This is a genomic window from Rhodococcus sp. MEB032 (genome assembly GCF_030208925.1).
GTDB lineage: Bacteria > Actinomycetota > Actinomycetes > Mycobacteriales > Mycobacteriaceae > Rhodococcus_F > Rhodococcus_F qingshengii.
Window position 1 is genome coordinate 342812 of record NZ_JARVSY010000001.1, and the last position, 114890, is coordinate 457701.

Genomic DNA, 114890 nt, shown 5'->3' on the forward strand with positions numbered 1-114890 from the left:
CGATACAGCCCATCCCGGAATTGCAGATTCCGAACGCAACTGAGTGTTGGCGAACGCCATTGGCGTTGTGCGACGATGCCACCGATCTGTTGCCGGCGCTCAACAGTGACTTCCCGATGGTCGACGCTTGCGCTGGGATACGTGAGCCGACGCGAGTCTGAAGGTCGGGGACCATCAGGCTCCCGATCTTCTGGATGTAGCGCACATGGTTTCCTTCCAACACCCCGAGGTGCACGGCGTGTCCAGTCACGAAATGTAATTGCTGAAGTAGGGGCGTAACCACTCGATCCACTTTGTTTCGATACAGCGAGAGCGCGCCCAGATCTCCTAGCTTGTCGCCTATCTCGTACTCGAGTCCTTCGCGGCGTAGCCAGTTCATCCTCACGAGTTTCAGTAGCATCCGGTGCACGGACGATCGCGGAATCCCGGTTCGGCGCGCCACCTCCCCCAATGTCAGCCGAGGCGCGTCACGAAAGCAGTCCACCACCACCGACAGTCTGTCGAGAGTTGACATGGGGATGGACTCTTCGGTGATCGGTCCGACCAACATCGATGTCTCCGTTCCGGTGGCCCGCCGCTTCGGCAGCCAACATTCGTTCCGCCCATCTGAGCTTCCGTGGACACACGACGCCAGTACGTTTCCCACGCAGCGGGAGATGCATCTGCATGGGCTCTCACCAGCACCTATACCGATGATCGGTCATGTTCGTTGAGCCCGAATCCATCCCTCGTCACAGTGATGACCGGAGCCCATCAGATCATGCGGCGCCGAGCAGAACGCTTCAAAATCAGGAGGACACATGAATGCTTCATCCCCGTCGACAGGCGTGATCATCACCGGCGGCGCATCCGGAATCGGATTGGCCTCCGCCCGCGCGCTCGCGGCGATCCGACGACCAGTCGCTCTCTGGGATATCGACGAGGCAAAAGCGGTCGATCAGGCAGCAGTGATCTCCTCCGAATTCGGCATCGACGCCATCGGAGTGGGAATCGATCTCACGAGAGCGGACGACTACGCGGCCGCATTGGCCACAACCCGTTCCTCACTTCCCTCCATCGGCGGACTTGTTCACTCCGCCGGGGTCGTCGATATCGGATCCCTCGAAGGAGTGACGCTCGACGTGTGGGAGACGGGTATCAACACCCATCTACGTCCGCTCATCCTGTTGGTTCAACAGTTGATGCCTGATTTCACGGCCAATCCCGGTTCGGCAATAGTCGGAATCGCTTCGATCAACGCAACTTTGGGCAATGCAATCAACCCTGTCTACTCCGCTGCAAAGGGTGGGATGTTGTCGATGGTCCGATCGCTGGCGGACCGACTGGGCCCGGACGGCATTCGGATCAACTGCGTCTCTCCCGGACAGATTCTGACCCCTCTGCTTCAGCCGACCGTAGACGCATTGGGTGACGGGGCATTCGAACGACGCATCCTCCTCGGCAGGCTCGGTCGCCCGGAGGAAATCGCACACGCTGTCCGCTTCCTGCTGTCCGACGAAGCAAGTTACATCACCGCAACGGAATTGGTTGTCGACGGCGGCAACATCTCGTCGCAACGTATGTGACTTGCCCAGAGATTCACACCCCTTCGACTGTCGTACAACGTCGCTCGGTCCAGCCCACCGGGTGCACTCACGAAAGGAAGAACATGACAATTGCGGATGTCAATGAATCGGAAGAGGTTCGCATCATCGACCAGGGAGAACCTCCCACTCGATTTGCCCGCGGATGGCACTGCCTCGGCCTCGCCAAGGACTACAGCGACGGGAACCCGCATTCCGTCGAAGCTTTCGGTACCAAACTGGTCGTCTTCTCCGACTCGCATGGCGAACTGAAGATCCTCGACGCGTACTGCCGTCACATGGGCGGCGACCTGAGTCAGGGCACGGTCAAGGGCGATTCGATCGCGTGCCCCTTCCACGACTGGAGGTGGGGAGGCAACGGTAAGTGCACCGCGATTCCCTATGCTCGACGTGTCCCCCCGCTTGCCAAGACCCGCGCTTGGACTGCGCTCGAACAAGACGGGCTGCTCTTCGTCTGGCACGACCCCGAAGGCAATCCGCCACTTGCCGAAGTCGCTATACCGATCATCAAGTCTGCGGAGCACGAGTGGACCGATTGGGTCTGGAAGTCGATAGTCATCGATACGAACTGCCGAGAAATCGTCGACAACGTCGTTGACATGGCGCACTTCTTCTACGTGCACTTCTCGTTCCCCACCTATTTCAAGAACGTCTTCGAAGGACACGTCGCCATCCAGGAGCAGAGCGGCATCAACCGCGACGACATCGTGACCTGGACCGACCCCGACGTACCGAAGTTGGTGTCGAATCTTTCGACAGCGGCCTACCACGGACCGTCGTTCATGATCGACGACTTGCGCTACGTCTACGAGAACTTCACGACCGATTCGGTGCTGATCAACTGCCACTACCCGGTGAGCCCGAACAAATTCGTACTCATGTACGGCATTACCGTCCAGAAGTCCGCAGAGATGCCCGCCGAGTTCGCCGATCAACTTGTCAACGCGATGATCGGGTACATCGGCGTCGGATTCGAACAGGACATCGAGATCTGGAAGAACAAGACCCGTATCGACAATCCACTGCTCTGCACCGAGGACGGCCCGGTCTACCAACTACGCCGTTGGTACGAACAGTTCTACGTGGACGTCGCCGACATCACCCCGGACATGGTCGACCGTTTCGAATTCGAGATGGACACAAGCAAACCCATCGAAGTGTGGAAGCAGGAAGTCGCTGACAACATCGCACGCAGGGCCGCCGCAGGAGTAGGGCAATGACCATGGAACCGCTGGACTGCGAGCGGTGCGGAACATACGTCCTCGTGGAGAAGAACAGCTGGCATCACACGTCGACCCAGTGGCGATCAGATTCGCGCACGGCATGTTTGGAGTACCGCGACGATGCTGAACCGCCGAGAATTCGATCCGGAAGTTGTTCCGCATTGAGAAATTCCATCAATCAGGCAGCGACCGACGGACGCATAACAGTTCCCGAATGACAATCGTCCTCGCGACCTGAAGGCTCACGTCATAGCGGCGGCCAACTGCTGAGACAACGTACCTTTGTTCTCCACCTCGACGGTGTCGCAGCCCTGCCAACGCGCAGTTCTCCGAAGGAGTTCCGCCAACCGCGGCGCAGTGTCGGCGTCCGCGGTGGGTTCGGCCCACGCCGCGCGGACAAGCAGTCGACGGTTCTGACGGTCGTTCTTCAGATCGACTCGGGCGCAGATCGTGTCGTCGATCAACACCGGGAGCACGTAGTATCCGTGAACTCGCTTGTGCGCCGGAGTGTAGATCTCGATCCGGTAGTGAAAGTCGAAGAGCCGCAACGCTCGATCGCGTGCCCACACTACCGGGTCGAAGGGTGACAACAGCGCATCCGCACGGATGGACCTGGGACGCTTCGCTCGCGGATCGATCCACACCTCCCTTGCCTTGCCTCGACGCTCCCAGCCGTCGACGGACACCCGGCGCACGCTGCCGGCGTCTTCGAGTTCCTGCAAGGCCGTTCGTGCTTCTGCGCTGGGCAGACGAAAGTAGTCGGCGATGTCGTCGAGGGTGCCGAGACCGTGTGCCGTCACACCCCGCAGCACCAGTTCGCGTATCGCCTCCGACCGCTCGACGTGTGCGTCGAGTATCTCGGGTGCAAGCATCTGCTCGGCCAGGCCGTAACGACGCTCGAAACCGGCGCGCCCCGCCGAGACCACCTCGCCCCAACGGAACAGCGTCTCGAGCCCGACCTTCACGTCGGACCACCCCCACCACGGACCGCGCCGCGTGTTCGCCTCGTGTTCGATCTCGCTCGCCGCCATCGGACCGTTGTCGCGCAACTCCTGCCGCAACCAATCGAGGAAGACGCGCCGATCGGAAGCCCACCCGTCCTTGTCACTCAACGCTTTGGCGCGAAACTGGTCCATCCGCCAGCGGAACAACGGCCACATGTCCACCGGCAAGAACGTTGCTTCGTGACCCCAGTATTCGAGGTATCCCGAACCGGGGGTGAAGGCAAGCTGATCGAGTCTGGATTTGTCGTATGCGCCCAATCGCGCATAAACGGGTAGGTAGTGGCTGCGTTCGAAGACATTGACCGAGTCGATCTGCAGCACCTGCAGCCGGTCCATCACGCCGACCAGATTGCGACGCGTCACCGTCGTGGGATGCGATTTGCCGAATCCCTGAGCGGCAAGCGCTATGCGACGGGCAGCTGCCAGTGACACGACTTCGCTCATAGTGGGCCAGACTACGCACACCCACCGACACGCTTCAGGCGGCCGAAGCCCGACGGCCGAACAGTACTGCCGACATGAACACCTGCAACATGGCCGCGTTCTCTGCGGCAGCGTCGAATTTCATCATGCGGCCGACATCCGGGACCAGGTTGAGCGCAGCGTGAACTACGAACTTCGCCTCTACTGCCGACAGCTCAGGACGAATCTCGCCGAGCACTCGCGCCCATTCGACCACGTAAAGCTTCTGGCGATTCTTCAGATCGCTTCGATGACTCGGCAGAAGGTTGTTCATCTCGGAGAAGTAGACCGACATCAATTCGTGCTGTGCAAACGACAACTCCACGTACATCGCCGACAGTGACCGGAGCACTTGTTCGTGCGAAGTCGCGGAGTCGAAGACCGCTGCCGTCGCCAAGTCCAAGCGATCTGCAGCTCGATAGAACACGGCGCCGAGAAGCTCTGCCTTGCTGGGAAAGTAGCGGTACATACCGGACGCGTTCAAGCCGGCGGCCGCGGCGATCTCTTCGATGCTGACGTCGTGATACCCGCGAGAGTCGAAAAGGCGCACGGCTTCCTGCAAGAGACGTTCACGTTTGTTCGTGGTCACGGTTCGAGGTAACGAGGACTGCTCCAAGCGGCTAGCGGTGATTGCACCCTCACCTTGATCTATCGCCAGACACGCGTCGAGCAGAACCTTCTCCATCGCTCGCTGGGGCAGCAACAGGTTATGGACGGTGATACTGCCGATGACGCTGAACATCGCTGCCACGACAAGGGTCTCGTCCCTCGCCGTCATCGCGGGTTCGGAGCGCGAAAGATACCGGGCTACTCGGCGATTGACCGTACTGGCTTGCGCTCGAACGGATTTCCGATCATCGGTGTCGAGAAACCGGCTCTCCCAACGATAGATTCCAGCCGTACGCCGATTGCGGATCGTCGTTCGTATCACTGCAATCAGATCTTCGCGCAACCGCTGCGCATCGGTTGCCGCAGGCGCAACCGAAACGGCATCGAGGGCACTGGCGAGCGCTCCGGTCAACTCCAGTGCCGCGTGGCGGAACATCGCGTACTTGTTCGGAAAGTGCCGATAGAGCGCCGAACCCGAAATACCGACCGCCGACGCGATGTCGTCGACACTGACAGCAGGATATCCGCGCTCACTGAACGCGATTGCCGCTGCAGCCGCGATCTGCGCCTTGCGGTCCTTCGGTCGCCTCTTGACGGAGTCGGACCTCGGCTGCCGAACAATCCCATTCGACGTCTGCGCGTCGACGAACTGATCGTTCAGGCTCACCGTGTACCCCACTCTCCAGCCCTCACGCACGAAGCACTTCGATCCGCCTGCTCATCAGACGAGAATCAGCATAAGCATGATTTTGAAAACTCGTACACCGATTTCAGCACATCGCGCGTCTAGAGTTTCATACATGCAGGTAACGCTGCCTTTGATCAGAACACACCACTCGCCCTTCGCCGCCTCCCCCGTTGCTTCCATCGAGAATCTTCGTTAACAAAACGTTGCCTGTGGCCACCAGCAGTGGGTAGGGTCACCGCTCGAAGCATCCAGCCCGCATCCACGAAGCAATCCGACTGACAGATTCGGAATATTCGTAAACATACACAGGATGTCGATATGAACAGTTCCGATATCTCCACGTCAATGAAGGAAACTCGGTCAACAGGGCTGACAGTTCGACGAGAATTTCGGTTCACATAATGCTTGCTTGGACACATATATGTGTGAGATGCTTCACAGGCAGTTCGCTCGACCGCCAGCGCTCGAACAGTTCGAACTCCGTGCCGAACACTGTTGATCTGCAAAGGAATTCAATTAGATGACGTACGAGCTGCCAGCCGCGAAGGGCCCGGTGCGAGACGTAGCGTTACAGGGGGGCTATCTGATCGGATTCTCGGTTCAGGCACTCTTCGGTCTGTTCACGGCAATCCTGCGCAGACGACTCTCGTTGCACGAGACGGTTACTCAGACCCTGTTCATCGGTCGCGTCAGCACCGGCCCGTCGCTGCTTCTCATGATTCCGATCGGTGTATTCATCGCCGTCTCGGTCGGTGAACTGGCCGGCCGGATCGGAGCCGGTGGATATTCCGGAGCTGTCGTAGCTTTCATCATCGTCGGTCAGGCCGCGGCGCTGGTGTGCGCGTTGATGATGGCCGGTGTCGCAGGATCGGCGATCTGCACGGATTTGGGTTCACGAAAGATCCGGGAAGAGATCGACGCGATGGAAGTGATGGGCATCGACGTGATCGAGCGCCTCGTCGCACCGAGATTGGTTGCGGCAGTGATCGTCTCCCTTGCACTGTGTTCGATGGTCACCTTCGGCGGTGTGATCGCGTGCTACCTGTACCACATCTACGTCCAGCATCTTCCGGCCGGAACGTTCATGGCAACGTTCAGTCAGTACGGGCGATCTTCCGACTTCGTCATGGCTTTGGTGAAGGCTGCGGTCTTCGGCATCGCTTCGACTTTGGTCGCCACCTTCAAAGGTCTACATGCAAAAGGTGGCCCACGCGGCGTTGCCGACGCAGTCAACGAAGCCGTGGTCATCGCGTTCGCGCTCGTCTTCATCGTGAACACAGTGTTGTCCGCGCTCCACACCGTAATCGTCCCGGCAGTCGGTGAATTCTGATGTCGCTCGTCGATCTCCGTGTTCGAGCACGTCAAGCGAGCAGACCCCTGCGAACCGCGGGCGACGGCCTCGTCTCCCTCGGTCAGCACGTCACTTTCTACGTCCGCACTATCGCATCGATCCCCTTTGCGCTCACCAAGTACCGCAAGCATGTACTCGGTCAGATCAGCGAGGTCAGCTTCGGCACGAATTCCTTGTTGTCCGGCGGCGGCACCATCGGGATCGTCTTCGCGATGTCGCTGGCCGCGGCGATGATGTTGGGCGTCGAGACCCACCGGGGCCTCGAGCTTGTCGGGATGACCTCGCTCTCCGGCATGCTGTCCGCGGTTGCCAACACCCGTGAACTGGCCCCTGTTGTCGTAGCGATCGCGTTGGCCGCCAAGGTCGGAACGGGTTTCACCGCCCAGATCGGGGCCATGCGTATCTCCGACGAAATCGACGCGCTGGACTCGATGGCGATCCGATCGATCCCCTTCCTCGCGGGTACCCGGGTGATCGCTGCCATGATCTGTGTCATCCCGATCTACATGATCGGACTCCTGGCCAGTTACCTCTCGACCCGACTGGTCGTCGTGTTCTTCAACGGCGCATCGGCAGGTACTTACGACTACTTCTTCCATCTGGCGATCTCTCCGCAGGACCTCCTGTACTCGGGTCTCAAGGCCGTGGTGTTCGCCGCTGTTGTCGCGCTGGTTCATTGCGCTTACGGCTACTACGCATCGGGCGGTCCGGCCGGCGTCGGGCAAGCGGCCGGGCGCGCGCTCCGAACTGCGATCCTCGCGATCGGAATCCTCGACGTACTGATGACTTTCGCGCTGTGGGGCCTCGTGCCCCAGATCCCGGGAATGGGGGTCTGAGCCGTGGACAGACTCACTACACGCACGAAGATCGTGTACGCCCTTCGCGGCGCGATCGCCATAGTCGTAGCCGTCGCCGCCGCCGCCGCCGTGACAATGGTTCTACGCGGTTCGGGAAATCTCGAGCAGAGCACCGACATCTTCGTCGCTGTTCCAGCCACAGCCGGTCTCATCAGCGGTGAAGCTCCGGTTCGGTACCACGGCGTCAACGTCGGCCGAATCGGCGAAATCGAATCAGGAACCGCCGAATCCGTTGTGCAGTTGCAGATTCAGACCGATGACGCGTCGAAGATTCCCGCTGACGTGGTGGCTCGCGTTGTTCCACGCACGTTCTTCGGCGACATCTACATGCAGCTCGTGGACAGTCCGAATGAGCAGGGCCAGACGACTCTGGCGGACGGAGACGAGATCCACATGGACGACGGTCCCGAAGCCGTTGCGCTCTACGACGTGTACACCAAGTTGGTGGGCGTCCTCACTGCGATGCAGCCCGAGAAGTTGCAGACAGCCCTGACTGCGCTGGGCCAGGCGCTCGACGGAAACGGAGCCGAGATCGGTACCACGATAGACAATCTCAGTGCCGCGTCCGGCGTACTGACACCCGCCGCACACCAATTCCTCGAATCGACACCCGAATTCAAGTCGGTCGTCGACGCGTTGGACCGTGCGACCCCCGACATTCTCGATACCTTGGCAGCCGCCACAACTGTCTCGAACGACATGGTCGCCAACAGAGCGAATCTCGAGTCCTCGATCGGCGCGGCCGCAGTCTTCGCCGCTACCGTCGACGATTTTGTCGGGGCGAACAACCGAAACATCATCACTGTGATCGATTCCGCCGGAAAGATACTCGCAACCACCGCGGCCAATCCCGGAGGACTGCGTTCCACCCTCGCGAATGCCAGTACGTTCGGCGCCGCGGGCGCTCGGGTCTTCGCCACCGGAAAGTTCGACATCACAGCAGTTGCCACGTTCGCCGAACCGCTCCCATACACGGGTGATGATTGCCCGCAGTACGGTGACTCGCGCGGAGCACAGTGTTCGGGCTCCAACCTGACGCCTGAACAACCCGTCAGTGCCCCGGTCGTGGGCGGCGTAGCCGAAGCGGCCCCCCTGCGGTACCTCGAAGATCAACTACTGGGCGGATCGCCGGAACCCTCGGATACCCCCAACCCGGCAACAACACTGATGTTGGGGCCGATGGTCAGAGGTAACGAGGTGACCGTCCCGTGAAGGTCCGTCCTGGCCAGGTAATTCAGTTGTCACTCTTCTGTCTCACCGGCGTCGCCTGCGCGTCGTTCGTGGCGAACACGTTGTCGGTCCCGGTTCGCGGAAGCACCGATTCGTATTCGTTCGAGTTCACCGACGTCGAAGGACTCAACCCGGGCAACCCGGTCACCATGTCGGGTGTGCGTATCGGCCGCGTGGACTCGGTTGCGTTCGCCGACAACGGAGGCGGGACGAGCAAGGCGATCGTCGACGTCGAGATCGAGTCGCGATATTCCCTCGAGTCGGATGTCCGTGCCGCCGTGCGCTACGGCGACATGCTCGGTGCTCGATATCTGGCACTGACGCAGGACGACAGCGCAACAACGGTATCCGCACGACAGCTCGAACCAGGTGACACGATACCGCTGGCGCAGACAACACCGCCGATCAACTTGACGGCCCTGATGAACGGGTTCAAACCGTTGTTCGCCGCGCTGCAGCCCGAGCAGGTCAACACGCTCACGCGAAGTTTTGTCGAAACCTTCAACGGCCAGGGCCAGGCAATGACCACCCTGCTCGACCAGATCGCGACCATGAGTTCCGGCCTGGTCGACCGTCAGGACGTCTTCGCGCAACTACTCACGAACATGAACACTCTTCTCACCTCCGTCGACGAGCGTCAACCCGAATTGGTCGGCCTGTTGGACGGTTTGAACGATCTGAGTACTTCCGTCGTCGGGCAGAACGATCAACTGGTCTCGCTCTTGGATCAGGGAAACCGCACTGTCTCGTCGTTGGCTCAGATCATGGCCGGGTCGAACGGTGCATTCGGTCAGACCGTGCAACAACTCGAAAGTGTCACCGGGAGTTGGATTGCGAGCACCGACGAGTTCAACAGACTTCTCGTCAACCTTCCCCAGTTCGCCGACGCCGCCAACCGGATCGGAAGTTACGGAAGTTTCATCAGCCTGTATCTGTGCAATTTCACTCTGAAGGCAGGCGACATGGAAGCCAACATCTTCGGTCCGACACACTCGCCGGTGTGCTCATGATGTTCCTGGTCAAGCTGATCGACGTGTTCGTCGGCATCATGCTCTTCCTGTTCAAAGGGGATCGCCGTCGCAGCGGTAGCGGCACCGCTCTCGCCCTGGGCAGTCTCGGAATCTTCGTTCTGGTGGTGGGACTCGGCGCCGCCTTGGGCATTCCGAAGCTCTGGTACAACGTACGCACGTCGGCATACACAGCCGAGTTAGCCAATGCCAGCGGGCTTTCCGACACCGATCCGGTTTACGTGGCCGGGGTTCCCGCGGGCCGAGTGGATTCGATCGACCTTGCCGGCGACCACGTCGTCGTCAACTTCCGCTTGGACAAGGACCAGCCTTTGGGAAACCAGAGCACGGCGACGGTCAGGCTCAAGACGGTCCTCGGCAAGCGCTACCTGGAGATCGTGCCGGCCGGAGTGGTCGACGACTCCGAGGCGCGGGTCATCCCGCTCTCCCGCACAACCGTGCCGTACAGCCTCGACGACGTCAGCAGTGATGCCACCACTGCGGCAACAGGCGTCGACCTACAGGCGATGGAGTCCATGATGAACACCCTTTCGCAGGTGATTCCCACTGATTCCGATCAGGTGGGCCGGGCTCTGGCCGGAATCAGCGGCGCCTCGGCGGCTTTCGCGCAGAACAGTGAACAGATCGACCAGATTCTCATCATGTCTCGTGAGCTGTCGGACATGGCTGCGGCACAAACCGATTCGATCGTCGGTACTGCGGCCAATGCTCAGACGATCGTTCGAACTCTTGCGATGCGCAAGGACGCACTGACTCAGCTGGTCGACAACCTGACAATCATCATCTCGAAGCTCTCCACCACTTTCGTCGATCGTCAGGACGAGTTCGGAGCCATGACCGACAACCTCGTCGCGGTCACCACCACGCTGAAGAACAACGCAGATCAGATCGACCTGCTGTTGACTCGTCTTCCTTCCGCGCTGCGTTCGGTCACCGATTCAACCGGCACCGGCAATTGGACCGACGTCAACGCGCCGGCGGCCGTGATCCCGGACAATCTGCTCTGCGCGCTCGGCATCATGGAGGGCTGCAAGTGAATATACGAAAAGCCGTCACGGCCATGCTGGTAGTGACCTTGGCGATCGCCCTGCCCGGTTGGTACATATTCGGACGAACAGATCAGTCCAAGACCGTCTACGCCGATTTCAGCTACGTCGGCGGAATCTACGAGGGAAGCAAGGTCACCGTCCTCGGAGTCGGCGTCGGGACGGTCACGTCGGTGGAACCTCGCGGCACTTCTGTTCGAGTAGCGATGTCGATGCCCGACTCCGTGGACCTGCCCGCCGACGCCTCGGCCTATGTCCTCAATCCATCGCTGATCAGCGATCGACACATCGAACTCGGCCCGGCGTACACCGGCGGAGAGACACTGAAAGACGGCGACCAGATTCCGATCGAACGTGCCCACTCCCCCATAGATTTCGACGGCTTGATGGGAAGCGTCAGCACTTTGGCCGACGCATTTGCCGGGGATGGGGGCAATCTCGGCGATCTCGTGAGCCGCGGCGCCGCCGGGTGGCAGGGCCAGGGCGATCAATTCAACACCGCAATTCGCAACCTCAGCACGGCAACCGGAGTTGTCGGCGCTCGGTCGGAAGACATCGGTGCCCTTGTCGACAATCTCAACACTTTGATGAATGCTCTGGACGCACGGCAGGTCAGCCTCGACGAACTTGTCGGCGACCTCGGCGTCCTGGGTGATCAATGGGCGAGCCAGAACATGGACATCTCACAGCCTCTGCAGGATCTGCAGGTGGTCTTCGACCAGTTGAACAGTTTCATGACAACTCACGGCGATGATGTCGGTGCCATAGCCGACAACGTGCGAGTTCTCGGTGACACTCTGGCTGCCAAAGAACCCGGCCTCGCCGAGTTCATGGACCTGGTGCCGTTGATGATGCAGAACCTCTCCCAGACAATCGGTCCTGATCAGCGCGGGCGCATTCGGCTCAACGTCTCGACTGCATTGACTCAGTTCGCGGTGGCGAAACCGCTGTGCGACACCTACAAGTTGCCGATCTGCACCGGAGCCGGGTTCACGAATCCGATTTCCTTCCCCCTCAGCACTTCTGATCCGCTCGGCATCGCCTCCGCGATTTCCGGCGGAGCCGTCCCCGGAGGTGGCAATTGACGCGGCAATCGATTCGAATAATCGCCGGTATCGTGATCATCGGTGTGGGTTCTGCGGCCGTGTTCGCCTTCGGCGGCTGTAGCGCAGGCATTCAAGACCTACCCCTGGGTCGTTCGGCCGACGGTGACGCGTACAACGTGGCGCTGCAGCTGGCCGGCGCCGACGGCCTGGTGTTGGGAGCAGACGTCCGCAGCGGCCAGAAAGTCATCGGTCGAGTATCCGCGCTGTCAGCCGATGTCGTCGGAGCCGATGTGACTCTGAGTCTGGACGCCGCGACGCCATTGCCCGACAACGTCGAAGCTTCCGTCGAACTCCCGTCCGCACTTGGCAATCCGTTCATCAGACTCTTGGTGCCGGAAGTTCCGTCCGGCTCCACGCTCAGCGACGGAGACACAATTCCGGAGTCTCGCACCGAGATCGGTCCGCAGGTCGAAAGTGCGCTTGCCACCCTCGGCACGGTTCTGACCGGAAGCGGCATCGACCAACTCGATACCGTGGTGCGCGAGCTGAACACCGCGTTTTCCGGGCGCTCCGGTGAAGTTCGTTCTCTGACCGAGACCCTCACCTCGCTCATGGCAGAGGCAAGCAGTCACCGCAGCGAGTTCGACGAGGCCGTCGACCTCGCTGCCCGGGTCTCCTCCCAACTGGCCGGCCAACGCGTAGTTGTCGACAACTACCTCGATTCCGTTCCACAGGTGGTGTCGATTCTCGTGGGACAGAAGGATCAGATTGCGAGCCTGTTGAACTCGACCGTTCAGCTCGCCACCAACGCAAACACCATTCTCGACTCGTCTCCCAACGGCCTCGACGCGATGCTGCACGATGCGTCGACCGTTGTCGGGACTCTGGATTCGTTCAACTCGGAGATCGGCCAGACGCTGACGAACATGAACGGGTTGCTCGAAAACTTCACCGGTGCAGTGCAGGGTGACTACCTCGTTTTCGACGGCGCCCTGGATATTCCGGGAACGATCGACAAGCTCTGGAGCGGCGGTATGGCCGGTCAATCGATCGCACCAGCGGGAACTCTCACCGATCTACTTCAGGGAGGTCCGCGTTGAGTCGCCTTGCGCTTGTTCAACTTGTCCTGTTCGCTCTGATCGCTGCTGTGGTCATCCCTTTCGGGATCGTCTACGTGGTCGGCCCTCAGGGTTTCGGGGGTCAAATCCGGCTGCACGCCAACATGTCCGACGCCTTCGGACTGACCAAGGGCACGGTCGTCACGTATCGCGGCGTACAGGTGGGGAAAGTGAGTGAAGTCGAACTCGACGCAGGCACCCGCACGGCTCGGGTGGAACTCTCACTCAACGACAACACCGAGATACCTACCGACAGCGTCGCCAAGGTGACGATGGGGACCGCAGCCGGAATTCAGAATGTCGACATCTACCCCAACACAGACCACGGCCCGTATCTAAGGGACGGCGACGAGATCGCCATGCCCGCGGATCAGCAACCGGTCCAGATGAGCCAGTTGATGCTTCAGGCGTCCGGTGTCTTGGAAGGGATTGATCCACAAGCGATCAGCGACATCGGGACCGAGCTGGGGAATTCGTTCAACGGGCTCGGCCCGAGCTTGGCGACGATGATCGACAACGGTGGGACCATGTCGGCGCAGTTGAACGACCAGTCGGCCGAACTCGCTGCGCTGCTGTCGCGAACCTCCACGTTGGTGGACTCCATGGCGACACAATCGGATTCGTTCGTCCGGGGAATGGCAGCTGCCAAGAACTTCACCGAACAACTCGAATCCAACGCGCCGGTGCTGATCTACCTCACCGATCATTCGCCCGCCGCCCTGAACAGCGCTCAACAGTTGTTCGACAAGTACCACAACACTTTCGGAGCGGTCCTGGCCAATCTCGTCACTGTCGCACCGATCATCTCCGACCGCACAGAGGCCCTGGAAACCGGACTTGTCACGATTCCTGAAGGTCTCGCCAAACTGGCATCCATCGTCAAAGGCGATCGCGCCGACTTTGCCTTGGTTGCGACCCAGGGGCCGGTCTGCAACTACGACACCCCTCGGCGTGAGGTCGGCGATCTGTCTCCCACCAGTCCGAGTCTGGCGATGTACTGTCCCCCCGCCGACGACCTCGTCCAACGCGGAGCACAGAATGCTCCGCGTCCGAACGACCTCGGTTTGCAGAACTCGATCGTCCCGGGCACTCCGATCGGACCGCCCGTCGTCGCAGATCCGATTCTCGTCCCGACCGGAGTCGACGCCCTGAACTACTGGAGATTGATGTTGGAAGGACTGGGAAATGGCACACGGTGACAACGCACTACTCGACGAGACAGAAGCCGAGGTGGCCGAACACCCGACTTCTCCGTCGCTACTTCACCGCCTGAAGGAGCCACGCAACGCACTGATCTCACTAATGGCGGTAGCGCTGGTCGCAGCATTGGCGGTGCTCGGATTCCAGATGTACTCGGCGAATCAGGAAGACACGCTGCGGCAGGAGGCTTTGGACACCGCGCGGGATTACTCGACCATCATGTCCTCCTTCGACTATCAGAACCTCGATGCCAACAAAGACAGCATTGCCTCGATGTCGACCGACGAGTTTGCCGGCACCTACCGAACAATGGTCGATTCACTTCGCGAAGTCGTTGCCGGGGGCCAAGGCCAGGCGAGCGCGACGGCGACAGACGTCGGTATCGAATCGCTGGACAATTCGTCGGCCAAGTTGCTCGTGTTCGTCGACCAACAAGCCAAGAATGTCGCAGCGCCAGAGGGAAACACACAGAAGTACCGCATGGTCGTGTCCCTGGTCCGCTCGGACGACCGGTGGCTCGTGAGCAACGTCGAGACCAAGTAACTCACCACACGCGGAGGAAGATCCATGCCCACTCACTACCTGGATTCGGAAAAGTCCGAGTCGTCGCTTCGCACCGATCAGACACGCATCACCATCACGGCCGAGCGTAGACGGTGGGCACGTAAGCCCGCACACATCACCGACGCGCTCGATTTCTGGTCGTTCGCCGGAGCCGCTGCCAACGTCATCCTGCAACTCGGTTGGCCCGAGGTGGCGTACGGCGTCATGGAGAGCAAGGTCGAATCGGGTGCTCTGACAGCGCATCCGTGGAAGCGTGCACGAACCACGACGCAGTACCTGACGGTCGCGATCCTGGGTGACGAGGAAGAGCGAAAGGCTTACCGCGAGGCCGTGAACTCGGTGCACCGACATGTGAAGTCGGATTCAAACAGCCCGGTCAAGTACAACGCCTTCAATCGCGAACTCCAATTATGGGTTGCTGCATGCCTGTTCATCGGTTTCGAAGACAGTCATCAGTTGCTGCACGGCAAGATGTCCGAAGAACAGGCGGAGTCGTTCTACAAGTCCGCGTCAACTTTGGGAACGACGCTGCAGGTCACCGAAGAGATGTGGCCGGCCACACGTGCCGACTTCGAGCGCTACTGGAACCTCGGTTGCGAACGCGTCGTCATCGACGAACGCACCAAGCAGTACCTGATCGACTTGGTCAACCTACAGATGATCGCGTGGCCGATACGCCTGGTGTTCCGAAACTTGTTGCGGTTCCTGACGGTCGGATTCCTTCCACCGATCTACCGCGACCAACTCGATCTCGAGTGGACCGAAGACGACCGCCGCCGGTTCGAACACCTCTTCATTTTCGTGTCGTTCGTCAACAGGTTCATCCCACGCTCCGTTCGTCAGGCCGGCAACACCATTCAGATGCGCGACATTCGCCGCCGGATCAAGGCGAGCAAGAATCTCGTCTGAGCCAGCGGCGCGTTATTCGTTGTCAATTCTGCTGCCCTACAGGTAAATCGGGCCGGTCGGTCGACAACAGATCACGGCTGGACATGGGTTCCAGCACGACTGAAAACCGGGTCGAAAAGCCGACAAACCGGGCTGATCGAGTGTCACATTCGCCGCATATCGACGCCGCCGAGGCACGTTTCAGGTGACTTGCATCACATTTCATCTCGTTTATGTAACGCCGGGAGAGGTGGCATATCGCCATGCGACCTGGGAAAACACTCTTTGATGCATTTCTGTTGCACAAACATGTGTCGACACGCCGACCCGTGACCAATCCGTAATCATCTCTTATGGTTGGTGACAGCCCGATCAACCGGGCATTACCGAATCGCCACCGCCCGTCCCACCCCGCGGTTCGGACTCGACAACATTCCTAGTGGTGGGAGCGGAGCTGAGACGGTCACCGTCCTCCGTCGGCGGGACTCGAGAGGATTTACCAAAAATGACCAAGACCACCGTTACCCGTGCACTTGCCTCTGTCGCCGCAGCCGGAGCCCTCGCAGCCGGAGCCCTCGGATTGAGCGCAGGCACCGCATCCGCAGCCACCCACGACTGGTCGGGTGTCGCAGAATGCGAATCTTCGGGCAACTGGGCCGCGAACACCGGAAACGGCTACTACGGCGGACTCCAGTTCAGCCAGAGCACGTGGGAGGCCTACGGCGGAGCGGGCAGCGCCGCCAACGCCAGCCAGGCAGAACAGGTCCGCGTTGCTGAAAACGTCCTTGCCGGTCAGGGCGCCGGCGCGTGGCCGGTGTGCGGACAGTACCTCCGCTGACCCCAGTTCGAGTAGTGCGTCACTGCCCGGTGTTCGTCGAGAATTCGACGAACACCGGGCAGTGTTGTATACCGATACCTATTTCCCACCACCACTACTGTTGAAAGATGTTACAGCGGTGCGTGATCCGTCGGGATGCCGCGGAGCGAGCGAGGTATATCGACTCGCCTTCCGATCCCCCATCATCCCTCGAAGAGCCATCCACAATTTTTGGGCCGTCCTTGCCAACCGGTTGTGAGAACTGACCGGCGCAGCCGTAGAAGCGTACGGGATGGGGTCCTTACGCACGTAGTGCTCCATAACCCCAGCGTAGCCGTGTTTCGATGCCGAAATGTTCGTTTTCAATCGCTACCTCGCATCCCTCACGGCGACCGAACAAATCGATCCGGCGCACTCGATGGCCCATCCTTGACCAGGCGTGCAAACCGGTCGGGTAAATCGCGTGGCCCGAACACTTCTCGACCACTGTGTGACAAGAGGCGGTCAACACTCCACCACTCGAAGTGCTCGACCAGCTCGGCGGCCAGCGCTTCGCGCCCCAACGACCCACAGGGCTCGAATGCGGTCGCCACCGGCACGAGGAAGTAGTCGTTGATCGCACCGCCCCAACCCGGCAATATCGCCGGGTCACGGATCTCCTCATGCCACACATGGGTGGCTGCGCCGTAGTCGCGCAAGCCGATCTCCTCGTCCAATTCGCGCGCGAGCGCCTCGGACGGGGTTTCGTCTCCTTCCAAGCCTCCGCCCGGAGGACACCAGACCGTCAGCCCTCCCCCGGGCGCGATGAATCGGTAAAGCAGAAGACGGGACTGGTCGTCAACGACCAACCCCCTGGCCGAATGCCTCAGACGCATGAGTGCCACTGTAAGCCAGCAGGTCAGGCCATAACGGCCAACTCCGGCAGTCCGGCAACCACAACCGCGAGGTTGTATCCCGACATCCGCAGTTCTCCGTTGTCTCCGGTCCTCGCGTACTCCGCATGCCCGAACGCCCGCTCGTGTTTCACTCCATCCGGGGTGATCCCCTCGGCCGTGGACAACCGATGGAACTCGGTGCGCGTCGGATCGCCACCGAAACGGCCGAACCCCGCGATACTGTCGCCTTCCGCTTTCATGACGTAGACGTGCCGGTCGGCGATACCGAGGTCCGACTCCACCTTGGCTCGCACCCCGGGTGAACCGTAGAACACCACGTCGTCGACCGCTGCGCTTGCCCCGCGTTGCAGCGCAAGAGAAGTCGCGAGGGATCCGTAGGAGTGGCCCAACGCGGTGATATGGACTCCGTCGTTGACCGACGCGGCACGAAGACCGTGAAAGAAGCTACCCAATGCGTCGGCGGCTATGCCTGCTTTGGACGATCGACTGACGTCGAAGCTGGCCCGACCGATGTCGAACTTTCCCGGCCCGATCACCTGTGGCGCGTCGTATCCGATCCAGGCGATGGTGGCCACGCTTTCCTTTCGGCCGGCCAGTTCGAGTTGCCGCATCGCCTCGGCTCGTAATCGCGTTGCCTCTCCGACCATTCCGCGCATCGAGTCCTTGACGTTGGTGTTCAGTCCGGGAATCGTCACGGAGACGTGATCCGCTGTGTCCGGATCCCCGATCGCAATTGCAGCGAAGCCTCGTTCGCCCGAGCGCATGTCCATGAGCAGTAACCGTCGATCAGGTTCGGCGCGAAACAACTCGTCGAGCGCGTCCAGATCCTCGAGTTTGCGTTCGGCGTACCACTGGCCCGCCCCGGTGTTACTCAGTCTGCCGCCGAAGAACTCGCGGTGAAGTTCTTGCGATATTCGGACTGAATCATCTTGCAGCCGTGCTCGTTCCGATTGAATTCGATCGAGGTTGGCCGGGCTGCGAATCGCAGCAGGAATGCCGTCGAGGTTGGCGATCAGGCCTGGTGCATGACGCAACATCTGACGCTGCCGATCAGGGCTGAACGCTCGCCACTCCTCCCCCACACGCACAGCTTTGTCACGGAGGTCGGTGCCGACCTGAGACCGCAGAGACAACGCATGATGAAGATCCGCGCTGACCAGCAGTGCCTCACCGATCAGTTCTCGAACTGCGACCTCGAGCAACTGGGCGTGCACGTGGAGCGGGTGACCGTCGGCGATGGGCGCAACGGCAGAGACGGTTCCATCCTGACGAATATGCAAGTCGTCGGCGACGGCCTCTTTGCGCAGCGTATCCAGCCGTCGACGGATGTCGCGAACGCGGTGAGCGACCAGAACGCCTTCCAACCCAGCAGACAGTTGATCCAAGGCTTCGACGTCCCATACGTCGATATCTGTGAGATCCACTCGGGTCAGGACGAACGAGCAGCGATCCGGGCCTGTACTTCCGGGCGACGCAACGGAGGGACGGTCTGAGGTGGCTGTCTGCGAGGCGGCAACGCACTGAGCAGGCGCGTCGTCGTTTCGGTCACCTCACGCACCGCCTGTTCGAAGGCGTCTCGGTTCGCGTCGGACACCTTGGCTATTCCGCTCACCTTACGTACGTATTGGCGAGAGGCCGCTTCGATCTCCTCCGGCGTAGCAGCGGGCTCGAGTCCACGAAGTTCAGTGATGTTTCGGCACATAATTCGACGATAACCCTGCTCACCGACGCCGTCACGGTTCGATACATCAATGTATCCAAACTGCCACGCAGATCCGGGCATCACGGTAGTTTCAGTGAAATTCCCCCAGTGACTGGAAGTAGCCACTAACTCATGGACTCTGCACTCACCTCCGTCGGCCTACCCGCCGCACTCGCCATCATCATGTTCGGCCTCGGGCTTTCCTTGACGGTCGGAGATTTTGCCCGCGTGGCAAAAGCGCCGAAAGCCGTCTCGATTGCCCTGATCTGTCAGTTGTTGTTGCTCCCGGCCGCGGCCTTCGGTCTGGTCACGTTGTTCGACCTCGACCCACTGCTCGCTGTCGGCATGATGCTCCTCGCCGCATCACCGGGCGGCACCACGGCAAACCTGTTCAGCCATCTGTTCCGCGGCGATGTCGCTCTCAATGTGACACTCACTGCGGTCAATTCGGTGATAGCGGTGGTCACCCTTCCGCTCATCACCAACTTCGCGTTGGGCTACTTCGAACCCGAGGACGCGGACGGCACCCTCGGACTGCAGTTCACGAAGGTACTTCAGGTCTTTGCCGTCGTACTGATTCCTGTCGCCCTCGGAATGTGGGTTCGATTGCGCTCGAGCGCCTTTGCCGAGCGCATGGACAAGCCCGTCCGCATCGGATCCGCGGTGGTTCTGGCACTGGTGATCGTCGGAACGGTTGTTTCCGAGCGCGAGAACATCGCGGACTATCTCGTCGACATCGGCGTCGTCGCTGCCTTGTTCTGCCTACTGAGCCTCTCGATCGGTTACGTCGTTCCCCGGATATTCGGCATCGAGGATCGTCAGGCCATCGCCAGTTCCATGGAAATCGGCATCCACAACAGCACGTTGGCGATCACCATCGCCGTCAGTCTCCTCGACAACGTGCAATTGGCAGTGCCGGCCGCGGTGTACGGCGTTCTGATGTTCCCGCTCGCTGCAGCCTTCGGCGCCGCCATCACCCGAAAGTCACGGACCATGGCCGAAATCGACTAATATCAGGCGGTTTTCGATATAGGTGATCTGGTATCGCCAACCCTACGATCGATACGGACTCAGACCGAAGGGTATCGAAAAAATGCTGACCAACACACCTACCGTGCCGGACGAACGCGTCTGGCAAGAGCTAGTCGACGCACTTACCCGTCGCCAATTCGGCATCGGAGCCGGGATGGCAGCAGTCGCAACTATTCTGTCGTCCTGCAGTTCCAGCGACGGTTCAGGGGCCGATGATGACGCTCAAATGCGCACCGTCACCACGCCGTTGGGGACCTACGACATACCTACCAACCCCAAGCGGGTCTTGGCCGTCGACGCCCGAACCGACCTCGAGCTCGCCATTGCCCTGGAACTACCGGTGTTCGGATACAACATCTCGCCCGTCACCAAGTGGGATCCCGCCGACGGCTCGGCCGAATACCTCAGCGACAAGCCCAATCTGGAGCAGATCCTCGGACTCGCACCCGATCTCATCATCTGCGTCAACGCCGACAACGAGTACTGGCCCGCTGCAAAGCTCCAAGCCATCGCTCCTGTCCTGACGACCGAATCGAAGCAGACGTGGCGGGAGAACCTGACCCGGCTCTCCGATTGGCTGGGCCGAACACCCACCATGGATCGCCTGATCACCGACTATGACGCTCTGATCACCGACATTCGCACTCGACACGCTTCCGCGATCGCGGGCAAAACCGTCGCAAGCTTGTCCTACAGTCCGGACAAGGCCACGATCTACATCGACAGCTGCCCGTGTCGGAGGAAACGGGAAAGAAGAATCGTCAACCCACCGACATGACGCTCGCCGATATCGGCGGAAGAACATTGAACACAACCGGTTTCGACAATCAGGGACGACTGAGCATCGAAGAGATGGATCGTCTGCAAGGCTGCGACGCGTTCATGGTTTCTGTCACAGACAGCAATGACACCACCTTCGAACAACTCTCGGACACCAAGTTGTGGCAAAGACTTCCGGCTGTGCAGGCCGGGAACGTCACCGTTCTGCAAGGAAGTACGTACTACGGGTCCATCTACACCAACATGTACGTCGCCAAGGGCTGGGACGATCTCTATTCGACGCTCGACTGATCAGACTTGTCCGTGGAAATGCCGGCCGCTCCCGCGCGGTCGGCATTTCACGTTTCGAGGTCGATGCCCAACGCTCCGGAGAGGGTCCGCAGACAGATCACTCTCAACTCTTCCTGCGGTATGGAAGGTTGATCGAGCCAGTCGAGGCAGACAGCTCGGACGAACGCGATCCATCCCCGAACTGCAACGGCAGCGAGCTGTCTTCTTTCGCCCTCGAATCCCAGTGCATCGAGGATTCGAATCTGCTGCTGTTCGAGTTCGCGCTCGACAATCGCCCGGATACCGGCCTCGGCCGAGAGCGTCCCGACGTTGATGGCGCGCACTCCCCTGCTGTGCGACTTCACGTACGCGAAGTAGGCGTCCAACCCGGCTGCCACCTGTTCGCGCACCGGTAGCGTCGCATCGGGTGCGGTCACCTCGAGCAGGTGCTGCGATTCGCGCTCGACGATTGCGGCGAAGAAGTCTCGCTTGGTCGGAAAATAGTGGTACATCAACCCGCGCGAGACGCCCGCAATCTCGGCGACCTCTTCGATCCACACATCCTCGTACGAGCGATCGGCAAAAAGTTGCGCGCCGATGTCGAGCAACTGCGTGCGCCGCTGCTCTCGGTCCAGGCGTTTTCGTGGTGCGACCATAGGCAAGTCAGATTACTACTTGACACCGATTCAGTAAGGCGTACTTTGCGTACTAGACATCAATTCAGTAAGCGATCTCACCCCGGGGGACACACAATGAGCGTCGACACCACTCCAGAGGCGACGACCGATGCTCGGATACCGCATCCGGCGTGGCGCCTGCCGGTCCTCGGGGACGTTCTCGGGATCAATATCCGGACACCGCTGCAGAACTCCGTGAGCATCGGCCGCGAACTCGGCCCGATCTTCGAGAGAAATGTCCTGGGAAATCGCTTCGTCTTCGCCTCGGGCGCGGACATGGTGGCAGAACTGTCCGACGAGTCCCGGTTCGCGAAGCACCTTGCACCTGGAGTCAAAGCACTCCGCGGAATCGGCGGCGACGGCCTGTTCACGGCGTACAACCACGAACCCAACTGGGGCAAGGCGCACAATCTCCTGGCACCGGCGTTCAGCCAGACTGCGATGCGCTCGTACCACCGCACCATGCTCGACGTGGCCGGCGAGTTGGTCGACCATTGGGACAGTCGTGAAAGTGACTCCCCCATCGACGTCTCCGCAGACATGACCAAGCTGACGCTGGAGACCATCGGACGCACTGGATTCAGCTACTCGTTCGACTCCTTCGAACGTGAAGAACAGCATCCGTTCGTCAAGGCAATGGTCGGCGCACTCTCCCATTCGCAGCGCACGACGTTCCTGAAGTCGACCGCCCTCGGGCGAGTGCTCGCACGTCGCGCCGATCAACGTGACGAGGTCCGCAAGGCGTACATGGCCGAGGTTGTGGACGAAGTTATCCGTGCCCGGCGGACAAGTACCGAACCGGGGCCCGAAGATCTTCTCGAACTGATGCTGCGGGCGGCACGCGAGAACGATCCCAACCGTATCGACGAACTGAACATCCGCCATCAGGTCGTGACCTTCCTCGTCGCCGGACACGAAACGACTTCCGGCGCATTGTCGTTCGCGCTGTACTACCTGTCACGAAACCCTGACGTGCTGGCCAAGGCGCAAGCCGAGGTCGACAAGGTATGGGAGGGCGAGGAGCCCGCCTTCGAGAAGATCGCGAAACTTCGATACGTACGACGCGTCCTCGACGAATCATTGCGTCTGTGGCCGACCGCTCCCGCCTACGGGCGCGCGGCGCTCGAAGACACGACGCTCGTCGGCAAGTATCCGATGAAGAAGGGCGATTGGATGCTCGTGCTCATCCCGTCACTTCATCGTGATCCGGTGTGGGGCAACGATCCCGAGGCGTTCGATCCGGATCGCTTCCTGCCTGCCAACATCAAAGCCAGGCCGGCGCACGTGTACAAGCCATTCGGAACGGGTGAACGCGCCTGCATCGGAAGACAATTCGCCATTCACGAAGCGGTCCTCGTGTTGGGCACCATCTTGCAGAAATACACGATCGAGGCCGATCCGGACTACGAGTTGAAGGTAGCCGAACGGCTCACCCTGATGCCCGAAGGCTTCAACTTGACGGTCCGCCGACGCTGACCTCGCAAAACTGCGTCGCGCAACTCGGTTGAACAGTCCCGAATGCGGTAATCCCTGAGGTGGCAGCAGCGAGCACCGGCGCACCCTGGGAGTTCACATGACAAAGAGGCCTGCAGTGGGAATCGTCTTACTCTCGGCGGCATTGGCCACGGGAGCTTGCTCGGCAAGCGTCGGGACGCCGCAAGTGGACAAGTCCGAAGTCGCAAGTCAGATCTCCACTCAACTAGCCGAGAAGATCGGCGAGCCACCCGACGACGTGACGTGTCCGGAGAACCTCGACGCCGAAGTCGGCGCATCGATCACGTGCATCCTGACCGAGCAGGGCACCGAATACGACGTCACAGCTACCGTGACCAGCGTTGACGGTGAAAGTGCGAACTTCGACATCAAGGTCGCGGATGTGCCGAACAACTAACTGCTGTGCGCCTTTATTAACCGCCGGCGGTTAATAAAGGCGCACAGCAAGGCGTCAGAGACGCTCGATAATCGTCGCGTTCGCGGTGCCGCCACCTTCACAGATGGTCAGCAGGCCGTAACGACCGCCGGTGCGCTCGAGTTCGTTGAGCAGGGTTGCCATCAGCTTGGTGCCGGTCGCGCCGAGCGGGTGACCGAGTGCGATCGCGCCGCCGTTGACGTTGACCTTGGCCGGATCTGCGCCGATCTCCTTGATCCAGGCCAGGACGACCGGGGCAAAAGCTTCGTTGATCTCGACGATGTCGATGTCCTCGATGCTCAGGCCGGCCTTCGCGAGAGCATGCTTCGTGGCCGGGATCGGCGCACTGAGCATGAAGATCGGGTCGTCGCCGCGTGCGCTGAGGTGATGAATCCGGGCGCGGGGCTTGAGGTTGTACTTCTCCACCGCTTCCGCCGACGCCAGCAGCAGCGCACTCGCACCGTCGGAGATCTGGCTGGCCACTGCCGCGGTCATGCGTCCGTCTTCGACGAGAACCTTGAGCGTCGCCATCTTCTCGAGGCTGGTCTCGCGGGGTCCTTCGTCGACGGTCGCGTCGCCCATGGCGACGATCTCGTTGTCGAAGCGACCCGCGGCGATTGCAGCCTTGGCGCGCTCATGGCTCTGCAGGGCCCACTTCTCGAGCTCTTCGCGGCTGATGTCCCACTTCTCGGCGATCATTTCGGCGCCCTTGAACTGCGAGACTTCCTGGTCACCGTAGCGCTCGGTCCAACCGACCGAACCCGAAGTCGGCGTGTCGAATCCGTACTGCTGACCGACGATCATCGCTGCCGAGATCGGAATCTGGCTCATGTTCTGAACGCCGCCGGCAACGATCAGATCCGCGGTGCCCGACAGGATGGCCTGAGCGCCGAAGTGCACTGCCTGCTGGCTCGAACCACACTGACGGTCGACGGTCACCCCGGGAACGTGCTCCGGGAATCCCGCTGCGAGCCAGGACATACGGGCGATGTTGCCGGCCTGGCCGCCGATGGCGTCGACGCAACCGAAGATCACGTCGTCGACGTCACTGGGGTCGATACCGGTGCGCTCGACCAGTGCCTTGACGACGTGCGCACCGAGATCGATGGGGTGCACGCCGGACAGCGCGCCGCCCCTCTTGCCGATCGGTGTGCGAATGGCGTCGACGATGTAAACCTCGGACATAGCGTTAGCTCCTAGTTTCGTTGTGCAGCAATAGTTCTTGAAGTTGATTCAGCAATAGCGTCTGAAGTTGTGGCCGGATCGGAGAGCCCGTCGAGCACGATCGCGAGATATTGAGCCGCGACGGCGTGAGCCGAGAGGGATCCACCCGGTCGGTACCAGCGAACCGCGACCCACACGGTGTCGCGCATGAAGCGGAAGACCAATTCGACGTCGATGTCGGAGCGGAAGGTCCCGTCCGCGACGCCGGCTTCGAGGACGCCGACCCACAGGTCCCGGAATTCGGTGTTGCGCTCGGCCAGGTAAGCGAAGCGCTCGTTCCCGACGAGGTGCTTGACCTCGTCCTGGTAGATCGCCACAGCCGAATGTGAGGCGTCGATGGCCTCGTACGACGTCACGACCAGTGCTTCGAGCGTCGCGCGACTGTCCAACCCCGCCGCGACGATCTCGCGGTATTTTCCGAAGAGTTCGTCGAGGAACTGGTGCAGGATTTCGTCGACCATCGACTCCTTGGAATCGAAATGGTGATACAGGCTGCCGGACAGGATCCCGGCGGCGTCGGCGATGTCGCGGACGGTCGTCGCGCGCACTCCGCGATCGGCGAAGAGCCCCGCCGCGATCTCGAGCAGCTCGTCGCGGCGCCCGGACTTGCCGTTTGATTCGTCGGAATTTCGAGGTGGCGTCATGTATTCAATCCTATCCAGGGCCTTCCCCTGTGCGCGGTCAGCGAGTCCAGGGGCTCCTTAACCGCGCACGGGGACGCTAGGCCCTCTGCGAAGAAACGGAGACGATCTCGCCGGTCATGTAGGTGGAGTAATCGCTGGCGAGCATCGCGATGACCGTTGCGATCTCCCAGACCTCCGCGGCGCGGCCGTAGGCCTCACCGGAAGCCAACTGGTCGAGCAGTTCCTCACTGGTGACCTTCGCCAGGAACGCGTGACGCGCAATGGAAGGCGAGACCGCGTTGATACGGACTCCGTACTCCGCTGCTTCGATGGCGCTGCACCGAGTCAGCGCCATGACGCCGGCCTTGGCTGCGGCGTAGTGCGCCTGGGAATGCTGCGCGCGCCAACCGAGAACGGACGCGTTGTTCACCAGAACACCGCCGTGGGGAACGCTCTTGAAGTACCGCAGGGCGGCGCGCGTCGAACGGAAAGTGCTGTTGAGTGTGATGTCGAGAACGCGATCCCACTGATCGTCCGTCATGTCGACGACGGGAGTTTCACCGCCAAGGCCCGCGTTGTTGACGACGATGTCGATACGTCCCAACTTCTCGGCGGCGCCGACGAACAACGCGTCGACCTGCTCGGTGCTCGATACATCGCAGATGATCGATTCGACCTGCTGACCGGGGAATTCGGCCTTCAGCTTCTCCACCGTCTCGCCGAGTCGACGCTCGTGGAAGTCGGAGACGAGAACGTCGCCGCCCTCGAGAAGCACCCTGCGCGCAGTGGAGAAACCGATGCCGGTTCCGGCTGCGGCGGTGATGATCGCCTTCTTGCCCGCGAGCAGTCCGTGGCCCGGGGTTTCCTCCGGCGCAACGGAAAGCGGGGACGCGGCTTTGGTGTCAGACATTAACGGGCCTCTCGGGGAAGACCGAGCACGCGCTCGGAAATGATGTTGCGCTGAATTTCGTTGGAGCCGCCGTAAATCGTGTCGGCGCGGGTGAAGAGGAAGAGGCGTTGCCATTCGTCGAGCTCGAGGTGCTCGGGATCGGTGATGTCCGAGGCATTGCCTTCGGAATCCGCCCACGGTGCAACCAACGACGACGCACCCTGCACGTCCATCGCCAGCTGTCCCAGATCACGATGCCAGTTGGCCCACAACAGTTTTGCGACGGACGCTTCTCCGCCACCGGTTCCGGCGTCGACCGCGTCGAGAGTGCGCATCGCGTGGGCGCGCATCACGCGCAGTCCGACCCACGCGCGGGCGATCTTTTCGCGAATGTGCGGATCCTGGTCACTGCCATTGGCTTTCGCCAGGTCGACGACGCCTTGGAGCTCGCGGGCAAATCCGATCTGCTGTCCGAGCGTCGATACACCGCGCTCGAAGGTGAGCAGCCCCATCGCGATCTTCCAGCCCTCGCCGGGTTCCCCGACCACCAGATCGGCATCGGTGACGGCGTCGTCGAAGAAGACCTCGTTGAACTCCGATGTGCCGGTGAGCTGCTGAATGGGCCGAACTGTCACACCGGGCTGATCCAACGGGACAAGCAGGAAGCTCAACCCCTGGTGACGCTTGGAGCCCACCTCGGTGCGGCAGACCACGAAGCACCACTGCGCGACGTGAGCCAGTGAGGTCCACACCTTCTGGCCGTTGATGATCCACTTGCCGTCTTCGAGGCGTGCGGTCGTGGAGACGTTCGCGAGATCGGAACCGGCGCCGGGCTCGGAGTAGCCCTGCGACCACAGTTCACTGACCGTGTTGATGCCAGGAAGGAATCGGCGCTTCTGCTCGTCGGTGCCATACGCGATCAGCGTCGGGCCGAGCAGCTCTTCACCGATGTGGCTGACGCGAGCGGGCGCACCGGCCTTCGCGTACTCCTGATGGAAGATGACCTGCTGGGAGATGCTTGCTCCCCGCCCGCCGAACTCCTTCGGCCACCCGAGGCACGTCCACCCCGACGCTGCGAGGTGCTTGTCCCACTCGAGTCGTTGCTCGAAGAACTCGTGCTCACTGCCGGGGCCGCCCTTACCCTTGAGCTGGGCGAATTTGCCCGTCAAGTTCTCGGCCAACCACTGCGCGACCGTGGCCGCAAACTCGTCGTCCGTCATCTGCCCGTCCGGGCTCTCGCTCTGGTCCACATATGTAAGATAACCTACCAAGCACTTGCTAGGTAGCGTGTCAGGTAGGAGTCCAGTGACCGAACAACCGAGAACCATCCCATCAGCCCTCATCCGGGCCGCCGAGGAGTTCGGTGAGCGCGCGGCTATCGCCGATGGCGACACCCGACTGACCTTCGCACAGCTACATCAGCGCGTCCGCGATTTCGCCGGCGCACTGATCAACCGTGGGGTGAAGGCAGGCGACCGCGTCGTCATCTGGGCGCCCAACACGTACCACTGGGTGATCGCCCTGCTCGGCGCTCAGTACGCCGGCGCAGCCATCATCCCGATCAACACGCGCTACACCGGCACCGAAGCACTCGACATCATCGAGCGCGTCGACGCAGCTGCCCTGGTGGTCGTCGGCACGTTCCTCAAGGCCGACCGGTACCAGCAGTTGCTCGACGCCAATCCGGACCTGAGGATCCCCACCGTCATCCAGGTACCGATCGACGGGGACGACGACCGTGACGGCGTCATCGAGTTCGAGGACTTCCTCGCGCTCGCCACCGACGCCGCCCGCACCGAAGCCGACGCGCGTGCTGCGAAGGTGCAGCCAGACGACGTCAGCGACATCCTCTTCACCTCCGGCACCACGGGGCGCAGCAAGGGTGCGATCACCGCGCATCGTCAGTCCATCGCTGTCGCCAAGTCGTGGGGTGAATGCGCCGAGGTCACCGCCGACGACAACTTCCTCATCATCAGCCCGTTCTTCCACACCTTCGGGTACAAGGCCGGAATCCTGGTCTGCCTGTTGAACGGTGCGACGATCGTGCCGGTGTCCGTCTTCAACATCGACGACACCCTCGCATTGGTCAGCAGCGAGAAGATCAGCATCCTGCCTGGCGCCCCGACGATCTACCAGACCATCCTCGATCATCCCCGCCGCAGCGAATACGACCTGTCCTCGCTCCGCATCGCGATCACGGGCGCAGCACCCGTGCCGGTTGCCCTCGTCGAGCGCATGCAAGCAGAGCTTTTCGACGCCGTCCTCACGGCATACGGTTTGACCGAGGCAGTGGTTGCGACCATGTGCCGCACCGACGACGACCCGGTCACCGTCTCCACCAGTTCCGGCCGCGCGACAGCCGATTTCGAGGTCAAGATCGGCGACCAAGGCGAGATCCTGCTTCGCGGACCGAACGTCATGCTCGGGTACCTCGACGACCCGGAATCCACCGCCAAGGCAATCGACGTCGACGGCTGGCTGCACACCGGAGACGTCGGAACCCTCGACGAGCGCGGATATCTCGACATCACCGACCGTCTGAAAGACATGTACGTCAGCGGCGGATTCAACGTCTACCCCGCCGAGATCGAGGGCATGTTGGCTCGCCTGCCCGGCGTCCACGAGTCTGCTGCCATCGGCATCCCCGATCACCGGATGGGAGAGGTGGGCCGCGTCTACATCGCCCAACTCGACGGTGCCGGCCTCACCGAAGAGTCGGTAATCGCCTTCCTCAAGGAGAAGATCGCAGGCTTCAAGGTGCCCCGCGAGGTGCGCTTCGTAGATCACCTGCCCCGTAACCCTTCGGGCAAGGTCCTCAAAACGGTTCTGCGCGAGGAACAATCATGACCGTTCCCTTCGAAGCCGACGTCGTGACCTACGAGGTTCGTGACTCGGTCGCCGTCGTGACCTTGAATCGACCCGACTACCGCAACGCCCAGAACTCGGTGGTCACGTACGCCCTCGACGCGGCATTCCAGCGCGCCGTCGAAGACGACGAGGTGAAGGTGATCGTCCTGGCAGGCAACGGACCTCACTTCAGTGCCGGTCACGACCTGGGAACTCCGGGACGCGACCATCACGTCGAGTACGAGAACAAGGCCACCATGTGGTGGGATCACGTCGACAAGCCAGGCGGTGACCAGCGTTTCGCCCGCGAGATGGAGGTCTACCTGGGCATGTGCCGCCGTTGGCGGGAGATCCCCAAGCCCACCATCGCGATGGTGCAAGGCGCCTGCATTGCCGGCGGGCTCATGCTCGCCTGGGTCTGCGACATGATCGTCGCGGCCGACGACGCCTTCTTCTCCGATCCCGTTGTCCGCATGGGCATCCCCGGCGTCGAATACTTCGCGCACCCGTGGATGGTCGGTTCACGATTCGCCAAGGAAATGCTCTTCACCGGCGATAGGTTCACCGCGCAACGTGCATACGAAATCGGCATGGTGAACCGCGTCGTCGCCCGCAAGCATCTCGAGAAGGAGACGTTCGAGCTCGCCGGACGTATCGCCGAGATGCCGCGCTTCGGACTGGCTTTGACCAAGAAGGCCGTCAATCAGTGCGAGGATCAGATGGGGATGCGCAACGGCATCGACTCCGTCTTCGGTCTGCATCACTTCGCTCACGCTCACAACGCCGAAGTCGGCAAAGACTCGCTTGGTGGACTCGACGCCAAAGCTATGGCTGCCAGTGCTCGCGCACCGCAGGAAGGAACAAACTAGTGGATCTCGTATTCGACGACGCCACAACCGCATTCCGTGACGAGGTTCGCTCGTTCCTGGAAGCGAATGTGCCCGCAACTCCCCTGAAGTCGATGGATACCGCCGAAGGCTTCGAAGAGCACCGTCAGTGGGAGCACACTCTCGCCGACGCCGGCTACGCCGTCGTCTCCTGGCCCAAGGAACTCGGCGGACGCGATGCATCCCTGCTCGAATGGGTCATCTTCGAGGAGGAGTACTACCGCTCGGGGGCGCCCGGCCGCGTCAGCCAGAACGGCATCTTCTTGTTGGCTCCCACACTGTTCGAGCATGCAAATGCCGAGCAGTTGGCTCGCATCATGCCACGCATGGCTCGTGCCGACGACATCTGGGCCCAGGCCTGGTCCGAGCCCGAATCCGGTTCCGACCTCGCTAGCCTGCGTTCGAGTGCGAAGAAGGTCGACGGCGGCTGGCTGCTCAACGGGCAGAAGACGTGGAGCTCGCGTGCCAGCTACGCCGACTGGGGCTTCGGCTTGTTCCGCTCCGATCTGGATGCGCAGCGCCACAAGGGCATCACGTATTTCATGTTCGACCTCCGGTCGAAGGGTGTCACCGTTCGCCCGATCGATCAGCTCGACGGTGAGCCCGGCTTCGCCGAGATCTTCCTCGAAGACGTCTTCGTTCCGGACGACCCGGCCAACCCAGGTGAGTCGGGTGTAATCGGAAACGTCAACGAAGGTTGGCGCGTCGCGATGAGCACCGCGAGCAACGAGCGTGGTCTCTCGCTGCGCAGCCCCGGCCGCTTCCTCGCCACCGTCGACCGCCTGCTCGAGCTGTACAAGTCCAGCGGACGCACCGACGACAGCGCTCTGCGCAACCAGGTCGCCGACGCCTGGATCGGCGCTCGCGCTTACCAACTCAACACATTCGGCACCGTCACCCGTCTGGCCGACGGTGGACAGCTCGGCGCCGAGTCCTCGATCAACAAGGTCTTCTGGTCCGAGTGGGATATCGCCACCCACGAGACTGCTCTCGAACTTCAGGGCCCTGAAGCCGAGTTGGCCGACAACTGGATGGACGGATACCTGTTCTCCCTGTCCGGCCCGATCTACGCAGGCACCAACGAGATTCAGAAAAACGTCATCGCTGAGCGTCTGCTCGGCCTACCGAAGGCGGACCGATGAGATTCGCGCTCGACTCCTCCCACCAGGACTTCGCTGCAAGCATCGATGCACTGCTGACCAAGTCCGACATGCCCGCCGTCATCCGTTCGTGGAACGACGGTGACACCGAGCCGGGCAAGAAGCTCTGGCAGCGCCTCGCCGAGACCGGCGTCAACGGTCTCGTCATCTCCGAAGAGCACGACGGACTCGGCGCCGACGCCGTCGACCTGGTCGTTGCGCTCGAACAGCTCGGTCGGCACGCAGTACCCGGACCGGTCGTCGAAACGATCGCCGTGGCGCCGACGCTCCTGGCTTCCGTTGCACCGGAACGTCTCTCTGCTCTCGCCGAGGGTTCGCTGGCAACCGTCGCAGCTCCCCCGCGCACACCGTTCGCGCTCGACGCCGATGCGGTGGATCTGGTTCTGCTAGCGCAGGACGGTGCCGTATCACTCGGCGTCCCTGGCGAAGCCAAGGCATCAGTGGATCTCTCCCGCAAGCTCTACGAGGTTTCAGCCGGCGAATCGCTGGGCTCCGCCGACTTCTCGGCCGCCTTCGACATGGGCGCTCTTGCCACTGCCGCGCAGTTGCAGGGCCTGGGCCAGACACTGCTCGAGGTCACCACCGAATACGCGAAGCAGCGCAAGCAGTTCGGCAAGGTCATCGGACAGTTCCAGGCCATGAAGCACCACCTGGCCGAGGTTGCCGTCTCCCTCGAGATGGCTCGCCCCCTGCTGCACGGCGCCGCACTGTCGGTTCGCGATCAGTCGGCCGACGCCTCGCGTGACATCTCTGCGGCCAAGGTCGCGTGCGGGGATGCTGCGTACAAGGCCGCTCGCGTCGGACTCCAGGTTCACGGCGCCATCGGCTACACGATGGAACACGATCTCTCCTTGTGGCTCACCAAGGTACGGGCGCTGCTCACCGCGTGGGGCACACCGTCCGAGCATCGCGCACGCGTCGTCGAAGCGCTGGTTGCATCATGAGCATCGACACCGAAGACCAGGCAGCATTGCGCGCATCGGTACGCGATCTCCTGAGCAAGCATTCCGACTCCGCTGCCGTCCGCGCCGCCATCACCACCGAGATCGGCTACGACGCCGCTTTGTGGAGCAAGCTGTGCGAGCAGATCGGCGTCGCCGCGTTGGCGATTCCGGAGGAGTTCGACGGCGTCGGAGCAGGTTTGGGCGAGGTACATGTGGTCCAGGAGGAATTGGGCCGCACGCTGACCCCGTCACCGATGCTGGGTTCGGCGATTCTTGCCGCACAGGCACTGCTGCTTTCCGGTGACAACGACGCATGCTCGCGACTGCTGCCCGGTGTCGCGTCCGGCGAGAGCACGCTCGCTCTGTGCTGGGCAGGTGCCGCGGGTTGGAGCACCTTCAGCGTCGAGGCAACCGAAGACGCGTTGACCGGCACGGCGTCGTACGTCCTCGACGGACACGTCGCAGACACCCTGCTCGTTCTGACGGCCGACGGGTTCTACGAAGTGGATCCAGCGGCCGAAGGCGTCTCCCGCCGACGCGTCCCCACCATGGATCCGACGCGAACGCTGGCGGAGGTCACGTTCTCCGGTGTTCGTGGTCGGCCACTGGAGTGGTCCGAAGATCTGGTCGATCGGATCCGAACCGTCGTTCTGATCGCCTTGTCTGCTGAACAGGTCGGAGCGGCAGCAGCGATCGTCGAACAGACCGTGGAATACACCAAGTCGCGCAAGCAGTTCGGTCGCGCGATCGGTTCTTTCCAGGCCCTCAAACATCGGATGGCCGATATGTACACGTTGGTCGAGACGGCGCGCTCGATGACGTACGCCGCCGTGGCGACGCAGTCGGCGGACGACGCGGCAGTGGCGAAGGTCTACTGCTCGGAAGCCTTGCAGCAGATCACCTCCGAAGCGGTTCAGTTGCACGGCGGAATCGCAATCACCTGGGAGCACGACGCTCAGCTGTACTTCAAGCGTGCACACGGCAGCGCTCAGCTCTTCGGTCAGCCGAGCACCTACCTGCCGAGCCTCGCGCAGGCAGCGGGCCTCTAGGAGACGTCGGTGCTTGTTCGCTCGGGATTGCGAGCGAACAAGCACCACTGGTGCCCAGTCAGTGGAATGCCCAGCAGATTAATAGCTCTGGATCGCGCAGAATCGGTCACCAGACAGCTGTCCATCCCACAGACCGGAGTTTTCTCGTGAATCGATTCGACGACAAGCGCGTCCTCATCAGCGGCGCAGGATCCGGAATCGGCCAGGCCACCGTTGCCCGCATCCTGGCAGAAGGTGGCACCGTCGTCGCCGCCGACATTTCCGAGACCGGCCTCGAACAGACGCTGAACACCGCGAAGGACGCAGGACACTCCGATCGCCTGACCACGGTGAAGGTCGACATCTCCAGCGAAGAGTCTGTTCGCGAACAGGTCGGCGCTGCGATCAAGGCTCTGGGCGGGCTCGACGTGCTGGTCAATGCGGCGGGCATTCTGCGCTCCGCGCACACCCACGAGATGACACTCGATTTCTGGAACACCGTCATCGGGGTCAACCTCACCGGAACATTCCTCATGACGAGGGAGTCCCTGCCGGCACTGCTCGAAAGCGGAGCAGGCGTCGTGGTCAACTTCAGTTCCACATCGGCGACCTTCGCCCACCCGTACATGACGGCATATGCGGCGTCGAAGGGTGGAATCCAATCCTTCACGCACGCACTTGCACTCGAGTACAGCAAGCAGGGTCTTCGCGCCGTGGCCGTCGCACCCGGCAGCATCGCGTCGGGCATGACGTCCGATCCCGGCTTCCCGGCCGACATCGACTTCACGCTGCTCGGCAAGCTGGCCCCGGCAATCGGTGAGGGTTTCGCTCCCCCGTCCGCGGTCGCCGGCGTGATCGCGATGCTCGCTTCCGAGGACGGCTCGTTTGTCACCGGAACGGAAATCCGCATCGACGGCGGCACGCATATGTGACCACTTGCTGTGCGCCTTTATTAACCCCCGGCGGTTAATAAAGGCGCACAGCAGCGAGGCGGCATACTTATCTCGTCGCCCGGAACCGGTCCGGCGGTACGACGTGCGGTGGGGAGCCAGCGGTGAGCGAGTCAACAGGCACTACGAACCTCGAGCCCGTGCTGATCAGTCCCGTCGTCGGCGGAAAGATCCGCACCTGGTCCGAGGACGAGACCCGCTTGTGGAGCGTCGACGATCCCGCGGCGCTCGGCGCACTGTTGGGACGCGGTCTCGTAGCCCGTACGACCCTGCCGGACAACAAGTTCCGAGAGGTTGCGTTTCTGGATACCCAGACCCAGGCCCTCACTGTGCAGCCGCGCTTCGCTTCCCCTGACAGCACTGCACTTGCCGCACCGTTCAAGCTCACCGAGGCGTCGACCCCGACGTCCGACGCTTGGGAAGATCTCGAATCGGTACTCGCGTCGGTCGCGATCTCCGCTGCTGGACGTGGCGAATTCTGGCTCGCGGAACTCGGCGGGTGGGATTCTCCGCACGAGCCGAACTGCCTCTTCACGACCGTCGACGAATCGGGACTGGCCAACGCGGTCATGGAGGCCACCCCCGCGCCCGCCGGAACCGGCGTCTGGCCGGAGGTTCCGAGCGGACAAACCGGCGTTTCCGTTTCGGCACCAGCCTCACAGGACACCATCGAGGCTGCCGGAATCTTCGCGGTATCAGCGATCGAGACGTGGGGCGTCACACCGTGGGACATCAACCTCACTTTCGGCAAACTGGTCGATTTCGCCTGATCAGCGGCGCCGACACGCGGCGGTGAGTTGTACGTCTCCCCTCAGCCGACGGCTCACGGTTCGTCACAACACGCCCGATGGCGACGACATCGGGCCCCTCGGTGGGCATACTGAGGGAACTGGGGTTACTCCCGGTCACAAATACCCGTGGATCCGCGTCGGGGCGGGTGCGGTCCGACAACACGCGAGCAGCCACAGACACTGGCGGCTCCGAAAGGTTCAATCATGGCAACCGACCAATTACAGACGGTTGTATTGCACGGCGACCAGCTCAAGTACGTCGACCAAGGCAGTGGCCCCGTTGTGGTGCTCATTCACGGCCTACTGGGCGCGCACTCCAATTGGGAGCCGCAGATCGAGACGCTCTCGCGTCATTACCGCGTGATCGCCCCTGATCTCTTCGGACATGGTGCGTCGGACAAGCCTGCCGGCGACTACTCACTCAGCGCTCACGCCGCCACTGTGCGTGACCTCCTCGAGGCCCTCGACATTCCGTCGGCCACCCTCGTCGGCCACTCCCTCGGTGGTGGGATCGCGATGCAGACACTGTATCTCTTCCCCGAGCGTGTGGAGCGGCTGTGCCTGGTAGCCAGCGGCGGACTCGGCCCCGAGGTGAGCCCACTCCTGCGTGCAGCAACTCTGCCCGGCAGCGAACTGGTACTTCCCGTCCTCGCGTCCCGGACCCTGACCGACGTGACAGACAAAGCGCTCGGACTTTTCAACAAGATCGGCCTGTTCAAGCTCGGTGCCAGCGCGAGTGAGGCCCGTAAGAGCTTTGCTTCGGTGTCGGACGCGTCGACGCGTCAGGCATTTCTGGCGACGGCACGATCGGTCATCAATTACAACGGTCAAACCGTCAATGCCACTCCGCATTTCGCCAACTTCAAGAATCTGCAGGCACTACTGGTGTGGGGCGAGGAAGACACCATCATCCCCAACGCCCACACCGAGAATGCTCGCGCCGAACTACCGCTGGGGCGGGTGGAGATATTCAAGCGCGCCGGGCATTTCCCGCACCTTGACTATCCGGATCGCTTCGACCGTGTCTTCTCCGAATTCATGACGGACTGCGGAGTCGGTATCGGCATCGGACCCAAGGCCGTCAGCAGCTGAACTAGCTCCCCGCAACCAGCTCTTCGAGGTAGCTCGCCACCCCGTCCTCGTCGTTCGTGGGCAAAATTCGGTCGGCGAGCTCGATGACCTCGGCTCTGGCGTTGGCGGGCGCCAGAGCCGTTCCGGCCCAGGTCAGCATCGCAACGTCGTTGAAGGCGTCACCGGCCGCGGCAACTTCCGACGCGTCGATGCCGTCGATCGCGCACAACTGCGCGAGAGCGCTGGCCTTCGAGACGCCCGCTGCAGCCATTTCCATGTACGGAGCCCCGGAGTGGGTCAACTCCACACCCTCGATGCCCGCAGCGACCGCAGTTCGGTACAGGTCGGCGCTGGGAACCTCGGCATGCCGGGCCACGATCTTGACCATCGGCTCCACGTCCAGCGGCAGCGTATCGGCGAGCACCATCTCGTGCAGGTGCCGGTGATGGTCCGCGAACTCGCACAGAGCGGCATACTCCGGCTCGGCAAAGAACTGCGTGGGTCCGACGTTCGCGAACACGACGCCAGGAATCAGAGCACGAACCTGCTCCATAGCTGTTGCAGCCAAAGATGTTTCGATCGAAACGGTGTCGACGATCTCCGGAGTCCCGTCCGCCAGGTCGAGAATGACAGCTCCGTTGGCACACACAGCTTTACCGCGAAATCCGCACGAGCTCGCCAACGTGTGTACCGAATGCCTGGCCCGGGCCGTCGCCCACACAACTTCGATCCCCGCGAGCCGCGCGTTCTCCATGGCCTGCGCGGTGCGCGCCGAAATCGTTCGGTCGGAGCGCAGCAGGGTGCCGTCGAGGTCGGTTGCGAACATACGAATACGGGTCACCAGACAATGATGGCAGTCCGTTCGCAGCCCTCACCAACTACATGACATGGGCCGTTGCTCTGTCAATTACTTGCTTGGGCCTCGAGAAGGTGCCGACGCATCTCACCGAAGACCACACCCAGCCGCTCGACATCTCGCGGGCTCAGCAGGTCGAACATGCTCTCCCGTACAGCGGCCACGTGCGCCGGGCTTGCCGACGCCAATTTCTCGGCACCCGAGTCGGTCAGCTCCGCATTAGCGCCCCTCTTGTCGTCGACACACTCGACCCGGCGCACCCACCCGGCACCGACCAGCCGATTGACGGCCCTGGTCACACCACTTCGGGTCGCCATCACAGCGTCGGCGAGCTCACTCATGCGCAGTTGCCGGCCGGGCGCTTCGGCGAGAGCGACCAGCAGTTCGAAATCGGTGAAGGAAATGTCGGAGTCTCGCACCAACTGCTGATCGAGAACACGCTGGAGCAGTCGGGTCGAGTCCAGGTAAGCCCGCCAGGCCGTTTGCTCCGAGTCGCTCAACCACCGCGTCGATTCCATGACACCAGCATATCCGAAGTAGTTGACAACGAAATCAAATGATCTATTCTCAACGTAGTTGATCAGTCAACTACCTGTTCGAAGAGAAGGTTCAACCGAGAGGCGGGCGCTATGAGCGACAACAACGCAGTGCAGTTCGAGGAACGCCGGGCCGAGATCAGGGATCGACATCTGCTCCCCGCCGACAAACGACCCGCATCGACCGCCCGCGGCCTGCACCATACGGCCCTGATCAGCAGTGACGTCGAACGAACCGTGAAGTTCTACCAGGATCTCCTCGGATTCCCACTCACCGAGTTGATCGAGAACCGTGACTATCCCGGGTCTTCGCACTTCTTCTTCGACATCGGCAATGGCAACCTTCTGGCGTTCTTCGACTTCCCGGGTCTCGACGTGGGCCCGTACCAAGAAGTACTCGGCGGCCTCCACCACATCGCGATCAGCGTCGAACCCGCCAAGTGGGCGAAGCTACGTACCAGACTGACCGAGGCCGGCGTCGAACTGATCGAGCACAGTGAGGTTTCGCTGTACTTCCGCGATCCCGACGGCGCTCGACTCGAACTGATCGCAGACCCACTCGGTGAGATGTACGGCAATCACGTCCTCTGAAAACTTGCTCTCCCCCATACCATTCGGAAGGCACACCATGACCTCCACTCTGTCGCAGCCGAACCTCGATATCCGTCGATCCGGGGATCGTTTCAAGTCCAATGCCGGCTGGCTGGACTCGAAGCACTCGTTCTCGTTCAGCAATCACTACGACCCGAAGAACACTCACCACGGTCTTCTTCTGGTGAACAACGACGACATCGTCACGCCGGGAATGGGATTCGACACCCATCCCCACCAGGACATGGAGATCGTCACCTGGGTACTGAGAGGTTCTCTCGTACATCAGGATTCGATGGGTCATTCGGGTGTCATCTACCCCGGTCTAGCCCAGCGGATGAGCGCCGGAACGGGCATCCTGCATTCGGAGAAGAACGATTCGTGGCGACTCGGTGACGTGGCCGGCAGCCATTCCGACAAGCACAGCGACCCGGTTCACTTCATCCAGATGTGGGTCATCCCCGACGAAGCCGGAATCACCCCCGGCTACGAGCAGTTGGAGATCGACGCCGAATTGCTTGCCGGTGGACTGGTTCCCGTCGCCTCCGGCATGGACGCGTACGCCGATCACTCGGCAATCCGGATCAAGAACAAGTACGCCGCGATGCACGTTGCGCGTCTGCAACCCGGACAGCCCGTGACCCTGCCCGACGCACCGTTCCTGCACGTTTTTGTCGCCGACGGTCAGGCCGCCATGGAAGGCGTCGGAGTGCTCGAACAAGGTGACGCGGTACGCGTGTCCGGCGGCGGAGGTCAGCAGCTCAGCTCCGATACCGGGGCAGAGGTCATCGTCTGGGAAATGCACGCCACCGTTTCGCAGGGATGACATGAAGCCCTTCTCGTACGACGCTTCACCGGCTCGAATTGTCTTCGGCCAAGGGATGATCGATACGATCGCCGAAGAAGTGCGGCGGCTCGGCCGTAGCCGAGTGATGGTGCTGGCAAGTCGTCGACTCGACGCGGTTGCCGCCGCCGTGACCGAATCTCTCGGCGACATGGCGGTGGCCCGCTTCGACGGCGCTGTGATGCATACTCCGATCGAAGTCACGACAGCCGCGCTGAGACTTGCCGAGAACCATCACGTCGACACGGTCGTCGCGATCGGCGGCGGTTCGGCAACCGGGTTGTCCAAGGCATTGGCACTACGAGCGGGGTTCGATCAGATCGTCGTTCCGACAACGTACGCGGGATCAGAAGTCACTCCGGTGTTGGGTGAAACAGAGGACGGACGCAAGACAACTCGCTCCTCTCCCCACATCAGACCGGAAACCGTCATCTACGACGTCGACCTCACTCTCGATCTGCCGCTGGATACCACCGTCACCAGCGCCGTCAACGCGATGGCGCATGCGGTTGAAGCGTTGTACTCCACCGAGTCCAACCCGATCACGGACTTGATGGCGATCGAGGCGATCTCCGGGATCGGCCGTGCGCTGCCGAGCATTGTCGATGATCCGAAAAATCTGGAAGGTAGGGCCGAACTACTGCAAGCAGCCTGGTTGGCCGGAACCTGCTTGGGCACGGTCGGTATGGGGCTTCATCACAAGTTGTGCCACACCCTCGGTGGCAGCTTCGGTTTGCCGCATGCTCCCACCCACACCGTTGTCCTCCCCCACGCGATGGCATTCAACGCGCCTGCCGTCCCGGATGTGATGTCGCGAATAGCGACTGCTCTGGGCGCATCCGACGCCGCCACCGGCGTTTTCGACCTCGTCACCTCGTGCGGCGGACCGACCACTCTGCGAGAACTGGGAATGAGTCACGATCAAATCGAAAATGCAGTCGAACTCGCCACCTCCGCCGCGTATCCGAATCCGCGTGAGATCACCCCGCCGGGCCTGAGCGAACTCCTCGAGAACGCCTGGTCCGGGCGTCGACCCGCCATCAGGTGAGAACGAATCAGGCAGTACCGCCTCGCGGCCTGACATGTTCGAAGATCAGAATCGTCTCGGTCGCAGCAACCGCCGGATGCGCCGAGAGATTGTTGACAACGAAGTCACGCAACTGCGCCGAATCTGTCGTTGCGACGTGCAGCATGTAGTCGTCGACACCGGCAACGAAGTACACGTTGAGCACCGAGTCCAGCTTGGCGAAATCGTCGCCGAGCCGGCTGAGGTGCGACCGTGCGTTGGCCTGCAGTCGAACTGCGATCATCGCCTGCAGATCCATTCCGAGAGCGGCGGGATCGATGTCCGCATGGAATCCCCTGATCACGCCGTTTTCCACCAATGCGCGCACACGTCCGAGGCATGTCGACGGCGCAATTCCCGCGATCGCGGCCAGCGCATTGTTCGGAATCCTCGCATCCTTCGCCAGCTCTTCGAGCAGAACCCGGTCGATCTCGTCCAACTTCATTGCTGCCCGAACATGCTTCGGCGAGGCAGCCGTCTGAATACCGATTTTTGAACTTTCACGCACCATACATACAGCGTAGAGAATTATCTTCACTTCTCTTCACTATCTGGCGACGAAACTTCATGCTTGGCACCTGCCATTCGAAGAAACAACAGACTCAGTTCGGAGCCGTGTCATGAAGGTCGGAATCCCCCGCGAGATCAAAAACCACGAGTACCGCGTGGCCATCAGCCCAGCAGGCGTCCACGAACTGGTCGGCCGAGGACACGAAGTCGTCATCGAAACGGGTGCAGGCGTCGGCTCCTCGTTCAGTGACGAGGATTTCAAGGCCGCGGGCGCGCAGATCCTCGGATCTGCCGATCAGGTCTGGACGGACGCAGATCTACTCCTGAAGGTCAAAGAACCTATTGCAGAAGAGTATTCGCGACTCCGTAAGGATCAGGTTCTCTTCACCTACCTGCACCTGGCGGCGTCGAAGGAATGCACCGACGCGCTCCTGACGTCGAAGACCACCTCCATCGCCTACGAAACAGTTGTCGGTTCCGACGGTTCACTGCCCCTCCTCGCCCCGATGAGTGAAGTAGCCGGACGCCTGGCACCGCAGGCGGGCGCCTATCACTTGATGCGTCACGGCGGCGGACGCGGAGTGCTGATGGGCGGCGTACCCGGAGTGCGCCCCGCCAAGGTCGTGGTGATCGGTGCGGGAGTCTCCGGTAAGAACGCCATCGCCGTGGCCTACGGCATGCAGGCCGACGTCACCGTTCTCGATCTGTCGATCGCTCGCCTGCGGGAAATCGACGAGCTGTACCACGGCCAGGTCAAGACCATCACGTCCAACAGCCTCGAACTCGAACAGGCTGTACTCGACGCCGACCTCGTCATCGGCGCGGTGCTGGTCCCCGGGGCGAAGGCGCCGACTCTCGTCTCCAACAGCCTGGTGGCGCGTATGAAGCCGGGTTCTGTCCTGGTCGACATCGCCATCGACCAGGGAGGCTGCTTCGAGGATTCACACGCGACCACGCACGCCGATCCGACGTACCAGGTTCACGGTTCGGTCTTCTACTGCGTTGCGAACATGCCCGGAGCCGTCCCCCGTACGTCCACCTACGCACTCACCAACGCGACGCTTCCGTACGTCGTCGCATTGGCAGACAAGGGGTGGAAGGACGCGGTCGCGACAGTTCCCGGCCTGGGGTCAGGTCTGAGCACACACGACGGCCTGCTCCTGTCCGACAGTGTTGCAGCGGCGCATGGGTACTCGGCTACCACTCTCTGACCCAGGCAGCTCTGACCCACGCAGCTCTGACCCAGGCAAGGACAGCTCGAGATCGCTAGCCTTGATCCATGAGCATTCCTGACATCACGCTGAATTCCGGAACCACGATCCCGCAACTCGGCCTCGGAGTCTGGCAGGCCACCAACGACGAAACCGAGCATGCAGTACGGTTCGCACTCGACGAGGCCGGCTACCGGCACATCGACACCGCTGCCGCCTACGGAAACGAAGAGGGCGTCGGACGAGGTATCGCCAACTCGTCCGTCGCGCGAGAGGACATCTTCCTCACCACGAAGCTGTGGAATGCGGATCAGGGCTACGAGCCGGCGTTGAAGGCTTTCGACACCAGCATCGACAAGCTGGGCGTCGACTACGTCGATCTCTACCTCATCCACTGGCCTCTGCAGGACAACGACCGACTCCTCCGCACGTGGGACGCACTCGAAAAGATCGCGGAATCGGGCCGCGCCAAGGCAATCGGGGTGTGCAACTTCGAGCCGCATCATCTGCAGCTTCTCGTCGAACGCGGTGGATTGTTGCCCGCAGTCGATCAGGTGGAACTGCACCCGCACCTCACGCAGCACGCCATTCGCGACAAGGCCGCCGAGCACGGGATCAAGGTCGAATCGTGGAGCCCACTCGGCGGTACCAGTAACGCAGGTTGGGGTAAGGCGTCCAAGCCCAACACCCTGCTCACCGACCCGATCATCACTCGAATCGGTGACCGCCACAGCAAGACTGCCGCGCAGGTCCTGATCCGTTGGCACCTTCAGAACGGCCTGATCGTCATCCCGAAATCCGTACACGATGCTCGAATCGCTCAGAACATCGACGTATTCGACTTCGAACTCACCGATCTCGACCTGAGCGAAATCGATACGCTCGACGACGGTACCCGCGTCGGCGCGCATCCCGATGAACTCAACATCGGTGCACCGAACTGATCAAGCCGCTCGTTTGGTGGGGCGAAGCGCATCGAATCCGTTTCGCCTCACCATCGTTCCGAGGGTCTTCCACCACGGCCGAGCCGGATCCGGCTCGCTTCCGTCGCCCATCCGGTGCAGCTGATCGGTATGCCACTGCAGGTCGAGTGCACCGTCGAGCATCGAGATGTCGGCAACCTTCCCCAACAACTTCCGCGCTCCGAACTCAACAGTCGGCACGGTCAATCGTTCCCGATCCGATTCCAGGAGAACGGTTGCCGCGTCGGGGATCGTGATCGTCGGCCGGCCGAGGCCGATCACGTCGCACGCGCCGGAAGCCAGTGCCTCGACCATCGCCGATCGCGAGCGGAAGCCGCCGGTGACCGCCAAGGGAATGTCGCCGGCAATCGCTCGGACTGTCTCGGCGTACTCGAGGAAATATGCCTCTCGATCGCGAGTGCTCTGCTTCTGCGCTTTACCCATCATGGCCGGCGATTCATAACTGCCACCGCTGATCTCGATGAGATCCACCGACTCTTCGGTCAACGCGCGCACTACTTCTCGCGACTCGTCTTCCGAGAATCCACCTCGTTGGAAATCAGCCGAGTTGAGCTTGACCGAGACCGCGAATCCCGGAGCAACGGCAGAGCGTATGCGCCGAACGATCTCGATCAGAAAGCGTCGTCGACGCTCAGGATCTCCACCCCACTCGTCCGTCCGCTGATTGGACAAGGGCGAAAGGAACTGCGCAACAAGATAACCGTGCGCTGCGTGTATCTGCACGCCCCCGAAGCCGGAGGACTCGGCGACGCGAGCGGTTTCCGCGAACTTGTCGATGATCTCGTCGATCTCAGCGGTCGAGAGTTCTCGCGGCGTCGCCATTCCCGGAATCTTCAGCGCGATCGCGCTCGGGGCGACCGGTCTACCTCTGCTGGCAATCGGGTTGGATTGCCGCCCTGGGTGGTTCAGCTGCATCCAGATCTCGGCGCCGCCGTTCTTGGCGGTCTTGGCCCAGGCAGTCAGTGCTTCGGCATCACGATCGTCGTCGACGACGACATTGCCCGGTTCGGCGATCTGCGATCGATCGACCATGACATTGCCGGTGATCAGCAAACCGAACCCGCCACTGCCCCAACGACCGTACAGCGTTTCCAAGCGAGTGGACGGTCCATGAGTGCGGTCACCCAGAGCCTCGCTGAGCGCAGCTTTCATCGTGCGATTCCGCAGGATCTGCCCGCAGGGCAAAGTCAACGATTCTCCGAGCGTGGTCATGGATGCCTCTCGTATGAAGGGAAGAAAGTCAATGGCGTGGCGCAGAACCGAAGTGCCGCTTGGTATCGCGCACGAAGCTCGAGAAGATCAGCGAGTTGACCGGTAGCCCGCCGCGCACCGCGAGCGACAGCTTCGGACGCGGCGAGAATGCAAAATTCCACTGCAGTCTCGAACCCACTGCGAGCTCGTCGACGCGGTAGTCCTCCGCGAAGGATTGGAACAGCGGAACATTGGACTGTTCGACGTAAAACGAGTGCCGACGCGTTTCGTCGTCCCAGGTGATGAACTTTTCGCGCATCTGCATCGCACCGCCGCCCACCTCCGCGATTCGGCGCGTGCCGACGCCGTAGGGGCGCGGCGAGGTGTAGTGCACTTTTGTGAGCAGTCGGCACCACGACAAAGGCTCGTCGGCGGTCAGACCGGCCCAGACGGCGTCAGGTTCGGCGGCGAGATCGATCGAGTACGTGAAGATATGCGGTGCCGTGTCGAAGAAATCGACACCGACCGGTTCGAGGTCGAACCAATGTGTCATCGCCTACTCCTGCCCAATTAGCCGTTACATGAAGTTACGGATACTTGACGACCGAAGTCAACCCCCGAAGGCTCAGCGGGACCAAGCCTCAGAACGAGAGAGCCCCTGCAGTGAAGCGATGACCTGTTCGAGCGGCTCGATACTTCGAGTCGTCTGGCACACCGCCACTGCACCTTCGACCGACGTGATCGTCAGGTTTGCCATCGATTTTGCCTGCACTGCAGGATAACCCGCAGTTTCGAGTTGCGATTCGATCAACTTCTGCCATCCCAGCATGACCTCAGCCGACACTTCCGCGACTTCTGGCTCACTGGCACGCGCCAACCCGCCGGCAATCACCGGGCAGCCGATCGCGAAGTCCGAGCGTGTGAGATTGAGTCGCCAGATGTCTCCGACCGCTTCGATCACGTCGGCCGTGGAACCGGTAGCCGCAGCCGAGCTGATTCGTCTGGTGATGATCGCACCGGCCGCGCGCACAGCTTCGACCATCAACTCCGTCTTGCCGCCTGGAAAGTGATGGTAGATCGACCCACGGGGCGCGCCGCTGTGCTTGATGACGTCGCTGAAGGATGTCGCATCGACGCCGTTGCGGCTGATCAGTTCGACCGCACTACGAATCATGCGATCACGTGAGCTCAGCTCTGCCATGTCACAGATCCTTCGGCCGTCGGTACACCTGTCGACTCATACGCTACGTTATGTATGACGACCTACATAGTGATGGGATGAAACAATGAGTGACGAGACAACCGCGACCGTCGATCCGGCGCAGATGACAGGCCTCGAACTTCTCCGCTGGATGGGAACGCAGGTCAACGACCGGCCCAGCATCGGACGCCTCCTCGGCATGGAGATGCGCGAGGTCAACGAAGGATCCGTGAGCTTCGCCCTGACCCCGCGCGCCGATTTCAGCAACCCGCTCGGCACTGTGCACGGCGGCATCTGCGCAACGCTGCTCGACTCGGTCATGGGCTGCGCGGTACACACGATGCTTCCGGCCGGCGTCGGCTACACGACCCTCGAACTCAAGCTCAACTACATCCGCACGGTGCCTCTCGACGGTGACGAACTGACAGCCCACGGCAGCGTCATTCACGTGGGCGGGCGTACCGCGACGGCAGAGGGCAAGGTCCTCGACAAAAACGGCAAGTTGGTGGCGCATGGAACCACGACGTGCATGATTTTTCGCTAAGCCGACGAAGGATGGCGAGAATGTAGCTGCGCCCGACGTGAGCAGGGTGCGAGTGCCGATGTACGATCGGCTCGTGACCCTGCTCACTGCGCACCTCTGGTGGCCCGACCGCTGACGGTCAGCCGCAACTGCGTGCTGCCCGGACCGATATCGGGTGGTCCAGCAGGCTCCTCTCAGGATCCCCGATCCGGCAAATGCCGTACGCGTCGTCGCTACGACCGCCAAGATCAGGTACCGAATCCACGAAGGAGAGTTAGTTGACCACCACCCCACTCAACCGTTCGCTCGAGCCTTTGGGCGTCTCCATCCCGTCGAAAGTGCCGACGCACTGGTACAACCTGGCGGCTGACCTCCCCGAGCCTGTTCCCCCGCACCTGCATCCGGGCACTCGTGAGCCGCTCGGCCCCGAGGACTTGGCGCCGCTGTTCCCGATGAACCTCATCGCGCAGGAAGTCGCAACCGAGCGCTACATCGAGATCCCGGAGACGGTTCGCGAGATCTACGGCATGTGGAGGCCCTCTCCCCTGTTCCGCGCGCATCGACTCGAGCGCGCTCTCGGCACACCTGCCCGCATCTACTACAAGTACGAAGGCGTGAGCCCGGTCGGTTCACACAAGCCGAATACTGCTGTCGCGCAGGCTTACTACAACGCAATCGAGGGAACCACCAAGCTCACCACCGAAACCGGTGCGGGACAGTGGGGTGCGTCGCTGTCGTTCGCGGGCGCGCTGCTCGGACTCGACGTCGAGGTATGGCAGGTTCGCTCGTCCTTCGATTCGAAGCCGTACCGACGCATCCAGATGGAGGCGTACGGCGGAATCTGTCACCCGTCGCCTTCGGACCTGACGGAAGCCGGACGCGCACTGTTGAAGTCGCATCCCGACACCACCGGCTCGCTCGGTATGGCCATCAGTGAGGCCGTCGAGGTCGCTGCGCAGGATCCGAACACGCACTACTCACTCGGTAGCGTGCTGAACCACGTCATGCTGCACCAGACCGTGATCGGTCAGGAAGCAATGGTCCAGCTCGAAGAAGCCGGCGACGCCGTCCCCGACACCGTGTTCGGTTGCGCCGGTGGCGGTTCCAACCTCGCCGGACTCACCTTCCCGTTCCTGGGACGAAACCTTCGCGAAGGCACCAAGACTCGTCTGGTCGCCTGCGAGCCGTCGGCATGCCCGTCCCTCACCCAGGGCGAGTACCGCTACGACTTCGGTGATGTCGCCGGCCTGACGCCGCTGCTCAAGATGCACACTCTGGGTAAGGATTTCGTACCGCCGGCCATCCATGCCGGTGGCCTCCGCTACCACGGCATGTCGCCGATGGTCTCGCACGCGGTCAACCTCGGACTCATGGATGCAATTGCCGTCGATCAGGACGACGCACTCCAGGCAGGTCTGATTTTCGCCCGCGCCGAAGGAATCATCCCGGCTCCGGAATCCACCCACGCGGTTGCCGGCGCTATCGCTCACGCCCGTGCCGTCACCGAACCCGAGGTGATCGTGATCGGGCTGTCCGGCAACGGTCAGTTGGATCTTCCGGCGTACTCGCCTTACGTCTGACGCCGTCGGTGTGGTGGTCTCGTGCGTACGAGGCCACCACACTTCGTCACACCGAGCACGTGGGCTCGATCTCGCGATCGACATCGTGCCGGCCGTCCGCGAAACGAACCGATCAGTTTGATCGATCGGTTACGGTCTTTCGATGCAGCTTCGGTTGAAGGAACATTGGAAACTGGTCGCACTCGGACTGGCATTGCTCGTGGCGATCGCGTTCATCGTCGTATCGGTAATCTCCGACTCCAGTGATGCGGCATGGCCGAAGCAGAAGACAGGCGGTCCGATCGTCGAGCAAGGCGTTGTCGACGTAGACCTCTCCGATCCTCCGCAACAAGCCTGGGAACTCGATGTCCGAGCGCTCACGGACAACCCCGGGGACGTGCTGCTGTCGATGCCTTCCACGCTCGATAGCTACTACGGCTACGGCAACACGTACCAAGTCGGTGACGTGCTGGTGGCCGCGACTGCTTATCCGCTTCCCAAGACCGACGAGTCTTCGTCGAGTCAGGGAGTCGGTGCCGTCACACTCGTCGGGATGAATCCCGACGACGGAAGTCCGCTGTGGAAAACGCAAATCGGCGGAGTCATCGGCCAGTGCAGTCAGCAGAACGAATCCACGATCATCGCGTGCTGGGGCGATCGACGGATGATCTTTGTCGATACCGCGACCGGAACTCTGATGTCCGACCTCGGAACCGACTTCGATCTCAATGGCGCCACCATCGCCGGAGACACCGTGTACACGTCCGGCGAAAGGATGGACGGAACGGTTCGAACACGAATTCTTGCCAGCGGCACCACAACCAATTTGACGGCCAACTTCGTGCGTACCTTCGAACCAAGTGAGAAGTTCGGGGCCGTCTACACGGTCCCTCACACCGACACTGTCATTGCGATGGAACAGGGCGATGGCGGGGACCCACAGTACCGCTATCGAATCTACGATCTGGATTCCGGCGCCGAACGATTCCGATTCGAGGGTGATTCGCTTGTCCCGGCCGGGAATGGATTGTTCCTCACCAGTGTCGGCGGCCGGTCAGGTTATGTAGGAACCCAAAACCTCTTGGCTTCAAATGGATCCACGATTCGTGCGATACCGATTCCCTCGTACTCATCGTCGTCCTACCCAAGTAAGTCCTCGACGGGCCTGCCGATGTTTCTCGGCGACGGCGCCTACGACCCGAATTCCGGTGACGAACTTTGGCGCAGTTCACAAATCGTCAACACCGCGATGGCCGGGACAGGAAGCGCCATCGCCGCGGTGGTAGGAAAAACAATCCTGGTCACGTCTCCCGAGACGCGCACAATCTCGGGTCTCGACATCGAGAGTGGCCGACAGTTGTGGCAAACGCCCTGGCAAGACGCGTACTGGGTTCGAAGCGGTGCGACCGATGGCGACCACTTCGTCTTCAGCGACTACACCGGCATGCACGCGATCCGGGCTCGCGACGGAAAGATGATGTGGTCGGTTCCCCTTCCCCCAGAAGTTGATCCACGCGGAGTCGTCGTCTCGAATGCCGGCAAAAACGTGTCGTTCTCCTGGCAAAACCACTTCACCGTTTGGCGATAGGCCGGCAACATCACCGGTTCAGTGTCGTACTGACCAGCCGGCTCAGCAACCAGCAAATGGATAGACGTACAGCCTCGATGGCCACAATCCAGTCTGGCGCGTTTGTTCAATTTCGGGGGAACGATCTCGAACAACTGCATGTATCTCCGCGACTCCGACTTCGGAAAGATCAGACCAGACCTGCGGTGAAGGGGTGCATACGAATCGCACCGACTCAGGTATCTGATCCAATCCAACCATAAAGGGAGCCAACGGTAATGGACGCTAGATCCCCTGTTTGCAGTCGGCAACAAATAGTCCAGTTCGCGCGCGAACATCTGCGTACCGGGGGACCGAACTCAGACCAAATTCGTCGTCATTTCGGTTTGCAAAAACGCGCCTTCTTCACACAGCTCGACACCCATCTCGACGATTCTGCACTTTCAATGCCCGAAAAAGTTGCGCTCCGCCGCATCTGCCGACAAGAAAATAGAAGATGCCCGATCAAACGTATGAACATCTCAGCAGGTCAACCCGACCCAGCCCGGCCGATGTACGACGCGCTTCCTTTCCCACCCCGGAATCATCCCGCTTGACGATCGAAAGCCGCCAACTACGTTGAGCCGCTTGATTCTTCCGCAGTCCCCTCTTCTCGGATCGGGATCATCGGAGATCCAACAGCCGCGCGACTTTCAGGCTCAAATGCAAGGCCAACCGGTCGTCGCCGTTTGCCAAGTCTGCTCGTGTTATCTCCTGAATTCGCCGCAAGCGATAGTACAAGCTCCCTCGATGCACACAGAGCGCCTCTGACGTTCGCTTTACGTCACCGGCATTGTCCAAAAAACTCTCCAGCGTCGCGAGAAGAGCCTCACTTTTCGAGTCCTCATGGCTGAGCAAGGACTGCAAACCTGAGTGAATACTGTTCTCGAGTCGATCCTCCGACAGTTCGGCCAGAAGTCCGTAGACGCCGAGATCCCGATAACGCACAACATTTCCGAGCACCTTGACGACCTGGGCCACATCTGCGGAACGTCTGGACTCTTCGTAGGATTCGCGCACGTGTGCAACCGAGGTTCGCGGTTCACCGATACCGACCCAACATTCGATGTTCTGGCGCCCACTTTCAGACAAGACTCGCTCCCGGGCTGCCACGATCAGCGAGACCAGATGGGTTTGAGTCGAGCGTTCGGCCACCGATACGATCAACAGACTGTGGTCGGGGCGGTCGAGTTGGATTGCACTGTTCCGCGGGAGCCTCCGACGAAGCTGATCGACGCCGACGGCAACACTCAGACGATCTCTTTCGGTCAATGTCGACTGGTCGCCAGGACGGAGCAACACAGTGACCACGACTGCTGGACCCGCAGCCAACAAGCCCTCCTCGGCCAACCTGTTTGCCGCGTCCTCGCGCAGCGACCGCTCGCCCGACAGGACGTCTCGAGTAAGTTCCCGCTCCCGACTTCGGGACAACTCGTCCAGCAACTGTTCGCGGTGGAGGATCATCGCTGCCGCATCAGCCGTGCGCCTCAAGACCTCGGCTTGATCCTCGTCAACTTCGCCCTCCGAAGTCAACAGCCAGACGAAGCCCAGCAGCGCATTGCGGTATCGGATCGGCATCCCGACCCGGCCAAGGGTCAGCCCTAGTTCTTCGTTGACGGGAACAGTGAAGAGATCGAGGGCTTCACGGCCTCCACTCGCGTAGATGAAGTCTACGATCTCGCGTGAAACATTCCGCTGTAGAACGGAATTCATTCTGACTGAATCGACGGCACTGTCATGCGAGTTGTACGCGAGCAGACGAATCTGTACATCATCGATCGCAACGGAACGGTCCAGTCGGCGCCCGGTAGTGTCCACCAAATGCTGCAGTTCTCCGACCATGGTCGAACTGTACGAGCCCCCTCTCCGGTTTGCAACATATGCCCAAATTTCTACGTAGAAAATTGAACACATGACAGTGATGCAACTAACTTTTGCACCATAGGCTCGCTTCATGCCAAGCACCCGAGACCCGTGACGTCTTCACTCGGTCCGCAAACCGGCAGAAGTGGCAGCGACGAGATCTGTTGCAGCCGTAGGATTTGCGTAATGGGGAGCGAGGCCGGCCGGCACGATCTCCCTCAGACGAAGTCGCCTCCGACCCGAAATCGACAAACGACCTTCGGTCGCCAGTTCAACATCGAATCCCACCGACCTCTTTCAATGTCGAATACCTCGAATGACATCGGTGACCGTGATATCGCAAAGCCGTTGCCATTCAGCATATCCCGAGAGGAATCATCATGACCGGCACAGCAAATGCTCCTGTAGAGCATCAAACCGAGACGTCACCCGGACGTCGATCGGCACGCCGTAGGGCCCTGATTGCCGGCGCGACAGGCAACATCGTCGAATGGTTCGATTTCACGATCTACGGTTTCACTGCCGCAGTTCTCGCGACAGTGTTCTTCCCTCCGGAGTTCGGCAGTGGCGCACTGCTTGCCACCTTCGCTCTTTACGGAGTCGCATTCTTGGCCAGACCTGCCGGCGGCATATTCTTCGGAAGACTGGGTGACCGCCTCGGCCGACGGAGGTCACTGTCCCTGGCAATTACGCTCATGGGCTGCTCGACGGCGGCAATCGGTCTCCTACCGACGTACGCTTCGATCGGTGTTGCCGCACCGCTGTTGCTGCTGCTGTGCCGATTGGTTCAAGGATTCTCGGCCGGGGGCGAATACACCGGAGCTGCCACCTTCGTCGTCGAGCATGCGCCGTCCCACCGCCGAGGCTTGTACGCAGGGATAATCAGCTCTTCGTCATTTGTCGGCAGCATCTTGGCCACGGTCACAGTCTTGTCATTCAGCTCGGTCGGCGCTGAGCACTTCGCCGACGGAGGATGGCGTTGGCCGTTCATCATCGGAGGCGTTGTCGCCATGGTGGGCCTGTTCATGAGGCTTGCCGTCGAGGAGACTCCGGCGTTCAAGGAAATGCAAGAAAACGATTCCCTTCCAACCCGCCCACTCGCAGATCTGTTCCGCAATCACTGGCGGACTCTGCTCACGTCCTTCGTGTACTTCGCCTCGCTCGGTGTCGTTACTCATATGCTGCTCGGCTACATGCCGACATTTCTGATTCTTTCAGCCGACGTTTCGAGCACGGTGGCACTGCTGATGACAACCGGCGCTTTGGTTCTCGCAGTCCCGCTGTTCATCTTCTTCGGCGCCACGGTCGACCGAATCGGCCGGAGACCTCTCGTCAGAATCGGCATGGTGATGTCAGTTTTCGTTTCGGTGCCCAGCTACATGCTCATCGGCACCGGAAACATTTTCGCGATTGCCGTTGCACTGGCTGCTCTGGTCATCGCGCTTTCCCTACTCGCGTCCGCTTTGCTCGTAATCCTCGAAATGATGCCGACGCATGCTCGATTCACCGGCACGGCAATCCCCTACAACATCGCATATGCACTTTTTGCAGGGACCGCTCCTCTGGTGTGCGCAGCACTGGTCAACGCCACTGGAAGCGATCTGTCGCCTGCCTTCTATGCGACCGCCATCGCTTTGATCGCGCTTCCCATTCTGTGGCGAGGGATTCCGGAAACGAAAAACTGGTCTGCCACGCAGGGCAGCCCGACGAAACATTTCTGACAACGGACGCGCCACGGCTGTAATTTTTTGCGCAGCTGTCGATAGCGTTCCGATGGCCGCCACGAGAGAGTTGAGGACGACGAACACCTCTGGACTTTCAGGTGCCAAATTCATTAAGGCAGAGCCGAATCCGAGAAGTCGGGATGAAGCTCTCCAGAGGAAGTCGACGGCGTCGGAATTACCAGAACCCAAGCTTGCCGGATCGAACAGCTGTGCTTTCGATCCGGCGAAGCCATCAGTAGAAAGAGAGGCCGAAAGTGCCTACCGACAAGACCGATGCAGTTGTGGTCGGAGCTGGAGTGATCGGCAGCTCCATCGCCTACGAACTGGCCGCTCGAGGCTACGAAGTCCTGGTCATCGACAAGTCTGGTGGTCCGGGCTACGGCTCGACCAGTGCATCCAGTGCGGTTATCCGGTTCAACTACTCCACATTCGACGGTATGGCTGCGGCTTGGGAGTCGCTGCATTGCTGGCAAAACTGGAGCGAGCATCTCAACGCGACAGTCGACGGCGCGCTTGCGAAGTTTCGGCAATGCGGGATGGCACTGCTCGATGTCGACGTCGCGCCCCACGCGCGCACGATCGGATTATTCGAGAAGATAGGAATCGATTACCAGCTTTGGGACGCAACGACACTCGTCGAGAAGATTCCCGGTATCGACGCCGGCAAATACTATCCTCCGAAGCCAGTCGACTCGGAGTCCTTCTTCGCAGATGCCGAAACCACGCTCGGCGCGCTGTACACACCTCAGGCGGGGTTCGTCGACGACCCGCAACTGGCTGCCGCGAATCTTGCTGCGGCAGCACGTTCGCACGGTGCGGTTTTCGCATACAACACGCGTGTAGTGGCAGTCGAGCAGTTGCCTGACGGCATCTGGCAGCTAGGGCTCGACGACGGGGAAAGTGTGAAATCCAAGATTGTCGTCAATGCCGCCGGCCCCTGGTCAGGAGCGTTCAACAAGCTGTCGAACGTCGGGGCCGACTTCAAGGTTTCGGTTCGGCCCTTGCGCCAGGAAGTTCATCACGTCACCGCACCCACTGGCTACAACGACGACGAGATCCTCGGCCCGATGATCGCCGATTTGGATCTCGGAACCTACATGCGAGCCGAACCTGGAAACGGTTTCCTTGTCGGCGGAACCGAACCGGATTGCGATCCGCTCGAGTGGATCGACGATCCTGATACCGCCAACCCGAATCGCACTGTTGCCCGGTTCGAAGCGCAGGTTTTCCGCGCCGCCAGGCGTTTCCCCACCCTGGAGGTCCCGTCACAACCGAAAGGTATTGCCGGCGTGTACGACGCAGCATCCGACTGGACCCCGATCTATGACAAGACAGACAGGCAAGGTTTCTACGTCGCCATGGGCACCAGCGGGAACCAATTCAAAAATGCGCCCATCGCTGGGCGCCTCATGTCCAGGATCATCGACCAGGTGGAAGCTGGACACGATCACGACGCTGATCCCCTGACCTATGTCGGGATGCACACCGGGCTCGAAATCGACCTCGGCGCATTCTCCCGCCTTCGGGCACCCAATGCCGAGTCGACCGGGACCGTCATGGGTTAGAAGTGTTGTCCGGCTTGGAGAATCGATAGCCGCGACAACTGAATAGACACGGCTGTGGGTGTCCACCACGTGGTGGACACCCACAGCCGACTTCTCCTTCAACGGCGTCTACGGAAAATCGCCCGTCGAACGTGTCAGCGTGCACATCGTCGCCGGGACGAACAGCTACCGTGCATGGCATTTTTTCAAGTAGCTCAGGAACGATGCCTGCAGCCCGGTGACGTGCGTCTCGTGCAACAACGCGGTCGAAACATCCTGCGACCACCCATTGCCGTGCAACTGCTCCACGACAGCAAGAACGTTACGTGCCAGTCCGCGATAGATCGGAATGGGCCCTGTCAGTTCGGCTTCGTTCAGCGTGACGTGCAATTGCGGCACGACTGAGCCCACGCCACGCTCGGGCAGTGCCTCGACCAGTGTGTGGATCTGGCTGTCGGCGTTCACAACTCCGGGACTACCCGCACCGAAGGTCGCGAATGGGGGCGCGTCGCGCAGCCATGCGTAGAGGGCGAAAAGGCCTCCGTACGAGTACCCGAAGAGTCCGTGCCCGGACTCGCTGACACGTAGCTCCGACGAGTACAGGCGAGGGTGGAGTTCGTTGGTCAGGAAGTCGAGGAAGACGTCCCCGTGGGTGTCTGCCAGCTCCTCGAGGTAGGCGTCCACGTACTCCTGGGTCATTGCACCCGAGTCGCGAGCAGCGGCAAGAGTAGCCATCATTTCTTCGCCTACCGGTTCCCCAGGCGGCACGAGATCGCGGTTGCGGAGCCGTGCCCAGTTGGCGGCTTCCTCACCGGCATATCCGACGCTGACCTGGATGTACGGGGCGACCGTCAGGTACGGGTCTGCCTGCGTGACGATGAGCGGGGCGGTAAGACCTACAGCCCAGTTGCCGTCCATCACGTAGATCAGCGGTAAGGGATCCATGGAGTCCGCGTAGCCGGGGGGTGTGGTCACCCAGACGCCGTAGCTGTGTCCCGACTTCGCCGTGATTTCGAAGTACTCCGTGTCTGCAAAGCATCCGTGCAGCATTGCGCTCATCGAACGTCTCCCTTGACGATATTTCCGGACTTCACGACGAGAACAGCCATGTCCGGATCGGCGAACACCTTTGCGTCTCGGAGTGGGTCTTGCTGCCAGGCAACCATGTCCGCCTGCATACCGACGCGGATCGTCCCGACGCTTTCCCCGATACCGAGAATGTCGGCATTGACGCTGGTGGCCGAAACGAGTGCATGCATCGGCGACTCCAACTCCGCGCGCAAGTGCAACTCCTCACCTCGGCGCTTTTGGTGCGGCCCGATGAGGTCCGAGCCCAGGCCGATCCTCAGGCCTGCTGCGCGAGAGGCCTCGAGCGCTCTGGCCATGCGTTGACGCACTCCGGCTGCACGCTCTCGTATTGCCGGGTCCAGGTCCATGCTTTCGGTGTCCGCCAACTGCTCGACCACGGCGAAGGTGGGGACAAGTGCCACGTCATGTTCCCGCATCAGCTGGGCCGTCTCCGCATCGATGTCGGTGCCGTGTTCCACGCACCGGACACCGGCTCGCACCGCGTTGCGAATGCCCGCATTGTTGTGCGCGTGGACCGTGACGTAGGTGCCGCGCGACGCTGCTTCTTCCACTGCCACGGAGATTTCCTCGACGGTGAACTGTGTGTCGGTGAGGCTGTCATGGCCTCCGACGACACCGCCGGTGACGCACAGTTTCAGAAATGTTGCGCCTCGGCGGAACGATTCGCGCACGTTGCGTCGTAGCTCGTCGGCATTACCCGACATCAAGGACAAGGCGCAGAGCCCGGGAATGTGGTGCATGTTCCACAGCTCGGTCGGCTCCCATGCGGCCCCGTAGTAGCCGTGTCCACCGGTCTGGCACTGCACAGGACCGCACGAGAGGACACGCGGACCACGCACCTTGCCGCTCGCAATAACGTCGACGACTCCGCCGTCGATGCCACCGACGTCTCGCACCGTGGTGAAGCCCGCGTCGAGGGCATCGCCCGCGGTGGCGAAGATGCCCGCAGCCAGTTCGGCTGCCGAGAGCTCAAACCCGAATTGCCTTCGGATCGGACTCGAAATACCCAGGTGCACATGAGCATCGATCAGCCCCGGAGTCAGAAGCATGCCGTCCAAGTCAACTGTCGTCGAACCCGACGGCGCCTGTCCGATCGCGGTGACAATGCCGCCACTCACGCACACGTCGACTTCGACCGGGTCGGTGCCCGATCCATTCGCGACCATGCCGCCGGCAAACCATACGTCAGTCAAAGGGACCTCCCGAGCATTGGAAACCACTCTCCTAAACACTGGTGAATTCGATATGCGGTACCGTACTCAACAGTGGTGAACCCGTCAATGGAGGTAGCGTGAGATCGCCGGTTGGGGAGGGTCGAGAGCGACTGTTGCAGGCACTGTTCGACGAGTTCGGTGAAACCGGCCCAAGCCCGAAGCTGTCGATGCGCCAAGTAGCGGAGCGACTCGGAGTGCACCACACGCTGCTGACCTATCACTTCGGATCACGACCGGGACTCCTCAGCGCCGTGCTGTCGGAAGCTCGCCGCCGTGACAACCTCGTCATCGCCGCGATGGGCAAGGATCTCGGGTTCGCGGCCCTGTGCAGGGCGATCTGGACCTTCTACTCGAACGCCGAGCACGAAGATCGAAGCCGCACCTTTTTTCACCTGGCCGGACTTGCGGTTTACGAGCACAGAGCATTTCAAGATTTCGCCGCCGACCTCGACGATTTGGCGCACCTCCTCGAAGCGGCGGCCCTCCGCGAAGGGTTCACAATGGTGGACGCAAAGCAGCAGAGCATCATCGCAACCGCATGTCTGCGAGGACTGTTGCTACAGAGGTTGCTCACCCCCGACGCCGAGGTCGACGCGGCAGCCGAGCGCTTCATCACCTCGTTGACAGCGTCCACCACGTAAACCCCTCATACACAACCGATCACCCCCGTTCGAGATCACCGGCGCGGGGGCGTTTTCCCTGGGCTCGGGCATGTTTCGGCGTGAGACGGTTCCCTGAGCCCCGGTTGAATGATGGTCGATCACCCTTTCGACATCTGTACGAGCGAAACGCCGAAAGATGCGACAAGTGAATGTATCCCGGCTCAGCAGACACACGACATCATCGACAAGTCCGATGATTCACATGAGTTTCGAAAGTCAGGATTGAATTGTGACCATTACCTTCCGTGCCGCAGAGTTGAACAGCGCAAGTGGGATCTTCCAGCAAGCACTGCTCGGCCAACCCAGTGCAGAGCCACTCGGCGGAGACATCATCACTCGTGCAGATGTCGAGTTCACCAGTGACGACGGCCGCATTCAATCCGGAGTCTGGGAGAGCGAACCGGGAAAGTCGCGGTGGGAGTTCCTCACCCGCGGCGAGATCATCACCATCGTCTCCGGCGCCATGACCGTGGAGGAGGACGACGGCGATCCCGTACATCTCGTTGCCGGTACGAGTGCAATCTTCCCAATCGGATGGAAGGGTACGTGGACGGTCACCGAGACCGTACGCAAGGTGTTCGTCGTATACAACGAATGACCAAGAGAATCCGCAACATCCGACTTTCACGGCCCGTCGTACGGACGGATCTCCCGACGCAGCCCACTTGCCCTGAGTACCTGTCGCTGCACTCCCGCCCTCACGGAATCCTCGGTGCCGATTACTCTCACATGGTTTCTGGCGCGAGTGATCGCCGTGTACAACAACTCCCGAGTCAGCAGTGACGACGCCTCGGCCGGCAACATCACCGATACGGTGTCGTACTGGCTGCCCTGGCTCCGGTGAATCGTCATCGCGTAAACCGTCTGCACCGACGAGAGTTGGCTCGGGTGAATCAGAAACGCATCACTGCCCCGCTGGAATGCGGCAATAGGCACGCCATCCTCACGCTGCACGATCACCCCGGCGTCCCCGTTGTAGATCTTCGACTCGTAGTCGTTGGCCGTCACGAGCAGCGGTTGGCCCGGATACCACCGCGTCGGGTCAAGAAACTGCCCTGATGCCGTGCCGACCCACTCCATCGCCTGCTGCGCCCACCTCCCGACACCGTACGGTCCGTCACGGTGGGCGCACAGAAGGCGGTGCGATTCCAAGCCTTTCAGCGCGCCGATCGCATCACCCACCTCGGCCGACGCCGTCACCACCTCTGAACTCGCAACGATGTCGGCGCGCAATGCGTCAACATCCTCGGGCGAATGGAAGGAGACGGCTGGATCACCGCTGCGCAGGATACGCAGAACCTCAGCGGAATCTCCCGCTCGAACTGCCCTGGCCAACGACGCGATGGTTCCGTCGAAGCGGCGCCCGCGTGAGAGTTGAATGATCCCGCTCCGCAGACGATCCTGTTCATCCGCACTCAATGCCTCTTCGGAACCAGTGGCCGTGAGATCGTCACCCACCAACTGTGTCAGCGTCGGATTTCCACTGACCTTTACCGGGCGGGCGACAAGATCAGCAAGAACAGCGCCCGCGTCGACTGAGGTCAACTGATCGGGATCGCCGACGAGCAGTAGCCGGGCATCGGGGCGAACGGCTTCGAGCAGGCGCGCCATCAACGTGAGGGAGACCATCGACGTCTCGTCGACGACGACCACATCGTAGGGAAGTCTGTTGGTCGCATTGTATTTGAAACGACTCGAACTCCCCCGCTGCCAACCGAGTAGGCGGTGCAGGGTCATCGCCGCGAGTTCTTCGGGAAGGCCAAGGCTCGCGGTCTGCTCACGTACGGACTCCTGCAGCCGCGCTGCGGCTTTACCCGTCGGTGCGGCCAGACCGATGCGAGCATTCGAACCCAATTCCTCCGACAGGAGAGCGAGAATACGTGCGACCGTATGGGTTTTGCCGGTTCCGGGCCCACCGGCGATGACGGTGGTCCACTGTGTCGCGGCGAGAGCAGCTGCTATCCGTTGACGATCCGGCGCGATGGTCGGCCCGTTCTCGTCGACGAACAGCGAATCCAGCCGCGTTCGGACCGCTTTCAGGTCGGCGGGCGGCCACGTGGACGCCCGCTCGTCGAGCACTCGCCGAATCGTCTGCTCCTGCAGAAAATATCGATCGAGGTAGAGGAGTTCACCGTCGTCCGTGTCGACCAACCGGAGCGGTCTGAGAGGTCCGGCGTTTCCGCCGATCACCAGAGGGCTCAGCCGAAGGGCGGCAACGATCTCCGACGGTTCGGGCCACGGCAACGACGTGAGTTCCTCCTCCGTCGCATTGTCGACGCTCACATCACGCATCCGTCGTAGATCGAGGCACACCGAACCTGATCGCACGGCCCGAACTGCCAACGCCGCGGCCAGCATCACTTCTTCGGAAGTTTCACCGCCCAGGCTGCACACTCTCGTCGCGACATGAACATCGGCGGCAACCAGAACCCCGGCTTCGTTGAAGATTCGCACGATCCCTTTGGCGCGCTGCGCCAATTGTGCCTCGGTCATCGAATCTTCTCCCCTACTGTGTGGGACGCATCAAGACCGGCCAGCAGATCCGATAGTTCAACCGTCAGCTGAGCAGGCGGTTTCCATTCGAAGACACCGCATTCCGGCGGGCTGTCCGGGCCGAGCATCCCACGCACGAATTGATACTGCGCGCCCCCGAGATGACGGTGCGGATCGTAGTCGGGCAGGCGCCACCGCAGATACCGATGCAGCGCAACCGAATACAGCAGTGCCTGCAGCGGATAGTGCGAGCGCATCATCTCCGTCGCCATGAGTTCACGCGTGTAGTTGGCAGCCGTCAGATCGCCGCGACCGATCCGGTTGGTCTTGTAATCGACGATCACGAACGACGGGCCCGGGATCCGCAAGACTGCGTCGATACTGCCCGTCAGGAATCCGCGCATCGGTGACGTCTCGACACGGTCCAGATAGTCGGCGTACGACGCCAGAATGTCGTCGGAGGAAAGGTGGCGCCTCAACAGTTCCGACACTCCGCGGAGTGTGACACTCATCGACACCGGATCGTCGCCACCGGCCAGTGGGAGTTCGAAATCGAGTTCGGGAAGACGATCTTTCGGCGCGATCGTGGCCAAGGTTCCGAATCCCAAGGGAGTCTGCATCACCAGATACAGCGCATCCGCGAGTGCTTCGGAGTCGACCTCGGCCGCCCGTACCGAGACCGCCTCGGCGCAACGCATCCCGAGTTCCGCTCTCAGATCTGCCACAGCCGTGTCCACCACCTCGAGCACCTCATGCACCAGCGTGCCGAATGCGGCGCCCGCGGGAAGTCCGTTCATGGGTGAAGGGAACGCCTCCAGGGGCGAGGGGGTAATGCTCCCGAGGTCTACGGAATCCTCTGGCTCGTCGTCTTTTTCGGGATCCTCGACCTCACTGCCCGTGGTCGTGACCGCGTGGTGCGCTCCGGCGGTGAGTGCCGAGTACGACGTACGACGCCACAGAGTGTCCAGGTCTCGATCGAAACGCGCCGCGGCCAGTTCGGTCACGTCCGCAGCCGCTCTGGACCAGTGGACGGGCGAGGGCGGATGGGGACCAACAGGTTCCACCGAGATCACGTCGGACGCTGCTGCCGGCCAGGTTGCGAGCCGTGCTGCGGTTGTACCGTCGTCGAGCACCTTCACTACCCGAGCAGGTTCGGCGATGCCGGGTGTACGTCCGAGCATCAACCGGTGCAGCGGCGAGCGGGAGGTCCCGTAGCTGGGTGCCCACCAGAGCACGAGTTGGCACTGCGCCCGGGTCAGCGCCACGTACAGCAGCCGCAGTTCTTCGCCCGCTTCTTCGGCCTCCGCAACAGTCTTTCTGGCGTTGTACCCCGGGCCTTCCTGCCCGCCGACGTCGAGGATGCGGCGTCCCTCCGGGTCGTGCAACAGCTGCGTCGGCGAGTTGAAGCCGCCAACGCTCTCCCAACTGAACGGGACGTAGACGATCGGGAACTCGAGCCCTTTGGTGGCATGCACCGTAGCGATTTGCACTGCGGCAGCGTCACTGTCGAGGCGGCGGCTTCGATCGGTGGCGCTCCCGGACGTCGGTTCCTTGATCCGATCGGAAAGCCAGCGAACCAGTGCGCTCAACCCGAACGCTTCCTCGGTCGCGACGCGACCGAGGAGTTGTGCGACGTGCCGCAGATCGGTGAAATCTCGTTCGCCGGACGGGGCCGCGAGTACACGCTTCTCCAGATTTGTTTCGGCAGAGATTCTTTCGAACACAGCCGCAAACCCGACGCGTGCGAACAGCCCGGAATAGGAGCGCAGTTGACCTGCAAGTTCTGCAACGACGTTGTCGCCGTCCTTGTCCAGTTCTTCGGAGGTGCGCCCGAAAATCGGCGAGAGGGCCGTCAACCGGACACGATCGGAGCGATGGGGCTGCTCGATCGCCTGCAACAGCCACAGCCACTGGGTCGCACTGGGTGTCGCGAAAACACTGGACCCTCCGGTCAATACGGAAGGTACACCGACGGCATCGAGAGCATCGCGGATCATCGCCACGTGCTTGTGGGTGCGCACCAACACCGCGACGTCTCCTGGTTCGACCGGGCGTGGATCACCGTCGACTGCCAAGCGGGCATCGCCGCCCAGGAGCGCGACCACGTCTGCTGCGACGTCGTCCGCGACGCGACTGCGAAGTCTGCCTACGGCCGGAAATCCCGAACGATTGAGCGGTCCGGCTCCGGTACGGGGCAGATGGCGTACACGCATCGGCACCGGGCCGAACAACCGAGACTTCTTGTGCGAAGCCTCCACCGGATGCGCGACGATGCCTTCGTTGCCGAGTGCGGCACCACCGTAGAGGTGTTCGAGTGCCGCCAACAACCCTGGGTCGCTACGCCAATTGGTGGTCAACTCCTGGTGCGCATCCGCCTGATCGACCGCATCGAGATAACTCAGGACTTCTGCCCCGCGGAACGCATAGATGGCTTGTTTGGGATCACCGACCAGGACCAGGGTGGTGTGACCGTGGAAGGCCAACCGCAGAATGTCCCACTGCAACGGATCGGTGTCCTGGAACTCGTCGATCAACACAACCTTGAACTTTTCGCGCACCCGACGACACGCGACGGGACCGTATTCCGGATCCGTCAATACACCGTGCAACAGCGTCAGCAGATCGTTGAAGTCGCGAATTCCTTTGGTCCGCTTACGTCGTTCGACCTCGACACGAGCAGCAGCCGCGAAGAGGACGCGCTGACCGGGTGCGGTCTCCTCCTCGCCGTCGGGTTCGAGAATTGCCTGACCATCGCCGACGGCGCTTCGGGCGATGGCCAGCGCGTCCTTCGTGGAGAACGGTGGAGACGAGTCCGTCCGGTTGTAGCGGCTGAGGTACAAATCCGAGACGACCTCACTGATCAGGTCGTCGACCGACTCCACAAAAGTTGTGTCCGGTTCGCGTTCCCCGGCGATGCCGAGTCCGTCGAGCATCCTCTGACAGAAACTGTGGGTGGTCGTGATGGTGCCGGCGTCGAACTCCGCGAGAGCGCGCAGGAGTCGACGACGCCGCACGCCGATCTCCTCGTCGTCAGCTGTGGCGAGGTACGCCACCAGATCATCATCCGACCGCCTCGCCGCCTCCGGGTCGACCAGAGCGGCGGACACTCCCGCGAACCTCTCCCTGGCACGCTCACGAAGTTCCTGAGTGGCGGCCCTACTGAATGTCACCAGCAGAACTTGCGATATGTCGGCGAGACCTTCGGCAACACAACGGGTCGCGAGTCCGACGATCGCGTAGGTCTTGCCAGTTCCGGCGCTCGCTTCCAACACCGTAGTGCCGGTAGGCAGTGGCCCCAATAGATCGAAGTCCACGGGTTACTCCGCTCTTTCGTTGGTCAGCAACGGATCCCACAGTCGTCGGGCGAGAACTCCGAATCGAGTCGGTTCCTCGGCCCAGACGAATTCGTCGTCCGACGGCGGATCCGCAGCCAACTCCGCCAGTGTTCGAGCTTCTCCGAAAACGTAAGCGTTGCTTGGATCGTTCATCTCGCCGTACTGCCCGGTCCACTGGGTGTCCGCACCGTTTGTCGCATCGTCGACCGACTCGCCACCAAAGCGTCGGCGCGCATATTCGGCTGAAGTAGCGGCCCACATCGGCAACGGACGCTGCAGCCCCCGCTCGCGTAGGTCCACCAGTTGCTGCAGGATCTCGACCGCATTGCCTGGCGCATCGAGCACCGACCGTGCCGCTGCGATCTTTCCCCGACCCCGTCCGATCGAGACTGCATCGAGCGCACCGGGTCGTCCGTGCGCTTTCAAGGCGAGCAGGTTTATCCAGGCCGTCATCCGATGTTTAGGCGCCAGTGAGGAATACGACGCTCCCACCACTGAATTGCCGTGCACACCGGTTACCGTTCCGGTGAGACGACGCCCGTCACCGAGGTCGATGTCGACGTCGACAGCCTCGGAGTCGCCCTCGAGGTGTGGCAATGCAAGACCGGCAAGTTGGTCTACCACCCACTCGACGTTGCCCAGAACCGTAGCGCCCAGGTTGTAGGGCGGCAGAGTGCCGCGGCGCCACTCGGCTGCACGGAAATCCGCCGAGCTGCGTCCAGCCAAGCGCGAGAGAAGCATTCGGTCACCCAGAGCCCAGGTGGACAGTGGATCGAGCTCGGTTGCCAGCGAATCCGCGATGTCGTCGTCGAGTTCCGGTACCCGGACGCCGAGGCGTTGGCGCAGAAAACCACGCGCGGGATGTACCAGGAAGTTCACCAAGTCGGCGAGGTTCACTTCCTTCGGATGCACCTCGGGTAGCTCGGCCGACAAGACTGTCGGCAATTCGACCGGTGTTCCGGAGGCAGCCCTCGCACCGGCCAGCGCTGCCGTGTCGAAGCTGAACGGCTTGTTCGGCGCGAAGTTTCGATTGTCGAACGATTGCAACGGATGCCGTGTCAGCACCCCGTTCACAGCGTCCGGACCCACCGTCGCACTGAGTACGTCGAGAAGGCCACTGAGGGGGATCGCCGGTGGTCTGACGACACCGGTGACCGGATCGGCACCGGTATACAACAGAATCAGATGTTCGCCCGCAGACATCACGGCATCGAGAAGCAGTTGCCGGTCTTCACTGCGCAGATCGCGCTCCCCCACAACGGGATCACGTGACAAGATGTCGTCGCCGTCGACTCCACCGGTTCGAGGGAACACCTCGTCGTCGAGTCCGATCAGCACGACCACGCGATGCGGTACCGAACGCATCGGAACCATCGTGCACACCGTCAGTTCGCCGGTTCGGAAGTTGGCACGCGTCGGTCTGCCCGCGAGGCTGCGCGAGAGCATCGCGCGAACATCGGCCAGACGTAACACCGTCTCTCCGCCGAATTCCACAGCAGCTACCAGTTCGCGGTGGGCCCCCGCGCTCTGCCAGGAATCTGCGGGCGCTGTGTCGGTCAGCAGATCCAGGGCCCGCATCAGCACACGAAGCCATTCGGCCGGTGAATGTGGGCCGGCAAGATCGCGAAGCGAGACGGCCAGGCGATCGACGAACTCTGCGAAACGTCCAGTCAGGTCGATGTCTGTGCCGTCCACGTCATCGAGTGGTAGCGCGAGATCCAACCAGGCATTTTCCGATTCGTCCGCGCTGACCCCCAACAAGATTCGGTCCATGGCGGTGTTGAAGGTGTTCTGCGGAAATGCATCGAGGCCGAACGTGGCACGCTGCCGACTACCGATTCCCCAGCGAGCACCCGCTTCCGTCGTCCATTCCCGCAGTCTTTCCAACTCGTCGTCGCCCCACGAAAAACGTGTGCGGACAGGCTCGGTCGCGGCCAGGTCGAGAACCTCACTGGCTGTGGCCCGGCCGTCGGCCAATTCGAGGAGAGAGCCGAGAACGGCCAGGACTGGATTGGTCTGACGTAATCCGCGGTCTGCCAGCCTTACTCGAAGAAGATGCCCGGGGTGGCCATGGACGCCTTGCCCGAATGCAGCACGAACCAAGGGTGCGTACGTTTCGACGTCCGGGCACATCACGAGTACGTCGCGTGGCTGCAATGTCGGGTCGTCCTCGAACAATCGGAGCAGACATTCGCGGAGCACCTCGACCTGCCGTGCCGGCCCGTGGCAAGCGTGGACCTGAACTGTCCCATCCGGTTCCGCTGCAACGCTGGGAGCACGATCTGCGATGACGTCGGCTTTGACCGTCGCCAGGAGGGATTTCGGGCCGGCTGGTTCGGGAAGATGCACCGACTCGAACTCGGCGGCACCGAGGCTGATCTGAAGTTCACGAACGTCGCGAGCAAGACTCGACAGCAACGGATTGGCGGATATCAGCGCTGACCCGTCTTCCGAACGTCGGATCGTGCTCTCACTTCGAGGCGGTATGCGCGAGCTCATCTTGGTCCACAGCGCGGGGCTGGGATGCGGGAGCCAGATGTGCACGTCCCGATTCGCACTGAGTGCGCTCAAGATCATTCGCTGATCGACCGGCAGCCGTGTCGGCCCGAAGACCGACAGGCGTTCCGGTAGGTCGACCAAGGCCGGGTCCTCGACCAGTGCGCGGCTCACTTGCCCCAGTCGCTCTGCGGGCCCCGGAACGTCGATCTTGTCCGCGACGATGCACCACAGACGTGCCTGCCATTCGAAATCCTCCGACAGCGCCAATCCGTGTCCGTCGGTCAACCGCCCGGCGGCCCAGTCGATCAGCATCTGCGGGCGTTGCGCGGCATAACTGCGGAAGAGTTCGGTGACATGTGTGGCGGAGGCAAACCGTCGACCTTCACGATGGCCTTCGAGATGTTTCGCCAGGACTCCGCACCAGGGCTCGCCGAGGGACTCGTCGATCACATCGAGAACCGTCCACACCAATCGCGTCGGCGACCATGGGTCGTCGTCAGCCGTGATTCCACTGACCGCGGCCACGGACTCCGCGACCAGCCGCGCGGGTGAAGGAAACGCGATGTTCGCAGAAATTCCGTCCACTGCTGACGGTCCGGACGTGCCTAGCTGGGAGGACAGCCGCTGATTGAGCCAACGCTCGACGCCCTTGGCCGGCACCGCAACAGTTTCCCGGGCGAATGGATCCGACAGCGGGGTACGGAGGAGCGTGGCCAACGCCGAGACCAAGGTGTCCGAACGCTCGGCCCGGTACAACTTCAGCAATCTTCGCTCCCCTCACTCCGTCCAGACGTCCATCTCACCACGGCGCTGTGACAGGAGACGCCGAACCAGCCTCACGCAGCGGTGACGCGCAGGCAACATGACCGCAACCGGACGTTCGTACTGTGCGGGAATGACCAGTCCCGTCACCACACCTCGCCCCGCTGGAACCGGTCTCGACATCTCCGGCCTCGGCAAGACCTTCGAGATGGGTCGTCGGTCGGTGACCGCGCTGACCGACGTGTCCCTTCAAACCAGCGAAGGCTCTTTCCTGTCTCTGCTCGGGCCGTCCGGATGCGGGAAGTCCACCGTTCTCCGTATCCTTGCGGGCCTCGATAGTCCGACGTCGGGAACGGCCCTTGTCAACGGGCAGTCGCCCGCCGAGTTACGCAAGCGCCGCGAACTCGGAATCGCCTTCCAGGATTCGGCTTTGCTGCCGTGGCGAACAGTGGCCTCCAACATCAAACTGCCCCTTCAGGTTGCCGGCATCGATCCCGACCCCGACCTGATAGCCGACCTGATCGCGCTCGTCGGCCTCGAAGGATTCGAGAAGGCCAAGCCCGCCCAATTGTCCGGCGGTATGCGTCAGCGTGTGTCGATCGCACGATCGCTCGTGGTCAAGCCGAGTGTCCTCCTACTCGACGAACCCTTCGGCGCGCTGGACGACATGACCCGTCAACGGCTCAACATCGAATTGCTCAGGATCTGGACCGAGAAACCGGCGACCACGTTGATGGTGACTCACGGAATCGCCGAAGCCGTGTTCCTCTCCGACGTCGTCGCCGTCATGACGCCGCGGCCCGGACGCGTCCTCGAAGTCGTGCCGATCGACCTGCCGCGCCCGCGTACACCCGAGATGATGCGTACACCCGAGTTCCACGAGATCCACGACTACCTCTCCGGACTGCTCTTCGGAAAAGCAGGCGTCGCATGACAATTACCGATATCGAGAACGTCGCGACCGCGGCGGCGCAGCCATCTGTGCCGCGCCGGATCCGATTGAAGCGTCCAACGTGGTTCGGCGGTGCAGTCGGCATCTGCGGACTGATCGCTCTCTGGTGGATTCTGGCGGCGGCCGGTGTTGCGGGAGGCACGATTCCGACGCCGTGGGTGGTTGTCTCGACGATGTTCGACGACGGTTGGTCGCTGTACGGACCCAATTTCACCGTCACGGCTTCCGGTGCGCTGCAGGGCTTTCTCTGGGGAAACCTGCTGGCGATCACGCTTGCCGTGCTTGTCGTTCTCATTCCGCCCATCGAGGGATTGGCCACACAACTGGCGATCCTGAGCTACTGCACACCGCTGTTGGCGCTTGGCCCAATCATCCTGGTCGTCTTCGGCGGCCGGACCCCCACAATCTTTCTCGCCGCAATGTACTGCTTCTTCACCACGATGGTCGGCACACTCGCCGGCCTGAGATCGGCCGACAAGACGAGCCTCGATCTCGTCGCCGCCTACGGCGGTGGGCGTTGGCAGAAGTTCACCAAAGTTCAACTTGTGAGCGCACTTCCGAGCACCTTTGCTGCCCTCAAGATTGCTGCACCTTCGGCCGTACTGGGTGCAATTCTCGGTGAGTATCTCGGCGGGGTGGACAGCGGGATCGGCGTCGCACTCACAGCCGCTCAGACGTCGTACAACGTCCCGCGAACGTGGGGAATGGCTATCGCCGCCGCCTTGCTCGCCGGTCTGGGGTACGCCGTCGTCGCAGCGATCGCCCGGCTCGTCACGCCGTGGACCAGCGCTCCGGGAGCACAGAAATGACCTCGGTACGAGGAACATTGAGATTCCTCGCCCCGATTGCCATCGCCTCGGCGCTGTTGCTTGTCATCTGGGTGGTCTTCCTCAACGCCTTCCCCCAGGTCGGCCCGCGTGTGGGAAAGACGCCGGCCGACGTCTGGGAGTACCTGTTCTCCGGCCCAAAATCCGCCGACGCTCGTTCGGGCATCATCGACAACCTGTTCATCACTCTGCGCGACGCCGGTGTCGGCTTTGCCGTCGGAATGACTGCCGCGCTCGTGGTGGCATCGATCTTCGTCGTTTCCCGCACTGTCGAACAGACTTTCATGCCCGTTGCAATGCTTCTACGATCTGTTCCTCTCGTTGCGATGACCCCGATCATCGTCCTGATATTCGGCCGCGGAATCGTGGGTGTGACAGTCATGGTTGCGATAGTGGTGTTCTTCCCAGCCCTCGTCATGATCATGGTCGGTCTACGTGCCGCTCCGGCTCAGGCACAAGACCTCATCGCTGCCTACGGCGGGAGTCGTTGGACCGCATTGCGAATGGTGTCCGTGCCGTCCGCACTTCCGGCTGTGTTCGCCGCTGCACGAGTATCCGTACCCGGCGCCTTGATCGGAGCACTGATCGGCGAATGGCTCGGTAGCGGCCAAGGCTTGGGTTCGAGCATGATCAAAGCCATTCCGCGCTACCAGTACAACGAATTGTGGGCATCTATCGTGGTGATCACCGTGGTGTCGATCGTCCTCTACGCCGTGGTCGGGATCTTCGAAAGCATCGCTCTGTCTCGTTTCGGTCCTTCGGCGGGCAAGTCGTGACATCTGTTAACACGACCTCAACAAACTCTCTCTCCCAAGCAAACTGAACGAAACCGACTGGCCCTAGTGTTCCGATTCATGACGCCATTCAAGCCCGTCCGCCAGCTGGACCGCAGGGCCTTCTTCCGCTACTCCGCGCTGACCGGCATCGCAGTCGCCGGTAGTGCGTCATTGCTCGCGTGTAGCAGTGACTCCAGCAGTTCGAGTGGCGGAACCACGGACGACGGTTCCGAATTCGGAACAGTTGCAGTGCAGTTGTCCTGGATCAAGAACATCGAGTTCGCCGGTGAGTACTTCGCTCTCGACAAGGGGTACTACAAGGATGCAGGGTTCGGGAGTGTAGACCTGGTGGCAGGTGGCGCAGCCGGCACCGGCGTCGAAGCCGGCCTGGACACCGGCAAGGTGTGGATCGGAATGTCCGCACCGCAGCTCACAGCCCCCGCCGTACTCGACGGACTGGAGGCAAAGATCGTCGGTGCGACATTCCAGAAGAATCCGTTTGCGATTGTCAGTTCCGCTGCGGCACCGATCAACTCACCACAGGACATGATCGGCAAGAAGATCGGCGTCCAGGATTCCAATCAGCTCGTCTTCGGAGCTCTCCTGGCAGCAAACGGCCTGACCGAAAGCCAGATGACGATCGTGCCCGCGCAGTTCGATCCGAGCCCCTTGGCGAACGGCGAGGTGGACGGCTGGGTCTCCTACGTGACCAACGAGCCGATCACACTGGCCGCCAAAGGTTTCCCCAACGCCCACTTCCTCTTCGCGGACTACAACCTGCCGTTGGTCGCCGAATCGTTCACGGTTCTCCAGTCCACCATCGACAACGAGAGGGACAAACTCAAGGCATTCCTGAAGGCCGAGATCCAAGGATGGAAGGATGCGGTCGCCGATCCGGCAGAGTCGGCACGGCTTGCCGTCGAGGTCTACGGCAAGGACCAGAACCTCGAACTCGAAGAGCAGATCAAGGAAGCCACCGCACAGAACGATCTGGTGGTGTCGGCAGATACCAAAGCCAACGGGTTGTTCACGATGACACCACAACTGATCGAACAGAACATCGCGGCACTGTCGAAAGCTGGGCTGGAGATTACAGCGGACCAACTGTTCGACATGTCGATCCTCGAAGAGGTGTACGCGGAGAATCCGGAGCTGATCTGACTGCCGAGCGTCAGCGAACCTCCCGCGCGAGTACGCCCGAGATGAATAGCTGTACAAGGACCTCGGCCTTGTACCGGTCATCGGACCCAGCACCGATACAAAGGTTCCCGATGCCTTTGAGCACGTTGTACGCATCGACCCGCGAAGCAGTGCCAACGGACTCGAGCGCTGCCGCGAGGAGGGAATCACATACCGGAACGAGGCGGTCGACGAAGTAGATATGCAGAGCGTCGGACCCGGCGCTGTCTCCTTGCAGTGCACCGGCGAGCCCATGCTTGGTTACCAGGAACTCCACGAACAAAGCCACCCATGCCCGCAAAGCCGCCTCGGGCGTTGCACTCTCCGCGAGCATCTGTGGGCCCGCGTCCGCACACGCCTCGACTTGGTGTCGGTATACGGCGACCACCAACTCGGGACGCGTCGGGAAGTGGCGGTAGATCGTCCCCATGCCGACGCCGGCCTTCGCCGCAATCTCCCGCACCGGAGCGTCGACTCCGGACTCCACGAACACTGCTGCCGCCGCGTCGAGCAGCGCCTGCTCGCTTCGACGTGGGCGACCGACTTGCTTGGGAGAGGCGACGCGCGACTGCTCGTCCTGGGCATCAGCCATGTGCACTCCTCGCTGACTCACAACATATGTTTGCATTACGGAACAACGCTCCGTAATGTTGCGGAGCGACGCTCCGATAAACAGTATCGCAGGGTGCAGCCTCAGCAAGGAACTTGCCATGACCTCATCAATGATCGACACTCTGAACGGCATCATCGGCGCCGGCGCCCCGGTCGTCTCCGTTGCCCCCGTCGAGTTGTTCGCCCCCGATCGACCTGTCCCGCTGGAAGTACGTGTGTCTGCTCCGGCAGCAGGCACGAACCTCCCCGTTGTGGTGTTCTCCCACGGCAACGGCTGGAACCTCGATGGATACTCGCCACTCACGGCATTCTGGGCATCCCACGGATTCGTGGTGATCCAGCCGACACATCTGGACTCGCGCCGGAACGGTTTCGGGTTCGACCACCCGGTTTTCCCGACGATCTGGACCGAGAGGATCGCGGATCTCACACGCATCCTTGATCAGCTCGACACCATCGAATTTGCCGTGCCCGGGCTTGCCGGCCGCATCGACCGCAGTCGAGTTGCCGCCACTGGTCACTCCTGGGGCGGGCAAACCGCTCAGTCGCTCCTCGGAGCAAGGATCTTCGACGAGGCCGGCCAGGTCGGCCAGGACATGTCCGACAGTCGCGTCACCGCGGGAATCCTGTTCGCGGCAACCGGTCTCGGCGGCGAGAACCTGCATCCGTTCGCGCAGGCGAACTTCCCGTTCATGCGCCCCTCGTTCCAGGAACTGACGACGCCGACACTCGTCGTCGCGGGCGACCACGACCAGTCCAAGATGTCCAGCCGCGGACCCGACTGGTTCACCGACGCCTACACGCACAGCCCCGGAGCCACCGACCTCCTGACCTTCTACGGTGCCGAGCACGCACTCGGTGGAATCGTCGGATACGAAGTCGCCGAGACCACTGACGAGAACCCAGAGCGGGTCGCCGCCATCCAACGGATGAGTACTGCCTACCTTCGGACCGCGTTGCGCATCGATGAGACCAGCTGGCCAGCGGCCCGGGCCGCATTCAGCGACAACGCCGACCCGATCGGCCGAGTCGACACCAAGTAATGCGGCAGTGATCCAACTTATTGGCCGAAGTTGAACCTGAGATTCGCATTTATCAAGGTGTTGAGCCGCTTTCGCATGCTGACAACCTCTGCCTCGGGCGGTATCGGATCGTCCAAGAAGAGCGTCCAACGCAGCATCGTGCTGTTTCCGACCGCCTCGATGTCGAATCGGATGACGGCGTCGGGTCGGTCCGGCCAGATCGACGACCAGATCACCAACTCCGGTTCTTCAGCCCTGACGATCTCCGGTGCGATCTCGCTCTCGAGAAGTTCCAGCCAGTGCCGGGCGGGCTGGCGGTACGGATCGATCAATGCCTCGAACATGAAGCGCGCAGGCGGCGGCTGGCTCCGGCGCCTCGTCGCGACTTGCTGCATGACACGAGCGTAACCGCCTCTCAAGGGCATACCTCTGCCGTCACCCTGCAAGATCCACGAAAATCGGGATAAATCGGACACTGTCGGAGGACACTCAGGAGTACATCCGTCTGGGAGGGCCGCTCATGCGTAAACGCCATCAGGTTCTGCTTGCAGTGTCCGCAGCGATCGGACTGTCGCTGACGCCGATCAATGCGTCGGCAACACCGAGCACGGGAGTACACGGAGAAATCCTCGGGCAGGTGACTTTCGACGGCAAGGACTACATCCTGCGCCAGATCACCATCGACCCCGGCGGTTCCACCGGTTGGCACTTCCACGACGGGACGCTCTACGCGCTGATCGCGCAGGGCACGTTGAGCCACTACCGATCCGATTGCTCCGTCGACGGGATCTACAGCGCCGGAAATACTTTGATCGAACCGAGCGGTTCAGATCATGTGCACATCGGAAACAACTCGCAGACAACACCATTGGTGCTCGAGGTCGTCTACGTCAATCCGGCGGGCAGCCCCCTCTCCGAAGATGCTGCGCCTCCTAACTGCCAACTACCCGGCTGACGGGGCAGAAGAGTTAAACCGCACCGGCATCGATTCGAGCCCGGACACGAAGTTGGCCGCACGCCGCTGCAACGGCGCGTCGGTGGCAAGTTCCATGTCCGGCAGCCTGGCGAAGAGTTGCTCGAACATGATCCGTCCCTCCAACCTGGCCAGCTGATTGCCCAGACAGAAATGAGTTCCGAAGCCGAAGGCCACGTGCGGATTCGGTGTGCGGCCGACATCGAACCGTTCGGCGTTCAGGAACACGGACTCGTCGAAATTTGCCGATTCGAAGAGCAGCAGCATCTTCTCACCTGCCTTCAGCTGCGCGCCGAAGAAATCGGTGTCACGGGTCAGGGTTCGAGCCATGTTCTTGATCGGCGAGGACCACCGCAGCATCTCCTCCATTGCCAAGGGAATGGCATCGGGATCGTCGACTAGCTCCCGGCGCTGGTCCGGATGGCGCAGTAGCTGTTCCATGCCGCCGCTGAGCACGTGCCGTGTGGTCTCGTCACCGCCGATCAGGATCAGCAGGGATTCGTTGACGATTTCCTGATCGGAGAGGGCTTCGCCGTCGACCGCACTGTGAATCAACGTGCTCACCAAATCGTCGGCCGGGTCGCTCCTCCGCTCGGCGATGGTTCGCATCATGTACGCGGTGAAATCGACGTACGCAACCATCATGGCCTGCAGTTGATCCTGGGAAGCGTTGCTTCCCAATGCCTTCACCAGATCATCCGACCACCGCAGAAACAACGCGCGTTCCTCGGGACGGACACCCAACATGTCGCCGATGACGGCCATGGGAAGTGGTGCCGCCAGGTCTGCGACGAAGTCGGCTTCTCCTTTCTCACAGACGGCGTCGATCAGTTGATCGCAGATCTCCCGGATACGGCCGGCCTTGGCTTCGACCTTCTTACGTGTGAAACCCGCGTTGACCAAGCGTCGACGCGTGAGGTGCTGCGGGTCGTCCATGTCGATCATCTGCGGCAATGGACCCGTTTCGGGACGGATGCCGCCGGCGTTGGAGAACAGTTCGGGATCCCGCTCGGCTGCGACGACGGCGTCGTAGCTCGCGGCCGCGGTGATTCCGTTGGCGTCGTCTCGGTACACGGGCTCGTGATCACGCATCCAGGCGTACGCGTCGCGCACATTCCCGAGGTCTCCGCTGTAGAAGCGTCCGTCGATCAAATCGAAGGTCGGTCTGGTAGCCATCACTCCACCTCTCGCACAACCCTTGCCTCAATAAGTAGAACCTGTTCCTATATAGCGTGGGGCGTTTTCACCGAAGCCGAACCGGAAAACCTCCAGAATCAGCACGCGAGCCCGCCGGAGCAACGACCAGGAGACACGCATGGACGACGACACCGCCTCAGCGGGCATACCCACTTTCGCCGGCACATCGATACTGGTGACCGGCGGCGGTAGTGGCATCGGCCTGGGCATCGCTCGTTCGCTGGTTGGGTCCGGCGCTCACGTCACGATCTGCGGACGCAACAAGGAGAAACTCGATGCTGCCGCCGAATCGATCCGGCAGTCGAGTCCGGAAGGATCGGTCAGCGCCTCTCCTGCCGACGTCACGATCGAGGCAGACGTCGTCGCTGCTGTCGCCGCGGCGGTCTCCGTCACCGGAAAGCTCGACGGAGTGGTGGCCTGCGCGGGCGGGAACGAAACCATCGCCCCGGTCACGCAACTCGACGTCGACGCGTGGCGCCGCACCGTCGACCTCAACGTCACGGGGACCATGCTGACGATCAAGCACGGCGCGCGGGCACTGGTGGCAGGAGGCGGTGGATCCATCGTCGCGATCTCGTCGATCGCCAGCAGCAACACACATCGCTGGTTCGGCGCGTACGGAGTCTCGAAGTCCGGCGTCGACCACCTGGTGCGGTTGACGGCAGACGAACTGGGCGCCAGCAACATTCGTGTCAACGCGATTCGGCCGGGGTTGACCCGAACGGATCTGGTCGCGCTCATCACCGACGGTGGCCCCATCCTCGACGACTACCTGGCCAACACTCCACTCGAACGCGTCGGTGAAGTCGAGGACGTCGCCGGCCTCGCTTCCTTCCTCCTCGGACCGCAATCCACCTGGATCACCGGGCAGATCATCAACGTCGACGGAGGCCAAATGCTGCGCCGCGGACCGGATTTCCGCTCGATGCTCGAACCCGTCTACGGCTCCGACGGACTCCGCGGGGTGGTCGCGCCATGAGCTACACGATTCTGGGCAAGAAGGTCGAGATGCCGGTCGAGGTTCGCACCGCGTCGGCCTTCATGGCGCTGTATTCGGTACCCAGCGCAACCGCGCAGTCGATCATCGACTACACCGGCTTGACGGTGCTCCAGTACCGTCCCGGTCGGGCGCTGTGCGGCCTGGTTTTTGTCGACTACATCGACGGGGATCTGGGGCCGTACAACGAATTCGGAGTGACGTACATGGTGCGCAGCCACACTGCGCCTCCCGAAACCTCGGTGCTGGGAGATCTACGTTCGCTCGCTGCCGGAACTGCAGGGGCACTCATTCACGAGTTGCCGGTGGACGGCGAGTTCACCAAGGCCGCCGGCCGGGAAATCTGGGGATTCCCGAAGGTGCTCGCCGAGTTCGACACCGAGCACGTCGGCTCGGTCAAGCGCGGATCGGTCTCTCGCGACGGCAAACTCATCACACAGTTGAGTGTGAAATCCGGCGTCAGCGTGCCGGGCGGCGGAGCCAACATGTCGTTGGCCGCGTACTCACATCTCGACGGCGCCACCAGGTGCACGTCGTGGGACATGGCACCGACCGGCGTCAAATCGCGCCCTGGTGGAGCCGAGGTTCAACTGGGCAGTCACCCGATGGCGGCGGAGCTTCGGAAACTGGGACTCCCCCGCCGGGCCCTGATGACCACGACCATCAAGAACCTGGCGATGACGTTCGGGGAGGCCACAACAATCTGAGTGTCGGCCGACGGCACCCCTTTCGGTCACGTGTGACTCGGGCTACACTCCTGGACGGTTGACCAACTCGCGTCAGACCGCCCGAAAGGACACTCGTGCAGATCACCCGACGCACCGTACTGGCAGGCGCTGCCGCCGCACCTGCGCTCGCCGCTCTGTCGACGAACCAGGCCGTCGCAGCTTCGCCGGCACGCACCGTTTCACCCGCACGCACCGACAAGTCGTCGGCGTCACTGCAGGTGGGCGTCGGAATTTCCGACGTGACCGGACCGGTCGCCGAAGTCGGCATGATGGGCTACTCGAGCTTCGATCAACGCGCCGAAGGCCTGCACCAGCGAATGCGCGCACGCGCCTTCATCTTCGAGTCCGGCGGGTCGCGGGTCGCCTACGTGTGCGTCGACAACTGCATGATCTTCCAGTCCGTTCATGACGAGGTCCTGCGCCGACTGGCCGGGAGGTTCGGTGACATCTACACCGAACGCAACGTCATGTTGACGGCCATCCATTCACACGCGGCATGTGGTGGGGCCTCGCACAACTACGCGTACAACCTCGCAGTTCTCGGCTTCGAACTGCAGGTGTTCGAAGCCGAGGTCAACGGCATGGTCGAGGCGATCAGCGCTGCGCACGAGAACCTGGCGCCAGGCACGGTCCGTTTCGGGCGGTCCGATCTCACCGATGCCAGCGTCAACCGATCGCGAGTGGCGTTCGACCTCAATCCCGAAGAGGACAAGGCCTACTACCCCGGTGGCAACGACCACCACATGCGTGTCATGCGGATCAGTCGGGGCAGCAAGGACATCGGAGCGATCAACTGGTTCGCCACCCACTGCGCCTCGCTCACGAACGAGAACCATCTCATCTCCGGGGACAACAAGGGCGCCGCGGCGTACTTCTGGGAGCACGACGACCAGGGCGTGCGCTACCTCGACGGCGACACCAGCTTCATTGCTGCGTTTCCGCAGACCAACAGCGGCGACATGTCACCCAACCTCTTCCTCGAGCCCGGACGCGGACCGACCGAAGACGAATTCGAGAACGCACGCATCATCGGGCTGCGCCAGGTTGCGGCGGCTCGAACTGCCTTCGACGCGGCGTCCGACACCGTCACCGGTGGCGTCGACAGTCGGATCATGTACCTGGACATGGCAAATCAGGTGGTGAGCGGAAGATTCACCCCCGACGGACGCGAGCACCGCACCGCTCCGGCCGCGATCGGCGCGGCAATGAGCGCCGGAAGCGTCGAGGACGGACCGGCAATCCCGATCTTCCCCGAGGGCACCCGAAACCCCATGATCGACGCCTTGGGTGGTATGGATGCTCCTGTGCCTCAATGGCTTCAGGATGCACAGGCGCCCAAACTCGTAGTCGTTCCGGTCGGCCTGCTGCCACCGGGCGGATGGGTGCCGAACGTACTCAAGATCCAGATCCTGCGGATCGGTCAGTTCTACATCGTCGGTGGCCCTGCGGAATTCACCATCGTCTCCGGTTTACGAGTGCGTCGAACCGTCGCAGAGGAGCTTGGGGCTCCCCTCGAGAACGTCATCTTCCAGGGATACGCGAACTCGTACTCGAGCTACTGCACCACACCACAGGAATACGATTCGCAGCAGTACGAGGGCGGTTCGACGATGTTCGGCCGTTACACACTGCCGGCCTATCAGCAGGGGTATGCCGCCCTTGCAGCCGCGATGCGCGACGGCACCGAACCTCCTCGCGGCCCCGCTCCGGCCGACCTGTCCGGGTTCCAACCCAGCTTCGGACCTGGCGTCGACTTCGACGAGCCCTTGCCGGGAACACAATTCGGCGATGCGACCGTCCAGCCCGGCGACAGCTCACCGGGTGCGCAGGTTGCCGTCGAGTTCGTCACCGGCCACCCCAAGAACGACACTCACCGAAACGGGACCTTCTACGAGATCCAGCGCAATACCGGCGGATCCTGGACACGGGTCGCCGACGACAACGACTGGTCCACCAAACTGCACTGGCGCCGGGTCGGGAGCAACGGTTCCGTCGTGCGCATCACGTGGGATGTTCCGGCCGATACTCCGGCGGGTACGTATCGAGTCCAACACTTCGGTGCGTCGAAGGCTCGGGGTAGCGGCGCGATTTCGCCGTTCTCCGGGGTGACCGCCGAATTCCGCCTCACCTGACCCGCGTGAACGTATCGCTCCCCTTGTTGGACAAGGGGAGCGATACGTTCACGCGATGGGGTCAGAGCGCAGTGGACAGGTTCAGGCGGCGGTCGGGTGCAGCGAGGTGCTCGGCGTCGACGGCTCTGACGCTGCCGGGCGGTCGATCTTCGCCGCGACGAGCAAGACCAGCAGACCGGCGACAGTGACTGCCGCTCCCATCCAGATCGGGGAGGTGAAGCCGAGTCCCGCGGCGATGGTGATTCCGCCCAGCCATGCCCCGAGTGCGTTGCCGACGTTGAAGGCGGCGATGTTGGCACCCGATGCCATGGTCGGTGCTGCCGACGCGTAGTTCATGATCCGCATCTGCAACCCGGGTACCGTCGCAAAACCGAAGGCGCCCATGAAGAACAGTGAGATCACTGTCATGACCTTGCTCTCCGCGGTGGCGGCGAACACGATCAGAACGACGGTCAGGATCGCGAGAATCCAGACCAGCGCCTTCGTGAGCGAACGGTCGGCCGCCTTGGCGCCGAGGAAGTTACCGACGAACAGGCCCGAGCCGAAGAGGATGAGCAGCCACGGAACGCTGGACGTCGCGAAGCCGGTGACCTCGGTGAGGGTGAAGGCGATGTAGGTGAAGGCTCCGAACATTCCGCCGTAGCCGAGGATGGTGATGGCGATCGAGAGCCATACCTGCTTGTTGCGGAATGCCCCCAACTCTCCGCGCAATCCGCCACCGGTCGTGCTGGCGGGCGTCGTCGGGACGAGTGCTGCAATTCCGATCAGGGCGATGACGCCGATGACGGTGATGGCCCAGAACGTCGAGCGCCATCCGAGTTGCTGGCCCAGCAGCGTGCCGAACGGAACGCCGAGAACGTTGGCGATGGTCAGGCCCGCGAACATCATCGCGATGGCGCCGGCGCGCTTGTTGGGCGCGACCATGTCGGCGGCAACCACCGAGCCGATTCCGAAGAACGCACCGTGGCACAGCGCCGCGACGATGCGTCCGCCCATCATGACCTCGTAGGAGGGAGCGAGCGCGGACATCAGGTTGCCGATGATGAACAGCACCATGAGCGAGAGAAGGACCTTCTTGCGCTCGAAGCGGGTGACGGCAGCGGTCAGGAGGATCGCGCCGATCGCCACCGACAGTGCGTAGCCCGAGATCAGGTAGCCCGCGACGGACTCGGTGACCTCGAAATCAGCCGAGACCTCGGGCAGGAGGCCCATGATGACAAATTCGGTGAGGCCGATCCCGAACCCGCCCATAGCGAGGGCAATGAGACCCAATGGCATCTCGATGTTCCTTTCACAGATTTACGCGTAAGCCGTTAGCGGGCGTGTGCATTAGTTGCAGGCGCGCTATAAATAGTTGCACGCGCACGCTACATGCGCAAGCTGGTAACCTGGAGTCGCAGGAAACGGACAAGGAGAATCACATGGGGATCGCCGACGACGCCGTCGAAATCCGTTCGCAAGGGTGGCGCACGCTCGCAGCACTGCACGGCGCTCTCGACACCGAACTGGAACGCGCGCTCCAGCGTGAGCACAAACTGTCCGTCGTCGAATACACCGTGCTCGACGCACTGAGCCGCCAGGATGGCTGGCACATGCGGATGGCTCAGTTGGCTCGCGCTGCCGCACTGAGCAGCAGCGCCACGACGCGCTTGGTCAATCGACTCGAAGATCGAGGACTATTGACGCGCATCCTGTGCGCCGACGACCGTCGAGGCATCTACACCGAACTGACGCCGGCCGGCCGCGAGCTTCTCGAAAGCGCACGGCCGACGCACGACGCCACCCTCGAGGCGGCGCTCGACGAGGCATGCAAGACACCCGAACTCGCGCCACTGGTGCGCGCCCTCCACGAGCTTCCCGTCGGCTAGAAGTCTGCCGGAAGCAGGGCACGCTCTTTGATGCCCGAGACCACCTGAGCGACAAACACACTCGCATCGACGACCACCCGCCCACCACGCGCGGGGACCAGAACGTCGACGGTGCCGCCGTGCACCTCGTTGTCCCCGATCACCGCGATGTACGGGTCACGGTGAGTGCGTGCCTCGCGGATGCGACGTCCCAACGATCCGTCAGGCGCGATCGCCACTCGAACATCGCGAGCCTCGAGATCGGCCCGCAAACGCTCGGCCTCAACCTGATGCCGGTCGCCGACGGGCAGAATCGAGACTTGGTTGGGTGCCAGCCACGGCGGCATCCGCCCTTCGAACCTTTCGATCAAAAGCGCAGTCATGCGTTCCATCGACCCGAGCAAGCCCCGATGGATCATGACGGGGCGAGCCTTGGATCCGTCCTCAGCGGTGTACTCGAGGTCGAACCGCTCCGGTTGATTGAAGTCGAGTTGCACGGTCGAGAGTGTTTCCTCGCGGCCGTGCGCGTCTCGCACCTGGACGTCGATCTTGGGACCGTAGAACGCTGACTCCCCCTTCGCTTCCACGTACTCGATCGAGCGTGCATTCAGCGCCCCGCGAAGGTGATCCTCGGCGTCCGCCCACTGCTCGTCGGTGCCGAGGTACTGCCCCTCTCCCCCTCTGATCGAGAGGCGGTACTTCCGTTCGGCAATCCCCAGAGTCGAGTAACAGCGCTCGATCGCGTCGAGCGCGACGATCACTTCTGCTTGCACTTGTTCGCGACTACAGAAGACATGTGCGTCGTCGAGATTGATCTGTCTGACTCGACTCAATCCGCTGAGAACACCGGAGAGTTCGCTACGGAACATCGAGCCGAGTTCACGAACGCGGAAAGGTAGCTCGCGATAACTACGACCGCGAGCGGCGAATACCTGAGCGTGATGGGGACAGTTAGCCGGACGAAGGAGAAATGACTCTCCGCCTATCTTCATTTCGGGAAACATGTCGTCCGAGAACTTGGACCAATGCCCAGATCTCTCGTACAACTCTTTCTTCGCCATAACGGGGGTATAGACACCCCGGCATCCGGATCGCGCTGCTTGTTCGGCGGCGAACTTTTCGAGTTCGTTCCTGATGATCGCGCCGTCCGGTAACCAGAGTGGGAGGCCCGCCCCGGCGATGGGGGTGGTGGCGAAAAACTCCAGGTCGCGCCCGAGTTCGCGGTGGTCAACGCTCATGAGAGGTCTCCAAATCGTTCAAGGGGAGATGCACACGGAGCGACGAAACAGGAAAGCCCCGGGGCGATAACTCCCGGGGCTGAAAGGGTTCGGTCAGCAGTTGCTAAACGATGCGCCGGAAGAGAACCGGCGTCGTCGTGTTGTGCGCAATACTGACCATGTACGTGAGGTTACATCAACTTCCTACCCACCTACAGCCCGAATTGTCGGGCCTCTATGCTGACGCAACTGGGAAGGCGCAGCAGTAGCCAACGAAACACCCACGAAGAGCGAAGTTTCGGCAATCATGTCCGAACGTGAGGTTCTCGGATATGAGGAGGATGTGCGACGGTGCCGGACCACTTGCTCGAACAGTTGATCACCATTCCTTTGTTCACCGGAATCATCGGGTACATCACCAATTGGTCGGGCGTCCTGATGCTGTTTGCGCCGATCAACTTCCACGGGATCAAAGTGCCCGGCCTCAAATTGCTCTTCCCGTTCCTCCCCCGGCGCGTTCAGGTGATCCCCGCGATCACCAGCGACGGCAGATTCGGTTGGCAAGGCATCGTCCCCTCGCGGGCGGAGAAGATGGCGTCGATCGCCGTCGACAAATCCCTCGCGAAAGTCGGCAGCATCGCCGATTTCTATCGCGTCCTGGACCCGGACAGCATCGCCGAGCACTTGGTGAACATTTCTCGCAGTGAAGTGCGCGGCGTGGTCACCAGAATCATGACGGCCGAGAATCCTCAGCTCTGGCACAACCTTCCGACGTCGGTGAAGGAAGCCGTCTTCCGCAAAGTGGAGGACGATCTGCCGGCCAGCGTGCGCATGATCACCGACCGCATCGAAGAGGACATCGACGAGTTCATCGACGCGAAGCTGATGGTGATCCGCTACCTCTCTTCGCACCCCAAACTGCTCAACGACATCTTCCGCACGATGGGCAACAAAGAGCTCAGGTTCATGCAGAACTTCGGCTTCTACTTCGGATTCCCGATGGGCTTCGTGCTCGTCGGAATCCTCCATCTGGTTCCGCAGTGGTGGGTGCTTCCCATCGGCGGTGTGATCATCGGATACATCGTGAACTACCTCGGCATCACGATGATCTTCGAGCCGATCACCCCCAATCGTTGGGTGCCGTGGAGGCAGGGGCTCTTCCTGAAACGCCGCACCGAGATCATCGCCGGGTACGCAAAAACCCTCGCCGATCACGTCGTGACGCTCGAGAACATCGGCACCGAACTCCTCGAAGGTCCCCGCTCGGACCGAACGCGGCGGATGCTCGATCAGGTACTGCGCGAATCCGTCGACGACGCAGCCGGCTGGGCAAAGTCGGTGGTCAAGATGACCGTTGGTTCGCAGAGCTACAAGCGTCTGCCCGGCCTGGCCACCACCGAAGTGCTCGACCTGTACCCAAGGGTCTTCGAGGACGCGGAGTTCGCCGAGAACCAGTCGGAGAAGATTCGTGTCTTCGTCACCGAACGCATGAGCATCCTTTCACCGGAAGATTTCAGCGAACTACTACGCTCAGCCGTCAAACAGGACGAGTGGCTGTTGTTCGTACACGGGGCCGTGCTGGGCTCGTTTGCCGGTTTCCTACACCTCGCAATATTCGGAGTATGAGCATGAGTGAGCACGACCATCGCATGATCGTCGAAGCGGAATCGTACGACTGGGCTGCGGACATCGCGCCGGTCGAATCCGTCGAAAAGCGTCTGATCCGTAGCCTTGTCGGGCTTACCGCCACGACGACGCTCACGTCGATCAAGCTGACGGGTTGGGCTTTCGGAACGGCGAAGGAGGCGACGCGGCAGATCGTTCAGGCTGCGGCCGAAGCCGCGGCAGAGGCCGCTGAATCGGCCAATGTTCAATCCGAACGTCGGGCCGAGAACTCCAACGGAGACGGCTCGCGGACCGAGAACCTACGGGCAGCAATGGCAACTCGAACCAATCGCAAGCAGAGCGTCGAGGCCACTCTCGCGGCGCTGCGGGCACGTGGCGACAGATTGCTGGACCGTTCCGCGGACGTGACCGATCGCGACGATCTGCACCCGGCTTACGACCGGATCCTCGACGAGATCGCACCAGACGAAGCTCGAATTCTTCGGTTGCTGGCCACCTCCGGCGCACAACCGAGCGTCGACGTGCGCACGGCGCGGCCGTTCGGAGTCGGCTCGGAGATGATCGACGAGGGTCTGTCGATGATCGGAGAACTGGCAGGCTGTCGACATCTGGACCGCATCAGCGCGTACCTGAACAACCTGCATCGGCTCGGTTTGGTGGCGTTCTCACGCGAGCCCGTCGAGGCCGACCGGTACCAGGTGGTCGAGGTACAGCCGTCGGTGATCGAGGCGGTCAAGCGAGCCGGACGATCCAACAAGATAGTGCGTCGTAGCATCCTGCTGACGCCGTTCGGTGACGACTTCTGTCATACCTGTTTTTCGCTGTAGGGCCTCCGGCCCTGTGCGCCTTTTTGGTAGTTACCACTACCAAAAAGGCGCACAGGGGGCTTGCCCCCTACAGCCAGGTATCTTCTGTCGTGGTCGTCAGGAACGCTTCCAGATCGTCACGCCAGGTAGCCGGAACAGTCTTGTCCGGCTCGATGCCCGTGTACTGCCCGCGATAGAAGAGCAGCGGGCGTTCGGTCTTGATCTCACTCATCGACGAAACCCGACCGAAGACGACGTAGTGATCGCCACCGTCGTGGACGGTTTCCACCGTGCAGTCGATGTGTGCAAGGGACTTGTCGATGATCGGCGAGCCCAGAGGCGATGGCGTCCAATCGATGCCGGCGAACTTGTCCGGCTCACGTGACCCGAAACGAGCACACACCGCCTGCTGTTCCTCCGCCAACACGTTGACGGCGAACTTACCGGTCCGCTCGATTGCCGCCCACGACCGAGAACCCTTGGTGGGGCAGAACAACACCAAAGGCGGGTCGAGTGACAGGGCCGCGAAAGACTGACATGCGAACCCGACAGGCTCACCGTCGTCGACTGTCGTGATGATGGTGATACCCGTGCAGAATTGCCCGAGAACCGTGCGGAACTGGCGTGGATCGATCGCCTGCTCCGCACTCACCGACGCGTCGGGCGAACTCACGGCTTCATTCCCACCGTGAAGTCGTGACCCCACAGGCTCACGGCCGTGCTTTCCCTCGCGATCCAGTTTTCGTCCTCGACCTCTAGCCCCTCACAACCGAATTCGATGTCGAACCCGCCTGGAGTCTTCATGTAGAACGAGAGCATCTCGTCGTTGACGTGGCGACCGAGAGTCGCCGACATCTTGACCTTCTTGCGCAGTGCCCGGTCGAGGCACAGTCCGACGTCGTCGGAGTTCTCCACTTCGAGCATCAGGTGCACGATGCCCGTCGGGTTGGGCAACGGCAGGAACGCCAAGCTGTGGTGACGCGGGTTGCAGCCGAGGAACCTCAGCCACGCCGGGTCGCCGTCCGCGGGCCGGCCGACCATCTGCGGAGGCAGACGCATCGAGTCGCGAAGCTTGAATCCGAGTACGTCGCGGTAGAACCGCAGCGAAGCATCGTCGTCATCGGTGGTGAGCACGACGTGGCCGAGGCCCTGCTCGCCCGTCACGAACCTGTGCCCGTACGGGCTCACGATCCGGCGGTGTTCGAGAGCAGCTCCGTGGAACACCTCGAGGGAGTTGCCCGAGGTGTCCTCGAACGCGATCATCTCGACGACGCGACGGTCCTTGAGCTGCTCCGCCGTGCCTTCCTTGAACGGAACACCGGCTGCCGACAACCTGTCACGGATATCCTGCAGCTCAGCGGCATTCGCGGTTTCCCAACCCGAGACGAGCAGACGGTCCGTGTCGTTCGGAACGATGACAAGACGCGCCGGGAAGTCGTCCATACGCAGATACAGCGATTCCGCGTCGACGCCCTTGCCCTCGATCATTCCGAGGATCTTGAGTCCGTATTCGCGCCACGCAGCCATGTCGGTGGCCCCGATGCGCATGTACGCCAGAGATCGAATACCCATCATTTACCTCCGTCGAGCAGGAAGTCGGTTGCGAGCCGGTTGAATTCGTCGAACTTCTCGAGCTGCGCCCAGTGACCGCAACCGCCGAAGACGTGGAGCTGCGCGCGCGGGATCATCTTGAGCGCGACCAGTGCGCCGTCGAGAGGGTTGACCCGATCCTCACGGCCCCAGATCAGCAACACACGCTGACGAAGCTTGTACGCCTCGCGCCAGAGCATGCCGAGCTCGAAGTCACCGCTGGAGAAGGACTTACCCATCGCCTTGGCCGCAGCCAGCGACTCGGGAGTGCTGGCGGCAGCAAAACGTTCGTCGACGAGTTCCGGCGTGATCAGCTTCTGATCGAAGACCATGATCCGCAGGAATGCTTCGAGGTTTTCTCGGGTGGGCTGGTAGCTGAACTTTCCGAGGTTCTTGACGCCCTCGGTGGGGTCCGGCGCAAACAGGTTGACACTCAGACCGCCGGGGCCCATCAGAACGAGGCGACCCGCACGGTCCGGGTAGTCGAGCGCAAAGCGAACAGCAGCGCCACCACCGAGCGAATTGCCCAGCAGATCAACGCGACCGGTGATCTCGAGCGTGTCCAGGAGATCGTTGAGCGCCGACGCACTGTGCACGAAGTACTGCGGATGCTCCGTCGGCTTGTCGGACTGCCCGTAACCGGGCTGATCGACCGCGATGACGTGAAAGCTCTTCGCCAACACCGGAATGTTGCGGGCGAAGTTAGACCACGACGACGCGCCTGGGCCACCGCCGTGCAGCAGCACGATGGTCTTGTCGTTTCCGACGCCCGCCTCGTGGAAGTGCAGTTTCAGATCGGGGCGCACTTGCGCGAACCGTGAAGTGGACTCGTAGGTGAGGGCTTCTTCGGTGGTTGTCACTGAGCCTCCTCTAGACCATCGTGTCGGTGATCGGCAGACCGAATTCGCCGGTTCCGAACATGACGTAGGCGCGTTCGGGATCGTTGGCGGCGTGGACGCGACCAGCGTGAGCATCGCGCCAGAAACGCTGGATAGGAGTGCCGTTCTGCAGCGCCGTGGCGCCGGAGTTCTCGAAGAGCTTGTCGATCGAGGCGATCGCGCGGCCCGTGGCGCGCACCTGGTCACGTCGAGCGCGCAGCCGCAGTTCCATCGGAACCTCTTCGCCCGCAAGGATCAACGCGTACTCGTCGGCGACGTTGCCGGAGAGCTGACGCCACGCGGCGTCGATGTCGCTGGACGCCTCGGCGATGCGCACCTTGGCAAACGGATCGTCCTTCGACTTCTCGCCGGCGAAGGCAGCGCGCACACGCTTGCCCTGGTGCTCGACGTGCGCTTCGTAAGCTCCGTAAGCCATTCCGACGATCGGTGCCGAGATCGTCGTGGGGTGAATGGTTCCCCACGGCATCTTGTAGACCGGCGCGGTGTTGTTCTCGAGGCCCGGGGCGGTCAGTTCGCTCATCGCCCGGAAGCTCAGAACGCGATGCTTGGGAACGAAAACATCCTTGACCACAACGGTATTGGAGCCGGTTCCACGCAGACCGACCACATTCCACACGTCGTCGATCTGGTAGTCCTCGCGAGGAATCAGGTAGCTCACGAAATCGACTGCGCGGCCGTCCTTGAACACCGGACCACCGAGAACGGCCCAGCTGGCGTGGTCACAACCCGAAGACCACGCCCACGCACCGTTGACCTTGTATCCGCCCTCGACTACTTCACCCATACCCATCGGGGCGTAAGAGGACGAGATGCGAACGTCAGTGTCGTTGCCCCACACGTCTTCCTGCGCCTGCTGAGAGAAGAGGGCGAGGTGCCAGTTGTGAACCCCGATGATCGAGGAGACCCACCCTGTGGAACCACACGCGCTGGCGATCTTCTTGACCGCGGAGTAGAACAGCACCGGATCGGCTTCGTATCCGCCCCACTGCTTCGGCTGCAGCAAGCGGAAGAAGCCTGTTTCCTGAAGAGCCTTGATGGACTCGTCGGGGATACGGCGCAGATCCTCGGTCTCCTGTGCGCGCTCGCGCAGTGCCGGCAGTAGTGCGTCGAGCCTCTGCATCACCTCGTGGCTGTCATGGTTACCCACTTCGACGCTCCCGTCTTCCTCGATCGGTTGGTTCACTTACACTTGAGACTAGAACACGTTCTCTTTTCTGTCGAGACGCTGACAAAGGTCCCGTTTGTGGCCGCAATGCTGTAACAAGTGCCCCCAAAATCTGGCGGAACCGGATCGAGTTCTATAACGTGTTCTACTAACAGCTAGAAGGGATGTGAGGTCACAATGGCGCAGATTCGCGAGATCGACGTCGGAACGGTGCAAACTCGTTTCGCCCGCGGTTGGCACTGCCTGGGTCTACTGAAGACCTTCAAGGACGGCAAACCGCACGCGATCGAGGCTTTCGGTACGAAGCTCGTGGTGTTCGCCGACAGCAAGGGCGACATCAAAGTTCTCGACGGATACTGCCGTCATATGGGTGGTGACCTCACACAAGGCGAGGTCAAGGGCGATTCCATCGCCTGCCCCTTCCACGACTGGCGCTGGGGCGGCAACGGCAAGTGCACCGGCATTCCTTATGCCCGCCGCGTGCCTCCGCTCGCACGCACCCGCGCGTGGACGACGCTCGAGCAGAACGGTCAGCTCTTCGTCTGGAACGACCCCGAGGGCAATCCGCCGCCCGAAGAGATCGTGATTCCTCGTATCGAGGGCGCGTACAGCGACGAATGGACCGACTGGACCTGGAACTCCATGGTCATCGAGGGGTCCAACTGCCGCGAGATCATCGACAACGTGGTCGACATGGCGCACTTCTACTACATCCACTACGCCTTCCCGACGTACTTCAAGAACGTCTTCGAAGGTGAGATCGCCACTCAGTACCTCAACACCACGGGCCGTCCCGACATCGGAATGGCCTCCCAGTACGGCGGCGACACGCTGCTTCGCTCCGAAGCTGCGTATTACGGACCGTCGTACATGGTCAATCCCCTGTGGAACAGCTACAGCGGATACGAGGTCGAGAGTGTTCTGATCAACTGCCACTACCCGATCAGCCCGGACTCGTTCGTGCTGCAGTGGGGCGTGACGGTGAAGAAGCCGACGGGTGTCTCCGACGAGATGGCCGACAAGTTGGCCGGCAAGTTCACCGAGGGCATCAGCGAGGGATTCCTGCAGGACGTCGCGATCTGGAAGAACAAGACCAAGATCGAGAATCCCCTTCTCTGCGAAGAAGACGGCCCCGTCTACCAGCTACGACGCTGGTACGAGCAGTTCTACGTGGACAAGGCCGACGTCACCGAGAAGATGACACAGCGCTTCGAGTTCGAGGTGGACACCACCAAGGCAAACGAAGCCTGGCACGCCGAGGTCGAGGAAAACCTCGCACGCCAGAAGGCCGAGAAGGAAGCTGCAGCAGAAGCGGCAAAGAAGGAAGCAGAGGTCTAGTCGTGAGCGCCTCGATCGGAACCGACGCACGGTGGGCTCGTTGGGCCAAGGCACCGGACTTTGCCGGGCAAACGGAACGGCTCGAGGCGATCGCGGCCCAGACGATCGAGGACAAGCACGAATACCTCGACTCGGGTCTGCAGGAAGTCGACTGCAAGGCATGCGGCGCGTGCGTACTGGTTCGCAAGAACACGTACAAACACACCAGCGTTCAGTGGACTTCCGACCCGGCGCTGCGTTGCCACACCTTCAAAGAGGCAATTGCTTCCGGGCAGTCGTCGGCATTGAAAGACGGATGCCCGAAACTGCACGACAGCATCGCCGACGCGGTTAGGGACGGCACCATCACGGTGCGTGATCCCGAGGTCAGCTGACCTGATTGTGTAGAACGAGGGCCGACCCACGGGTCGGCCCTCGTTTTACGTTCCAGCGCCCGCGCGTCCGTCAGGCAGGCGGTCGCACCTTTCGTGCAGCCACCGCGTAGACGTCGCTCGACGTGGTGAGAGAGTTCTTTCCGCTGGCCGCCGGCACTCCCCCGCGTAGATTCACGGCCCAGTTGAGCGCACCCAGCGGTCCACACCCGCTGGCTCCCGGCGCCGCAAACACCGCATCCGAATGTGGGACTGCCGGGAACACTGCACCGGGGAACTCACCGATAGGTTCCGACGGAGGGTTTCCGGTTGTGGTCAGGTGAAGGTTGATCGGATTCGAAACCGAACCGATGTAGCAATCGTCACCGAGCAAGGGATTAGACAGTTTCAATCGAACAGGCATGGTGAGTTCCTGCTCGAGAACCTTCAGATCCGGGACTCCCACCGATTCCACCGTCGCGCTGATCTGAGTCAGTCCCAGCGGAGTATCGATCCCGAGAGCACCTCCGGGTACCGAAATCGGATTGGAATAGACCCCGTTGGACCCGTCCTGCTTGGCGACGAACGTCTCGATGAAACTGTTGTCCGGCTGGGTCGCGTATTTCACTCCGCCCGCAACCTTGAGGCTTCCGTCCGGGATCGGCACCGAAAGTGCGCCCAATTTCATGGTCCCTCCGCGAACTACGACGCTGGCGCACGTCGTCACCTCGAGATCCTCGATCGGGCACGTGCCCCAACCGTCGAAGGTCAACGGATCAACCGCTGCCGCACCGGAGGAACCGAGCGATCCGCTGCCGGAAGACCCTGACGATGATTCGTCGGCAATTGCCACACCTGCACCGGCCATGACAAATGTTGCAACTAGCGCGACTGTCGACATCACTCGAGATTTGTTGCGGCTCTTCATCTTCGAATTCCTCCACCGTTGACGGAAATTCACGAGAGCCACCCCCTGTGGATCGCACCTCGATCTACGCCCGGCACGCTACCGAGAAGTGAGACGCGGATTCACACATAACGACGATTTTTCCCACCAAAGAACTACGGCGATCACGCTCGATCGAACTTCCGTCCTAGCCCGGAAACCGTATCGATCCTGTCGGCTCAGTTCGGTTCGACTGTGCCCGAACCGATGACCTGATCGAGGAACGGCCCGAACATCTCCCCCAGGTTCTCGGCGATCTGATCGGGGGTACCGAAAGACAACGTCACGTGACTGATCGCCAGACGCACTATCGTGCTGCCGAACATCTCGGCATGGATGCGGTCGACGTTCGCCCAACTGGTCATGAAGATCTCGGCCAACCTCGCGCTCGCATGTTCGAGCAGCGGAGTCCCGTCGGTGGTGACCAAACTCAGCAGGTCGTGCTGCGGCCGGGGACCGACAATGCTGACCACCATCGGATCCCGGGCACCGGCGTCGAAGAAGGCACGGAAGGCAGCCGAGACCGCGCCACGCGGATCCGAATGATGCAGCGTTACTTCGCGTTCCACTTCTTCGAGAAACTCGTCGACAAACCGGATGAGGTATCCGGACGCCAATCCCTGGCGAGACGTGAACTCCTTGTACAACGTCTGCCGGCTCATACCCGCAGCTTCCGCGATATGCGCCATCGTGATGTCGTTCCACGATTTCTCGGTCAAGAGTTCGCGTGTGGCGTCGAGCGCTGACGCACGGAGGAGTTGACGAGCTGCCTCGTGGTACGGGACACGGGCACGAGCGGTGGACATATCGGGAAGATTTCCATCGCCCGTGCTCGGTGTCAAAACGGTGGACACGCAAGCCACAGAAGTCACGAGTGCACTCAGAGCACCGGTGAGGCGACAAGACCCGCCGCAAGTTCGGTCAGATCCCTGTTTGTATCGGCGAGTACGTCGGCGCTGATGTCCGGGGAGCGTTCGATAAGGGTTCGGACGGCACGAATGTCCTTCGGCCGGCCCACGCTCACAGCACCGACGATATTTCCGTCGCGCATGCAGATCGCAGTGAAGTCATAGGAGTCCAAGTCTCCTCGAACAATCACGGTGTCGTCCGCGCCTGGCCAACCCGCTACTTGAATGTTGCGGCCGAATTGGTTCGACCAACTCCAAGGGACGGATTCGAAGGGTTCTTCCTTCCCGACGATGGTCTTGGCAACTGCAACTGCGTGGTCCTGCGCAGTGTTCCAGTGCTCACCACGGTGCATGCCGCCGAGAAAACCGTTGGGCACGTTGGCCACATCGCCGATCGCGTACACATTGTCGACGGAGGTCCGGAGGTATCGGTCTACCGAAATCCCGTTGTCCACCGCAATACCCGCAGCAGCAGCCACATCGGTATCGGGCAAGGATCCGATTGCGACGACGGCCAACTCCGCTGTCCACTCGCGTCCGTCACGCGCACGTGCGGTGACGCCGTCGGCACCCGTCGTGAGCGTCTCGAGGTCGACTCCCGTCTGCAAGGCGACGCCCGCCGAGACGTGCAGCGCGGCGATCTTCTCCGCTATCGACGGTGGAAGCAGCCTGGACAGGGGCACCGGTTGCGCTTCGAGAACCTGCACACTGCAACCCAAGTCGCGTGCCGTTGACGCCACCTCCGATCCGATCAAGCCACCGCCGACCACCAATAGCGAGGATCCTTCGATCAGCTGGGATTGCAAGCGTCGCATGTCTGCGATATCCCGAAGATAGTGAACGCGCTCGGAATCTTCCGCGGCCAACCGTCGGGACCGTCCACCCGTGGCAAGAATCAGAACGTCGTAGTCGATGCTGTCACCGTCGGCTAAAAGTACTGTGCGGGAATCTGTGTCGATACTCGTGACAGTTGCGCCGATCCGAAGATCGATACCCTGCTCGTTCCAGAAAGTCGACGGCCGCAACCGAACCCGATCGAACGACGCTTTCCCGGACAGTAGCTCCTTCGACAGCGCTGGGCGGCGGTACGGCTCCTCAGGTTCGCTTCCGATCAGGATGATGCTGCCGCCGAACCCTTCCTTGCGCAGGGCCTGCGCGGCACCGGAACCGGCGATGCCCGTGCCCACGATCACGACGGTGCGTGTGTCGGGCTCGCTGACCGCTGTCATCAGCGGTCCACCTCCACCATTTCGAAATCGACTTTGGCGGCACCACAATCAGGGCAGGACCAGTCTTCGGGAATCTCGTCCCAGCGAGTACCCGGCTCGATACCGTCGTCGGGCCAGCCGATCGCTTCGTCGTATTCGAACCCGCACTGGAGGCAGCGGAACAATTTGTAAGCAGTGGCAGTCTCGGACATCGGTTTTCCTTTCACCGGTGGGTATTTCGATCAGGATTGCGTGACGAGGGTGAAGTCGACCTTCTCGCGGACGCCGCAGTCGGGGCAGCACCAGTCGTCCGGAATACTCGACCACGGCGTGCCGGGCGGAAAGCCTTCTCGCGCAGCGCCTGTCGATTCGGTGTACGTGTAGTCGCAGATCGGGCAGATGTAGGCGTTCATGCGTTCACCCCGTAGGCTGCGAGGATCTTGGCCCGCTTCTTCGGCGCGATGTTGACCTGGGTGATGTCACCTCGGTAGTGCTCGAGAACGCGGTGGTCCATCACCTTGCGCCACAGGGGCGGGACTGTTGCGAGCATGATCATGCTGGCGTAGCCGCTCGGGAGCTGAGGGGCCTCTTCCATACTGCGAAGCGCTTGGTAGCGCCGTGTCGGATTCGCATGATGATCGCTGTGCCGCTGCAAGTGATAAAGGAAGACGTTGGTGCAGATGCGATCACTGTTCCAGCTGTGCGCCGGCGTGCATCGCTCGTACCGTCCGCTTGCGGTTTTCTGACGTAGGAGTCCGTAGTGCTCGAGGTAGTTGATCGCTTCGAGCAGCGAAAACCCGATGAACGCCTGGATCACGAGGTACGGCGCGATGCCGATCCCGAACACTGCAAGCGCGACACCGAACAGAACAACCGACATGAGCCAGGCGTTGAGCACGTCGTTCTTGATGCTCCAGTGCGTGGTGCCCAAACGCTCGAAGCGGGTCTTCTCGAGATGCCACGCCGACTTCAATCCTCCGCCGACGCTGCGCGGCCAGAAACCGTAGAGGGTCTCACCGAAGCGCGAGGTCGCCGGATCTTCCGGAGTCGACACTCGCACATGGTGGCCACGGTTGTGCTCGAGGTAGAAGTGACCGTAAGCACTTTGTGCGAGAACGATTTTGGACAACCAGCGCTCGACGCTCTCCTTCTTGTGCCCGAGTTCGTGGGCTGTGTTGATGCCGATTCCGGCCGTCACACCGATCGTCACTGCGAGTCCGATATTGGAGAGAACGCTCAAATCCCAACGTGCCCAGATGTAGCAGGACAGGAAGAAGGCCGTGTACTGCAGCGGCAGATAGGCGTAGGTGCACCACCGGTAGAAGCGGTCGTTCTCGAGTTCGTCGATCACCTCGTCGGGCGGATTCTTCCCGTCCTCACCCGCCAGGATGTCGATGACGGGAATGAGAGCAAACGCGATCAGTGGGCCGGTCCACCAGAAGACATTCCATCCGGTGGCGGTAACAAGCCCCACGGCGATGAAAGTTGCCGATGACGGAATCAGCGCCAGCAGCCACAAGTAGCGTTTCCGGTCTCTCCAAGTTGCGAGCCGACCATCTGGCTCGGTGTACACCAACGCCGCCATCGAATTCTCCAGTTCTCGTTCGGATCAGTGAGTGCGTCCTGCGCGGTAATCCGCGACACGAACAACATCTATGTATAGAGAGTGGACAAATGATGGCGTTTTGTCAACGATTTTTGAGGTAAAAGTTTTACAAACACGCAGATTTGTACATCACTAGGATGTGGCGGCAGATCAGCGTTCAAGGAATCGAGGGCGCAAAAGTGCGCCGAAAGGCGCTCGCGCCTCAGGCGGAACGTAGGCCGCCTCGCCATGCCGGGAATACAGGTGGTCGTCCTCGTATCGCGGAAATACGTGGACGTGGTGGTGCCAGACGTCCTGGTTGCCCGCCGGTTCGTTGTGCTGCCGGGTCGAGACGCCGTCGCAGCCGTAGGCTTCACGAATTGCAACAGCCACGGCCTGAACCAGGTCGAAAACCGAGTGCCCGACGCTCGTGGGCAAAGTGTAGAGATTCTCGAAGTGCTCGATCGGCGACACAACTACGTGGCCGGGGTTGCCCGGCCACCACTTCGGGGAAATCCGAGCGATTGCGTGGTCGGTTCGAGCAACCAGGTCGGTCGACGCGTTGTGCTCGTCGAACTCGCCCAGCGCGAAGCGACAGAACGGGCACCGGTACCCCGGCGGCTCATGATGCAACTCGCCTGCCTTCACGTCGCGATCTTCCCACGACCTCAACGTCTGCGACCCGTGTGGAAAGCCCCAAAATGCCCGATCTGCGCGAATTTCCCCAAAACAAAAGTTCGCGTACCCATACTGAAATGACCGACTGTCCCCGACGTGAGTGGGTCCTCATGGATACCGACGTATTGGTAGCGGGCGCCGGCCCGATCGGATTGACCACCGCGATCGAGCTGCGCAGACGCGGTATCTCCTGTCGAATAGTCGACCCCCTCGACGAACCGCGGCAATACGCGAAAGCAGTCGGGATTCAGCCACGCACTCTCGAACTCTTCGAGAACATGGGGGTGCTCCGCCAGGCACTCGACGCCTCGACATTGATGCGCGGTCAGATCATGTACACGAACGGCGTCGAGGTCGGCCGCGTCGACCTCACCCTCCCCGACGACATTCCTTACTGGTTTCTCTGCCTGCCTCAGTACTCGACGGAGCGCATCCTCACCGAGCGCCTCACCGAGTTGGGAACAACCGTCGAACGCGGAGTCGGCCTCACCGCATTCGAACAGTCCGACGACGCCGTCACCTGCACCCTCAGCGACGGCAGCACTGTGACAGCCCGGTACCTGGTGGGTTCCGACGGCGCGCACAGCGTGGTCCGCAAAGGGCTGGGCCTGAGCTTCGAGGGCGGCGCGTTTGCCGAGAGCTACATGCTCGGCGACGTCGAAGTCGACTGGTCGATACCCAGCGGCTACTCCGTCCGCGCCAACCACACCGCCGACGACGGAACCACCGACGACCTACTCGTCTGCATCCCACTTCCCGGACACAAGCGGTACCGCATGTCGATGCTCGTTCCGGACGAGTTGATGCCGGACGAATCGTCGAACAAAGCCGCTGTACAACACGGTTTTTCAACCGGCAAGACACCTGAACTCCATCACATCCAGGCCGTGCTCGACAGACTGTCCCCAGAACCGACAACCGCCTCGATGCTGCGATGGTCCTCGGTCTTCCGCATCAGCCACCGCATCGTCGACGCTTACAGCCGCGGACGGGTTTTTGTCGCCGGCGACGCCGCGCACATCCATCCCCCGACTGGCGCGCAGGGCATGAACACCGGGATCCAGGACGCCCACAATCTTGCGTGGAAGATAGCGCTCGCCGTCAAAGGTGTTGCGAAAGCGGATCTTCTCGAGACCTACGACGCCGAAAGGCGGCCGGTCGGTGAAGAAGTCGTCGGGATGACGGTCCGAAATGCTCGAGAAGGAATCGGTTCGGGAGAGTCCTCCATCGACACGGCAATGCGGCGCCAGGCTCAATTGTTGATCGACTACTCGGAGAGTCCGCTGAACACCGGGCGTAATTCTTCGAGTCCACACGTTCAACCGGGCGAGCGTGCACCCGATGCACGCGGAATGCGCCGAGACGGTGTGCAGTATCCAATTCGGTTGTTCGACTTGCTGTCCGGAGTCGACCACACGTTGCTGCTGACTTCGGACGGATCCGCGGAGAGCATCAACAGCTTGGAGAAGGTCGCCGACGCCGCAATTCGATCAGCGCACGGCTTGCTGGACGTCTACGCGATAGTGCCACCGGGAACCGTGACCGTCGACTCGCTGGTGCCGATCATCGAGGACAACGCCTCGCAACTGTGCGCCGCGTATGGGGTCGAAGGTACGGCGGCGCTGGTCATTCGCCCCGACGGCTACCTCGGATTCCGTGGTCACCCGGAGAACGTTTCCGATTACTTCACGAAAGTGTTTGCCGTCAATCAGGAATGAGCGAAGCGAACATCAACCGAATCTCGGGCGAGAGCTTCATCAACTCGACGTATCCACCCAACGGCCCGGCATCGAGGTAGGAGAACTCCATGCCGGCGCCCTCTACCCGACCTTGTTGCACCACCGACATTCCGCGACGCTCGGCCTCGAGCAACGTCGCCTCGTAATCGTCGGGAACCCAAGCCATGTGATGAACTCCGACGCCGTGAGTCTCCAGGAACTCCGTGTACAGGTTGCGTCCGGACACTGGTTGGATCAACTCGAGCTGTTGGCTGCCCGCATATCCGATCGACACGTGCACGACATAGTCCGCGGGCTCACCTCGATACGTTGTGGTCTCGGGACCAAAGGCGATGTCTGGCATACGTAGCCATCGCTCCACTCCCCACTGCCGAGTGAACTCCTGTTCGGCGGCCTCGATGTCCTCGACCACCCAGCAGATCTGGAAGATCGGTCCCGAGACCAACGGGGTCATGCCATTTTTCCGTTGTCCACCGAGTAGACGGCCCCGTGTATCGCCGCGGCGTCGTCGGAGGCAACGAAAGCCACCATCTTCGCAACGTCCTCGGCTTCCATCAAGCCACGCGGCGAGGCAACCTTCATGACGAGGTCGAAGTCGACTCCGTCGGGGAAGGTGAATCCGGTGACTTGAGGAGTCATCATGCCGCCGGGGCAGATTGCGTTGACACGCAGAGACTTTCCGGTGAACTCCATCGCCATCGCTCGGGTCAGTCCGATGAGTCCGTGCTTGGCAGCACAGTATCCAGCCGAGTACGCCTGCCCTTCCAGCCCCGCGATCGAGGAGACGTTGACGATGTTGCCGCCCCGTTCCAGCAAGTGCGGCAGTGCTGCTCGGGAAAGGAAGAACGGTCCGTTCAGATTGACCGCAAGGTCATGTGCCCATTCGGAATCCGCAATATCCGCCGTATGACGAAGCGAGTGCGATCCCGCCACGTTGACGAGGATGTCGATACCACCGAGTTCGTCGACGCACGCCTGCACGGCCGCATCACACTGAGCGGAATCCGAGACGTCCGTCGCCGCGAAACGACGCTCTCCATCCGCGCCGACCACCTCGACCATCGACTGTCGCAGCTTTTCCTTGTCGCGGGCGATACCGAAAACCTGTGCGCCCCTGCGGTGGAGAATCTCGGTGACGGCGCGCCCCAACCCTGAGGACGCGCCGGTCACCAAGGCCACTTTTCCGGCCAGTACGTCTGCCATGACCTAGGAAGCCGCTGCTTCGCGCTGGAGTTCCAGCGCGATGTCGATCAACTGATCTTCCTGTCCGCCGACCAACTTGCGCTTACCTGCGCGCACCAACAGCTCCGCGGACGACACTCCGTACCGCTCGGCCTGACGCTCGGCATGCTTGAGGAAGCTCGAGTACACGCCGGCGTAGCCCATCATCAGTGCTTGACGATCGAGCAGGCATTCCTGCGGCATTGCCGGGCGCACAACATCTTCGGCTGCATCGGCGATGGCGAAGAAGTCGATACCGGTCTTGACGCCGATCTTGTCGCAAACACCGACAAACGCCTCGACCGGGGCGTTGCCGGCGCCGGCACCGAACCGACGGGTACTACCGTCGATCTGCTTGGCTCCCGCACGAACTGCCGCAATGGAATTGGCGACGCCCAGGCCCAGGTTCTCGTGGCCGTGGAAGCCGACCTGAGCGTCGTTGCCGAGTTCCTGAACCAGCGCCTCGACGCGATCGGATACCTGCTCGAGTACCAGCGCGCCGGCCGAGTCGACCACGTACACACACTGGCAACCCGCGTCGGCCATGATGCGAGCCTGCTTGGCCAGCTTCTCCGGCGGAATCGAGTGAGCCATCATGAGGAATCCGACTGTTTCGAGTCCACGCTCACGCGCGAGGCCGAAGTGCTGGATGGATACGTCTGCCTCGGTGCAGTGAGTTGCAATGCGGCAGATGGACGCACCGTTGTCCTGTGCGATGACGATGTCGTCCTTGATGCCCAACCCGGGCAGCATCAGGAAGGCGATCTTCGCGTTGGTCGCCGTTTCGACGGCAGCTTTGATCAGTTCCTGCTCGGGAGTCTTCGAGAAGCCGTAGTTGAAGGAGGATCCGCCGAGACCGTCGCCGTGAGTGACCTCGATGACCGGCACTCCGGCTCCGTCGAGGGCACCGACGATGGCTCGTACTTCGTCGACGGTGAACTGATGACGCTTGTGGTGGGAGCCGTCGCGCAGCGACGTGTCGGTGACGCGGATGTCCCAGCTCGAATCGAAATGAATCATGTCGCTCATGCCTTCACACTCAGAAGCTTCTGGGCGATTTCCTCGCCCACCTTGGTGGCTGCTGCCGTCATGATGTCGAGGTTGCCCGCGTACGGCGGTAGGAAATCGCCTGCGCCTTCGACCTCGACGAACGTGGTGACCGTTGCATAGCCACCGGAAACGACGCTCGGTTTGTCGAACTGCGGTTCGTTGAGCAACCGGTAGCCGGGCACGTACTGCTGGATGTCCTTGACGACGCGGTGAATGGAGTCGGTGATCGCGGCCTGATCGGCGTCTTCGGGGATAGCGCAGAAGATTGTGTCGCGCATGATCATCGGCGGGTCCGCGGGATTGAGGATGATGATCGCCTTGCCGCGCTGTGCGCCGCCGATGGTCTCGATACCGCGGCTGGTGGTCTTGGTGAACTCATCGATGTTCGCGCGAGTTCCCGGGCCGGCGGACAATGATGCAACGGAGGCGACGATCTCGGCGTACGCCACGTCGACGACACGCGACACCGCGTAGACGATCGGAATGGTTGCCTGCCCACCGCAAGTGATCATGTTGACGTTGGGTGCGTCCAGGTGCTCACGCAGGTTCGCGGGCGGAACCACAGCCGGGCCGACCGCGGCCGGAGTCAGGTCGACGGCACGGATACCGGCGGCCTCGTAGCGTGGTGCTGCCTCGCGGTGCACGTATGCCGACGTCGCCTCGAAGACCAGGTCCGGTTTCTCCGCCTGGCTGAGCAACCAGTCGACGCCCTCGGCGGAGGTCTCGAGTCCCATCTTGCGGGCGCGCGCCAATCCTTCACTCTCGGGATCGATTCCGATCATCCATCGCGGTTCGAGCCACTCGGAACGCTGCAGTTTGTACAACAGATCGGTACTGATGTTTCCCGATCCGACGATCGCCACACTTGCCTTGGTCATGACTACTCCTACGTGAACTGAAGAGAGACGGAACCGAGGCCGCTGAACTCGGCTCGGAAGTTGTCGCCTGGATGAGCGTCGATCGCTCGCGTGCACGAACCCGGCAGAACGATGTCGCCGGCCTTGAGCCGAACTCCGAACGTGTCGACCTTCTGCGCCAACCACGCGACAGCGGTGACCGGGTTACCGAGAACCGCATCGCTGCGCCCCTCCGCAATCCGCTCCCCGTTGCAGGTCAGCACCGCGTCGATCGCCTTGATGTCGATGTCCGACGGGCGAACTCGTTCCTTGCCGAGAATGAACCCGGCGGAGGACGCGTTGTCCGCGATGGTGTCCGAGAGGCCGATCTTCCAGTCCTTGATCCGGCTGTCGATCAACTCGATGGACGGCGCATAGGCGACAGTGGCGTCGATGACGTCTTGTTCGGTGCACCCGGCGCCCGGCAGATCTGCTCCCAGAATGAAGGCGACCTCCACCTCGACGCGGGGGAAGCAGAAGCGCGACGTGTCGACCGGACGGTTCTCGAACTCTTCCATCTCGGCGAGCAGGTGACCGTAATCTGGCTCGTCGACGCCCATCATCTGCTGCATCGCCAGTGACGAGAGTCCGACCTTGTGTCCGACTACCTTTGCGCCACCGGCAACACGACGCCTGATGTTGATGAGCTGGATCTCGTAGGCGTCGACGACGTCGATGTCCGGATACGTGGCGATCAGCGGGCTGATCGGAGCGCGATCCCGTTCCGCCGAATCAAGATGGTCGGCAAGTTCGCCACGGATCTGCGTCGAGAGCATCGTTCAGGCCTTTCCGACTGTGGAGAATGCGGCTGCGTGCTGACCGGCTCGTCGTCCGGAGAATACGCAGTCGGCGAGCGACAAGCCGCTCACATACGAGTTGGAACAGATACCGACCGCGGTACGGCCGGCGGCGTACAGACCAGGGATACCCTCCCCGGCCTCGTTTTTCACCATGCCGGACGATTCGTCGACCACCAATCCACCGAGCGTGAGCATCGGGCACGGATTCATCATGTTGGGCTTGATCGAGACGTCGTACATCGTGAACGGCGCAGACAGTATCGGCCTGACGAAGTCCGACGGTTTACCCATCGGATCAGGTTGTCCGGCAGCGGCAGCGGAGTTGTGCGCGTCGACGGTGGCTTGAAGGCCGGCGACGTCTATCCCCGCTTTGCGGGCGACCTCGGCAATGGTGTTGCCACGCAATGCAGTACGCATCATTCCGGTGGTCTGTACCCGCTGGAACCACATCGACTGGTCACTTATCTGCGATTTCGCTTCGCGAACGAGTTCGGAATCTGCCAGCAGCCAACCGATTCCGCTGCTCTTCTCCGCCATCGCCTGACCGAGAGCGGCACCGTAACGGGACTCGTCGACGATTCGCGCACCGGATTCACCCACCAAAATGGAACCGAGAAAAGCACTCGGCGGGACGATGAATCGCCAGGCGGACACATTGCCGAGCTTGTCGGTGGCTCCCCCGGCTTCGACACCGAGGTTGATGCCTTTGCCGTCGTCCCCGGAGGTGCCGAGCGGGATACCGCCCTTGTAGGCGGGAGCATGGGTACGCATCATCTCGCGATTGGACACGAAGCCGCCGGCGCTGAGGATCACGCCGCCGCGTGCCTGGATACGAATCCGCTTGGCGTGCTTCTTCTCGATCTTCGCGATCAGTGCGTCGAGAATCGTGCGCAACTGCGGTGCGTAGACGCCGGGCTTGGAGGACAAGGACCCGAGCGTCGCGTGACGGCGACGAACTCCGGCGGGTGCGTCACGCAGCGTCAGTGCTTCGACGCCGATCACCCGGCCGTCCTCGATGATCAGCCGGTCCGCTCGCGTCTGGCCGAGCAACTGGACGCCCTTCGCCTCCGCGGACTTCGCGAGCGGGCCGTACAGCATCTTTCCCGACGTGCCACGCCCCTTGGCGCGATGACCACGCGGAGCAGGTTTTGCGATGTCACGGAACCCGCCGGCCGATTCGCTACCCGAGAAGTAGAGGTAGTGCTTGTTGCTCGGGTACGACGTCTTGTACGGACAGAGTGAGGCCTCGAACGGCACGCCGTGACTGCGCAGCCAGTCGATCGACGCCGGGCTCTCGTCGACGAACCGGCGCAGAGTCTGCGGCGTCACCGCGTCACCGACCTCGCGGTTCAGGTAGGCGAGCATGGCTTCGGGACTGTCCTCGACACCGGCTTCCTTTTGAATCACGGTGCCGCCGCCGGCGTAGTAGATTCCTCCGGAAATCGTGCTGGCACCACCACCGAGTGCTCGGTCGATTGCCAAAACCGACGAACCGGCCGCTACAGCTTCGAGCGCCGCACTGGCGCCCGCCACACCGAACCCGACCACAAGGACGTCAACCGAAGTATCCCAGGTCACACCGCACCATCCTCAATCTCACTGCAACGTGTTTCGTTATCAATGACAACGTCCGGAAATACTTCCTGGCAGAAAGCATGGACTGACACCCCCATCATTCTATAACGTGTTCTACATGAGCAAGCAGGAATACGACATCGTCGTCGTCGGCAGTGGTGCCGCAGGTATGACAGCGGCCTTGACCGCAGCCCACCAGGGCTTGAGTGTGGTCATCGTGGAGAAAGCCGCCCACTACGGCGGATCGACCGCCCGTTCCGGTGGTGGGGTCTGGATCCCCAACAACGAGGCACTTCAAGCGGACGGTGTCACCGATACACCGGAGGCCGCACGTTCCTACCTGCACAGCATCATCGGCGACGTTGTCGCTCCCGAACGCATCGACACCTATCTCGAGCGCGGTCCCGAGATGCTCTCGTTCGTGTTGAAGAACAGCCCGCTCGAGCTGCAGTGGGTTCCCGGCTACTCCGACTACTACCCGGAAGCACCCGGCGGACGCCTCGGTGGCCGCAGTGTCGAGCCCACCCCGTTCGACGGCAACAAGTTGGGCGCCGACCGCAAGAACCTCGAGCCCGACTACGTCAAGGCCCCCAAGAACTTCGTCATCACCCAGGCCGACTACAAGTGGCTCAACCTGCTGATGCGCAATCCTCGCGGACCCCTGCGCGCCATGAAGGTCGGCATGCGATTCCTCGCAGCGAAGGCCACCAAGAAGGATCTGCTGGTTCGCGGCCAGGCACTGGTCGCCGGTATTCGACTCGGACTTCAGTCCGCCGGAGTACCCATCCTGCTGAACACCCCGCTGACCTCCCTGTACACCGAAGACGGCGCAGTTCGCGGCGTCAACGTCATCGTCGACGGCGAGGAGCAGGTCATCCGCGCTCGCCACGGAGTCGTGTTGGGATCCGGCGGATTCGAGCACAACAAGGAAATGCGTGAGAAGTACCAGCGCGCACCTATCGGCACCGAATGGACCGTCGGCGCGAAGGCAAACACCGGCGACGGTATCCGCGCAGGCCAAGAAGTGGGCGCTGCAGTCGATTTCATGGACGACGCCTGGTGGGGCCCGTCCATTCCGCTGACCGGCGGACCGTGGTTCGCTCTCTCCGAGCGCACCCTCCCGGGCTGCATGATGGTCAACATGTCGGGCAAGCGCTTCGGCAACGAGGCTGCTCCGTACGTCGAGGCGACCCATGCGATGTACGGCGGTGAGTACGGTCAGGGCGAGGGCCCCGGCGAGAACATCCCGACGTGGATGATTCTCGATCAGCGCTACCGCAACCGCTACACGTTTGCCGGTATCACTCCCCGCTCCCCCTTCCCCGGCCGCTGGCTCAAGGCCGGCATCGTGGTCAAGGCGGGAACCATCGCCGAATTGGCAGAGAAGACAGGGCTTCCCGTCGCATCGCTGACCGAAACCGTCGATCGGTTCAACGGCTTCGCGCGCAACGGCAAGGACGAGGACTTCGGACGCGGTGACAGTGGTTACGACGCGTACTACGGCGATCCCCGACTGAAGAACCCCAGCCTCGCCGAAATCAGCAAGGCTCCGTTCTACGCCATCAAGATGGTTCCGGGTGACCTCGGCACCAAGGGTGGTATCTGCACCGACGTCAACGGCCGAGCACTACGCGAAGACGGAAGCGTCATCGACGGCCTCTACGCGGCTGGCAACGCGAGCGCTCCGGTCATGGGCCACACCTACGCCGGACCAGGCGCGACCATCGGTCCCGCAATGACTTTCGGTTACTTGGCCGTACTCGACATCGTCGAGCGTGCGAAGAAGGCCGAGACAACCGAAGCACCTGCAGCTGAAAAGACGGCGGTCGACCATGCCAATTGATCCGAAGATCGCACTCGGCGCCGAGCTTGCGCCACAAGAGTTCTCGTGGACCCCGTCGGACGTGCAGCACTACCACTTGGCACTGGGGGCAGGTGCTCGTCCGCTCGATCCGAACGAGCTTCGATACCTCGACGACGAAAAGCCTCAGGTACTACCCACCTTTGCCACCGTCGCCGCCAACTTCCACGCCACCGAAGCACCGAAGGTGTCGTTCCCCGGCGTCGAAATCGATCTGGCGAAGGTGGTGCACGGAAGCCAGGAAGTGACTGTCCATCAGCCGATCCCGGCAAGTGGAAGTGGCCGCACCACAACTCGAATCGCCGAGATCTGGGACAAGGGCAAGGCCGCGGTGATCGTGCAGGAATCCGTCACGGTCGACGCCGAGGGCAACCCGCTGTGGACAGCTCGCTCGTCCATTTTCGCCCGCGGCGAGGGTGGTTTCGGGGGTGAACGTGGTCCGTCGGAGTCGATTACGCTTCCGGATCGCGAAGCAGATGAGACAGTGGTGACGCCTGTGCTTCCACAGCAGGCTTTGCTGTACCGGATGTGTGGTGATCGGAATCCGTTGCACTCGGATCCGCAATTCGCCTCCGCGGCAGGCTTTCCAGCGCCTATCCTGCATGGACTGTGTACTTACGGAATGGTCTGCAAGACCGCAGTGGATACCATGCTCGACGGCGACAGCAGTCGGGTAGCCGGATTTCGGGCCCGCTTTGCCGGGGTCGTATTTCCCGGCGAGAACTTGAGTATCCAGATCTGGAAAGACAATGGGCGACTCCTGATCTCAGCTTCTGTACTGGAGCGCGAAGCTCCTGCCCTGGCTGACGTAGTTCTCACTCTTGTCTGATACCAACCTGTCTGATACCAACCTGTCTGATACCCACCTGTTAGAACTCACCGTAGTTCTCGAACCCGATGGAGTAGCCCGAAGATGACGGCACAAGACGAAAAGTTCCGACTGTCCCGACGAGGTTTCATGGCCGCTGGAGCCGGCGCCGTGGCAGCGACCGCATTCGCCGGCTGGACGCCGGCCTACGCCGTCCCCGCCGGCTCTTCCGGCTCCGCGGGTGGTCCTGTCTCCACCCTCACGCCGCCGCCTGCCTTCCCCGAAGGCATCGCGCTGTACCAGCAGGCATATCAGAACTGGTCCAAGGAGATCATGCTCGACGCGATCTGGACCTGTTCGCCCAAGACACCCGAAGACGTAGTCCGCCTCGCGAACTGGGGCCATGCCAACGGCTACACCATTCGTCCCCGCGGTGCCATGCACGGCTGGACGCCGCTGACCATCGTCAACGGTGCGCCGGTCGACAAGGTCATCCTCGCCGACACCACGGTCCACCTCACCGGAGTCTCCGTCAACGCCGGTGGCAGCCCAGCCACCGTCACCGCAGGACCCGGCGCGACCCTCGACGCCATCACGACCGCACTGCAGGCACAGGGCCTCGGGTTCGCGAACCTGCCGGCGCCGGGTGTGTTGACCATTGCCGGCTGCCTCGCCGTCGACGCTCACGGCGCAGCGCTCCCCGCCGAAGGCGAAGCACACGTTCCCGGACAGACTTTCGGCTCACTCTCCAACCTCGTCACGTCCCTGACCGCAGTGGTCTGGAACGGCAGCGAGTACGCGCTGAAGACGTATGCACGTAGCGACGCGGCGATCAAGCCGCTGCTGACTCACCTCGGACGCACCTTCCTCACCTCCGTCACCTTGCAGGCCGCCCCCAATTACCGCATGCGCTGCGTCAGCCACACCGACATCGGTTGGCAGGAACTCTTCGGCGCCCGCGGAGCGTCCGGACGCACCTTCGAGAAGTTCGTCCGCGAAAACGGTCGCGCAGAAGCAATCTGGTACCCCTTCACCGAACGCCCGTGGATGAAGGTGTGGTCACTTGCCCCCACCAAGCCGCCGTTCTCGCGTGAGGTGACCGGACCGTACAACTACATCTTCTCCGACAACCTCCCGGAGCCGGTCACCGACATGATCGGCCAGATCAACTCCGGAAACCCGGGCATCGCACCGGCATTCGGGCAGATCATGTACGCCACCACCGTTGCCGGACTCGCCGCGACGTTCTCCAACGACCTGTGGGGATGGTCCAAGGACGTCCAGTTCTACATCCGGGCCACCACCCTTCGTCTGACCGAGGGCGGCGGAGCCGTCATCACCTCGCGCGCCAACATCGGCCAGGTCATCCACGACTTCACCCAGTGGTTCAACGGTCGCATGGAGTACTACCGCTCCATCGGACAGTTCCCCCTCAACGGCCCCGTCGAAATCCGTTGCTGCGGCCTCGATCAACCGTCGGATGTCGAGGTCGACTCGGCAGGCGCCCCCACCATCTCGGCCATGCGCCCGCGCCCCGACCATCCGGAATGGGACACCGCCATCTGGCTCAACGTCCTCGGCGTCCCCGGAACCCCCGGCATGTTCGCGTTCTACCGCGAAATGGAACAGTGGATGCGTAATCACTACAACAACAACGACGCCACCTTCCGCCCCGAGTGGTCCAAGGGCTGGGCGTTCGGCCCCGACAAGCCGTACACCGACACCCCGATCATCACCCAGGGCCTCCCCCAGACCTACCGCGACGGCGTCCCATCGAGCGACAACTGGGACACCGCCAACGCCGCATTCAACGCGTTGGATCCGCACAAGGTCTTCAGCAACACCTTCCTGGACCAGTTGCTGCCTTGAGGTTCAAGTACTGAGCGCACACTCTGACAACTCGACGGTCGTCGCCACTCCCCTTACTTTCGGGAGTGCGGCGGCCGTCGTGCGTTGCAGTGAGCGGGATGAAGGAGTCCCCCGCATCCCGACGAGGCAGCTGCCTCAATCGCGATCAGGATGGATCGCCTCGTGCATACTTTCCACTGCCCTGGCGTGAGTTGAGAGCTCGGACCGAGCCGACCGAATCGTGGCGCTGTCGCTGCGTGCCCCCGGCTCGGACGACGACGAGTCCTCTCCGGGGTTCGGCGCGCCACCAGCTGGATGCTCGGAGGAGCCGGTGCGCTCTTCCCTCTCCGCGCGGGCGCGCAACAACGACTCGGACTTCGGGGTATTTCGCATCGGAGCATTGTCCCAGATCCATCTCCTATGACTCACATTGAGCGCTCTCACCCCCGGCGACCAGGCCGTTCCTGAATATCAACACCTAGAATGTTCGCAACAAAATATCTACAGCGGTCAGGGTAGACATTCTCGCGAGGCTGTTGTATCTTTTTTCTCGTAGCAAGGAACGAGTCAAGAGATGCGGGAGAGATGAACTACCCGCAAGCAGTACCGCAGGGCAGGGACGTGCCGGGGCCGAATTCGTGTGTGAGTGTGTAGTCGGACCCGGCACCCCCCTTCAAAGCGGCTACCGGATGTCTTGTGCGAGTCCGGAAGTTCGAAAGAATGCAGTTATGTAAGTAAGTTCAACCCCATCCGGCCCCCGGCGCTCCTCGCGCCGGGGGCCCCGTCCGTTCAGCGAAAGAAGCGAGCCATTCCGGCAGATACACCACCGGGGGACCCCTCCGGCAGATTCGACGACGAGAACTATCCTGCGTACAGCATGGGACATGCGGCCGAGATCCTCGGTGTCAGGCAAGCTTTCCTTCGTAGCCTCGATGCCGCGAAACTACTTACCCCGCAACGCTCTGAGGGCGGACATCGCCGCTACTCCCGCTACCAGCTGCGCATCGCAGCCCGCGCGCACGAACTCGTAGCCAACGGCACGGCGCTCGACGCGGCTTGCCGCATCATCATCCTCGAAGACCAACTCACCGAAGCCCGTCGCATCAACGCCGAGCTTCAGCAAGCGCAGGACCTGCGAGAGGAACCGGACGCGGCACCCGAATGAGGACTGCACTGGAACAGCAGTTGCGCCTATACGGTCGATCTGACCCCTCCTCCTTCCAACTGCGGTAAATTCGGCCAATTGGGACATTGCTCGGCGTCGGTTGCTCGATTTCCACATCGAAGGGATCGCAGGCATGACTTCCTCCCACCACCGCGCTCGGGTGCGGCTGTCTGCTCTGTCGATCGCCTTGACCGTTGCCATTGCAACCGCTGCGTGCAGTTCCGACGATGACTCCGCAACAAACACGGGCAGCGCCTCTCCCAGCACCTCGAGCAGTCGGGAATCCACCGAGATCACGGACATCGTCCGCCGCCAAGTGGCCGACTTGGGCCTCAGTGCCGCTGTGTTCGGGGTGTGGCGAGGCGACGACGAAGTTGCTCTCGGCGCCGTCGGAGAGTCCCCTGTCGGAGTTCCGGCGACAACCGACATGCAGTTGCGCGTCGGCCAACCGATGGAACCGATGCTCTCGACAGTCCTGCTGCAACTCGACGAAGAGGGAACGCTTCCCCTCGATCAACCGATCGCGAAGTGGGAACCGAACTTTCCACGCGCAGACACCATCACTCCGCGAATGCTGGCCAACAGCACGTCGGGCATCTCCGACTACGTGACCGATCCACAGTTCCTCAAACTCTTCACGGACAACCCGATGAAGGGCTGGACTTCTCGAGAGATCCTGGATCTTGCCAACTCCCGCCCGCCGTTGTTCGAACCCGGCACCAGTTGGGCGTACGCGCACAGCGACCTGACGCTGCTCGGCGACGTCATGGAGAAAGCGACTGGAAAACCGCTGGGCGAACTACTTCAGCAGCGCGTCTTCGATCCACTCGGGATGGATCACAGCAGCGTTGTACTCACGTCGCAGATGGACGAACCGATCCTGCACGGTTACACCAATGAACGTGGAGTATTCGAAGACTCCACTTTCTGGAATCCGACGGCGTTCCTGCACAGCGGAAACATGAACGCGCCTGTCGCCGACGTCGGAAAGTGGGTGCGCGCGCTGGGAACGGGAGAGTTACTCTCCGACAAGGCTTTCGAGCAGCAGATGGCGCCGACGACTGCGGGCTTGGGAAGTATGACGGCGGACAAGTTCTTTTCCTTCGGGACCGGGCACCTCGACGGCTGGCTGGTGATGAACCCGTCGTACGGCGGTTACAACGGTCTCGCGCTCTACTACCCCGATTCGAAGACGACGATCGTCGTCTACGCCACACTCGGGCCGACAACCAACGCGGACCTCAACAACGCCGTGTCGATGGGGAAGGAGATCGGAACCCTCCTCGAGCCGGATCACCCGCCGCAGGTACCGACGCCGTGACGCCCCACACACGCTGGTCGTAAACAGCGCCGGTCGGCAACTTCCTGTTTACGCACGGATTACCTCCAGGACTTATCGCCCCATCACCATTCTCTTCAGTACCGAACGAAACGCGTCGGACCGCGGGTTGTCTCGCCAGTGAACGAGAACGTAGATAGATGGGGACAGGCCCGATGAGGAAATACGCGATGTCAGTGGCATGCACGGTTGCAGTCACAGCGGGGGTGACTCTTGTGATGTCGGTACCTGCCGGAGCGGACCCGTATGACGGTGGGTCGTGCCCGGCCGGTGCGGTATTCGCGGTCGGCGGAACGTGGGATCCGACGGGACAAACGACGCAACCCGTCACCGACCGCTACGTCGCCCAGGGTTACGCCTCCAAGCCGGTGACCTACCCCGCCAGCTTCTGGCCGCTCGGCGAACAGACGTACGACCAGAGCGTTGCCGCCGGCGCCCAGACGCTTCGCACCGAAGTCAACGCTTTCCACGCTCAGTGCCCGGGCAGCGAGATCGTCGTCACCGGATACTCACAGGGAGCACGGATTGCCGGCGACGTTCTCGGTGACATCGCACGTGACGGATCCATTCCCCAATCGCAAGTCGAAGGCGTCCTCTACGCCGACCCTCGCAACTCGGCCGGGGGCATCGAAACCGTAGTGCCCAATGTCGTTCCGGGAGCGACGATGTCCGGAGCACGCGGCGGATTCGGAGACATCGCAGTGCAGGAAGTCTGCATCGAGGGTGACGGCATCTGCAACATGCCCAAGCCGCGTGATGCGCCCGAGGTGTTCGTGGATTCGGTCTTCGGCTACTTCACGAAGCACAACACCTACACGCCGATGATGTCCGAGCCCGCTCCGCCTGCTCCCCCGGCGCTGCCGCAGACACCGTCGGTGCCACTGCAACCGGCTGACGTCGCCACTGCGATCGTGACACGGGTCGTCGAGAACATCACTCCGTATCTGAGCGCTGCACTCGCCACCGTGCTGACGAAGTAACGCGACACCGCTTGTTCGGCTGACTGAAAGTCGACCGATTCGTACAAGTCGAGAGCAACCGCTATCAAGCACCATCGATCACATGCTCACCTTCATCGTCAGATACGGGTACGTCCCGTTCATGCTCTTGGGAATCAACGGAGCCGCAATCGCGCTCGCGGCATCCGGCGCGCCGAAATGGTCACTGGTGGCATTGATTCTCTTCGCAGTGGCCTGCTCTTTCGCGGCCGAACGGGCGCTTCCCTACGAATCTTCGTGGAATGCCCCGGGACCGGACAGGTTTCGCGACGCTGTCCATGCGTTTGTCAACGAATCCCTCATCTTGGTCAGCGTCGCGGTAATCCCGTTGATGGCCGCGGTGATTCCGTTCGACGGGCTGTGGCCGAGCGGTCTTCCGTTTGTCCTTCAGGTCGTCTTCGCAGTGTTGGTTGCCGATTTCGGCATCACCGTGGTGCATTTGATCAGCCACAAGGTTGGATGGTTGTGGCGTTTCCACGCGGTTCATCACAGCCTCGAACGGTTCTACGGTATGAACGGACTGATGAAGCACCCCGTGCATCAGACTTTCGAAACCGCCGGTGGCGTCCTGCCACTGATCCTCCTCGGGATGCCCGTTCCAGTTGCCTCGGCGCTCGCGGTTTGTGTCGCTGTCCAACTCCTGCTTCAGCATTCGAATGCCGACTACCGCATCGGCCCCCTGCGTCCGATACTCGCCCTCAACGCCGGCCACCGATTCCATCACCTGAAGTGGGCGGGAATCGGTGACGTCAATTTCGGTTTGTTCACTCTGATCTGGGATCACATGTTCCGCACTTATTCTTTCGATCCGGAAAAGCGCTTCAGCAGTGACGATCTCGGAATGGCGGCCAAGCCCGACTACCCGGACGACTACCTCGGCCAGTTGGCCGAACCGTTCCGGAGACAGAACTGACGGACGAGGGGCGGAGATTCAGCCCGCGAGTACCCGTCGCATGACGGGCTTGGCTGCAAACGCACTGGCCAACACCAACGCGATCCCCACAGCCAGGGTGACGCCCAACTGAACCAGCGCCATCGGAGTGGTCAATACGGCTGCCCCTGCCAGTGGGAAGAGGAACAGCAGTGCAGCGCCGGCACCGGCCAGTGCCATCACCACCACGGGAGTGCGAACGTGCCTCATGCGGGCGCTGTCCATCACCTCGACAGGTGTGCCGGCCAAAGTCAGACTCCGATACAGCTCACGGTTGTCGAGGATCCCGGATACCTGGGTGAGCGCAGACGAGATGGCCGCCAACGTGAATGTTGCTCCGAGAGTGAACAACACCCCGGTTCTCATGTCCGCGAACAGGAACTCCTGCCCTGGCTGCAAATCCTGTCCCTCCCCGTTGCCGATCGCGGCGAGGAGAGATGTGCCTGCGGCAACAAAGCTGGCCATCGTCACACCGCTGACCGTGCGCCACACAGCCTTCGGATTGTCCAAGACCCGACGCGCCGCAATCAGCGAAGCACCGTCTTTGGCGCATTTGAGCATGATCCGTCCAAGCAGCGAAATGACGAACGGACCGACCAACGCAACAACGCCGAAGCAGAGACCAAGGCCCACCAGGATTGCCGCGATGCTTGCCGCGGAGCCCCCGAATGCACTCCATCCCACAAGAACCCCCACCCCAGCCACCGCGACGATCATCTTCGGTGCGGCGCTGGGATTGCCCGCCGTGACGCCCAACGGGCTCACGAACACCTGGCGCATCCCGAGCATCGACGTCAAAGCAGCCAGGATGGTCATTCCGAATACGATGCCCACCAGCGGAAGTGCGCCTAACCAAAGCTCACTCCACTCGAATGTCCGACCTTGAAATCTCAAGAGAGCTAAGAGCGGCAACGCGAGGAGGTATCCCACCACACCGATCAACGCACCGGCCAAGCCCTGGATACCCGATTCCGCAGCGCACAGCGCAACGATCTGGCGAGGGGTGGATCCGATGAGTCGCAGCGAGGCAAGTCGTTCGTCGCGACGGCGCGCGCCCAAGCGGGCCGCCGCCAGGCCGAGAGTGACGGCTGGAACGATCATCAACACCGAAGCAACCCCTGCGAGCGCTAGGTACGCCTCGGCTTCGGGTTCGCTCGATCTGCCCGCAAATGCACCGTAGCCGCCGAGCACCGTCAGCAACAACGTCGTCGAGGCGGCAAATGCGGACACTGGGAGCGCGAAGGTACTCAAGGCCTTTCGGCCTTCACCTCGCACCGTCATCAATGCAACGCGCGCTGTGGCCTTCATGCCGCCACCTGTGTCCCGACGAGCGAACCGGCCTGCATCATCATCGTGCGATCACACCACCGAGCGACTTCGGCATCGTGAGTGACGACGACCAACGCAGAACCGATCTGTTGAGCCGAATCACGCAACACCCTCATCACTTCCCAACTCGTCTGCGCGTCGAGTGCACCGGTCGGCTCGTCTGCGAAGAGAACGGCGGGTTTGGTCACCAACGCTCGCGCAATCGCCACACGTTGCGACTGACCACCCGACATCTGACCCGGGCGACGGTCCTGCAGACCGTCCAGTCCCAATGGCGCGAAGAAGCCGTGCGCCGTCCGCTTGGCTTCGGCGATGGACAACCCGTTGAGCACCAAGGGCAAAGCGACGTTCTCGATCGCCGGAAGCTCCGGTAACAGTTGGCCCGATTGAAAAACGAACCCGTACGACTCCCGTCGGAGCCGGCTGCGGTCGTTCTCACCGAGGTTCTCGATATGCCTGCCGCTCAGCAGGATTGCTCCCGAGTCGGGCTTGACGATTCCTGACATGCAATGCAGCAGTGTCGACTTCCCCGATCCTGAAGGACCCATGATGGCCGTGGCAGTACCGGCGCGCACTTCCAGCGATACACCTCGGAGCACCGGAACGTCGCCGTACGACTTGCCCAGCGCGTGGACCGACAGGACTGCGGGTGCTTGTGCGTTGTTCATGATTCCACCTTCTCGTGAACCCTTCGCGAACACATCGGCCCAGCGCACGATCTTCGGACTGAGCTCGGTCCTACCGGAGGATGACCGGACCCCGAGCTCTGTCAGGGTCGTCACTATGATTTCCGACATGACCTGGTCCGGCGCCGTCCACATGCAGCCCGGAATTCTCATGTTCACCGGCGCAGTGGGATCCGCGCACATGCATTCGCACGCCGCTGTTCAGATCATGATCATCGACGACGGGGACGTCACGGTCACGGACGGGGACGGCCACAGTGAAGTCGTGCGGTCCGTGGTCATTCCATCCGGGGCGGTCCACGCGTTGTCCGCCTCCGAGGGCGCGCGGGGACGAGCGATTTACGTGGACTCCACCACGGGAATGGGCCGGCGCATCAGGCCGCCTGTATCCGAGCACGGTGGTGTGGCCGACTGGTCGGACCGTGGGCGGACCGCAGTAGCGATGACGGACCGTGGCGCTGATTCGGATCTGGAATACGCAGCGAGGCTGATCGATTCACTGTCCGAAAGCAAGCAGCCGTCGAACGTACGCGCTCTTCACCCTGCACTCGAGCATGCTCTGACGATACTGCCCGAGCGACTTTCGGGGCCGATAACGGTGACGGACACCGCCGCGCTGGTCTCCATCTCGCCCGGCCGATTGGGAAGAATCTTCAACGATCAACTGCAGATGAGTTTTTCGACCTACATTCGTTGGTTGCGGCTACGACGCGCCATGGAAGTGATGAGCGGTGGCGCAAGCCTGACAACCAGTGCACACGAGGCCGGTTTCACCGACAGCGCCCATCTCAACCGGATCTGCCACAGCATGTTCGGACTCACGCCCAGCGCCGCGACCGGCGATCTCACCTGGAATTGACGCTGCTCCTCAACTGATGCTGCCCACCGCCGACCTCGCCAGTAGCGACAGACGACTGTAGAGGCGCGCCAACCCCGGCACGTCCCGGAGGCTGCCTGCCACTTCTTCGACGTAAGCGTCGGCGTAGATCGTCAGCCGCGCATCGACGTCATAGAGAACATCGACGACATTCGCGAAACGGCGAAGGGCAAATTCCGACGCCTCGGCGAGCACCGGCACTCCGAAGATCACCCAGTCGTCGAAGCGGGCGGCGAGCGTGAGGTAATCGGCAGCCGAGGTCGAACCAGTGCACAGCACCTCGAAGTCGAACCAGACGACACCGTCTCGAATCGCCGAGCACTCCAATGTGCGTGTGCCTATCGTCAATTCGACACTTTCGCCCGAAGGCCGCGTAATTCCCGAGCCGACGAGGAATTCCCCTGTCGCAAATCGGTAGTCCCCGGCACCTGGCTGTCCCACCGTCCGATAGTCGACGGAGCCACCCAACTCGATCACCTCGAGAGTCCGCTCCATCAACTCGATCGACGGAACGAACTGCTCGTGAAAAAGCGGATTGGGAAGAAGATCGGTCGGCGGAACATTGGACGTGACGACAACAGTCACGCCTTTCGCGACGATTGTGTCGAGAACCCTTGCCATGAACATGGCGTCGGCGACGTCGTCGAGGTGGAACTCGTCGAAACAGAGCACACGGATTCCATCGACGACGTGATCCAGTGCCACGCCCATCGAGCCGAGTTCATGCGCCCGAGAGTGCAGATCTGCAAAGAACCGATGAAAGTGAATGCGCCGCTTGCCGACCGGGAGCCTGTCGTAGAACTCGTCCATGAGCATCGTCTTCCCGCGGCCGACGCTACCCCAGAGATAGATCCCACCCCCGACCTCACCGCCCGAGATCCGGGCCTGCAGTGCGTCGAGGGCTTCGCGTGCCGCCAACTGCTCTTTGTCCAGTAGCATAAGACTCCTCTACGTCTGTAGAGTCGAGGCTAGTGATCGAAGGCAAATCGAGTCAATGTGACCCTCACGACGCACCATCAGCAACATTCAACTCCGGCAGCATGCAACATCGACAGCAAGGAACGGCATGAAGCCCGATCGCAGAGCCCTCATCGCGGCATCCGCCGTCACGATCATCGCCGAGCAGGGCCCGCGTGCACTCACCCATCGGGCGGTTGATCAGTCCCTGGAACTTCCTGCCGGTTCGACGTCGTACTATTTCCGCACTCGCGAGGCACTACTCGAAGCAACCGCATTGCACATCGTGCACCGGTCACGTTCGATATTCGACGAACTCCGCGAGAGGCCCAGCGATCCTGCTGCCCTGACGGCCGAGTATCTCGATGATCTTCTTTCGCACCGCAGACACGAATTGATCGCGAGATATGCACTACTCCTGGAAACTCCCCGAGATTCGGCACTGCACCAACTCCTCGAAGACAGCCTGTTTTCACGGGAGAAGGCAAGGCCTGTCTTCGACATCGTTGGCGTTGACGATCCTGACGTCGCCGCCGCAAATTTTCTGAGCCTTCTGGAGGGCTTGATCTTCGACTACTGCCTCGGAGCGCGTAGCCGAGATCCCCGCTCCTCCGAAACCGTTCGGCAACTTCGGATCCCGATCGACATCTATCTGCGCGGAGTTGGTGCCACCTGAAAGATGTTGGTCAGCAGAGGCTTCCGGTGCAGGGTCGTTGACCAGAGAACAGTGCCGCGACAAACGGGGTGCTGTCTGGAACCGAAGCCGGAACGGTTCCCAGATGATCAGTGGGATAGGTATGGAATGCAAAGTCGACACCGTTGGCAGTAAGGTCGGCCGCGAACTTCAGTGTCAGCGGTGCCGGAACATCGATGTCCGACAACCCCTGACCGATGAAGAACGGGCGGTCGTATCCTGCGGTCGGCACAGTGAGCAAGTCACGCGCAGCCTCCATGAATACTGGATTGTCCAGCGACTTCGTCAGCACCTGCCCGAGT

Annotated in this window: 111 protein-coding genes and 1 pseudogene (2 of these 112 running past the window's edge); 62 read left to right on the plus strand and 50 right to left on the minus strand. The window is 61.7% G+C overall.

Features of this window, described 5'->3' with window-relative positions:
• On the minus strand, positions 1-550 hold the 5' portion of the coding sequence (locus QRN54_RS01490; RefSeq protein ID WP_007734248.1) for an IclR family transcriptional regulator. 170 nt of this gene lie to the left of the window's left edge; the window shows 550 of its 720 coding nt (coding positions 1-550); it begins with the start codon at positions 548-550; its stop codon lies beyond the left edge, outside the window.
• 250 nt (positions 551-800) lie between these two features.
• On the opposite strand from QRN54_RS01490, the gene QRN54_RS01495 reads away from it, so the two are divergent.
• Positions 801-1565 (plus strand): SDR family NAD(P)-dependent oxidoreductase, encoded by a 765-nt coding sequence (locus tag QRN54_RS01495; RefSeq protein ID WP_007734247.1) that lies wholly within the window; start codon positions 801-803, stop codon positions 1563-1565.
• Positions 1566-1648: 83 nt separating this feature from the next.
• Positions 1649-2803 (plus strand): 3-ketosteroid-9-alpha-monooxygenase, oxygenase component, encoded by a 1155-nt coding sequence (locus QRN54_RS01500; protein ID WP_285181486.1) that lies wholly within the window; start codon positions 1649-1651, stop codon positions 2801-2803.
• Between the two features lie 245 nt (positions 2804-3048).
• Here QRN54_RS01500 and QRN54_RS01505 read toward each other — a convergent pair whose 3' ends face one another.
• Together QRN54_RS01505 and QRN54_RS01510 are read right to left on the minus strand one after the other, a co-directional pair.
• The gene (locus QRN54_RS01505) at positions 3049-4254 is read right to left on the minus strand and encodes a winged helix-turn-helix domain-containing protein (RefSeq protein WP_285181487.1); all 1206 of its coding nucleotides are present in this window, start codon (positions 4252-4254) and stop codon (positions 3049-3051) included.
• 34 nt (positions 4255-4288) lie between these two features.
• Positions 4289-5548, minus strand: a complete 1260-nt coding sequence (locus QRN54_RS01510) for a TetR/AcrR family transcriptional regulator (protein ID WP_007734242.1) — start codon at positions 5546-5548, stop codon at positions 4289-4291.
• 541 nt (positions 5549-6089) lie between these two features.
• Between QRN54_RS01510 and QRN54_RS01515 the strand changes: the two genes are divergently transcribed.
• The 11 genes and pseudogenes from QRN54_RS01515 to QRN54_RS01565 form a co-directional block, all read left to right on the plus strand.
• Positions 6090-6899 (plus strand): MlaE family ABC transporter permease, encoded by an 810-nt coding sequence (locus QRN54_RS01515; protein WP_285181488.1) that lies wholly within the window; start codon positions 6090-6092, stop codon positions 6897-6899.
• Complete coding sequence (locus QRN54_RS01520; protein ID WP_003945491.1) at positions 6899-7756, plus strand: MlaE family ABC transporter permease; 858 nt, start codon at positions 6899-6901, stop codon at positions 7754-7756. Before QRN54_RS01515 ends, QRN54_RS01520 begins: the two co-directional genes overlap by 1 nt.
• 3 nt (positions 7757-7759) lie before the next feature.
• Positions 7760-8989, plus strand: coding sequence for an MCE family protein (locus tag QRN54_RS01525; protein ID WP_285181489.1), 1230 nt, complete (start codon positions 7760-7762; stop codon positions 8987-8989).
• Positions 8986-10017 (plus strand): MCE family protein, encoded by a 1032-nt coding sequence (locus tag QRN54_RS01530; RefSeq protein ID WP_285181490.1) that lies wholly within the window; start codon positions 8986-8988, stop codon positions 10015-10017. The genes QRN54_RS01525 and QRN54_RS01530 overlap by 4 nt, the downstream gene beginning before the upstream one ends.
• Complete coding sequence (locus QRN54_RS01535; protein ID WP_007734231.1) at positions 10017-11072, plus strand: MCE family protein; 1056 nt, start codon at positions 10017-10019, stop codon at positions 11070-11072. The genes QRN54_RS01530 and QRN54_RS01535 overlap by 1 nt, the downstream gene beginning before the upstream one ends.
• Entirely contained in the window at positions 11069-12166 is a 1098-nt protein-coding gene (locus QRN54_RS01540; protein ID WP_285181491.1) for an MCE family protein, read from the plus strand. Before QRN54_RS01535 ends, QRN54_RS01540 begins: the two co-directional genes overlap by 4 nt.
• Positions 12163-13227, plus strand: coding sequence for an MCE family protein (locus tag QRN54_RS01545; RefSeq protein ID WP_054781821.1), 1065 nt, complete (start codon positions 12163-12165; stop codon positions 13225-13227). Before QRN54_RS01540 ends, QRN54_RS01545 begins: the two co-directional genes overlap by 4 nt.
• Positions 13224-14444 carry an MlaD family protein gene (locus QRN54_RS01550; protein ID WP_064075633.1) on the plus strand — a complete coding sequence of 407 codons (1221 nt, stop codon included), beginning with the start codon at positions 13224-13226 and terminating at the stop codon, positions 14442-14444. Before QRN54_RS01545 ends, QRN54_RS01550 begins: the two co-directional genes overlap by 4 nt.
• Positions 14431-14988, plus strand: coding sequence for an Rv1363c family protein (locus tag QRN54_RS01555; RefSeq protein WP_007734217.1), 558 nt, complete (start codon positions 14431-14433; stop codon positions 14986-14988). The genes QRN54_RS01550 and QRN54_RS01555 overlap by 14 nt, the downstream gene beginning before the upstream one ends.
• A gap of 24 nt (positions 14989-15012) precedes the next feature.
• Positions 15013-15918 (plus strand): oxygenase MpaB family protein, encoded by a 906-nt coding sequence (locus tag QRN54_RS01560; protein ID WP_003945519.1) that lies wholly within the window; start codon positions 15013-15015, stop codon positions 15916-15918.
• Positions 15919-16402: 484 nt separating this feature from the next.
• Positions 16403-16729 (plus strand): annotated as a pseudogene (locus QRN54_RS01565) (transglycosylase family protein); the annotation flags it as partial.
• Between the two features lie 368 nt (positions 16730-17097).
• On the opposite strand, the gene QRN54_RS01570 reads toward QRN54_RS01565, so the two are convergent.
• The 3 genes from QRN54_RS01570 to QRN54_RS01580 are packed head-to-tail and all read right to left on the minus strand — an operon-like array spanning position 17098 to position 19312.
• Positions 17098-17589 (minus strand): NUDIX domain-containing protein, encoded by a 492-nt coding sequence (locus tag QRN54_RS01570; RefSeq protein WP_080961083.1) that lies wholly within the window; start codon positions 17587-17589, stop codon positions 17098-17100.
• Between the two features lie 23 nt (positions 17590-17612).
• The gene (locus tag QRN54_RS01575; protein ID WP_064075632.1) at positions 17613-19034 is read right to left on the minus strand and encodes an alpha/beta hydrolase; all 1422 of its coding nucleotides are present in this window, start codon (positions 19032-19034) and stop codon (positions 17613-17615) included.
• Positions 19035-19039: 5 nt separating this feature from the next.
• Positions 19040-19312, minus strand: a complete 273-nt coding sequence (locus QRN54_RS01580; protein WP_003945457.1) for a DUF2277 domain-containing protein — start codon at positions 19310-19312, stop codon at positions 19040-19042.
• Positions 19313-19444: 132 nt separating this feature from the next.
• Here QRN54_RS01580 and QRN54_RS01585 point away from each other — a divergent pair, with 132 nt between their 5' ends.
• The 3 genes from QRN54_RS01585 to QRN54_RS01595 all read left to right on the plus strand — a co-directional run bounded on the left by QRN54_RS01585 (position 19445) and on the right by QRN54_RS01595 (position 21415).
• Complete coding sequence (locus QRN54_RS01585; RefSeq protein WP_003945620.1) at positions 19445-20323, plus strand: bile acid:sodium symporter family protein; 879 nt, start codon at positions 19445-19447, stop codon at positions 20321-20323.
• An 82-nt stretch (positions 20324-20405) separates the two neighbouring features.
• Positions 20406-21122: an ABC transporter substrate-binding protein gene (locus QRN54_RS01590; RefSeq protein ID WP_285181492.1), complete on the plus strand. Its 717-nt coding sequence runs from the start codon at positions 20406-20408 to the stop codon at positions 21120-21122.
• Positions 21119-21415, plus strand: a complete 297-nt coding sequence (locus QRN54_RS01595) for a TroA family protein (protein WP_285181493.1) — start codon at positions 21119-21121, stop codon at positions 21413-21415. The genes QRN54_RS01590 and QRN54_RS01595 overlap by 4 nt, the downstream gene beginning before the upstream one ends.
• Before the next feature lie 47 nt (positions 21416-21462).
• Here QRN54_RS01595 and QRN54_RS01600 read toward each other — a convergent pair whose 3' ends face one another.
• Positions 21463-22050 (minus strand): TetR/AcrR family transcriptional regulator, encoded by a 588-nt coding sequence (locus QRN54_RS01600; protein WP_003945528.1) that lies wholly within the window; start codon positions 22048-22050, stop codon positions 21463-21465.
• Positions 22051-22146: 96 nt separating this feature from the next.
• Here QRN54_RS01600 and QRN54_RS01605 point away from each other — a divergent pair, with 96 nt between their 5' ends.
• Together QRN54_RS01605 and QRN54_RS01610 are read left to right on the plus strand one after the other, a co-directional pair.
• A complete protein-coding gene (locus QRN54_RS01605) occupies positions 22147-23547 on the plus strand; it encodes a cytochrome P450 (RefSeq protein ID WP_007734205.1) in 1401 nt (466 codons plus the stop codon).
• Positions 23548-23644: 97 nt separating this feature from the next.
• Entirely contained in the window at positions 23645-23962 is a 318-nt protein-coding gene (locus QRN54_RS01610) for a DUF4333 domain-containing protein (protein ID WP_020906277.1), read from the plus strand.
• A 54-nt stretch (positions 23963-24016) separates the two neighbouring features.
• On the opposite strand, the gene QRN54_RS01615 is transcribed toward QRN54_RS01610, so the two are convergent.
• From QRN54_RS01615 to QRN54_RS01630, 4 genes are all read right to left on the minus strand, one after another.
• On the minus strand, positions 24017-25165 hold the full coding sequence (locus QRN54_RS01615; protein ID WP_003945727.1) for an acetyl-CoA C-acetyltransferase: 1149 nt from the start codon (positions 25163-25165) through the stop codon (positions 24017-24019).
• Between the two features lie 11 nt (positions 25166-25176).
• Positions 25177-25848, minus strand: coding sequence for a TetR/AcrR family transcriptional regulator (locus tag QRN54_RS01620; RefSeq protein ID WP_003945807.1), 672 nt, complete (start codon positions 25846-25848; stop codon positions 25177-25179).
• A gap of 76 nt (positions 25849-25924) precedes the next feature.
• Entirely contained in the window at positions 25925-26737 is an 813-nt protein-coding gene (locus tag QRN54_RS01625) for an SDR family oxidoreductase (RefSeq protein WP_003945582.1), read from the minus strand.
• Positions 26737-27966, minus strand: a complete 1230-nt coding sequence (locus tag QRN54_RS01630) for an acyl-CoA dehydrogenase family protein (RefSeq protein ID WP_007734188.1) — start codon at positions 27964-27966, stop codon at positions 26737-26739. Before QRN54_RS01630 ends, QRN54_RS01625 begins: the two co-directional genes overlap by 1 nt.
• 55 nt (positions 27967-28021) lie before the next feature.
• Between QRN54_RS01630 and QRN54_RS01635 the strand changes: the two genes are divergently transcribed.
• The 8 genes from QRN54_RS01635 (at position 28022) to QRN54_RS01670 (ending at position 36415) form a co-directional block, all read left to right on the plus strand.
• Positions 28022-29563 (plus strand): FadD3 family acyl-CoA ligase, encoded by a 1542-nt coding sequence (locus QRN54_RS01635; RefSeq protein WP_021332413.1) that lies wholly within the window; start codon positions 28022-28024, stop codon positions 29561-29563.
• Complete coding sequence (locus tag QRN54_RS01640; protein WP_007734183.1) at positions 29560-30432, plus strand: enoyl-CoA hydratase; 873 nt, start codon at positions 29560-29562, stop codon at positions 30430-30432. Before QRN54_RS01635 ends, QRN54_RS01640 begins: the two co-directional genes overlap by 4 nt.
• Positions 30432-31592, plus strand: coding sequence for an acyl-CoA dehydrogenase family protein (locus QRN54_RS01645; RefSeq protein WP_285181494.1), 1161 nt, complete (start codon positions 30432-30434; stop codon positions 31590-31592). The genes QRN54_RS01640 and QRN54_RS01645 overlap by 1 nt, the downstream gene beginning before the upstream one ends.
• A complete protein-coding gene (locus QRN54_RS01650; protein ID WP_007734178.1) occupies positions 31589-32554 on the plus strand; it encodes an acyl-CoA dehydrogenase family protein in 966 nt (321 codons plus the stop codon). Before QRN54_RS01645 ends, QRN54_RS01650 begins: the two co-directional genes overlap by 4 nt.
• Positions 32551-33603 (plus strand): acyl-CoA dehydrogenase family protein, encoded by a 1053-nt coding sequence (locus tag QRN54_RS01655; RefSeq protein ID WP_285181495.1) that lies wholly within the window; start codon positions 32551-32553, stop codon positions 33601-33603. Before QRN54_RS01650 ends, QRN54_RS01655 begins: the two co-directional genes overlap by 4 nt.
• A gap of 146 nt (positions 33604-33749) precedes the next feature.
• Complete coding sequence (locus QRN54_RS01660) at positions 33750-34514, plus strand: SDR family NAD(P)-dependent oxidoreductase (RefSeq protein WP_042449451.1); 765 nt, start codon at positions 33750-33752, stop codon at positions 34512-34514.
• 122 nt (positions 34515-34636) lie between these two features.
• Positions 34637-35302: a hypothetical protein gene (locus tag QRN54_RS01665; RefSeq protein ID WP_285181496.1), complete on the plus strand. Its 666-nt coding sequence runs from the start codon at positions 34637-34639 to the stop codon at positions 35300-35302.
• A 225-nt stretch (positions 35303-35527) separates the two neighbouring features.
• Entirely contained in the window at positions 35528-36415 is an 888-nt protein-coding gene (locus tag QRN54_RS01670) for an alpha/beta fold hydrolase (protein WP_285181497.1), read from the plus strand.
• A gap of 1 nt (position 36416) precedes the next feature.
• Here QRN54_RS01670 and QRN54_RS01675 read toward each other — a convergent pair whose 3' ends face one another.
• Both QRN54_RS01675 and QRN54_RS01680 read right to left on the minus strand, forming a co-directional pair.
• Positions 36417-37235 carry an HAD family hydrolase gene (locus tag QRN54_RS01675; RefSeq protein WP_003945542.1) on the minus strand — a complete coding sequence of 273 codons (819 nt, stop codon included), beginning with the start codon at positions 37233-37235 and terminating at the stop codon, positions 36417-36419.
• Positions 37236-37297: 62 nt separating this feature from the next.
• Positions 37298-37768 carry a MarR family winged helix-turn-helix transcriptional regulator gene (locus QRN54_RS01680; RefSeq protein WP_007734171.1) on the minus strand — a complete coding sequence of 157 codons (471 nt, stop codon included), beginning with the start codon at positions 37766-37768 and terminating at the stop codon, positions 37298-37300.
• A 111-nt stretch (positions 37769-37879) separates the two neighbouring features.
• Between QRN54_RS01680 and QRN54_RS01685 the strand changes: the two genes are divergently transcribed.
• Genes QRN54_RS01685 through QRN54_RS01695 form a run of 3 tightly spaced genes read left to right on the plus strand, consistent with a single transcriptional unit; the run spans position 37880 to position 40269 of the window.
• On the plus strand, positions 37880-38377 hold the full coding sequence (locus tag QRN54_RS01685; protein WP_007734170.1) for a VOC family protein: 498 nt from the start codon (positions 37880-37882) through the stop codon (positions 38375-38377).
• Between the two features lie 37 nt (positions 38378-38414).
• Positions 38415-39203, plus strand: a complete 789-nt coding sequence (locus QRN54_RS01690) for a pirin family protein (protein WP_007734169.1) — start codon at positions 38415-38417, stop codon at positions 39201-39203.
• Between the two features lies 1 nt (position 39204).
• Positions 39205-40269, plus strand: a complete 1065-nt coding sequence (locus QRN54_RS01695) for a maleylacetate reductase (protein WP_007734168.1) — start codon at positions 39205-39207, stop codon at positions 40267-40269.
• Positions 40270-40276: 7 nt separating this feature from the next.
• Here the strand turns inward: QRN54_RS01695 and QRN54_RS01700 are convergent, their stop codons facing one another.
• Positions 40277-40798 (minus strand): Lrp/AsnC family transcriptional regulator, encoded by a 522-nt coding sequence (locus tag QRN54_RS01700; RefSeq protein WP_007734167.1) that lies wholly within the window; start codon positions 40796-40798, stop codon positions 40277-40279.
• A 109-nt stretch (positions 40799-40907) separates the two neighbouring features.
• On the opposite strand from QRN54_RS01700, the gene ald reads away from it, so the two are divergent.
• Complete coding sequence (gene ald / locus QRN54_RS01705) at positions 40908-42008, plus strand: alanine dehydrogenase (RefSeq protein ID WP_003945541.1); 1101 nt, start codon at positions 40908-40910, stop codon at positions 42006-42008.
• A gap of 68 nt (positions 42009-42076) precedes the next feature.
• Positions 42077-42952: an aldo/keto reductase gene (locus tag QRN54_RS01710; RefSeq protein WP_007734162.1), complete on the plus strand. Its 876-nt coding sequence runs from the start codon at positions 42077-42079 to the stop codon at positions 42950-42952.
• Here QRN54_RS01710 and QRN54_RS01715 read toward each other — a convergent pair whose 3' ends face one another.
• From QRN54_RS01715 to QRN54_RS01725, 3 genes are all read right to left on the minus strand, one after another.
• Positions 42953-44203 (minus strand): NADH:flavin oxidoreductase/NADH oxidase family protein, encoded by a 1251-nt coding sequence (locus QRN54_RS01715; RefSeq protein ID WP_007734160.1) that lies wholly within the window; start codon positions 44201-44203, stop codon positions 42953-42955. It abuts the gene before it with no gap.
• Between the two features lie 28 nt (positions 44204-44231).
• Positions 44232-44735, minus strand: a complete 504-nt coding sequence (locus QRN54_RS01720) for an SRPBCC family protein (protein WP_019746932.1) — start codon at positions 44733-44735, stop codon at positions 44232-44234.
• A gap of 72 nt (positions 44736-44807) precedes the next feature.
• The gene (locus QRN54_RS01725; protein ID WP_007734151.1) at positions 44808-45383 is read right to left on the minus strand and encodes a TetR/AcrR family transcriptional regulator; all 576 of its coding nucleotides are present in this window, start codon (positions 45381-45383) and stop codon (positions 44808-44810) included.
• Positions 45384-45468: 85 nt separating this feature from the next.
• Between QRN54_RS01725 and QRN54_RS01730 the strand changes: the two genes are divergently transcribed.
• The 3 genes from QRN54_RS01730 to QRN54_RS01740 all read left to right on the plus strand — a co-directional run bounded on the left by QRN54_RS01730 (position 45469) and on the right by QRN54_RS01740 (position 49053).
• A complete protein-coding gene (locus QRN54_RS01730) occupies positions 45469-45927 on the plus strand; it encodes a PaaI family thioesterase (protein WP_003945940.1) in 459 nt (152 codons plus the stop codon).
• Between the two features lie 257 nt (positions 45928-46184).
• Positions 46185-47486: a TrpB-like pyridoxal phosphate-dependent enzyme gene (locus QRN54_RS01735; protein ID WP_003945451.1), complete on the plus strand. Its 1302-nt coding sequence runs from the start codon at positions 46185-46187 to the stop codon at positions 47484-47486.
• A gap of 142 nt (positions 47487-47628) precedes the next feature.
• Positions 47629-49053, plus strand: coding sequence for an outer membrane protein assembly factor BamB family protein (locus tag QRN54_RS01740; RefSeq protein WP_047269608.1), 1425 nt, complete (start codon positions 47629-47631; stop codon positions 49051-49053).
• A 642-nt stretch (positions 49054-49695) separates the two neighbouring features.
• On the opposite strand, the gene QRN54_RS01745 is transcribed toward QRN54_RS01740, so the two are convergent.
• The gene (locus QRN54_RS01745; RefSeq protein ID WP_007734149.1) at positions 49696-50913 is read right to left on the minus strand and encodes a PucR family transcriptional regulator; all 1218 of its coding nucleotides are present in this window, start codon (positions 50911-50913) and stop codon (positions 49696-49698) included.
• 401 nt (positions 50914-51314) lie between these two features.
• On the opposite strand from QRN54_RS01745, the gene QRN54_RS01750 reads away from it, so the two are divergent.
• Positions 51315-52655 (plus strand): MFS transporter, encoded by a 1341-nt coding sequence (locus QRN54_RS01750; protein WP_007734147.1) that lies wholly within the window; start codon positions 51315-51317, stop codon positions 52653-52655.
• A 257-nt stretch (positions 52656-52912) separates the two neighbouring features.
• On the plus strand, positions 52913-54223 hold the full coding sequence (locus tag QRN54_RS01755; protein ID WP_042449434.1) for an NAD(P)/FAD-dependent oxidoreductase: 1311 nt from the start codon (positions 52913-52915) through the stop codon (positions 54221-54223).
• Between the two features lie 165 nt (positions 54224-54388).
• Here the strand turns inward: QRN54_RS01755 and QRN54_RS01760 are convergent, their stop codons facing one another.
• Positions 54389-55261, minus strand: a complete 873-nt coding sequence (locus QRN54_RS01760; RefSeq protein ID WP_003945529.1) for an alpha/beta hydrolase — start codon at positions 55259-55261, stop codon at positions 54389-54391.
• A complete protein-coding gene (locus QRN54_RS01765) occupies positions 55258-56484 on the minus strand; it encodes a metal-dependent hydrolase family protein (protein ID WP_285181498.1) in 1227 nt (408 codons plus the stop codon). Before QRN54_RS01765 ends, QRN54_RS01760 begins: the two co-directional genes overlap by 4 nt.
• A 98-nt stretch (positions 56485-56582) precedes the next feature.
• Between QRN54_RS01765 and QRN54_RS01770 the strand changes: the two genes are divergently transcribed.
• A complete protein-coding gene (locus QRN54_RS01770) occupies positions 56583-57146 on the plus strand; it encodes a TetR/AcrR family transcriptional regulator (RefSeq protein WP_285181499.1) in 564 nt (187 codons plus the stop codon).
• A gap of 250 nt (positions 57147-57396) precedes the next feature.
• A complete protein-coding gene (locus QRN54_RS01775; RefSeq protein ID WP_007734139.1) occupies positions 57397-57765 on the plus strand; it encodes a cupin domain-containing protein in 369 nt (122 codons plus the stop codon).
• A 26-nt stretch (positions 57766-57791) separates the two neighbouring features.
• On the opposite strand, the gene recD is transcribed toward QRN54_RS01775, so the two are convergent.
• The 3 genes from recD to recC are packed head-to-tail and all read right to left on the minus strand — an operon-like array spanning position 57792 to position 66259.
• Positions 57792-59660, minus strand: a complete 1869-nt coding sequence (gene recD, locus QRN54_RS01780; RefSeq protein ID WP_285181500.1) for an exodeoxyribonuclease V subunit alpha — start codon at positions 59658-59660, stop codon at positions 57792-57794.
• Positions 59657-62974, minus strand: coding sequence for a UvrD-helicase domain-containing protein (locus QRN54_RS01785; RefSeq protein ID WP_285181501.1), 3318 nt, complete (start codon positions 62972-62974; stop codon positions 59657-59659). The genes recD and QRN54_RS01785 overlap by 4 nt, the downstream gene beginning before the upstream one ends.
• Before the next feature lie 3 nt (positions 62975-62977).
• The gene (recC, locus tag QRN54_RS01790; RefSeq protein ID WP_285181502.1) at positions 62978-66259 is read right to left on the minus strand and encodes an exodeoxyribonuclease V subunit gamma; all 3282 of its coding nucleotides are present in this window, start codon (positions 66257-66259) and stop codon (positions 62978-62980) included.
• Between the two features lie 97 nt (positions 66260-66356).
• Between recC and QRN54_RS01795 the strand changes: the two genes are divergently transcribed.
• The 4 genes from QRN54_RS01795 (at position 66357) to QRN54_RS01810 (ending at position 69972) form a co-directional block, all read left to right on the plus strand.
• Positions 66357-67190 (plus strand): ABC transporter ATP-binding protein, encoded by an 834-nt coding sequence (locus QRN54_RS01795; RefSeq protein WP_003945415.1) that lies wholly within the window; start codon positions 66357-66359, stop codon positions 67188-67190.
• Positions 67187-68017, plus strand: a complete 831-nt coding sequence (locus QRN54_RS01800; RefSeq protein ID WP_003945560.1) for an ABC transporter permease — start codon at positions 67187-67189, stop codon at positions 68015-68017. Before QRN54_RS01795 ends, QRN54_RS01800 begins: the two co-directional genes overlap by 4 nt.
• Positions 68014-68811 (plus strand): ABC transporter permease, encoded by a 798-nt coding sequence (locus QRN54_RS01805; protein ID WP_042449420.1) that lies wholly within the window; start codon positions 68014-68016, stop codon positions 68809-68811. The genes QRN54_RS01800 and QRN54_RS01805 overlap by 4 nt, the downstream gene beginning before the upstream one ends.
• Positions 68812-68889: 78 nt before the next feature.
• Positions 68890-69972 carry an ABC transporter substrate-binding protein gene (locus tag QRN54_RS01810; RefSeq protein ID WP_042449795.1) on the plus strand — a complete coding sequence of 361 codons (1083 nt, stop codon included), beginning with the start codon at positions 68890-68892 and terminating at the stop codon, positions 69970-69972.
• 10 nt (positions 69973-69982) lie between these two features.
• Here QRN54_RS01810 and QRN54_RS01815 read toward each other — a convergent pair whose 3' ends face one another.
• Positions 69983-70582: a TetR/AcrR family transcriptional regulator gene (locus QRN54_RS01815; protein ID WP_007734129.1), complete on the minus strand. Its 600-nt coding sequence runs from the start codon at positions 70580-70582 to the stop codon at positions 69983-69985.
• 118 nt (positions 70583-70700) lie between these two features.
• Here QRN54_RS01815 and QRN54_RS01820 point away from each other — a divergent pair, with 118 nt between their 5' ends.
• Positions 70701-71645 (plus strand): alpha/beta hydrolase family protein, encoded by a 945-nt coding sequence (locus QRN54_RS01820; protein WP_039973382.1) that lies wholly within the window; start codon positions 70701-70703, stop codon positions 71643-71645.
• A gap of 17 nt (positions 71646-71662) precedes the next feature.
• Here QRN54_RS01820 and QRN54_RS01825 read toward each other — a convergent pair whose 3' ends face one another.
• Positions 71663-72019, minus strand: a complete 357-nt coding sequence (locus QRN54_RS01825; protein ID WP_039973407.1) for a hypothetical protein — start codon at positions 72017-72019, stop codon at positions 71663-71665.
• A 125-nt stretch (positions 72020-72144) separates the two neighbouring features.
• On the opposite strand from QRN54_RS01825, the gene QRN54_RS01830 reads away from it, so the two are divergent.
• Positions 72145-72579, plus strand: coding sequence for a cupin domain-containing protein (locus tag QRN54_RS01830; RefSeq protein WP_003945598.1), 435 nt, complete (start codon positions 72145-72147; stop codon positions 72577-72579).
• Here the strand turns inward: QRN54_RS01830 and QRN54_RS01835 are convergent.
• Entirely contained in the window at positions 72568-73773 is a 1206-nt protein-coding gene (locus QRN54_RS01835) for a cytochrome P450 (RefSeq protein WP_007734124.1), read from the minus strand. The two genes, QRN54_RS01830 and QRN54_RS01835, sit on opposite strands and share 12 nt — an antisense overlap.
• 139 nt (positions 73774-73912) lie before the next feature.
• Between QRN54_RS01835 and QRN54_RS01840 the strand changes: the two genes are divergently transcribed.
• The 3 genes from QRN54_RS01840 to QRN54_RS01850 all read left to right on the plus strand — a co-directional run bounded on the left by QRN54_RS01840 (position 73913) and on the right by QRN54_RS01850 (position 77651).
• A complete protein-coding gene (locus tag QRN54_RS01840) occupies positions 73913-74773 on the plus strand; it encodes an SDR family oxidoreductase (protein WP_158170142.1) in 861 nt (286 codons plus the stop codon).
• Positions 74770-75498 carry an acetoacetate decarboxylase family protein gene (locus QRN54_RS01845; protein ID WP_007734116.1) on the plus strand — a complete coding sequence of 243 codons (729 nt, stop codon included), beginning with the start codon at positions 74770-74772 and terminating at the stop codon, positions 75496-75498. Before QRN54_RS01840 ends, QRN54_RS01845 begins: the two co-directional genes overlap by 4 nt.
• Before the next feature lie 95 nt (positions 75499-75593).
• On the plus strand, positions 75594-77651 hold the full coding sequence (locus QRN54_RS01850) for a neutral/alkaline ceramidase (RefSeq protein ID WP_285181503.1): 2058 nt from the start codon (positions 75594-75596) through the stop codon (positions 77649-77651).
• Positions 77652-77732: 81 nt separating this feature from the next.
• On the opposite strand, the gene QRN54_RS01855 is transcribed toward QRN54_RS01850, so the two are convergent.
• Entirely contained in the window at positions 77733-78929 is a 1197-nt protein-coding gene (locus QRN54_RS01855; RefSeq protein WP_064075146.1) for an MFS transporter, read from the minus strand.
• A 143-nt stretch (positions 78930-79072) separates the two neighbouring features.
• Here QRN54_RS01855 and QRN54_RS01860 point away from each other — a divergent pair, with 143 nt between their 5' ends.
• The gene (locus tag QRN54_RS01860) at positions 79073-79519 is read left to right on the plus strand and encodes a MarR family winged helix-turn-helix transcriptional regulator (RefSeq protein ID WP_003945852.1); all 447 of its coding nucleotides are present in this window, start codon (positions 79073-79075) and stop codon (positions 79517-79519) included.
• Here the strand turns inward: QRN54_RS01860 and thrS are convergent.
• Positions 79516-80736: a threonine--tRNA ligase gene (gene thrS, locus QRN54_RS01865; RefSeq protein ID WP_285181504.1), complete on the minus strand. Its 1221-nt coding sequence runs from the start codon at positions 80734-80736 to the stop codon at positions 79516-79518. The genes QRN54_RS01860 and thrS overlap by 4 nt on opposite strands.
• Positions 80737-81066: 330 nt before the next feature.
• Between thrS and QRN54_RS01870 the strand changes: the two genes are divergently transcribed.
• Entirely contained in the window at positions 81067-82341 is a 1275-nt protein-coding gene (locus QRN54_RS01870) for a DUF445 domain-containing protein (RefSeq protein WP_003945674.1), read from the plus strand.
• A gap of 2 nt (positions 82342-82343) precedes the next feature.
• Complete coding sequence (locus QRN54_RS01875) at positions 82344-83168, plus strand: Abi-alpha family protein (RefSeq protein WP_165638601.1); 825 nt, start codon at positions 82344-82346, stop codon at positions 83166-83168.
• Between the two features lie 67 nt (positions 83169-83235).
• Here the strand turns inward: QRN54_RS01875 and hsaB are convergent, their stop codons facing one another.
• From hsaB to hsaA, 4 genes are read right to left on the minus strand one after another with little or no spacing between them, the layout of a single operon-like run.
• Positions 83236-83820: a 3-hydroxy-9,10-secoandrosta-1,3,5(10)-triene-9,17-dione monooxygenase reductase subunit gene (gene hsaB / locus QRN54_RS01880; RefSeq protein ID WP_003945677.1), complete on the minus strand. Its 585-nt coding sequence runs from the start codon at positions 83818-83820 to the stop codon at positions 83236-83238.
• On the minus strand, positions 83817-84719 hold the full coding sequence (hsaC, locus tag QRN54_RS01885) for an iron-dependent extradiol dioxygenase HsaC (protein WP_003945585.1): 903 nt from the start codon (positions 84717-84719) through the stop codon (positions 83817-83819). Before hsaC ends, hsaB begins: the two co-directional genes overlap by 4 nt.
• Positions 84719-85597, minus strand: coding sequence for a 4,5:9,10-diseco-3-hydroxy-5,9,17-trioxoandrosta-1(10),2-diene-4-oate hydrolase (gene hsaD, locus QRN54_RS01890; RefSeq protein ID WP_003945808.1), 879 nt, complete (start codon positions 85595-85597; stop codon positions 84719-84721). The genes hsaC and hsaD overlap by 1 nt, the downstream gene beginning before the upstream one ends.
• 10 nt (positions 85598-85607) lie before the next feature.
• Positions 85608-86783: a 3-hydroxy-9,10-secoandrosta-1,3,5(10)-triene-9,17-dione monooxygenase oxygenase subunit gene (hsaA, locus tag QRN54_RS01895; protein ID WP_039973406.1), complete on the minus strand. Its 1176-nt coding sequence runs from the start codon at positions 86781-86783 to the stop codon at positions 85608-85610.
• A 195-nt stretch (positions 86784-86978) separates the two neighbouring features.
• Between hsaA and QRN54_RS01900 the strand changes: the two genes are divergently transcribed.
• Positions 86979-88139 (plus strand): 3-ketosteroid-9-alpha-monooxygenase, oxygenase component, encoded by a 1161-nt coding sequence (locus tag QRN54_RS01900; RefSeq protein ID WP_003945847.1) that lies wholly within the window; start codon positions 86979-86981, stop codon positions 88137-88139.
• A gap of 2 nt (positions 88140-88141) precedes the next feature.
• Complete coding sequence (locus tag QRN54_RS01905; protein WP_003945499.1) at positions 88142-88513, plus strand: hypothetical protein; 372 nt, start codon at positions 88142-88144, stop codon at positions 88511-88513.
• A 70-nt stretch (positions 88514-88583) separates the two neighbouring features.
• Here QRN54_RS01905 and QRN54_RS01910 read toward each other — a convergent pair whose 3' ends face one another.
• The 7 genes from QRN54_RS01910 to QRN54_RS01940 form a co-directional block, all read right to left on the minus strand.
• Entirely contained in the window at positions 88584-89417 is an 834-nt protein-coding gene (locus QRN54_RS01910; protein ID WP_003945441.1) for a hypothetical protein, read from the minus strand.
• A gap of 197 nt (positions 89418-89614) precedes the next feature.
• Positions 89615-90241 carry a TetR/AcrR family transcriptional regulator gene (locus QRN54_RS01915; RefSeq protein WP_007734097.1) on the minus strand — a complete coding sequence of 209 codons (627 nt, stop codon included), beginning with the start codon at positions 90239-90241 and terminating at the stop codon, positions 89615-89617.
• Positions 90242-90315: 74 nt separating this feature from the next.
• Positions 90316-91572 carry an NAD(P)/FAD-dependent oxidoreductase gene (locus QRN54_RS01920; RefSeq protein WP_007734096.1) on the minus strand — a complete coding sequence of 419 codons (1257 nt, stop codon included), beginning with the start codon at positions 91570-91572 and terminating at the stop codon, positions 90316-90318.
• Positions 91572-91763, minus strand: coding sequence for a rubredoxin (locus QRN54_RS01925; protein ID WP_007734094.1), 192 nt, complete (start codon positions 91761-91763; stop codon positions 91572-91574). The genes QRN54_RS01920 and QRN54_RS01925 overlap by 1 nt, the downstream gene beginning before the upstream one ends.
• Positions 91764-91793: 30 nt before the next feature.
• A complete protein-coding gene (locus QRN54_RS01930) occupies positions 91794-91964 on the minus strand; it encodes a rubredoxin (RefSeq protein WP_007734092.1) in 171 nt (56 codons plus the stop codon).
• A complete protein-coding gene (locus tag QRN54_RS01935; RefSeq protein ID WP_003945652.1) occupies positions 91961-93136 on the minus strand; it encodes an alkane 1-monooxygenase in 1176 nt (391 codons plus the stop codon). The genes QRN54_RS01930 and QRN54_RS01935 overlap by 4 nt, the downstream gene beginning before the upstream one ends.
• Positions 93137-93307: 171 nt before the next feature.
• The gene (locus tag QRN54_RS01940; protein WP_058039230.1) at positions 93308-93784 is read right to left on the minus strand and encodes an HIT family protein; all 477 of its coding nucleotides are present in this window, start codon (positions 93782-93784) and stop codon (positions 93308-93310) included.
• A 140-nt stretch (positions 93785-93924) separates the two neighbouring features.
• On the opposite strand from QRN54_RS01940, the gene QRN54_RS01945 reads away from it, so the two are divergent.
• Positions 93925-95532 (plus strand): FAD-dependent monooxygenase, encoded by a 1608-nt coding sequence (locus QRN54_RS01945; RefSeq protein WP_285181545.1) that lies wholly within the window; start codon positions 93925-93927, stop codon positions 95530-95532.
• On the opposite strand, the gene QRN54_RS01950 is transcribed toward QRN54_RS01945, so the two are convergent.
• Genes QRN54_RS01950 through QRN54_RS01975 form a run of 6 tightly spaced genes read right to left on the minus strand, consistent with a single transcriptional unit; the run spans position 95519 to position 101098 of the window.
• The gene (locus QRN54_RS01950) at positions 95519-96007 is read right to left on the minus strand and encodes a VOC family protein (RefSeq protein ID WP_064112422.1); all 489 of its coding nucleotides are present in this window, start codon (positions 96005-96007) and stop codon (positions 95519-95521) included. The genes QRN54_RS01945 and QRN54_RS01950 overlap by 14 nt on opposite strands.
• Complete coding sequence (locus tag QRN54_RS01955) at positions 96004-96756, minus strand: SDR family NAD(P)-dependent oxidoreductase (RefSeq protein ID WP_075832130.1); 753 nt, start codon at positions 96754-96756, stop codon at positions 96004-96006. The genes QRN54_RS01950 and QRN54_RS01955 overlap by 4 nt, the downstream gene beginning before the upstream one ends.
• Before the next feature lie 3 nt (positions 96757-96759).
• Entirely contained in the window at positions 96760-97803 is a 1044-nt protein-coding gene (gene dmpG, locus QRN54_RS01960; protein WP_007734084.1) for a 4-hydroxy-2-oxovalerate aldolase, read from the minus strand.
• Positions 97800-98702 (minus strand): acetaldehyde dehydrogenase (acetylating), encoded by a 903-nt coding sequence (locus QRN54_RS01965; protein WP_047269619.1) that lies wholly within the window; start codon positions 98700-98702, stop codon positions 97800-97802. Before QRN54_RS01965 ends, dmpG begins: the two co-directional genes overlap by 4 nt.
• Before the next feature lie 8 nt (positions 98703-98710).
• Complete coding sequence (locus QRN54_RS01970) at positions 98711-99496, minus strand: 2-keto-4-pentenoate hydratase (protein ID WP_042449395.1); 786 nt, start codon at positions 99494-99496, stop codon at positions 98711-98713.
• Between the two features lie 3 nt (positions 99497-99499).
• Entirely contained in the window at positions 99500-101098 is a 1599-nt protein-coding gene (locus tag QRN54_RS01975) for an FAD-binding protein (protein ID WP_064443102.1), read from the minus strand.
• 115 nt (positions 101099-101213) lie between these two features.
• On the opposite strand from QRN54_RS01975, the gene kstD reads away from it, so the two are divergent.
• From kstD to QRN54_RS01990, 3 genes are all read left to right on the plus strand, one after another.
• The gene (kstD, locus tag QRN54_RS01980) at positions 101214-102938 is read left to right on the plus strand and encodes a 3-oxosteroid 1-dehydrogenase (protein ID WP_007734077.1); all 1725 of its coding nucleotides are present in this window, start codon (positions 101214-101216) and stop codon (positions 102936-102938) included.
• Positions 102928-103785 carry an enoyl-CoA hydratase ChsH3 gene (gene chsH3, locus QRN54_RS01985; RefSeq protein WP_042449393.1) on the plus strand — a complete coding sequence of 286 codons (858 nt, stop codon included), beginning with the start codon at positions 102928-102930 and terminating at the stop codon, positions 103783-103785. The genes kstD and chsH3 overlap by 11 nt, the downstream gene beginning before the upstream one ends.
• Before the next feature lie 84 nt (positions 103786-103869).
• Positions 103870-105633 (plus strand): cholesterol oxidase substrate-binding domain-containing protein, encoded by a 1764-nt coding sequence (locus QRN54_RS01990; RefSeq protein WP_007734073.1) that lies wholly within the window; start codon positions 103870-103872, stop codon positions 105631-105633.
• Between the two features lie 135 nt (positions 105634-105768).
• Here the strand turns inward: QRN54_RS01990 and QRN54_RS01995 are convergent, their stop codons facing one another.
• On the minus strand, positions 105769-106005 hold the full coding sequence (locus QRN54_RS01995; protein WP_007734072.1) for a hypothetical protein: 237 nt from the start codon (positions 106003-106005) through the stop codon (positions 105769-105771).
• Between the two features lie 484 nt (positions 106006-106489).
• Here QRN54_RS01995 and QRN54_RS02000 point away from each other — a divergent pair, with 484 nt between their 5' ends.
• The 4 genes from QRN54_RS02000 (at position 106490) to QRN54_RS02015 (ending at position 110027) form a co-directional block, all read left to right on the plus strand.
• Entirely contained in the window at positions 106490-106777 is a 288-nt protein-coding gene (locus QRN54_RS02000; protein WP_003945791.1) for a MerR family transcriptional regulator, read from the plus strand.
• Positions 106778-106910: 133 nt separating this feature from the next.
• A complete protein-coding gene (locus QRN54_RS02005) occupies positions 106911-108098 on the plus strand; it encodes a serine hydrolase domain-containing protein (protein WP_050794088.1) in 1188 nt (395 codons plus the stop codon).
• Positions 108099-108286: 188 nt separating this feature from the next.
• Positions 108287-109096, plus strand: coding sequence for a PE-PPE domain-containing protein (locus QRN54_RS02010; protein ID WP_228401879.1), 810 nt, complete (start codon positions 108287-108289; stop codon positions 109094-109096).
• A gap of 82 nt (positions 109097-109178) precedes the next feature.
• The gene (locus tag QRN54_RS02015) at positions 109179-110027 is read left to right on the plus strand and encodes a sterol desaturase family protein (protein ID WP_285181505.1); all 849 of its coding nucleotides are present in this window, start codon (positions 109179-109181) and stop codon (positions 110025-110027) included.
• An 18-nt stretch (positions 110028-110045) separates the two neighbouring features.
• On the opposite strand, the gene QRN54_RS02020 is transcribed toward QRN54_RS02015, so the two are convergent.
• Together QRN54_RS02020 and QRN54_RS02025 are read right to left on the minus strand one after the other, a co-directional pair.
• Complete coding sequence (locus QRN54_RS02020; RefSeq protein ID WP_217018360.1) at positions 110046-111353, minus strand: FtsX-like permease family protein; 1308 nt, start codon at positions 111351-111353, stop codon at positions 110046-110048.
• On the minus strand, positions 111350-112195 hold the full coding sequence (locus tag QRN54_RS02025) for an ABC transporter ATP-binding protein (protein ID WP_019746872.1): 846 nt from the start codon (positions 112193-112195) through the stop codon (positions 111350-111352). Before QRN54_RS02025 ends, QRN54_RS02020 begins: the two co-directional genes overlap by 4 nt.
• Between QRN54_RS02025 and QRN54_RS02030 the strand changes: the two genes are divergently transcribed.
• Positions 112170-112919 carry a helix-turn-helix transcriptional regulator gene (locus QRN54_RS02030; RefSeq protein WP_065456243.1) on the plus strand — a complete coding sequence of 250 codons (750 nt, stop codon included), beginning with the start codon at positions 112170-112172 and terminating at the stop codon, positions 112917-112919. The genes QRN54_RS02025 and QRN54_RS02030 overlap by 26 nt on opposite strands.
• A 9-nt stretch (positions 112920-112928) precedes the next feature.
• Here QRN54_RS02030 and zapE read toward each other — a convergent pair whose 3' ends face one another.
• Positions 112929-113876 carry a cell division protein ZapE gene (zapE, locus tag QRN54_RS02035; protein WP_285181506.1) on the minus strand — a complete coding sequence of 316 codons (948 nt, stop codon included), beginning with the start codon at positions 113874-113876 and terminating at the stop codon, positions 112929-112931.
• Positions 113877-114003: 127 nt separating this feature from the next.
• Between zapE and QRN54_RS02040 the strand changes: the two genes are divergently transcribed.
• Positions 114004-114570 (plus strand): TetR/AcrR family transcriptional regulator, encoded by a 567-nt coding sequence (locus QRN54_RS02040; protein ID WP_054831897.1) that lies wholly within the window; start codon positions 114004-114006, stop codon positions 114568-114570.
• 10 nt (positions 114571-114580) lie between these two features.
• On the opposite strand, the gene QRN54_RS02045 is transcribed toward QRN54_RS02040, so the two are convergent.
• Positions 114581-114890, minus strand: the 3' end of a protein-coding gene (locus QRN54_RS02045) for a lipase family protein (RefSeq protein ID WP_003945755.1). Its footprint extends 851 nt past the window's final position; the window shows 310 of its 1161 coding nt (coding positions 852-1161); the start codon falls outside the window, past its right edge; it ends in the stop codon at positions 114581-114583.

Excerpts from the sequence above, each read along its gene's own strand:
- QRN54_RS01495 (WP_007734247.1), top strand. The coding sequence starts at position 801 with ATGAATGCTTCATCCCCGTCGACAGGCGTGATCATCACCGGCGGCGCA.
- QRN54_RS01500 (WP_285181486.1), top strand. The coding sequence starts at position 1,649 with ATGACAATTGCGGATGTCAATGAATCGGAAGAGGTTCGCATCATCGAC.
- QRN54_RS01505 (WP_285181487.1), bottom strand. The coding sequence starts at position 4,254 with ATGAGCGAAGTCGTGTCACTGGCAGCTGCCCGTCGCATAGCGCTTGCC.
- QRN54_RS01515 (WP_285181488.1), top strand. The coding sequence starts at position 6,090 with ATGACGTACGAGCTGCCAGCCGCGAAGGGCCCGGTGCGAGACGTAGCG.
- QRN54_RS01520 (WP_003945491.1), top strand. The coding sequence starts at position 6,899 with ATGTCGCTCGTCGATCTCCGTGTTCGAGCACGTCAAGCGAGCAGACCC.
- QRN54_RS01535 (WP_007734231.1), top strand. The coding sequence starts at position 10,017 with ATGTTCCTGGTCAAGCTGATCGACGTGTTCGTCGGCATCATGCTCTTC.
- QRN54_RS01555 (WP_007734217.1), top strand. The coding sequence starts at position 14,431 with ATGGCACACGGTGACAACGCACTACTCGACGAGACAGAAGCCGAGGTG.
- QRN54_RS01560 (WP_003945519.1), top strand. The coding sequence starts at position 15,013 with ATGCCCACTCACTACCTGGATTCGGAAAAGTCCGAGTCGTCGCTTCGC.
- QRN54_RS01570 (WP_080961083.1), bottom strand. The coding sequence starts at position 17,589 with ATGCGTCTGAGGCATTCGGCCAGGGGGTTGGTCGTTGACGACCAGTCC.
- QRN54_RS01580 (WP_003945457.1), bottom strand. The coding sequence starts at position 19,312 with ATGTGCCGAAACATCACTGAACTTCGTGGACTCGAGCCCGCTGCTACG.
- QRN54_RS01585 (WP_003945620.1), top strand. The coding sequence starts at position 19,445 with ATGGACTCTGCACTCACCTCCGTCGGCCTACCCGCCGCACTCGCCATC.
- QRN54_RS01590 (WP_285181492.1), top strand. The coding sequence starts at position 20,406 with ATGCTGACCAACACACCTACCGTGCCGGACGAACGCGTCTGGCAAGAG.
- QRN54_RS01595 (WP_285181493.1), top strand. The coding sequence starts at position 21,119 with ATGACGCTCGCCGATATCGGCGGAAGAACATTGAACACAACCGGTTTC.
- QRN54_RS01600 (WP_003945528.1), bottom strand. The coding sequence starts at position 22,050 with ATGGTCGCACCACGAAAACGCCTGGACCGAGAGCAGCGGCGCACGCAG.
- QRN54_RS01605 (WP_007734205.1), top strand. The coding sequence starts at position 22,147 with ATGAGCGTCGACACCACTCCAGAGGCGACGACCGATGCTCGGATACCG.
- QRN54_RS01610 (WP_020906277.1), top strand. The coding sequence starts at position 23,645 with ATGACAAAGAGGCCTGCAGTGGGAATCGTCTTACTCTCGGCGGCATTG.
- QRN54_RS01615 (WP_003945727.1), bottom strand. The coding sequence starts at position 25,165 with ATGTCCGAGGTTTACATCGTCGACGCCATTCGCACACCGATCGGCAAG.
- QRN54_RS01620 (WP_003945807.1), bottom strand. The coding sequence starts at position 25,848 with ATGACGCCACCTCGAAATTCCGACGAATCAAACGGCAAGTCCGGGCGC.
- QRN54_RS01625 (WP_003945582.1), bottom strand. The coding sequence starts at position 26,737 with ATGTCTGACACCAAAGCCGCGTCCCCGCTTTCCGTTGCGCCGGAGGAA.
- QRN54_RS01640 (WP_007734183.1), top strand. The coding sequence starts at position 29,560 with ATGACCGTTCCCTTCGAAGCCGACGTCGTGACCTACGAGGTTCGTGAC.
- QRN54_RS01650 (WP_007734178.1), top strand. The coding sequence starts at position 31,589 with ATGAGATTCGCGCTCGACTCCTCCCACCAGGACTTCGCTGCAAGCATC.
- QRN54_RS01655 (WP_285181495.1), top strand. The coding sequence starts at position 32,551 with ATGAGCATCGACACCGAAGACCAGGCAGCATTGCGCGCATCGGTACGC.
- QRN54_RS01670 (WP_285181497.1), top strand. The coding sequence starts at position 35,528 with ATGGCAACCGACCAATTACAGACGGTTGTATTGCACGGCGACCAGCTC.
- QRN54_RS01680 (WP_007734171.1), bottom strand. The coding sequence starts at position 37,768 with ATGGAATCGACGCGGTGGTTGAGCGACTCGGAGCAAACGGCCTGGCGG.
- QRN54_RS01685 (WP_007734170.1), top strand. The coding sequence starts at position 37,880 with ATGAGCGACAACAACGCAGTGCAGTTCGAGGAACGCCGGGCCGAGATC.
- QRN54_RS01690 (WP_007734169.1), top strand. The coding sequence starts at position 38,415 with ATGACCTCCACTCTGTCGCAGCCGAACCTCGATATCCGTCGATCCGGG.
- QRN54_RS01695 (WP_007734168.1), top strand. The coding sequence starts at position 39,205 with ATGAAGCCCTTCTCGTACGACGCTTCACCGGCTCGAATTGTCTTCGGC.
- QRN54_RS01700 (WP_007734167.1), bottom strand. The coding sequence starts at position 40,798 with ATGGTGCGTGAAAGTTCAAAAATCGGTATTCAGACGGCTGCCTCGCCG.
- ald (WP_003945541.1), top strand. The coding sequence starts at position 40,908 with ATGAAGGTCGGAATCCCCCGCGAGATCAAAAACCACGAGTACCGCGTG.
- QRN54_RS01710 (WP_007734162.1), top strand. The coding sequence starts at position 42,077 with ATGAGCATTCCTGACATCACGCTGAATTCCGGAACCACGATCCCGCAA.
- QRN54_RS01715 (WP_007734160.1), bottom strand. The coding sequence starts at position 44,203 with ATGACCACGCTCGGAGAATCGTTGACTTTGCCCTGCGGGCAGATCCTG.
- QRN54_RS01720 (WP_019746932.1), bottom strand. The coding sequence starts at position 44,735 with ATGACACATTGGTTCGACCTCGAACCGGTCGGTGTCGATTTCTTCGAC.
- QRN54_RS01725 (WP_007734151.1), bottom strand. The coding sequence starts at position 45,383 with ATGGCAGAGCTGAGCTCACGTGATCGCATGATTCGTAGTGCGGTCGAA.
- QRN54_RS01730 (WP_003945940.1), top strand. The coding sequence starts at position 45,469 with ATGAGTGACGAGACAACCGCGACCGTCGATCCGGCGCAGATGACAGGC.
- QRN54_RS01740 (WP_047269608.1), top strand. The coding sequence starts at position 47,629 with ATGCAGCTTCGGTTGAAGGAACATTGGAAACTGGTCGCACTCGGACTG.
- QRN54_RS01745 (WP_007734149.1), bottom strand. The coding sequence starts at position 50,913 with ATGGTCGGAGAACTGCAGCATTTGGTGGACACTACCGGGCGCCGACTG.
- QRN54_RS01750 (WP_007734147.1), top strand. The coding sequence starts at position 51,315 with ATGACCGGCACAGCAAATGCTCCTGTAGAGCATCAAACCGAGACGTCA.
- QRN54_RS01760 (WP_003945529.1), bottom strand. The coding sequence starts at position 55,261 with ATGAGCGCAATGCTGCACGGATGCTTTGCAGACACGGAGTACTTCGAA.
- recD (WP_285181500.1), bottom strand. The coding sequence starts at position 59,660 with ATGACCGAGGCACAATTGGCGCAGCGCGCCAAAGGGATCGTGCGAATC.
- QRN54_RS01795 (WP_003945415.1), top strand. The coding sequence starts at position 66,357 with ATGACCGCAACCGGACGTTCGTACTGTGCGGGAATGACCAGTCCCGTC.
- QRN54_RS01800 (WP_003945560.1), top strand. The coding sequence starts at position 67,187 with ATGACAATTACCGATATCGAGAACGTCGCGACCGCGGCGGCGCAGCCA.
- QRN54_RS01805 (WP_042449420.1), top strand. The coding sequence starts at position 68,014 with ATGACCTCGGTACGAGGAACATTGAGATTCCTCGCCCCGATTGCCATC.
- QRN54_RS01810 (WP_042449795.1), top strand. The coding sequence starts at position 68,890 with ATGACGCCATTCAAGCCCGTCCGCCAGCTGGACCGCAGGGCCTTCTTC.
- QRN54_RS01815 (WP_007734129.1), bottom strand. The coding sequence starts at position 70,582 with ATGGCTGATGCCCAGGACGAGCAGTCGCGCGTCGCCTCTCCCAAGCAA.
- QRN54_RS01820 (WP_039973382.1), top strand. The coding sequence starts at position 70,701 with ATGACCTCATCAATGATCGACACTCTGAACGGCATCATCGGCGCCGGC.
- QRN54_RS01825 (WP_039973407.1), bottom strand. The coding sequence starts at position 72,019 with ATGCAGCAAGTCGCGACGAGGCGCCGGAGCCAGCCGCCGCCTGCGCGC.
- QRN54_RS01830 (WP_003945598.1), top strand. The coding sequence starts at position 72,145 with ATGCGTAAACGCCATCAGGTTCTGCTTGCAGTGTCCGCAGCGATCGGA.
- QRN54_RS01835 (WP_007734124.1), bottom strand. The coding sequence starts at position 73,773 with ATGGCTACCAGACCGACCTTCGATTTGATCGACGGACGCTTCTACAGC.
- QRN54_RS01840 (WP_158170142.1), top strand. The coding sequence starts at position 73,913 with ATGGACGACGACACCGCCTCAGCGGGCATACCCACTTTCGCCGGCACA.
- QRN54_RS01845 (WP_007734116.1), top strand. The coding sequence starts at position 74,770 with ATGAGCTACACGATTCTGGGCAAGAAGGTCGAGATGCCGGTCGAGGTT.
- QRN54_RS01855 (WP_064075146.1), bottom strand. The coding sequence starts at position 78,929 with ATGCCATTGGGTCTCATTGCCCTCGCTATGGGCGGGTTCGGGATCGGC.
- QRN54_RS01860 (WP_003945852.1), top strand. The coding sequence starts at position 79,073 with ATGGGGATCGCCGACGACGCCGTCGAAATCCGTTCGCAAGGGTGGCGC.
- thrS (WP_285181504.1), bottom strand. The coding sequence starts at position 80,736 with ATGAGCGTTGACCACCGCGAACTCGGGCGCGACCTGGAGTTTTTCGCC.
- QRN54_RS01875 (WP_165638601.1), top strand. The coding sequence starts at position 82,344 with ATGAGTGAGCACGACCATCGCATGATCGTCGAAGCGGAATCGTACGAC.
- hsaC (WP_003945585.1), bottom strand. The coding sequence starts at position 84,719 with ATGGGTATTCGATCTCTGGCGTACATGCGCATCGGGGCCACCGACATG.
- QRN54_RS01900 (WP_003945847.1), top strand. The coding sequence starts at position 86,979 with ATGGCGCAGATTCGCGAGATCGACGTCGGAACGGTGCAAACTCGTTTC.
- QRN54_RS01910 (WP_003945441.1), bottom strand. The coding sequence starts at position 89,417 with ATGAAGAGCCGCAACAAATCTCGAGTGATGTCGACAGTCGCGCTAGTT.
- QRN54_RS01915 (WP_007734097.1), bottom strand. The coding sequence starts at position 90,241 with ATGTCCACCGCTCGTGCCCGTGTCCCGTACCACGAGGCAGCTCGTCAA.
- QRN54_RS01920 (WP_007734096.1), bottom strand. The coding sequence starts at position 91,572 with ATGACAGCGGTCAGCGAGCCCGACACACGCACCGTCGTGATCGTGGGC.
- QRN54_RS01925 (WP_007734094.1), bottom strand. The coding sequence starts at position 91,763 with ATGTCCGAGACTGCCACTGCTTACAAATTGTTCCGCTGCCTCCAGTGC.
- QRN54_RS01930 (WP_007734092.1), bottom strand. The coding sequence starts at position 91,964 with ATGAACGCCTACATCTGCCCGATCTGCGACTACACGTACACCGAATCG.
- QRN54_RS01935 (WP_003945652.1), bottom strand. The coding sequence starts at position 93,136 with ATGGCGGCGTTGGTGTACACCGAGCCAGATGGTCGGCTCGCAACTTGG.
- QRN54_RS01945 (WP_285181545.1), top strand. The coding sequence starts at position 93,925 with ATGGATACCGACGTATTGGTAGCGGGCGCCGGCCCGATCGGATTGACC.
- QRN54_RS01950 (WP_064112422.1), bottom strand. The coding sequence starts at position 96,007 with ATGACCCCGTTGGTCTCGGGACCGATCTTCCAGATCTGCTGGGTGGTC.
- QRN54_RS01955 (WP_075832130.1), bottom strand. The coding sequence starts at position 96,756 with ATGGCAGACGTACTGGCCGGAAAAGTGGCCTTGGTGACCGGCGCGTCC.
- dmpG (WP_007734084.1), bottom strand. The coding sequence starts at position 97,803 with ATGAGCGACATGATTCATTTCGATTCGAGCTGGGACATCCGCGTCACC.
- QRN54_RS01965 (WP_047269619.1), bottom strand. The coding sequence starts at position 98,702 with ATGACCAAGGCAAGTGTGGCGATCGTCGGATCGGGAAACATCAGTACC.
- QRN54_RS01970 (WP_042449395.1), bottom strand. The coding sequence starts at position 99,496 with ATGCTCTCGACGCAGATCCGTGGCGAACTTGCCGACCATCTTGATTCG.
- kstD (WP_007734077.1), top strand. The coding sequence starts at position 101,214 with ATGAGCAAGCAGGAATACGACATCGTCGTCGTCGGCAGTGGTGCCGCA.
- chsH3 (WP_042449393.1), top strand. The coding sequence starts at position 102,928 with ATGCCAATTGATCCGAAGATCGCACTCGGCGCCGAGCTTGCGCCACAA.
- QRN54_RS01990 (WP_007734073.1), top strand. The coding sequence starts at position 103,870 with ATGACGGCACAAGACGAAAAGTTCCGACTGTCCCGACGAGGTTTCATG.
- QRN54_RS01995 (WP_007734072.1), bottom strand. The coding sequence starts at position 106,005 with ATGCGAAATACCCCGAAGTCCGAGTCGTTGTTGCGCGCCCGCGCGGAG.
- QRN54_RS02000 (WP_003945791.1), top strand. The coding sequence starts at position 106,490 with ATGGGACATGCGGCCGAGATCCTCGGTGTCAGGCAAGCTTTCCTTCGT.
- QRN54_RS02005 (WP_050794088.1), top strand. The coding sequence starts at position 106,911 with ATGACTTCCTCCCACCACCGCGCTCGGGTGCGGCTGTCTGCTCTGTCG.
- QRN54_RS02010 (WP_228401879.1), top strand. The coding sequence starts at position 108,287 with ATGTCAGTGGCATGCACGGTTGCAGTCACAGCGGGGGTGACTCTTGTG.
- QRN54_RS02015 (WP_285181505.1), top strand. The coding sequence starts at position 109,179 with ATGCTCACCTTCATCGTCAGATACGGGTACGTCCCGTTCATGCTCTTG.
- QRN54_RS02020 (WP_217018360.1), bottom strand. The coding sequence starts at position 111,353 with ATGAAGGCCACAGCGCGCGTTGCATTGATGACGGTGCGAGGTGAAGGC.
- QRN54_RS02030 (WP_065456243.1), top strand. The coding sequence starts at position 112,170 with ATGACCTGGTCCGGCGCCGTCCACATGCAGCCCGGAATTCTCATGTTC.
- QRN54_RS02025 (WP_019746872.1), bottom strand. The coding sequence starts at position 112,195 with ATGTGGACGGCGCCGGACCAGGTCATGTCGGAAATCATAGTGACGACC.
- zapE (WP_285181506.1), bottom strand. The coding sequence starts at position 113,876 with ATGCTACTGGACAAAGAGCAGTTGGCGGCACGCGAAGCCCTCGACGCA.
- QRN54_RS02040 (WP_054831897.1), top strand. The coding sequence starts at position 114,004 with ATGAAGCCCGATCGCAGAGCCCTCATCGCGGCATCCGCCGTCACGATC.